This window comes from Okibacterium sp. AC114 (assembly GCF_979253355.1).
This window is the reverse complement of record NZ_CEEDBR010000001.1, coordinates 732,486-846,785: the sequence shown is the minus strand read 5'-3', so window position 1 is coordinate 846,785 and position 114,300 is coordinate 732,486. Positions and strand designations below refer to the sequence as shown.

The following is a 114,300-nucleotide window of genomic DNA, read 5'->3' as shown; positions in this document are numbered from 1 at the left end:
CAGCCCTCCCGGAGACGTCGCCGTGAGGCCGCCGCCGCGTTTGGCGTCGGCCGATACCTCGGACAGTCCGTCCGCTTCTAGTTTCCTGTCAAGCCGCCACACACCGTCACCTTAGACGCTGATTCGGCCGTCGCCCGGTAGGCGGGGCGGGTTTTCGCCAGCGTGGCGGGTTTTTGAGGCCCGTCGGCTGCGAGAATGGAGAAATGCTGGGAAACATCGGAAAGACCGTCGCGTCGCGCCTCAGCGACGAGTCGTCGACCTGGTTGTCCCGGCTGCTGCGCATGACGTGGAACGTGTTGGCCCCGGCCCTCACGGTCGACCGCCTGCTGCTCGCGGCGAAATGCGCCGTTGCGGCGACCGTGGCCTGGTTCCTGGGCGGCCAGCTGCCGGGCGAGACGGGCGACTACGCCTACTACGCCCCGCTCGGCGCACTGATCAGCATGATGCCCACGCTCATGGGTTCGCTTCGGCTGAGCCTGCAGACCGTTGCCGGGCTCGCACTCGGAATCGGGCTCGCGTTCGTCACCATCCAATTCGGCGCATCCGGCTGGGTCACCGTTCCCATTTCGACCGGCGTCGGCGTGCTCGTGGGGGGCCTGCGGGGGCTCGGGCCGGGCCGCGACTATGTTCCCATCGCCGCCCTGTTCGTGCTCGTCATCGGCGGCGCGAACGCCGAAGACTTCTCGATCGGTTACATCGCGCAGATGGCGCTCGGCATGGGCGTCGGCATCGCCATCAACCTCATCGTCGTGCCGCCCCTGCACACCTCCCAGGCGGCCGCGCGCGTCTCATCGCTGCGACGCATGATCGCCGACGACCTCGAGGCCATCGGCTCGGTCATGCACGAGAAGTGGCCGCCCGGGCACACCGAATGGCAGCGCCAGGGCCAGGCGTTTCGCAACTCGGCCGACAGTGCCGAAGAGGCTCTGGATGATGCGAGCGAATCGCGCCGCATCAACCCCCGTTCGCGCTGGAACCACCGCGACATGGCCACCGACTACGACGACCTCACCTCCCTGCGCCGCCTGAGCGCCAGCACCGTCGACATCAGCGATGTGCTGCAGACCGCCATCTGGGGCGCTCAGGACGAGCGCGACGTGCACGCGAGCCTGCCAGCGACCGTGCGCGAACCCATCGGCGACTGCCTCACGGCGTTCGCCGTACTGATCCGTGCGTGGGACGACAAGAAGGACGAGGAGCAGGCCGAGAAAGAGGCGCTCGAGGCGCTCGAAGCGCTGCGCACGGCCGCGCGCTCGGTGCCGGACGACGACGAGGGCGATTCGGATGCCGTCGACGCGCTCGTGTTCACGCTGCGCCGAATGATCTCGCTCATCATGAAACGACTTCCTTCGCACCGCGATACCGAGGCCGCGAAGATCGATGCAGAGACCGCAGCGGCGCATGCCGAGGCTGCGGCCGAGGAACGCGCGGGCAGCGACGAAGCTCGGTCGACGGCGGATGTCGCGCAGGACGCGATCGACCGCGCTGTCGCTGAGGCTGAGGCTGAGGCTGAGGCGGAGGCGGAGGCGGATTCCGGCAAACGCCACCCTCCAAAGGGTGACACCTAAGCGTCACCTCTCGTTCTCTTGGAGTTCTCAGGAGATGCATAGCGTCGAGACATCCCTTGTTTTCTGTCTCGAAGGTGAACTGTGTCCCCCTCCGCTTTCTCGCGCTCCACGCGCACCCTGTTACCGCCGCTGGCGCTCGCGCTGACGGCCGCCGTCGGCATCGGCGCCGCACCACTGCCCGCCGTCGCGGCGGCTTCGGCATCGACGTCGACGTCGGCATCCGGAACGGCGTCGTCCGCACCCGCCGGCGTCGACGCGCTGCCCGCCTCGGCAGCTCCCGCCTCTTCCGCGGCCGCCCGGGCAGCCCTGGCCGCCGCAGCCGCCTCGGCGTCGCCCCTCGTCGTCACCGAGATCGTCGGCGACAACGTGGGCTACGACGAGTTCGAGTACTTCGAGGTGACAAACGTCTCCGACGCCCCCGTGACGGTGGGCGGTGAGGGCGGCTACTCCTTCGCCTACAGCTTCACCAACGCCGCCGACGTGGCGCGCGACAAGCCCCTCGTCGTCGAGACCCCGACCGTCGTGCCGGCCGGCGGCACCGTCGTGTTCTGGCTGAGCTACACGGCCACCAACGTCGACTCCTTCGCCCGCACGGTCGACGAGTTCCGCGCCCACTTCGGTGCGGCCGTCGACTACCCGGTCGTGCGCGTCACCGGTCAGGCCGGTATCGCCAACGGCGGCGAGCGCGGTGTGCGCGTGCTGTCGGGCGGTTCGCCCGTGAGCTGGTCCTGGGCACCCAAGGGTTCGATGGCGGCCGGGCTCGGCGTGAACTTCGCGCTGCCGGCCGACCCGAGCGTTGCCGCGATGGACGTGCTCGAGACATCCGTGGCCCCGACGCCCGGAAGCGTGAAGCCCGAGGCTGTCGGCGGCGCGCCGAACCCCGAGCCGACGCCGACACCTGCGCCGACCACCGCGCCGACGGCGACGCCCACCCCGGCGCCCACGGCCACGCCCACCGCGACGCCCGCACCCACCCCGGCCCCCACGGCCACCCCCGGCCCCGCGCCCACTCCGCTGCCCGACCCGTCGCTCGTCACGGCGCCGCTCCAGATCACCGAGCTGCTGCCCGACTCCGCCAACGTGGGCGGCGGCGACGGCTACGAGTTCATCGAGGTCTACAACGCCACCTCCGAGCCCGTGAACTTCGCCGACTACGAGATCAACTACCTCTACCCCGTCGACACGACGGCGAACAGCAATGCGGTGCGCTGGCCCAGCATCCCGAACGACCCCATCATCGCGCCGGGTAAGACGCTCGTGCTCTGGGTGAAGAACTCGGGCAACCAGGCCCTCACGGCGGCGGACTTCAACGCCAAGTTCGGCACGGACCTCGAGGCCGGCTCATCCCTGGTCGAGATCCAGAGTGCGGGTATGGCCAACGGCTCGGCCCGCGGCATCCAGATCGTCACGCAGACGGGCATCGGCATCAACCGCGCCTACTACAACATGAACGCCAACGTGAAGGATGTCGCGGCCGACCGCGGCATCCAGTACGCCGTGCAGCCCACCGACACCACCCTGCAGCGCCTCGTCGGCCAGGACGCCGCGAACCCCGGCCGCGTCTCGGCCGATCAGGTTCCCGCTGGCCTCATGATCCAGCCCGTGGATGCCGCAGCCCCCGTGATCGCCGACGCCACCCCCGCGAGCATCGACCCGAAGGCCGACTTCGTGATCGACCTCGGCATCACCGACGCCCAGCAGGTGCGCACCGCGACACTGACCCTCGGCAATGACATCGACGCCGACACCCGCACCGTGAACCTCACGGTGGGCGCCGACGGCCGCTTCCGCCACACGGTCGCCGCCGCCGACCTCACGGGCAAGGCCTGGTACGAATACACGGTCACCGCGACCGACGGCCGCAACAGCGTGACCACCGAACCCCGCCGCCTCGCCGTCGACGGTGTCGACACGGCGCCGCTCCGCCTCAACGTCGACGAGGGCGAATTCCTCGGCGGCACGTCGACCATCTCGGCGGCCACGCGTACGTTCCCGAGCGTCATCGACCTCGGTATCGACGGAAAGCCGGTCGCGACCTCGCCGTCGCTGCCCGACCAGCCCGTCTTCGCGTTCGAGGCCACGCAGGTGAACACGTTCTTCCGCAACGGTGTGCGCATCGGCGACGACGTGCTGCGCATCTTCGACGACGGCATCTTCGAGGGCTGGGAGACCATCTCCACACCCGTGCCCCTCACCTACGTGGTGCAGGGCGACGAACTCGTCGTGAGCGTGTGGGCCGGCACGAAGGCCGCGCCCGAGATCGACCTCAACGAGAACAACGACGACTTCCAGATCCGGGGCCTGCGCCTCGTGCTGCCCGACGGCCGCACGCTGCAGCCGTCGAACTACACCGACCCCGCCAAGGTGCTCGACATGGGCGACTCGACCGGCAAGCTCGACTTCTTCGAGGCGCGATTCGCGCTGCCGGCCGACGCTTTCACGGCCGCGGCCTACAACTGGGACACCACGAAAACCACCGACGGCGCCCACACGGTGCGCGCGGCATCCGGAACCGATGTGCTCGAGCGCGGCGTGCGCGTCGACAACACCGTGCCCGACATCCGCTCGACCATCGTCGACGGCAGCCCCTACCAGGGCGAGATCGTCATCAACGGCGACATCACGGATGCCGGATCGGGTGTCGCCGACACGCGTGCGACGCTCGACGGCCAGCCCATCACGTTGCCGCACACCACGTCGTCGCTCGACCTCGCCGCGGGTGAACACGCCCTCATGATCGAGGCCACGGATGCCGTGGGCAACGTCGGACGCTACGAGGCGTCGTTCACCACCTTCGAAGAGCAGCCGACGGGCGGCCTCGTCGCCCCCGAAGACGGAGCCGTGCTCACGGCCGACGACGTCACCCTGCAGGCCCAGGTCACCGACCCGACAGGAGACCGCCTCAACGTGGACTTCCTCGAGGGCACGCGCCTCACCCCGACCGACGCGGCCGTCAAGAGCTACGCCGGCACCACGGGAACGGCCTCGGATGTCGCCCGCACCGAACGTGAGCCGCTAACTGCAGAGGAACTCAAGAACCTGGTCGGCACGGATGGCCTCACCGCCGATGTGTCCTCCGACGCCGAGTTCCCCTACCAGCTGTTCGACGTGACCGTGCCCGCCGCCGCCGGAACCGATGCCACCGCGCGCGTCGACTGGCAGGGCAGCGCCAACCCGGGCGCCCAGGTCATCCTCTACGCGCTCAACACCAAGACGGGTGCGTGGGAAGAGATCGACCGGCACCTGACGACGCAGGCCGAAGCGGATGCCGCAGCAGCAGCCGCAGCCACGCCGACGGGCCAGGCCGGTGCCGCCGCCGCATCCGATGCTCTGGCGCCCTTCACCCTGACCGCCGATGTTCCCGTCGCCGACCACCTCACAGGCGAACAGCTGACCGTGCTCGTGCAGCACTCGGAGGGCTTCGCGGGCGAGAACCGCTCGACGCGCGACACCCCCGTCACGCCGAACAACCCGGCCGACACCCCGCGCAGCGACTACGACTTCACGTTCGCGTGGGAGTCGGACACGCAGTACTACAACGCGCAGTTCTATGAAAACCAGCTCAACATCCACAAGTACCTTCTCGACCAGCGCGACGAGTTGAACCTGCAGTACCTGTTCCACACGGGCGACATCGTCGACGACTCGACGCAGCAGTACCAGTGGGACAACGCCAACAAGGCGTACTCGATGCTCGACGACGCGGCCCTGCCCTACGGCGTGCTCGCGGGCAACCACGACGTCGACCAGAAGAGCAACGACTACACCCAGTACTCGGCCAACTTCGGCGAGAAGCGTTTCGCGAACAACCCCTGGTACGGCGGCGGTTACAAAGACAACCGCGGCCACTACGACCTCATCTCGGCCGGCGGCATCGACTTCATCAACGTCTACATGGGCTGGGCGCCCGCCGATGAAGAGATCGCGTGGCTGAACGAGGTGCTCGCCCGCTACCCCGAGCGTGTCGCCGTGCTCAACCTGCACGAGTTCATGCTCACGACGGGTGGCCTCGGACCGGTGCCGCAGCGCATCCAGGACGAGGTCGTGGCCACGAACCCCAACGTCAAGATGGTGTTCTCGGGTCACTACCACGACGCGTTCACGCGCACCGACCAGTTCGACGACACGGGCGACGGCGTCGCCGACCGCACCGTCTACTCGATGCTGTTCGACTACCAGGGCCTGCCCGAGGGCGGCCAGGGCTTCCTGCGTCTGCTGCACTTCGACAACGAGCAGGGTCGCATGATCGTGCGCACCTACTCGCCCACGCTCGACCAGTACAACTCGGCCGACCCCACGCTCGAGGTTCAGCACCAGGACTTCGAGGTTCCCTACACGGCTCTCGGCATCACGCCCGCCGTGAAGCAGTTGTCGACCGACTCGTTCCGCGCCGACATCCTCACCACGCACAAGATCGCCTCGTTCACGGATGTCGCGAGCGGCTCGATCCTGAGTGCGCCGTGGACGAACCCCGAGCCGGGCCTGCGGGGCTGGTACGTGCGCACGGCCGACCCGTTCGGCGCTGTCGACGCCTCCGAGGTGCGCATGCTGACGATCCTGCCGGCGGTCATCACCGAACCTGTGCCGACCCCGAACCCGGGTGGCGGTAATGGCGGCGGCGGCTCGGGCCCCGGCACCGGCGGCGACCCGGCCGGCAACGGTTCGGGCGCGCTGCCCGGCGGCTCCGGCAGCGGTTCGGGTAACGGCTCGGGCTCCGCCCCGCGCAACTCGGACGGCTCGCTCGCCAACTCCGGTTCGGGCATCGAACCGGGCGCTCTCTCGGCCCTGATCGCGGCCTCGCTCGCGGCCATGGCCCTCGGCGGCCTCACGTTCCTCCGCCGCCGCAAGCGCGGAGCGACTCAGGCCGACTAACCGGTCTCACACGAACGACGGGCGGTGCCATCCGGCATCGCCCGTCGTTTCGTTTCTCGGTCGTTCTAGTTCGAGAGGTACACAGCCCCGACGGCGACATAGCTGCCCACGATCAGCACGGCGAACAGCGCCAGCCACACCACCGACGGAACACCGGTACTGCGTGCCAACAGATACGCATCCGACGACGCCAACCGCTCCCGGTGCCGCACATGCACGGCCGCCACGGTCACCCACCCGCGCACGGCCCCGATCAGCAGCGCCACCCCTACGATCACGAGCGCATACGCCTGCACGGTCGGCGTGCCCCACACCCACAGCGCCGCACTCACCGCAATGGATGCCAGCACCACGACCACCCCGAACACGTTCCGCACCACCACCAACGTCACGACAAGCACCACGCCCCCCACGAACAGCGCGGTCGCCTGCCATCCGGTCAGCACGCTGCACACGAGCGCCGCCCCCACGATCGCCGGCGCCGGATACCCCATCACGCCGCTCAGCACCGTGCTGAACCCGGGCCGCCCCATGCTGCGCGTATCCCCCGAATGGTCCCCCCGAATCCGGATGCCGCTCACGAACCGCCCCGTCACCACCGCGGCCACGGCGTGACCCAGCTCGTGCACCAGCGTGGTGAACAACCCGAACCACCGCCACGTCACGCGCGGCACGCTCAACACCAGCGCCGCCACGACGACGGCCACCACCACGCCGGCCGACACGTCGACGCGCTCCCCCGGCGCCAACAGCGCACCCCAGTCCACGACAAGCTCATCCATCGCGCCAGCATCGCAGACGAACCTATGGAGCCGTGGCACCAAGGTCCAACAGCGGGGAAGGCTTACGTCTCGATTGAACGAAAAACCTGTGGTGCCCCTGGAGGGACTCGAACCCCCAACCCTTTCCTTAGGACGGAACTGCTCTTCCATTGAGCTACAGAGGCTGACCGCATCCACTTTACCGTGTGCGGTTCGGGTGCGAGCGGCAGCCCGCAGGAACCGCGCATCCCGCACCGCGCAGGGCGAACGGCGAGACCTAAGCCGCCCGCTGCCCCAGGTACTGCTCCCAGTGCGGCAGCGGCCGCTCGACGCCGCGCACCGCCCAGGTCGGGCCGACGGGAACGCGCGGGATGGTGCGCAGCGTCCAGCCCATTTCGGCGGGCGTGCGGTCGCTCTTGGCGTTGTTGCAGCGCAGGCAGCAGGCGACGAGGTTCTCCCAGCTGTCCGCTCCCCCGCGCGACTTCGGCAGCACATGGTCGATGGTGGTGGCGTTCTTGGCGCAGTAGGCGCATTTCTGGCCGTCGCGGCGCAGCACCCCTCGGCGTGTCACGGGCACCCGCCGAGAATGAGGGATGCGCACATAATGCGTGAGCAGGATGACCGACGGGCGGTCGAGCGCCATGGTGGCGCCGTAGACGGGGTGGCCGGCATCGATCTCGACGATGGTGGCCTTCTTGTTCATCACCAGCACGAGCGCTCGTTTGAACGAGACGATGGCCAGCGGTTCGTATCCTGCGTTCAGCACCAGGGTGCGCATGAGGTTCCTCTCAACAGTCGTGACGGCTTCACGTTGTTTCGACAGCGTGACCGTGGCGGAGAGAGTCAGTCCCAGGTACGAAAAAAGGCACCGTCTGAGACGATGCCTTCACACTCCCGCAGCGCGCGTGCGCACACTGCTGGTCGTGCTCGTAAAACTGGAATGCCGCAGCGCGAAACGACCAGAGGTATCCGTGGTGTGGATACGCGGTTGTTCGCACATAAGCTGCTTGCCCCTTTTCGCTTGGGTCAAGACAATAATGTAACCCACGAATGCCCGACCGTGGTCGAAATATCGACCGAGAAACTCATGTGTAACGAAGAGTTCACGCGCCGGGCGGCCCATCCTGCCAGGCGCGCGTCCCCACACGCACGAACCGCCCGCCGAGGAGGTGTCGGCGAGCGGTTCGAGGTGCCGGATGCTCGAGGCATCCTCATCGGTCTTGTCAGCCGGTGAAGCGCACGTAGGTGTAGTTGCCGTACATCGGGCCGATGCGGAGCGGCGTGCCCGGCTGCGAGGCGTGCAAGATCATGCCGTTGCCGGCGTAGAAGCCGATGTGTCCGGGCTTGACGAGCAGGTCACCGGGGACGGCCTCGGCGGCCGAGATGACCGTGCCGCGAGCGCCCTGGGCGGTGGACGAGTGCGGCAGCGAGATGCCGAACTGCGCGTAGACGTAGAGCACGAAGCCGGAGCAGTCGAAGCCGGCGGGCGTCGCGCCGCCGAAGACGTAAGGAACGCCCTGGTACTTCAGCGCGGCGGCGAAGACGTCGGCCTGGGCGGGAAGCCCGGCGCGCGGGGCCGCGGCGAGCAGCTCGGCGGCGGTCTTCTGAGTGCTGGCGGTCTCGACGTAGCTGGCCGTCGTGGCCGTGCGCTGGGCGGCGACCGCGGTTGCGGCGCGTGCCGTGGCGAGCTCGGCGGATGTCGTGGCCGTATAGCCGTCACGCGCGACGGGCGCAATGGCCGCCTCGTCGTCGACGGTCATTTTCTGAGCGCCGGTCTCTTTCGCGACCTGCACACCCGAGGCGGCCGTCTGGTCGTCGGTGCCACCGGGCGTCATGGCGTAAGCCGGGATCGCGATAGTGGCGAAGAGGCCGGGAACCACGAGCGCCATGACGGCCGTGGACCGGAAGCTGCGCCATCCCTTGCTCGGCGCCTTCTTGGCGGCCGGCTTGGCGAATGCGGGCGACACGGCCGAGGAGGCTGCGGCCTGCGTGGCGACCGCGGCGGTCTTGACGCTCACGCGAGTCGAGGGGGTGAGGCTCGAGGCGGTGGGGGTCTTGGCACCGATGCTGCTCGTGGCGGCGGGGGTGCGGGCCGGCTGAACGGCCTGTGCGGCCGCGGCAGCTGCTGCTTCGCGGATGCTTCGGCGGGTCGGAGTCGCCGAAGGGGTGGTGCTTTCAGGGGCAGTGCTGGGGTTCGGGTTGGTGGAGCTGTTGGGCGAGTCTGGCGACTCGGGGGTGACGTTTTCGGCCAAAGTTTTTACCTCCGGCGCCTCTCCAGCCCGGGCATGGGACTGGCTCATCCACAACAAGAATCATTGGGGATCTGCCGTAAGGGAATGAGCGGGGAAGGCGCCTCACGACAGGTCCTGCGACCGGTTTGCGGCCATCGGACTTGTTCGACCATACGCGAGGGCAGGGGCTTTGTCACATATATCCGGGTCTTTTTTAACGAATTGGTAACGGTAAACGACCCCCTCTTCGGGGCCTATCATTGACGGCCCGTTTGCATATGGTCGGACAACGAAAACGCCGCGTCGCCCGTCATATCGGGCGACGCGGCGTTATTCGGCCGGCTTAGACGGAGGCGACGTAAATGTGGGTCGCGACCTCGTGAGGAAGTTCTAAACCATCTCCAAAACCTTCAACCTGGACTAGAACGTAGGTGCCCGCGGCGGAGAACGTGGCCTCGTTGCCGGGCAGCACACCCGACTGCTTCAGCTGCAGCAACAGCTCGGGCTCGAACTGCACCGGCTCACCCAGACGGCGGATGGTGGCGGCCACGGGTTCGGCCGACGAACGCACCAGCTCGACGATGCTCGTGACACCTGCACCGAACGCGCCGGCCGGGTCGTCGCCCAGCTCGTCGAGCCCCGGAATGGGCGTGCCGTAGGGCGACTCGGTGGGGTGGTTGAGCATGGCCAGCAGCTTGCGCTCGACCTGCTCGCTCATGACGTGCTCCCAGCGGCAGGCCTCTTCGTGCACGTACTCCCACTCGAGCCCGATGACGTCGCTCAAGAGACGCTCGGCGAGACGATGCTTGCGCATCACGTGAACGGCCTTACGGCGGCCATCCGTCGTCAATTCGAGGTGGCGGTCGCCCGAGACGACGACCAGGCCGTCGCGCTCCATGCGGCCGACGGTCTGCGAGACGGTGGGGCCCGAGTGGCCGAGGCGCTCTGAAATTCGCGCACGAAGGGGAACGATGTTCTCTTCTTCGAGTTCGAGGATGGTGCGGAGGTACATCTCCGTCGTGTCAATTAGATCGGTCATCGACGTCTCCCTGGGGTTCTGCGCGGTTCGACCAGCCTACTGTGACCGGCCGACATAGAACGAAGCGGAACGACCCGCGCCTCTACAATCAACGTATGGCTGACTTGCACATTCCCGCTGACCTTCTGCCCGCCGACGGACGCTTCGGTTGCGGCCCCTCCAAGGTTCGTCCCGAGCAGATCCAGGCGCTCGCCGCCGCCGGAGAATCGCTCCTCGGCACGTCCCACCGCCAGGCCCCCGTCAAGAACCTGGTCGGCAGCGTGCGCGAAGGCCTCTCCTCTCTCTTCCGCCTGCCCGACGGTTATGAAATCGTCCTCGGCAACGGCGGTTCGACAGCGTTTTGGGATGCCGCATCCTTCGGTCTCATCGAACGCCGTGCCGAGAACCTCTCGTTCGGAGAATTCGGTTCCAAGTTCGCCAAGGCTGCCGGCGCGCCGTGGCTCGAGGCCCCCGTCGTGAAGACGGCCCCGGGCGGATCGCGCAGCGAGGTCGAGATTGTCGAGGGTGTCGACGTGTACGCCTGGCCGCACAACGAGACGTCCACGGGCGTCATGGCCCCCGTCACGCGCGTGCACGGCGACGAGGGCGCGCTCACCGTCATCGACGCCACGAGCGCCGCGGGTGGCATCGACATCGACGCCGCCGAAACCGACGTCTACTACTTCGCGCCGCAGAAGAACTTCGCCTCCGACGGCGGCCTGTGGTTCGCGCTCTTCTCCCCCGCCGCCCTCGAGCGTGTCGAGAAGATCGCGGCATCCGACCGTTACATCCCCGAGTTCCTCAGCCTGAAGAACGCGGTCGACAACTCGCGCCTCAACCAGACCCTCAACACGCCGGCCATCGCCACCCTCGTCATGCTCGACAGCCAGCTGCAGTGGATGAACGACAACGGCGGCCTGTCCTGGGCGTCCGCGCGCACGGCCGAGTCCTCGAACGTGCTCTACGAGTGGGCCGAGCGCACCTCTTACACGACGCCGTTCGTCGAGAACCCCGAGCACCGCTCGCAGGTCGTCGTCACCATCGACTTCGACGACGCGATCGACGCCGCCCAGGTGGCCAAGGTCCTGCGGGCCAACGGCATCGTCGACACCGAGCCCTACCGCAAGCTGGGCCGCAACCAGCTGCGCGTGGCCACGTTCACGGCCATCGACCCCGACGACGTGCGCCAGCTGGTGCGCAGCATCGAGCACGTGGTCGGCGCCCTCTAGGTTTCCCACGGCACAGAAGAGGGGCGGATGACTTCGGTCACCCGCCCCTCTTGTCGTTCAGTCTTCTCAGCCCGACGTCCGCGACCTACTTGCGGCGGGGGCGTCGACGCCACAGGCGGCGGCGACGCGGCTTCTCGTCCGCAGCCTCGCCGTCGGCGCCGGACGAGTCGTTCGTGCCGCTCGCGTCGTCGCTGTCGTCGTCCGAATCGTCGTCGTCAGACTCGTCGTCGTCGGAGTCGTCGTCATGCGACGCATCGTCGTCGTCCGAGTCGTCATCGTCATCGTCGTCCGACTCGTCATCGTCGTCGTCGTCCGACTCGTCATCGTCGTCGTCGTCCGAGTCGTCATCATCGTCGTCCGACTCGTCGTCGTCATCCGAGTCATCTTCGGATTCCGCGGCGTCGTCGATGTCCACGCCGTCGATCTCGTCGTCATCGTCGTCGAGATCGCTCTCGTCTTCGTCGTCGAATTCCTCGTCGTCGGCGGCAGCGGCGAGTGCAGCCTCGGCCTCGAGCTGCGCGGATCGATAGTCGGCGAGCCGATCCGACCACGGCACCCACTCGGGAGCGATGAGAGCAAGCTCGCCCGGCATCAATTCGACCTCGAGCACGGTGGGAGCCGTCTCTTCGTCGACCCGTGCAATCGTGGCGCTCCAGAACCAACCGGGGTAACCGGCCTGCAGGTTCTCGAACAGGAGCGACATGACGTGTTCGCCCTCGACGATGTGTCCGGCCGGCTCACCGATCGTCTCGGCGGGCGTCACCTCGGCGAGCGCGGTGCGCGCCAGATCGACCGAGGCCAAGAGCACCTCGTCGGGAACGGCCGGCACAGCCTCGACGGGCTGAGCACCCGCGTTGGCGTCAGCGTCCGTCGCAGCGTCAGCATCCGTCGCAGCGTCTGAAGCGTCGGCGTCACCATCCACGGAAACCGCGTCAGAACCCTCGGCGGCGGCACCGTCAGCCTGCCCGACAGACTTGCTCACGGCATCCGACACGCCGTCTGCACCGGTGTCGGTCAAACCCGCGCGCTCGTCATGTTCCCCCACGAAGGAGGCGTCATCGTCGCGCGGCTCAGGCATCGAGTTCATCCGCGACCCGGCGCAACACCTGGGCGACTTTGTGGCTGTGGGCGCTGTCGGGGTAGCGGCCCTTGCGCAGGTTGCCGCCGATGCCGTCGAGCACCTTGACCAGGTCTTCGACGATGATCGCCATGTCGTCGGCCGGTTTGCGCTTGGCCTTGGCGAGGCTGGGCGGGGCGTCGAGAATGCGCACGGAGAGCGCCTGAGCGCCGCGTTTGCCGTCGGCGACGCCGAAATCGAGGCGGGTTCCTGCTTTCACCTGCGTGACACCGGCGGGAAGCGCCGACGCGTGCAGGAACACTTCCTGACCGTCATCGCTCGCGATGAAGCCGAAGCCTTTTTCCTCGTCGTAGAACTTGACCTTGCCGGTTGGCATTGAAACCTCGCTGCTGTTGTTGCACGCCACCCGGGTGTGGCGTGAGACGCATTGACCTGACTTCCGGGCTCGTCAGGACGGTGGGCTCATGCCCGCCATCCATCAGTTTAACTGTTTGTCACCCGGGAGCCGATATCCTGGTCAGGTGACCGATCAAACATCTTCCGGCGTAACGAGGTTCGAGCGTGTGCTCGCCGTGATGCTGGTCGCAATAGTCTTCCTGTCCATTCTCAGCTTCGTCGCCATCATCGTGGGCACCGCTACGGGCCTCGAGCGCGGCGACTTCCAGAACGGCCTGTGGCCCGTCATCAGCTTCCTGCCGCTCATCGGCCTGCCGATCGCATTCCTCATGGTGCTCACGCTGCTGATCGTCGGTTTCACCCGTCGCGGCCGCGAGAACCGCGCCTCGGCGGCATCCGGCTCGGCTGCAGGCAAACCCGCCGCAGCCACCACCGCACGGCGAACGCCGGGCGGCACCACGCGTCCCCGGTCGAGCCGATAAGGGCCCGGTCGTCTCCGTGACTGACACTCTCGCGCTTGCAACGTCGCTCCGCGCCTGGCCCGACGAGGCCATCCGCACGCTCCTCACCGCGCGCTCCATCTCCCCCGATGCGCGCATCTCCGATCTCTTCGACCTAGCCGACCTCCTTTTCGACCCCGAGCGGGTGCAGCAGGCCCTGAGCCACCTCGACCGCCGCACGCTGGCCCTCGCATCCGGCGCCCCGGTCGACCCCTCAGACGACACAGATGTGGCACGCCAACGTCACCTCGTCACCCTCGCCCTCGGCACGGGCACGCCCCTGGCGGTCGACCCGCTCGACATCGACCCGGCCACCTACCGCACCTTCGCCGCCGTCGCCGCGGTGCTCGCCTCCTGGCCCGAGCGCGATCTGCCCGACGCCGAGGCCCTCACGAACGAGCCGGCACCCGCCATCGACGGCTTCACCGCCCCCTCGAGCGCCGGAGCATCCGCGGTCTCGGGCTCGGCCGCTGCAACCGCCGCCGCCGCTTCAGCTGGCCCCACCGGGGTGCCCGCCTCGCCCGACGCAGCCGCCGAGCAGCACCACGGCGGCCATGCCAGCGTCCCGTCCGGCGCCCGCAGCACCCAGACCATCCCCATCACGGCCCCCGAGTCGCTCGCCTCCGAGCGCGCATTCGAGGCCCTGTCGGCCGTCGCCGAAATGGTCATCGAGCTCACGCAGATGCCGGCGCGGGAATTGGGTCGCGGCGGCCTCGGCCAGCCCGACACCAAGCGCATGGCCGAGTCGATGCACGTCGAGCCCACGGCCGTCACCACCTACTTCGACCTCGCACGCCGCGCGGGTTTCGTCACCCTCGAATCGACCGGCTGGCTGTCCACACCCGACGGCGAGCGCTGGCTGCGCGGCAGCATCGTCGACCGCTGGTCCCTGCTCGCGAGCACCTGGCTCGAGTCCGTCCCCACCGAGGTGCGCGCGGCCCTCGCGCCGCTCGCGCAAAGCTCATGGGGTCAGGCCCTCACGTCCTACGCCGCCTGGCTGTACCCCGCGGGCAGCGGTTGGATCACCACCCAACTCGCACGCGTCACCGCACAGGCCGAGGCCCTCGGCATCACCACGACGGGCCACCCCACATCCGTCGGCGTCACCGTGCTCGAAAAGGGTGCGGATGCCGCAGCCGCCCTTCTCGCCGACAGCCTCCCGCACCAGGTCGACAACGTCTACATCCAGCACGACCTCAGCATCGTCAGCCCGGGCCCTCTCAACCCCACGGCCGATCTGCGCCTCCGCGGAATCGCCGGCCTCGAAGCCCGTGCACAAGCCGCCAGCTACCGTCTGAGCGCCGAATCGGTCACCAAGGCGCTGTCCTCCGGCGAGACCGCCGACAGCATCCTCGAGTTCCTGTCCAAGATCTCGCTGACCGGCATCCCGCAGCCCGTCGACTACCTCGTGCGCGAGAGCGCCAAGCGTTTCGGCCGCGTCCGTGTCGGCACCCTGCCCGAGTCCGAGGCCCTCGAGTCGCCGAGCGGTGCGCGCACCTACGTGCGTTCCGACGACGAACACCTGATCAGCCAGATCTCGGTCGATCACTCACTCACGGCCGTCGCGCTCCACCAGTCCGGCCGCAACCGCCTCGTCAGCCGCTTCGCCGACGACGTGGTGTTCTGGGCGCTGGTCGACGCGCGCTACCCGGTCGCCGCCGAGACCATCGACGGCGAGATCCGCACCCCGCGCCGCCGAGCCCTGCGTGCGCGCCCCACACCGCCGCCGCCCGCCGACTACTCCCCGCTGATCGCGCGTCTGCGCGAGAACACGGCCGTCGAGGGCGATGCCTCCGACGAGGCCTGGTTGGCGCGCCAACTCGACGCGGCCATCAAGGCGAAGCAGACAGTGCTCGTGCTGGTCTCGCTCCCGGGCGGGGTCGAACGCGAATTCCTGCTCGAGCCGACGGCCGTCGCCGCGGGTCGCTTGCGCGGTCGCGATCGTGCCGCCGACATCGAGCGCACGCTGCCGATCAAGAACATCACGCGCCTGAAGCCTGCCTGATCGGGGCTGGCGGCACGCGTCATCCGTTCTCAGAAAGCGCGACTAAACTGAGCAGTTATGTCTGACGGACCACTGATCGTCCAAAGCGACCGCACCGTGCTGCTCGAGGTCGCGCACCCTCTCGCCGAGGAAGCGCGGCACGACCTCGCCGTCTTCGCCGAGCTCGAACGTGCCCCCGAGCACATCCACACCTACCGCATCACGCGCCTCGGACTCTGGAACGCGCGTGCCGCCGGCCACGAGGCCGAAGACATGATCGGCACGCTCGAGAAGTACTCGAAGTTCGCCATCCCCCAGACCGTCACGATCGACATCGCCGAGACGGTGTCGCGTTATGGCCGCCTCAACATCGAGCGGGATGACGAGGGCGCCCTCATTTTGCGCTCGCTCGACGAAGCCGTCATCGCCGAGGTCGCCAACGCCAAGCGCATCGCGCCCCTCCTGATCGGAAACCCGGCCCCCGGCGTCTTCCTCGTCGAGCCCTGGGCGCGCGGCCAGCTCAAACAAGAGCTCGTGAAGCTCGGATGGCCGGCCGAAGACCTCGCGGGCTACACCCCAGGCACCCCCCACGTCATCGACCTGAAGGAAGACGGCTGGGCCCTGCGGGACTACCAGAACAAGGCCGTGCAGAACTTCTTCGACGGCGGCTCGGGCGTCGTCGTGCTCCCCTGTGGAGCGGGCAAGACACTCGTGGGCGCGGGCGCCATGGCCACGGCCAAGACCAACACGCTCATCCTCGTGACCAACACGGTCTCGGCGCGTCAGTGGCGCGACGAGCTGCTCAAGCGCACGACGCTGACGGCCGACGAGATCGGCGAATACTCGGGTGAGGTCAAAGAGGTCAAACCCGTCACGATCGCCACCTACCAGATCCTCACGGCCCGCCGAAAAGGCGAATACACGCACCTGGCCCTGCTCGACGCCATGGACTGGGGCCTCGTGGTCTACGACGAGGTGCACCTGCTGCCCGCGCCCGTCTTCAAGCTCACAGCCGAACTGCAGGCCCGCCGCCGCCTCGGCCTCACGGCCACGCTCGTGCGCGAAGACGGCCGCGAGGGCGACGTGTTCAGCCTCATCGGCCCGAAGCGTTTCGACGCGCCGTGGAAAGAGATCGAGGCGCAGGGCTACATCTCCCCCGCCACCTGCTACGAGGTGCGCATCGACCTGCCGCAGTCCGAGCGACTCACCTACGCGGCCGCGGCCGACGACGAGCGCTACCGTCTCGCCGCCACGGCTCCCGCCAAGTTGGACGTCGTGCGCGAGCTCGTAAAGAAGCACAAGGGTGAGCGCATCCTCGTCATCGGCCAGTACCTCGACCAGATCGACGAACTCGCCACGGCCCTCGGAGCCCCGCAGCTCACCGGATCGACACCCGTCGACGAGCGCGAGCGCTTGTTCCAGGCGTTCCGCGTGGGCGAAGAGCAGGTGCTCGTCGTGTCGAAGGTCGCCAACTTCTCGGTCGACCTGCCCGAGGCCACCGTCGCCATTCAGGTGTCTGGGTCGTTCGGTTCGCGCCAGGAAGAGGCTCAGCGCCTCGGCCGCCTGCTGCGCCCCAAGGAGTCGGGCCTGGCCGCCAACTTCTATACGCTCGTGGCCCGCGACACGGTCGACCAGGACTTCGCGCAGAACCGCCAGCGCTTCCTCGCCGAACAGGGCTACAGCTACACCATCCTCGACGCCGACAGCATCGCGGCCTAGGCCGGCAGGGCGCTCGGATGCCGTCGAGCCGGCGCCCTGCGCACATCCCTAGCGCTCCCAGACAACGTGCAGACAACACGCAGATACTAGGGGCATGACCGGACCACGCATCCTTATCGTCGACGACGAACCCAACATCCGCGACCTCCTCACCACGAGCCTGCGTTTCGCCGGTTTCGCGGTGCGTGCGGTCGGCAACGGGGCTCAGGCCATCTCGGCCGTTCTCGAAGAAGAGCCCGACCTGATCATCCTCGACGTGATGCTGCCCGATATGAACGGCTTCGGCGTCACCAAGCGTCTGCGCTCCTCGGGCTACACGGCCCCCATCCTCTTCCTCACGGCCAAAGACGACACCGAAGACAAGATCACGGGTCTCACGGTCGGCGGCGACGACTACGTCACCAAGCCGTTCAGCCTCGACGAGATCGTCGCGCGCATCAAGGCCATCCTGCGTCGCACCATGCATGCCGACGAAGACGCGGTCATCCGTGCCGGCGAGCTCACCATGGATCAAGACACGCACGAAGTCCTCGTGGGCGAGACGGCCATCGAGCTCAGCCCCACCGAGTTCAAGCTGCTGCGCTACCTCATGCTCAACCCCAACCGCGTTCTCAGCAAAGCCCAGATCCTCGACCACGTGTGGGAGTACGATTTCAACGGTGACGCGGGAATCGTCGAGAGCTACATCTCTTACCTGCGCCGCAAGCTCGACCAGTTCTCGTCAGAACCCCTCATCCAGACCAAGCGTGGCTTCGGCTACATGTTGAAGACCGGTAAGGCCTGATCCGCACCCAATGAACGATTCCCTCTCCGAGTGGTGGAATTCGATTTCGCTGCGCACCAAAATCACCGGTGTCACCGTCATCGTCCTCGCCATGGGGTTGCTACTCGCGGGAGTCGGCACGGTCGCCATTCTGAAGCCGGCGCTCACCAACCAGGTCAACGCCAAGCTGCAGGCTCAGGCTCAAAACGAATACATCGCGGGTCTCGTCGACAACAACGTGGTGCTCGACGGGTCGAACTCCGACTTCTATGTCGCGTTCTACGACCCGACGGGTTCCTACGTGGGCAACACGTGGCGCAGCAAACCGTCCAGCACGCTGCCCGTTCCGCCTGCAACGTTCACGCTCGAGCAGGCGGCCGGGCGCGACCTGGTGCCGTTCGAGCTGCACAACGCCAACGGTGCGGTCACCTACTCGGCCGTCGCCGCCCCCATCCGGTGGGATGACGGGCGCAGCACGGGTGTGGCCGTCGTAGCCATGTCGATGCGTGAAACCGACAATGTCGTCGCCACCTACCTCACGATCTTCTTCGGCCTGGGGCTCGGGGTCATCATCCTCGGGGCCGTGCTGACACGTTTGCTCGTGACATCCACGTTCCAGCCGTTGCGGGATGTCGAGAGCACCGCCGCCGCCATCGCCAAGGGCGACTTCAGCCAACGCCTCAGCGTCTCGACCCCCAACACCGAGGTCGGCCGCCTGAACCGTTCGCTCAACACCATGTTGAACCGCATCGACCAGGCGTTCTCCGACCGCAGCAAGACCATCAGCCAGATGCGCCGCTTCGTGGGCGACGCCAGCCACGAATTGCGCACACCCCTCGTCACCGTGCGGGGCTATGCCGAGCTCTACCGCATGGGCGCCCTGCAGACCCCCGACGACGTCGCCCAGGCCATGGAGCGCATCGAGAAAGAGGCCATCCGCATGGGCGGCCTCGTCGAAGACCTGCTCGAGCTCGCGCGCCTCGACGAGACGAAGCCGCTCGTGCGCACGGTCGTCGATCTGACCCCGATCGCGCGTGACGCCGCCATGGATGCTTCCGCCGCGTCGCAAGATCGCACGGTCACAGTCGTCGCCGACAACCCGCCCCAGACCGCGCTGTGCGCCACCCCGGCCTCCGCATCGGAGCCAGCCCTGGGTGCCGCCGCGGGCGCATTCGCATCCGCCGGTTCCGGCGCGGGCACCGATGCCCGGGCCGCCGAGGCCGCGCGCACCGGCGACGGCACGCCTGACGCCGCCGGGTCTCGCAACGCCCCCGCCTCAGACGGCCAGACGGCCGCCACCGCGCCCCTCGTGCGCCGCTCCCGTGCCGACGGCACCGGACAGGCTGCCGCAACGGGTCCCATCGCTTATGCGGGCGCGACGCTCGCACGCCTCCGGTCCCGTCGTCCTCGTTCCGGCGCCCCCGGCGTCGGCCGCGAGACCGGCGAGCACGACATCATCGACATGTCCGCCTCCGAGGGCCTCGACGGCGTGCGCCCCGAGACCCCCGCGCTCGTCTATGCCGAAGAGAACAAGATCCGCCAGGTGGTCACCAACCTCATCGGCAACGCCCTGCGCTTCACACCGCCCGGAAGCCCCATCGAGATCGGCGTCTCGGCCAACCCCGACGCCGGCACCGCGACCATCGCGGTCATCGATCACGGCGAGGGCGTGCCCCCGCAGATCCGCGACAAGATCTTCGAGCGCTTCTGGCGCGCTGACAGCTCCCGCACCCGCGAAACCGGCGGCAGCGGCCTCGGGCTCGCCATCGTGTCCTCGATCATCCGGGCCCACGAAGGCACCGTGACGGTCGACGAGACGCCGGGTGGCGGAGCCACCTTCCGCGTCACCCTGCCGCTCCTCGACGCCCAGCGCGCCGCCGAGCTGGCTCCGCGCGGCGGCGACACCTCCCCCGCAACCCGCTAGCGCGAGCAACAGCGGCTGCCCCTGCAACAGTGACTGGGACTGCGGCTGCCCCTACGACAGATTGCGGCTGCAGCTAGGTCTGCACCTGCGGCTGCGGCTACGGCTACGGCTACGGCTACGGCTACGGCTACGGCTACCGCTACGCAACATGTTCACCCGTATATATTCGCCGCGCGGTTAAACGACGAGAGGCGCCCTCCCGAAGGAGGACGCCTCTCGTGTGTGCAGGACTTAGAAGTCCATGCCACCGGTGGGGTCGGCCGGGGCCGGAGCGTTGCGCTCGGGCTTGTCGGCGACGACGGCCTCGGTGGTGAGGAACAGACCGGCGATGGAGGCGGCGTTCAGCAGGGCCGAACGGGTCACCTTCACCGGGTCGTTGATGCCGGCGGCCAGCATGTCGACGTACTCGCCGGTGGCGGCGTTGAGGCCGTGTCCGACGGGCAGGTTGCGAACCTTCTCGGCCACGACGCCGGGCTCGAGGCCGGCGTTGAGGGCGATCTGCTTCAGCGGGGCGTCGATGGCGACGCGCACGATGTTGGCACCGGTCGCCTCGTCACCCGTGAGGTCGAGCTTGTCGAAAGCGGTCTTGCCGGCCTGGATCAGGGCGACACCACCACCGGCGACGATACCCTCTTCGACGGCTGCCTTCGCGTTGCGAACGGCGTCTTCGATGCGGTGCTTGCGCTCCTTGAGCTCGACCTCGGTAGCGGCACCGGCCTTGATGACCGCGACACCGCCGGCGAGCTTCGCCAGGCGCTCCTGCAGCTTCTCGCGGTCGTAGTCGCTGTCGGTGTTCTCGATCTCTTTACGGATCTGAGCAACGCGACCGGCGATCTGCTCGGCGTCGCCGGCACCCTCGACGATGGTGGTCTCGTCCTTGGTGATGACGACCTTGCGAGCGCGACCCAGCAGGTCGAGCGTCACGTTCTCGAGCTTGAGGCCGACCTCTTCGCTGATGACCTGACCACCGGTGAGGATGGCGATGTCCTGCAGCTGGGCCTTGCGGCGGTCACCGAAGCCGGGGGCCTTGACGGCGACCGACTTGAAGATGCCACGGATCTTGTTGACGACGAGCGTCGCGAGAGCTTCGCCGTCGACGTCCTCGGCGATGATGAGGAGCTGCTTGCCCGACTGGATGACCTGGTCGACGATCGGCAGCAGGTCTTTGATGTTCGAGATCTTCGAGTTCGCGATCAGGATGTAGGGGTCTTCGAAGACCGCTTCCTGACGGTCGGCGTCGGTCACGAAGTAAGCCGACAGGTAACCCTTGTCGAAACGCATACCCTCGGTGAGCTCGAGCTCGGTGCCGAACGTGTTCGACTCCTCGACGGTGACGACACCTTCCTTACCGACCTTGTCGATCGCCTCGGCGATGATCGCACCGATCTGCGGGTCGGCGGCGGAGATAGACGCCGTGGCGGCGATCTCTTCCTTGGTCTCGATTTCCTTGGCAGCGGAGATGAGCTCGGCCGAGACGGCGGCGACGGCCTTCTCGATGCCCTTCTTCAGGCTGATGGGGTCTGCACCGGCGGCCACGTTGCGAAGTCCTTCGCGAACGAGGGCCTGAGCCAGGACGACGGACGTCGTGGTGCCGTCACCGGCAACGTCGTCGGTCTTCTTGGCGACCTCTTTGACCAGCTCGGCGCCGATCTTCTCGTACGGGTCGTCGAGTTCGATCTCCTTGGCGATGGACACGCCGTCGTTGGTGATCGTGGGGGCGCCCCACTTCTTCTCGAGGACAACGTTGCGACCGCGGGGCCCGAGGGTGACTCGGACGGCGTCGGCCAGCGTGTTCAAGCCACGCTCGAGGCCGCGGCGGGCCTCTTCGTCAAAAGCAATGATCTTAGCCATTGTGTTTTTCGTCCCTCCCGGACGTCATGAACGTATTTAGCACTCAGGTTGATCGAGTGCTAACACGATTCTGGCACTCTCCCCCACCGAGTGCAAGCCGCGTGACCGGGAATGAAGAACGCCGCCCGCGGTGTGCGAGCGGCGTTCTCCGTGATCGTTGATGCGGTCTCAGGCGAGGCGCACCGACTCCGCCTGCGGGCCCTTTGCCCCGGTGCCGACCTCGAACACGACGGCCTGGCCCTCTTCGAGAACCTTGTAGCCGGACATGTCGATCGCCGAATAGTGGACGAAGACGTCCTGTCCCTCTCCGTCGACGGTGATGAAGCCGAAACCTTTTTCAGCGTTGAACCATTTCACGGTCCCGTTCGCCATGAGTAACTCCCAGTTGCTGTGTTATTTCCGCACCAACGTTTTGCCTGTGCGGGGTCTACTGCATATGTGAGGATGCAGCCATCGTGCGTATCGAGGCCGATCCGGGTGGAGCGTACTGACGGCAAAATGTGTGACCAATTTCAGATAGTAATGAAATGGACAGCCAGGTCAACGGGTAAATGACCCGATATCGCGATTGCGTACAACAATTCAATGAGAATTAAACATCGCCGAAATATGCGGGCGGTTTCGGGGCGCGCTCCGGCCGTTACGGGGCAGTCGTCGTGGGCGTGTAGTCGGTGCCGAGCACGATCGTGATGGTGGTCGCCTCACCCTCGGCTCCGGCATCCGGCGCCTCGGTTTCGGTGAGCAGCTGGATGGTCGCGCCACCCAGCGCCTGGGCGAGCCCCCTGGCCACACCTTCCTGAGCGGAATCCCGGTAGTAGACGATGGTGGTCTCGACGTCGGTCGAGGTGGAGTTGCTCGGAGTGATGCTCTGCTCCCAGCCCGCGGCGTTGAGCTGCGAGATGGCCGTCGCGGCGAGACCCGCGGTCTTCGTGCCGTTGAGCACCACGATCTCGGCGTTCGGATCGATGGTGGGTGCCGCGGTCGGAACCTCGCTGGCGGGTGCGGTGCCCGAGGCCACGGGCGTATCGGTGAACTGCACCCGGTCGCTCAGCACGTTGATGGCCACGGCGCCGATGGCGACGAGGAGGAGCGTGATGACGGCGGCGACCACGAACCCGATCCAGCCGCGACGCTTGGCGGGCGCACGGTGCGCACCCACGCGTTTGAGGTCGCGCGGCGCTTCGTCGAACCGGTCTTTCGGGTAGCTCTGTCCCATGGCTTAGTCGTTGGTCCTCTGGGTCGGGTCAGGGGCGTCGCACCGGGCGACATCCGCTCGCCTCATAGGCTGCGCCGGGCACGCGCGTCGCGGCGGGCGAGGCGTCGATCGTGCAGGCGGCGGAGTCGGTTGACGAGCAACGGATCGTGGGCGACCGCCAGGGGGGATTCCAGCAGTGCGCCCAGCAACTGATAGTAGCGGGCGGGGCTCAGCGAGAAGGTGTTGCGAATGGCCTCGTCCTTGACGGACTGTTCGCGCCACGTGCGATTCTCGAAGTCGAGGATGGCTGCCGACAGTTCGTCGAGTCGGTCACCGGTCGTTCGAGCTTCGTTTTGAGCTTGTGTCGACATCAGGCGGGCCTCCTCACGAGCGCCATACTATCCAGCGCCACCTGAGCGCCCGCTCACCGCCCTCGGCGTTTGTCGAACCCGTCACTCAGACAAATCGCAGCCACTGGCCGTGTGGTCCGGCGACGGCGACGGGTTCGCCGTCGAGCGCCACGATGAAACGACCCGGTTCGGATGCGGCGGCCCCCGTCCCCTCGATCGCGGCGAGTCGCTCGGCCAGATCGGGCAGCACGCGCTCCCCCTCGTTCGAGATCCACCGCACGCCCAGCCGCCCAACCTCCCGGGCGAACTCCTCGCGCCGCACCGGGGACAGGTAAGCCAGCACGCCCGCGGTGACGACGACCGGGGTCGTGCCGGCGGGCGCACGGGCAACCAGCGCAGCGAGATCGTCCACGGCATCTCCGGTGACGAGGAGCGGCGGGTTTTGTCGCACGATGTCGAGTGCCGCCTCGATTCGCGAGCGCCGCTCGGTCTCTTCGGGCCAGAGGAGCGTCAGAAACCAGCGGATGTCTTCGGTATCCCGCACATCGATGGGCGCGAGATCGATGCCGGCACGCCAAGCGATGCGCGGCATCCGTGTCGGCAGCACAGGCGTGGTGCGAATTGCCTCAGCCGGCACCCGCGCAGCATCATCACCGGCATGACCCGTCAGATCGGGGGCGTCCCCCATAGGGTCGTCGAGCTCGGCGGGTTCGAGCGTCAGCTGGTGCCGGCCCGCCGAATCCGTGACCGTTATCGCGGTCTCCAGCACGACCGGGCCGGGGCCGTCTTCCGGGTCGAGACGCCAGACGCCGTCATCCGGGTCGAACTCTCGAGCGCCGGGGTTCGTGACGAGACGGCGGACGCGGCTCGAATCCGTGAACCGGAAGCTGTAGCGGTCGGGGTACAGACACAGCCCGGCCGACGCCCCCACTTCGATCAGCGCGAGCGGCCCCTCAGCGTCATCGATCTGCGCCAACACCGGCAGGATGCTCGCGGTGCGACCCGGCTCGTTCGTCTGCGTCGACCGCGCGCGCATCTCGCCTGACACGCTCGACCAGTTCGAAAGGACGAACTCGCGGAAGGCCGCGTAGGACGTGCCGCCGACGTCGGCATCCTCAGCCGACGCGTCCCGCATGCCGTCGTCGGCCCCGCACCAGCGCGCGCACGCGAACAACAGGTTGGGCTGGCGCTTCTCGGGCGGCAGCTCTCCCAGCAACGCGAGCACCTCGTCGTCAGCCGCCACCCCCTCCGCCCAGGCGACGTAGAGGGGCGACCGGCCGACCGCCTCCTGCCGCGCGAAACGCTCGTACCAGGCGCGTGTTCGGTCCATCCCGGCATCATGTCATGCGGGAACAATATTCAGCTCCGCCCGGTTTAATAGGGTGATCTGTCTATGACCGCAGGAGGCACCATGACTTACGAAGTAAACAAGAGCGACGCCGAGTGGCGCGAGAACCTTCCCGCCGACCAGTACGCCGTCCTCCGCGAAGCGGCCACCGAACGCCCGTGGACGGGTGAACTCCTCGACGAGGCCCGCTCGGGTCTCTACACCTGTGCGGCGTGCGGCAACGAGCTCTTCAAGAGCGGAACGAAGTTCGACTCCGGCTGCGGCTGGCCCTCGTTCTACGAGTCGGTCGACCCCGAGGCCGTGCAGCTCATCGAGGACAAGAGCCTCGGAATGGTGCGCACCGAGGTGCGTTGCGCCAAGTGCGGTTCGCACCTCGGCCACGTGTTCGACGACGGTTTCGGCACCCCCACCGGCGACCGTTACTGCATGAACTCGCTCGCCCTCGGCTTCACCCCGAGCGAATAAGTGACCGACCTCGTCGAGATCGTCGCGGGTCGGCGCTCCTGGTCCAAGGTGACCTCGGATGCTCCCACCCACGACGAGCTCCTCCCCCTGGTGCAGGCTGCCGGGCGCGTGGCCGACCACTCCTCGCTGCGCCCCTGGCGCCTGATCGAGTTGCGCGGCGACGCCCGGCTCGAGCTGGCGCGGGCGCTCGGCAAGGCCGAAGGGTCGAGCAAACCATCCAGCAAACCGCTGAAGGCTCCACTCATCCTCGCCATCGTCGCGAACGTGAAGAAGAGCAAGGTTCACCCGTGGGAGCAAGAGGCCACGGCCTCGGGCGTCGCCCATATGATGAGCCTGCTTCTGCACGACGCCGGCTGGGGCGTGTTCTGGCGCACGAGCCACTACACGCGCGCCAAGTCGGTGCGCAAAATGCACAAGCTCGAGAAGAACGAAGAGCTGCTCGGATGGCTGTACGTCGGCGGTCTCCCGGCTAACGCCCGACCCGGCCGCCGCAAGCTCATCGACCCCGAGCAGTTCCTGCAGCCGCTGCATCCCCACACCCTCGCCGGTGTGACGGCCAGCTCGGATGCCGACAGTGAGGACGAGTTCCACCCGGTGCCGGTTGCTCCGGCGGGCGAGAAGGCCAAGAAAGACAAGAAGAGCAAGAAGAGCAAGAAAGACACGACGGGCAAGAACGTCAAGAAGGCCGTGGCGCTCTAGCCCCACCGTTCTCCGCTCGCACAAGAGGGGCGCTCCATCACGGAGCGCCCCTCTTTCTGTGTCGCCGCTACGGGGTGCGGTGTTGGCGTGCTCCGATATCCGCCGCGGCGATTCCAGCGCGTGCTGCTAGCGGGTGCGGCGCTTCCAGCGTGCGCTCGCGATGACGACGGCGCAGAGCGCGAGCGCCGTCGAGCCGAAGGTCGCGAAGCCGAGGTGCGTGGCATCGCTCGGGAAGATCACGTCGATGGCGATCGCGGCGAGCAGCTGCCCGGCCACCGAGGCGAGCCCCAACACGAGCACACCGGTGTGCTGGACGAGCCAGGCGAGCGTTCCGATGAAGACGCAGCCGATCGCGCCGCCGGTGTAGAGCCACCATTCGGTGGGCAGCGACGTCGGCCAGCCGACGAACGACGAGTGGATGAGCATCGCGACGACGAGTGCCGCGGTGCCGACGACGAAGTTGCCGAACGTGGCCGCGAGCGTGCTCTGCGCCGCAACCTTGACGCGGCCGTTGACGGCCTGCTGCCAGCTGAGGCCCAGACCGGCGATGAGCGGAAGGATGAGCACCCAGACGGGCACGGGGCCGCCGAGCTGACCCGATACCGACCAACCCACGGCGATCAGGGCGAGGATGGCTCCCGCGGCGCGCGGCGCGGTGATGCGCACGACGCCCGTCGGCCCGAAACCGGCGCGGTCGAGGAGGAGTCCGCTGACCGTCTGCCCGGCGATGACGGCCACGCTGAAGAGCGCGACACCCACGAGCGCGGCCGTGAGGCCCTGTGAGAGCACGAGCAGGGCGCCCGCGAGACCGCCGAGCACGGTCCACCAAGGCATCGTGCCACTGCGCAGCATGCCCCAGACACGCGCGACACCGGCGCGGCCCGATCGCATGATCAGCAGACAGACCAGCAGGATGACGAGGCCGCTGCCGAACGAGATCGACGCCGCTACGAAACCGTCGCCGGCGCGCGCCGATAGCTCGCCGTTGATGCGCGCCTGCGCAGCGATGCCGCCGCCCACGACGACGGCGATGAGAATGGCCAGCGCGGCCGGTAAAGGCTTCTTGGCGGCCGGAGCTTCGGCGACGGAGGTCGCTGCTGCGGGACGTGTGGCGGAGGTCGCGGCGGAGTCCGAGGCGGACCTGTCAGCGTTCCCTGCGGCGGCGGAATTGATGTCTGTCATTCGTATCTGTCCCTTGCATCTCGTTCGTGCCGGGCGCGAGCGCACCGGCATCCGAGGACAACCGCGCACCCCGCCGAATAATGCCCGCGGCCCTACACCCGCCGGGCCCCACATATGCCCGGCCCCCACATGTCGGCCCCCACATGCCCGGCCCCCACATGCAAAGACCCGCCGGCCTCGCGGGCCGACGGGTGCTTGCATTCTGTTGCTACATCTGAGCTGCCTGTCAGATTCGAACTGACGACCTGCTGTTTACAAGACAGCTGCGCTACCAGACTGCGCCAAGGCAGCAGCTTTGAAGCATCCCAACCTTATCGGATGGGGGCCGACCAGACCACTCGGTCACCCGAGCGGCCCGGCCGAAACGTGCGCCTACGGGGCAGGAGTCGGAGCAGGAGTCTCGCTCGGGGCGGGAGTCTCGCTCGGCTCAGCCGTCTCGCCCGAGGTGGGCGTCGGGCTCGACGTGGAGTAGGTCTCGGACGCCGTCGACAGCACGAACGCCTGGAACTCCTTGGCGTCGGTGATCGAACCCGTGTACTGCTTGTCGTTCACCAGGATGGTGGGCGTGGCCTGCAGCTTTTCGAGCGACGAGTTGGGGATGGGCTCGCCGAGCGCGCGGTCGGTGGCGTTCTGCACCCACGACTTGTAGGTGAAGTCGTCGATGCACGAGTCGATCTTCTTGGCCTCGGACGTGCCGGTGTCGGCGACGAGCTTCTTGATCTGATCGTTCGTCAGGCCTGCCGTTCCCTCTTCGGGCTGGTTGGCGAAGAGCGCGTTGTTCAGCGCGGGCCAGTCGTTGGGCGAGTAGTTCGCGACGCAGGCGGCCGCGTTGGCACTGCGGAGGGAATACTGCGTGCCGGCCGATTTGCTCGTCAGGAAGGCGATGGGGTGGTACTCGACGGTGACGGTGCCCGACTCGGCCCAGCTCGTGAGCTGCTCGGCGTTGGTCTCTTCGAACTGGCCGCAGAAGGGGCACAGATAGTCGAGATAGATGCGGATGTTGGGCACGTTCGGGTCGGTCTTCGTGGCCTGCGGCTCGGCACCGGCGGCCAGCGCGTCGGACGGCACGACCTTCATGTCCTGACCGAACACGATGCCGTCGCTCGCCATGTTGGCGGGCCCAGGGGATGCCGGGCGGATCGCCGTTGCGATGATGACGGCCACTCCCGCGACGATGGCGAGAACGACGACGACCAGTCCACCCTGCAGGAGGACGCGGTTGCGGCGGTCTTTCTTGCGCTGGGCTTCGCGCTGGACCTTGGCCTTCTCGCGCGCCGCTTCGCGTCGCTCGTTCTTGGAGGGACGGTGCCCGGGACCACCGATGCTCATGGATCCTCGCTCTATCGTGTTGGGGAAGTCGTGACGGCTCACGGGAAGAGCCAAACCTCATCGAGGCTACCTCTCTCATCTGGGAATCGTCCAAACGATGGCTGAATGCGAGGGCTGTGTGGCCGGGCACGGGTTGACCCCCGAACGTGGCATAATGAGGCCACCGGTGTCGCGCTTCGGCGTGCGCCGCGACAACACAACGATGTGTTCACCCGAACGGTTCCGGCCGCACGGGTGTGACCATCGACATCCATCACAACGGATCGTCCGGCACGTACCTGCCGGTGAAGGAGAAAATAATGGCGTCAGTAACGTATGACAACGCAACCCGTCTGTACCCCGGTGGCACGCGCCCCGCGGTCGACAAGCTGAACCTCGAGGTCGCCGACGGCGAATTCCTCGTTCTGGTCGGCCCCTCCGGTTGCGGAAAGTCGACGTCTCTTCGCATGCTCGCCGGCCTCGAAGAGGTCAACTCGGGCAGCATCCGCATCGGCGACCGCGATGTCACCGATGTTCCCCCGAAAGACCGTGACATCGCCATGGTCTTCCAGAACTACGCGCTCTACCCGCACATGACGGTCGCCGAGAACATGGGCTTCGCGCTGAAGATCGCCGGCGTCGGCAAAGACGAGCGCGCCACCCGCGTGCTCGAGGCCGCCAAGCTCCTCGACCTCGAGGAATACCTCAACCGCAAGCCCAAGGCCCTCTCGGGTGGTCAGCGTCAGCGTGTTGCCATGGGTCGCGCCATCGTGCGTCAGCCCCAGGTGTTCCTCATGGACGAGCCGCTGTCCAACCTCGACGCCAAGCTCCGCGTCCAGACGCGCACCCAGATCGCGTCGCTCCAGCGTCGCCTCGGTGTCACCACGGTCTACGTCACGCACGACCAGACCGAGGCCCTCACCATGGGTGACCGCATCGCCGTGCTGAAGGATGGTCTGCTGCAGCAGGTCGGAACGCCGCGCGACCTGTACGAGAAGCCCGAGAACGTGTTCGTCGCCGGCTTCATCGGCTCCCCCGCCATGAACCTCATCCAGGCCGACCTGGCCGAGGGCGGCATCGTCTTCGGTTCCTCCGTCGTCCCGGTCGACCGCGAGATCCTCTCGGCCACCTCGGCCAAGGAGGTCACCGTGGGCGTTCGACCCGAAGACATCCAGGTCTCGACCGAGCCGGGCGTGGGCCTGCAGGTCACGGTCGACCTCGTCGAAGAGCTCGGCGCCGACGGCTACCTCTACGGTCACGCCGACATCAACGGCAAGCGCACCGACCTCGTCGCCCGCGTCGACGGTCGCCTGCACCCCTCCGCCGGTGAAACGGTCGGCCTCGTTCCGACGCCGAACCACCTGCACACGTTCGACATCGAGTCGGGCGAGCGCCTCAACAAGGCCGTCGTAGCCTAACGACGATCAGACGCCGGCCGGGTCCGCACAGCGTGCGACACCCGGCCGGCGCTATCGTTTAACGATCATGAGCGGTTCACTGAACATCACGGCGGCCACCGTCGACCCTGCCCTGCTTGACCTGCCTTGGAACCTGCCGCTCGACACCTGGCCGTCCGAGAACATCGCGTCGCTGCCCAAGGGCATCTCGCGCCACCTCGTGCGCTTCGCCAACCTGTCGGGCTACGTCATCGCGGTGAAAGAGACCACGAGCGAGATGGCCCGCGGCGAATACGACATGTTGCGCACCCTGCAGCGTCTCGACATCCCGTGTGTCGACCCCGTCGCGGTCATCACCAACCGCACGACCGACGACGGCGACCCCCTGCCCTCGGTCCTCGTCACGCGGCACCTCAAGTTCTCGCTGCCCTATCGCGCGCTGTTCTCGCAGCAGCTGCGGCCCGACACGGCCACGCGTCTCGTAGATGCCCTGGCCGTGCTGCTCGTGCGCCTGCACGTCATCGGCTTCTTCTGGGGCGACGTCTCGCTCTCGAACACGCTCTTCCGCCGCGACGCCGGAGCCTTTGCGGCCTACTTGGTAGATGCCGAGACGGGCAAGCTGTTCGACGGCGGGCTCTCCAACGGCCAGCGCGAGAATGACCTCGAGGTCGCGCGCGTCAACATCGCGGGCGAGCTCATGGACCTCGAGGCCGGCGGCCGCGTCGACGACGAGCTCGACCCGATCACGGTGTCGAACGGCATCGTCGCCGCCTACCGCTCGCTGTGGAAAGAACTCACGGGGAGCGAGCAGTTCGAGAGCTCCGAGCGCTGGCGCATCAACGAGCGCGTCGCGCGTCTCAACGAGCTGGGCTTCGACATCGAAGAGCTGGCCATCAAGGCGAGCGCCGAGGGCACCCAGATCCGAATCCAGCCGAAGGTCGTCGACGCGGGTCACCACCAGCGCCGTCTGCTGCGGCTCACGGGTCTCGACACGCAGGAGAACCAGGCCCGGCGCCTGCTCAACGACCTCGACTCCTACATGGCCACCATGCCCAACCCGAACATCGACGAGGAGATGGCCGCACACGAGTGGCTCATCCGCGTGTTCGAGCCCGTGGTCAAATCCATCCCGCGTGATCTGCGCGGCAAGCTCGAGCCCGCCGAGGTGTTCCACCAGTTGCTCGAGCACCGGTGGTACTTGTCGGAGCAGCAGGGGCGCGACATCCCGCTCGCCGAGGCCCTCACGTCCTACATCACCAACGTGCTGCGGCATCGTCGAGACGAGGCCACCGTCATCGAGCCACCCACGGGCACCATCACCCTCCCGGTGGATGTCGTGAGCGACGACGCCTCGTCCGACGACGACGTCGACTGGCGCGAACTGGTCTGAGCCGACTGGACTGAGTGGGCCGATCAACGGGTCGCGAAAAAGGCCGGCACGGGATGTCAGACATCCGTGCCGGCCTTCGCTCGCTCTGAGAGCTAGCGGGTCTTCGCCGCGGCGCGCAGCTTCGAGATCTCGTAGAGCGTGACGCTCGCAGCGATGCCGGCGTTGAGCGACTCGGTGTCGGCACCGATCGGGATCGACACGACCGCGTCGCAGTTCTCGGTGACGAGACGCGACAGACCCTTGCCTTCGCTGCCCACGACGACGAGCAGCGGGCGGTCGGCGAGCGCCAGGCCGGGCAACGACACGTCGCCGTCACCGTCGAGGCCGATCACGAAGACGCCCTGCTGTTTGAACGCCTTGATGGTGGCGGTCAGGTTGCCGGCCATGGCGACGGGCAGGCGGGCGGCGGCACCGGCCGACGTCTTCCATGCCGAGGCGGTCAGGCCCACCGAACGACGCTGCGGCAGGATGATGCCGTGTCCGCCGAAGGCCGCGGTTGAGCGGATGATCGCGCCGAGGTTGCGCGGGTCGGTGATGCCGTCGAGCGCCACGAACAGCGGCGTCTGCGCGCGGCTGATGGTCTTCTCGAGCAGCTCCATCGGGTGCGCGTACTCGTAGGGCGGAACCTTGAGCGCCAGGCCCTGGTGCACCGAGTCGAAGCCGCCGAGACGGTCGAGCTCGGGCTTCATGACCTCGAGAATGGGGATGCCGCGGCCCGTTGCCATGGCCAGGACCTCTTTCACGCGGTCGTCGAATTCGATGCGCGTGGCGACGTAGAGCGTGGTCGCCGGAATCTTGGCACGCAGCGCCTCGAGCACCGAGTTGCGGCCCGTCACGATCTCGCTGTCATCGGCCTGCTTCTGCTTGCGCGGCTTCTGGCCGGTGGCGGTCGTCGGGCGTCCGCCACCCTTCTTGGCCTGGGCCTCCTGCAGTCGCTGCTGGGCGATCTTGCGCTTGCCGGCGACGTGGTAGGTGCGGTCCTCGGCCTTGGGGGTCGGCCCGCGGCCTTCGAGCGCCTGCCGACCGTTGCCACCGGTGCCCTTGACGGCACCCTTCTTCATCTTGCGGACCGCGCCGGGGCGGCCTTGTTTGCTAGCCATCGATACTCCAATGTGCACCTGTGGGGGTGTCTTCTACGGTGATTCCCGCCGCGGCGAGGTCATCTCGGATTCGGTCGGCGGCGGCGAAATCGCGCCCCGCTCGTGCGTGTTCGCGGGCATCGACCAGCCGGGTGACGAGGGCGGCCAGCACGTCGTGCGAGTCGTTCTCACCACCCTGTTCCCATTCGGGGGCGAGGGGGTTGATGCCCAGGACGTTACTCATGGCCCAGACCTGGCCGCGCGCTTCGGCAGCCACGCGCAGGTCGTCGTCGTCGATCGCGGCGTTGCCCGATCGGATGGTGTCGTGCAGAACGGCGAGCGCCTGGGGAACGCCGAGGTCGTCGTCCATGGCTTCGCGGAACTCGTCGGGGATGCTCTCGGCTCCCGTTCCCGCGAAACGCGTGCCGGCGAGCCGACGGTCGGCACGGCGCAGGAAGCTCTCGATGCGCTCGAGCGCGGCCTCGGCCTCGGTGAGCGCGTTGTCGTGGAAGTCGATCGTGGAACGGTAGTGCGCCTGGCCGAGGTAGTAGCGCACGACGATGGGCCGCGCCTGCGACAACAGGTCGGCCGCATAGACCGAGTTGCCGAGCGACTTGGACATCTTCTGCCCGTTCACGTTGACGAGGCCGTTGTGCACCCAGTAGTTGGCGAAACCGTGACCGGCCGCGGTTGATTGCGCGAGTTCGTTCTCGTGGTGCGGGAAGCGCAGGTCGAGCCCGCCGCCGTGGATGTCGAAGTTCTCGCCCAGGTAACGGCTCGCCATCGCGGAGCATTCGATATGCCATCCGGGTCGCCCGTCGCCCCACGGGGACGGCCAGGACGCGCTCTCGGGCTCTGAGTCTTTGTGCCCCTTCCACAGGGCGAAATCGCGGGGGTCGCGTTTGCCGCGGGGGTCGGCGTCGGCGGCCTGTTCCATCTTGTCGATGCTCTGGCGCGTGAGGTCGCCGTAGGAGGGCCAGCTGCGCACGTCGAAGTAGACGTCGGCCGAGTCATCCGTGGCGGGGTAGGCGTGGCCGTTGTCGATCAGGCGCTGAATGATGGCGTGCATCTGCTGGATGCTGGCGGTGGCACGCGGCTCATAGGTGGGAGCGAGCACGCCCAAAGCGCGGTAACCGGCGGCGAATTCGAGCTCCATGCGGTAGGCGAGCGCCCACCACGGCTCGTGCTCGGTGGCGTTCTGCAGGACCTTGTCGTCGATGTCGGTGACGTTGCGCACGAGCGTGACGTCGTAGCCCGAGAAGTTCAGCCAGCGACGCAGCTGGTCGTAGACGAGCGCCGAACGCAGGTGCCCGATGTGGGGCGAGGACTGCACCGTCGGCCCGCACACGTAGAGCCCCACCTTGCCGTCGACGATCGGCGTGAAGTCTCGAAGCGCCTGAGCCTTCGTGTCATAGAGTCGCATTCCCACTCCCTCAGACTACTGGTCGGGCGGCAGACGAGGCCCGGATGTCGGAGAGCAGTGCCGTGGCGATCGCGGCCACGCCTTCGCCCCGCCCGGTGAAACCCAGGCCGTCTGTGGTGGTGGCGGACAGCGAGACGGGCGCACCCACGAGCGCGGTCAGCAGTTCTTCGGCTTCGGCGCGGCGCGGCGAGAACCGGGGGCGGTTGCCGACGATCTGTGCGGTGACGCTCTCGATGCGGTAACCCGCTTCGCGCACGCGCTCGATGGCGGCTTCGAGGAACACACTCCCGTGCGCGCCGTCGAAGCGCGGGTCGTCGGTGCCGAACATGCCCCCGATGTCGCCGAGGCCTGCTGCACTCAGCACGGCGTCGACGATGGCGTGGGCGACCGCGTCGCCGTCGCTGTGGCCCGACAGCCCGGGTTCGCCCGGCCAGTGCAGGCCCGCAAGCCAGAGCGGCTGGTCGTCGTCGAACGCGTGCACATCGATGCCGAGGCCCGAGCGCAGGGCCGGGGAGCGGTGAGAGGGCGCTAGCGAGGCGGCGGAACGTTCGGCGAGCAAGCGTTCGGCGCGCTGCAGATCCCACGGCGTCGTGATCTTGAAGGCCAGCGGGTCGCCCGCGACGACGATCGAGGAGAATCCGTGCGCGGCGCACAGGGCGGCGTCGTCGGTGTGATCGTCTCCCCCTGCTGCATAGGCGGCGAGGATCTGCTCACGCGGGAAACCCTGCGGCGTCTGCACGGCCCGCAGCGCCGACCGGTCGACCGTGCCCGTGATGGTTTCGTCGGCGTCGACGCTTTTGATGGTGTCGGCCACGGCCAGGCCGGGCACGACTCCCCCGCCGGTCTGCTCGACGAGCACGGCCACGCGTTCGAGATGATCGGATGTCGCGAGCGCTCGGGCGGCATCGTGCACCAAAACGGTCTGCACCGATTCGAGCAGCAGCCCGAGGCCCGCGTGCACCGACTCCTGGCGGGTGACCCCGCCCGACACGACGCTCACATAGTCGCGCGCGGCCCCGGCTGCTGCGAATGCGATTTCTTCGGCCTCTGGCACGAGCGCGGCGGGCGCCACGACGATCACCTGGGCCGCTTCGTGCATGCCGAAGACACCGTCGAGACAGTGCTCGAGGATGCTGCGGCCCGCCAGCGTGACGAAGGCCTTGGGCCGCTCGGCACCGAGCCGCTGTCCGCTGCCCGCGGCGACGACGATGATCGCTCGCGTGGGTGCGAGGCCGCCTGAGGCCTCAGTACCGCTGATGTCGAACGTCGAACCGGCTGCGGTCGAGGATCCGGGTTCGGCGACCGTCGCTTCGTACTCGGGCGGTAGCTCGGATGCGGGATTCATGGGCCGATTCTAGGGGTGTGCACGACGAATGCCCGCCCCGTCTCCGGAGCGGGCATTCGATCGAGGATTAGGACGCGAGAACCTCGTCGAGGACGGTGGAAGCCGCCTCTTCGCTGGACTTCTCGGCGAGCGCGAGCTCGGAGATGAGAATCTGTCGCGCCTTCGCGAGCATGCGCTTCTCACCGGCCGAGAGGCCGCGGTCCTGGTCACGACGCCACAGGTCGCGGACGACCTCGGAAACCTTGATGACATCGCCAGAGGCGAGCTTCTCGAGGTTGGCCTTGTAGCGGCGGCTCCAGTTGGTGGGCTCTTCGGTGAAGGGCGCACGCAGAACCTCGAACACCTTGTCGAGGCCTTCTTTGCCGATCACGTCGCGAACGCCGACGAGGTCGACATTCTCGGCCGGAACCTCAATCACGAGGTCACCCTGGGTGACGCGCAGCTTCAGATAAAGCTTTTCTTCCCCCTTGATGACCCTGGTCTTCACTTCGGAAATCGTTGCGGCCCCGTGGTGGGGGTAAACGACGGTTTCGCCAACCTCAAAAAGCATGGATATGTATCCCTTCAGCAACATCTAGGATACCACAGGGCCGCATACACTAAGGTTCGCCTAACCGCCGACTTCGACACGTCGCCACTAGGCTAAACTCGTGAATTGTTCCGCATTCGTGCGCCCCGCGCGCGACTGCACTCCGAGGCTCCGTGGAGGGTTTTTGTGAAGTCGCGTCTCGTCGCATCCGCTGTTCTGGCGGCCACCGTCGTCCTCGGCACGGCGGGTTGCAACCTCGTCGCTCCGCAGGCAACCACCGAGATCCAGGACGTCACCGACGGCGTCAGCGGAACGGTCGGCGATCTGCGCATCCGCAACGCCTTCGTCGTGTCCGACGACGGCAAGGTCGGCAACCTCATCGTCTCGGTCGTCAACCCGGGCAACGGCCCGCATGCCCTCGACATCCAGTTCGGCAAGGGCGCCGGCCGCGTCTCGGGCACCGTGACGGTCGACGGCAACTCCAGCCCCACCTTCGGCGACGAGCAGACCATCACGCTCACGGGACTCGATGTGGCTCCCGGCGGCCTCGTGCCCATCTTCTTCCAGTACGGCACCGAGACCGGTGTCGAGCTGCTGGTTCCGGTGCTCGACTCCGAGCTGCCCGAATACGAGGACTACGCGCCCTCGACCAGCATCGAGAACGACCGCCGCGCGGTCGTCATCTCCTAGCTAAACAGGCACGACCCGCAAGAAGCCCCCGCTCACTGAGCGGGGGCTTCTTCGTTGGCCGAGACGGGTTACGCCTCGAAGCGGTAGCCGAGCCCCCGCACGGTCACGAGCATGCGCGGCTCGGAGGGGTTCTCCTCGATGCGCGAGCGGATGCGCTTGATGTGCACGTCGAGCGTCTTGGTGTCGCCGAAGTAGTCGCTGCCCCACACCCGGTCGATGAGCTGACCTCGTGTCAACACGCGCCCGGCGTTGCGCAGCAGCAGCTCGAGCAGCTCGAACTCCTTCAGCGGCATGCCGATCTCCGATCCGCGCACGGCAACCGTGTGGCGGTCGACATCCATGCGCACTCCCCCGGCCTCGAGGATGGCGTCATCCTCTTCCGGGTCGCTCTGGCGGCGGCGCAGAACGGCACGGATGCGGGCCAACAGCTCGCGGCTGGAATAGGGCTTGGTGACGTAATCATCCGCCCCGAGTTCGAGGCCCACGACGATATCGACCTCGGAGTCCTTGGCGGTCAGCATGATGATGGGGGCCGTCGAGACGTTGCGGATCTGGCGGCACACCTCGGTGCCGGGAATCCCCGGCAGCATGAGGTCGAGCAGCACCAGGTCGGCCTCTTCGGCCAGGAAGGCTTGCACGGCACTCGGCCCATCCTCGGCGATCTGCACCTCGTAGCCCTCGCGTTCCAGCAGGTAGGCCAGCGGTTCGCTGAGGGCGGCTTCGTCCTCGACGAGGAGGATGCGGGTCATCGCGTTTCCTTTCGGATGTCGCCAGAGAGTTCCGGCACAGGTGTCACCTTCGACGCTTCGGGTAAACGGATGGTGAACGTGGAGCCGTGATCGACCTGCGACCAGACGCGCACATCGCCGCCGTGGTTCTGCACCGTGTGTTTGACGATGGCGAGGCCGAGGCCCGTTCCGCCCGTGTGACGGGAGCGCGCCTCATCCACACGGAAGAAGCGCTCGAAGACCCGCTCGCGGTCCTCTTCGGGAATGCCGACGCCCTGGTCGGTGACCGAGACCTCGACGGCGTCGTCCGCGTGACGCAGGCCCACACCGACGCGCGAACCGGCGGGCGAGTAGTGGATGGCGTTGGAGATGAGGTTGTGCACCGCAACCACGAGCAGCGCCTCGTCGCCATAGACGTAGGCGTCCTTGGCACTCTTCGCGACGAGCGTGACACCCGTCGCATCGGCGGCCACACGGTTGCGGTCGACGGCGGCCGCGACGACACGCTCGAGGTCGACGAGCGTGGGCTGGTGCAGGGCATCCGCGGATTGCAGCCGCGAGAGGTCGATGATCTCGGCCGTGATCTTCGAGAGACGCTGGGCCTCGGCACTCAACCGGGCCGCGAACTTGCGCACCTGCACGGGGTCGTCGGATGCCGGTTCCAGAGCCTCGGCCAGCAAGCTCACGGCTCCGATGGGCGTCTTCAGTTCGTGAGAGATGTTCGCGATGAAGTCGCGTCGAACCTCGTCGAGACGCACGGCCTCGGTGTGATCCTCGGCCAGCAGCACGATGTAACGGGTTCCGAGACGCGCACCGCGCACCTGGAGGTTGCGCACGGCATCCCCGAAGCGGCCCTTGCTGACGTCGACGTCGGCGACCGCGGGTTCACCCGTTTCTCGCACGCGCGTGGCCAACTCGTCGAATTCCGCATGCGCGAGCCGCCCGTCCCAGACCAAACCGAGCGCCAGGGCACCGGGCGAAGCCTTCACGACATTGCCGGACGGGTCGAGCACGATGCCCGCGCTCTCGAGCACGTCGAGCACCTGGCTCACGCCATCCGGAACCGTGGGGGCCACGACATCGGCCACCTGCCGCCCGCGATGAGCCGCATAGTGAAACAGGTACATCAACCCGGCTCCGATGGCGAGCCCGAGCGCCAACGAGACGAGCACCAACCAGTGGGACTCCATAGGACTAGATTAGAGGCACGCCATCCGGCCGGGGATTCCCGAGGAGCCTGGAGGGCGGTCCCGATCAGGGCATTTGGGGCGCCGTTCAGGCAGGCGGCACCAAACGTTAACCTTGGACCGGCACGCTGATGACAAAACGGTGTCATCGCAGAAAAAGGAGTTGCCATGCGCGAAGTCTTCCAACTGGAACTGGAAGAGGTGCAGGACCGGCTCGTCGCGATCTCAGAACTGGTCAGCATCTCGATCGATAACGCCACGCAGGCGTTCAACAACTCGAACGTCGCTCTCGCCGAGCGCGTCATCGAAGACGATCACCGCATCGACGAGCTGGCCATCGCCCTCGACGAGCTGGCGATCAACATCCTGGCGCGGCAGCAGCCCGTGGCCCGCGACCTGCGCATCGTCGTCAGCGCCCTGCGCATCAGCGCCTCGCTCGAGCGCATGGGCGACATGGCCGAGCACATCGCGCAGCTGGCCCGCTACCGCTTCCCCGAGAAGGCCGTGCCCAAGGGACTGCGTTCCACGTTCGCCGAAATGGGTCGCCTCGACGTCGAGATCGCCCGCAAACTGACCGACCTGCTGCGCACGGAAGACGTGAAGCTGGCCGAAGAGATCCGCAACGAAGACGACAAGGTCGACGAACTGCACGTCAGCGTCTTCGACAAGGTTCTCGGCGAGACCTGGAAGGGTGAGCCCGTCGCCACGGTCGACGCCACCCTCGCCTCGCGCTACCACGAGCGTTTCGCCGACCACGCCGTGTCGATCGCCAAGAAGGTTCAGTACCTGGCGACGGGCGACTGGCAGCAGCCGGTCGAGGCGTAAGCTCCTCACACTCACAGACGAAGGCCCCCCGGATTTCTCCGAGGGGCCTTCGTCGTGCGGGCTGCGCGGCTGCGTGAACTACTTCTTGTTGCCCTGCGCGGCCACGGCGGCAGCGCCGGCGGCGGCGGCCTCGGGGTCGAGGTAGGCGGCCGGCTCGATCGGACGGAAGTCGGCGTCGAGCTTGTAGACGAGCGGGATGCCCGTGGGGATGTTGAGTTCGGCGATGTCCTCGTCGGAGATGCCGTCGAGGTGCTTCACGAGCGCGCGCAGCGAGTTGCCGTGCGCCGTGACCAGGACCGTCTTGCCCTCGGCCAGGTCGCCCGTGATGTCGGAGTGCCAGTAGGGCAGCATGCGGTCGATGACGTCTTTCAGGCATTCGGTGGCGGGGATGTCGCCGTCGATGCCCACGTAGCGGGGGTCGTTGGCCTGCGAGTACTGGTCGTCTGCGTCGATGGGGGGCGGCGGCACGTCGAACGAGCGGCGCCAGGTCTGGAACTGCTCGGGGCCGTACTCGGCGAGCGTCTGCGCCTTGTCTTTGCCCTGCAGCGCGCCGTAGTGGCGCTCGTTGAGGCGCCAGGTGCGCTTCACGGGGATCCAGAGGCGGTCGGCCGTGTCGAGGGCCAGGTCGGCGGTCTGGATGGCGCGGCTCAGCACCGAGGTGTAGAGGATGTCGGGGGTGAGACCCGATTCCTTCAGCAGCTCGCCCGCGCGCTTGGCTTCGGCGACGCCCTGTTCGCTCAGGCGCACGTCGACCCAACCGGTGAACAGGTTCTTCTGGTTCCAGTCACTGTTTCCGTGACGGAGGAGGATGAGAGTGTAAGGCTCGGACATGCCTCCACTCTAGCGGCGGCGACCCTTTCCGCGGCCCCGGGCGGCCGAGCCTTTGTGGGGCCGGTTTCCGCCGAGCGGCGCGTTCTTCTTCGAGGCGGCGCGCTTGCGATTGTTCTCGGCGGCCTTCTTCTCGGCGGCCTTACGATCGGATTCCTTCTTACCCGCGGCCTTGCGGGCGCTGGCCTCGCGGTCGGCGTCCGACATCCCATCGCGCGAGCTGTGGGCGGTGCGGCCGCGCACGATGCCCACGAAGGTCTGGATCTCGTCGCTCGCCCGTGAACGCGGCCAGGCCAGGGCGATGGTGGTGGATGCTGCGCCGTCGAGGGGCACGGCGACAACGTCTTTGCGGGCATACAACCGGGCGACCGATTGGGGCAGGATGGCGTATCCGCTGCCGGCCGCGACGACCTCCACGACATCCCCATATTCCGAGCCCGGCTCGCGTTCCGGCATGTCCTCGGGGTAGTCGAGATCGCCGACGAGCGTGTCGCCCGCCAGGTCGTCGAGGCTCAGACGATCGGCCTCGGCGAAGGCGTGCTCCTTGGGGAGGACCACGAACGGGAGCTCGTCGTAGAGCGAGATGAGGTGGAACGCATCGGGGTCGTCGATGGGCAGACGCAGCAGCACGACATCCGCACCGCCGTCTTGCCCCACGATCTCGGTCTGCTGCGCCTCGTCGACGCGCACCAATTCGAGGGGCACGTTCGTGTGCCGCTCATTCCAGACCCTGACCCACTTGGTGGGGGTCACGCCCGGCACATAGGCCACCCGAAAACGGATGTCTGCGCCAGCGGCTGGGGTCTCGCTACCTTCGGCCTGCGGCTGCATGGTTCGCCCTCCTGATGAGTGCTCCACTTTACCCAGGTTGGGGCGACGCGCCCGGCAGAGTAGCCTGGAGCCGTGAGTAGCGACAAAGAACAGACCATGAAACCGTCGACGGCGGCCAAGAAGCTCGGCATCTATCTGCCGGCCGCGCCCGAAGACTTCCGTGAGGGTCTGGTCACGCGCGCCCAGCTGAACGACCTGATCGAGAACCCGCCCGAGTGGCTCGTGCAGTTGCGCCTCACGGGGCCGCACCCGCGCGACATCGTCGCCCGCAAGCTGGGCATCTCGATCTCGGGCCTCGCGCGCTCCGGCACCGACGACGTGCTCACCACCGAAGACATCCAGGAGATGCTGCAGTCGCCGCCCGAGTGGTTGGTGCGCGAGCGTCAGGTGCAGGCCGACGTGCGCGCCGAGAACAAACGCGTCAACGACCGCGACGCCGAGCGCGCCGCCCGCCGCGCCGCCGAATAGTCGGCTCCAGCCCGGCACGGTGAGCGTCATGCCCGTCGGCACCATCACCCGCGGAACGACCAACACCAACAGGCTTCGTCGCGTCGACCGATATCTGCAGGTCGCTCCCGCGTTGCTCGATGCCACGGACCCGCTCGTCGTCGACCTCGGCTACGGGCACAGCGCCAGCACGAGCCTCGAGCTGCAGCATCGCCTGCGCCGGGTGCGCCCCGACGTCGAGGTGCTGGGGCTCGAGATCGATCCCGCGCGCGTCTCCCTGGCAACCCGTCAGCTCGAGGCTGTGCACCGCGGTGAGAGCCACTTCCGGTCGGACGCGGCCGTGTCTTTCGCACGGGGCGGCTTCGAGGTTCCGACCCCGGCCGGGCGTCGGCCCGCGGTCATCCGGGCGTTCAATGTGCTGCGGCAATACGACGAGAGCCAGGTGGCGGATGCCTGGGCGCTCATGACGTCTCGCCTGCAACCTCGTGGGCTGCTCGTCGAGGGCACCTGCGACGAGATCGGCCGCATCTCGAGCTGGGTGGATGTCGGCGCCGACGGGCCTCGGTCGTTCACGATCTCGCTGCGGCTGCCGGGACTCGAGCGGCCGTCCGTCGTGGCCGAGCGGTTGCCCAAGGCGCTCATCCACCGCAATGTCGAGGGCGAGCGCGTGCACGATCTGCTCGTCGACCTCGACCGCTTCTGGCAGTACAACGCCGCGCTCGATGTACACAGCCCCGTGCAGCGCTGGGTGGCCACGGTCGCCGGGCTGCGGGATGCCGGGTGGCCCGTGCTCGGGCGTGCGAAGCGCTGGCGGCTCGGCGAGGTCACGGTTCCGTGGGCCGCAGTTGCCCCGCGCGACTGAACCCCGACGCGACGAGCCCGACGCGACCAGCCCGACGCGACGAGCCCGACGGACGGACGGGGCCGGGCTCAGAGCGGCGGGAGTAGTTCGCGCGCCTCGGCGACGGGCACACCGGAGGCGGCCAGCAGGTCGACGACCAACGGGCGCAGCAACAAGACCATGTTCTGCTCGGTGACGGGCGCTCCGGGCATGGCCTCGGACGGGTCGAGGTGACGGGCGAGCTGCCGGAATGTCTGCTGCGCGACCGGCAGCTGCGAGATGTCGTCGATCGACTGCCCGAGCACGGCCACGCCGACGAGCACTCGTGAGAGCAGGTCGGCGAGGGCCGGGCGGGGTTCGCCGTCGACGATCAGGTAGTCGACGCGCCGCGTGACGACGCGCAGGTTGCGGGTGGCGAGATCCATTCCGGACTGCAGCGTGCGCTGGCTTTCGAGTTGCCCGAGGTAGCGCCGCAGGAACGGCGAGATGCGCGCAATGGCGATGGCCGATTCGAGCGAACCGCGCCAGTCGTCGACGACGGGCTGCGTTGCTCGGGCCCTGGCCAGCGCTCGGTCGGCTTCGCCCTGGTCGGCCAGGTGCAGCACCGACACGAGACTCGTGAGCACTCCCCCGAACTCGTGGAACAGGCGGCGTGCATCACGACGTGCGACCCGTCGCGGGTCACGTGGGATCAGCGCGGTGGCCAGCAGGGCGACGGCGCCACCGATGAGGCCGTCGACCGTGCGGATGAAGGGGCCGCCGGGAGGTGCCGCGATCAGCATGACGAGCACGGCCTGCACACCCGCGGCGATGGCGAAGGCCGCTGAACCCGACAGGAACCGCGCCACCATGAGGCTGAGGAACAGGGCGACGCCCAGCTGCCAGAGCCCCTGCCCGAATCCGAGCAGAAGGAGTTCGGCGAGCGCGATGCCGACCGACATTCCGACGGCGGTTTCGAGAACCCGGATGGGGCGGGCGTCCCGCACGAAGCCGAGGCTCGACACCGTGACCGTGACGGCGAGCAGCGGAACCGGATGCCCCAACCCGTAGTGGGCGATGGCATAGGCGGCGACGGCCGCCACCGTGATCTGCATGCCGGCGGGAAGTGAGGAAACCAGGCGCTGCCAGGCCAGATCGAGGTGCACGTGACGATTCACATACCGTGCCCAGCGCCCGGGCGCCGGCGGCTGCCCGCTCATCGACGACCGTTCAGCGCTTGACGGCGCCGAGACGCGGCAGCCGAGGGATCTCTGCGACGGCGCCCGCATCGGAGGGGACGATCACTTCTTGGGCGGCCGCGATGCTCGTGTCGTCGGCGAAAACCACGAGAGGGGCATCCGGTTTGACACCCCGCTTGATCACGGCGAGTGCGACGGGGCCGAGCTCGTAGTGCATGGTGGACGAGGTGACGGCACCCACATCGAGCCATTCGCCCTGGCGCTCGGCGCGCACGATCGAGCCGGGCGCGGGGAGCACGGATTCGGACCCGTCGAGGTGCAACAGCACGAGGCGGCGCGGCGGATGCCCGAGGTTGTGCACCTTGGCGACCGTCTCTTGTCCGCGGTAACAGCCCTTGCTGAGGTGAACGGCGGAACGCAGCCAGTCGAGCTCGTGCGGAATGCTGCGCTCGTCGACCTCGCTCGCGAAGCGGGGACGCCAGGCGGCGATGCGGAGCGCCTCGGCGGCGAGACTTCCGGCGGCGGGAAAACGCGCGGCGATCTCGGGGAGTGCGGCGCGCGGCACGAGAACCTCGGCCCAGGGAAGACGCTCGCCCGGGTGGTCGCCGTGGGCGTATTGGTGGCCGCCGCGCGTCACACCCGTCCACGGGTCGCGCCACATGAGCGGGACGCCGTTGGGGTCGGCGATAGGCAAGCTGGAGGCGTTGCCATTACTTGCCTCGTCGTTGTCTTCAGCGATGTCGTTGTGGCTTCCTTCGGCGCTGACCGCGAGGAAACGATCACCGACGACGCCGATCGTCGCGAACTCGGCCGTGCGGTCTTCGGGTTCGACGCGCAGCATGAAACGCATGCGCGTGAGCCACGAAAGCACCGGCTCGGCCTCGGATGCCTCGACGAGCAGCCAGACCGTCACGCCGTCGTCGATCAGCTTGGCCGCGTGCTCGACGCGCCCGTTCTGGTCGAGGAACAGCGTTTCGGTGGCTTCGCCGGGGGCCAGCCGCGTCAGATCTTGGCTCGTGATCGAGTTGAGCCACGACAGACGGTCGGGGCCTGTGACCGAGAGCACACCCCGCGACGAGAGGTCGACGATGGCGTTGCCCGCCTCGAGTGTGCGCTGCTCGATGGTCGGGCTGCCGTAGTGCGAGGGCACGCCCTGGTCGGCAGCGCCCTCGAGGAGGACGGCCGCGTCGAGCGCGAAGAACGGAGAGCTGCGGTCGGGCTCGAGGGCCCCGGACTCGGCAGCTTCGGCGGCATCTGGAGTCACTTCGGTGCCGTGAGCGACGGAACCAGAAACGGGAACGGCGGGCTGGGCCCCCGCCGGAGCGAGATCGTCAGACATCGGGTCTAGTCGACCTTGCCGAGGCGACCGGACGCGTGCGTGCGCAGGTCTTGTCCGAGCGCGGCGATGTCCCAGGCCCAGAGCAGGTGGTTGTCGACGAGACCGTAGAGGCGGGTCGCCGCGGCGTACTCCTTCGCACCGGCCGTGCGCATCACCGCATCGGTCGACAGGTCGACCCGCGGGCCCTTGACCTGGCCCAGATATAGCTCGGAGACGCCACCGGGGTGCACGACCGACACCTGCAGATCGAAGCCGCCATCGTCGTTGCGCAGCGATTCGACGGCCTCGGCGTCGGCGAAGGGGCGCGGTCCGGTGCCCGGCAGCATGGCCGGCCCGGGATCGCCCTCGCCCAGCGCACGGTTGAGGCGCCAATAGCCCGATTCGGCCACGAGGGGCGTGCGCTCGTCATCGAGCAACCAGGTGTAGGAGTTGTAGTTCAGGTAGGGAAGGCCGTCGTGGCTGAAGCTCACGCGCTGACCGAACTCTCGGCTCACCGACTCGTCACCGATCTTGTAGTCGATGACGCCGGTGCCCTCCCAGACTCCGATCAACCACGACAGAGGAACGAGCTCGGCCGGAAGGTCGGTGGGGATTTCGATCATGTGCGGAGGGCTCCGATCAGCGCTGGCCGCGGAAGAGGTTGTAGAGCACCACGACCGAAACCCAGCCGATGGCGAGGCTGGCGAGACCGAGGAGACCCACGTAGAAGAGTTCGAGTGCGAGCATGCGACAAGTCTAGCCGAGGCATCCGACACCGCCAGATGGGTCGCAGCGAAAAGCGACCCGGCGAGACGAGGCCGGCTAGATGAAGAGGAGCGTGAAGATGCCTGCCGCGATCGACAGGATGATGAGGGCCCCAGCCACGCTGGCCGACACGCGCGCGATGAAACCGGTCTTCTCGGTCGTGCCCAGCTGGATGCCGAAGGTGAGCAGCGCGCATGCGGCGAGCGCCAACGCCAACCAGGAGAACCGCAGGGCCGGCTCGACGAGGACTCCGACCGCGATCGCGAGCACGACGGCAGCAACCCACACGCTGGCGATTCCGCGCCAGGCGCGTTTCGGGGTGAGGGTGACGTCGCTCATGCATCCATCTTGCCGGAGTCGCGAGCTGGTTGCAGCCGATAGGCCGCCGCAAAAGGGCATTCACGACGCTCGAGGGATGAGCAAAAGGCCTGAGCTGCCCTCGGATCGGTGCGCCCCGCGCGTGTCGCTAAGATACATACAGCTATCACTGGAGGAACCCGCGTGGCGCAACTGTTGATCCTGACCTCTCAGGTCAACCACGACGTATTGCCGTCGTTGGGGCTTCTGAGTCACCGAGTGCGCCAAATACCCGCCGAACCGGCCCAGCTGGTCAATGCGCCGAACGCCGACATCATCATGGTCGATGCGCGGCGTGACCTGGCCGGCGCCAAGTCGCTGTGCAAGATCCTGACGACCACGGGCATCGGCGTCCCCCTTCTCCTCATTCTCACCGAGGGTGGGCTCACGGCCGTGAGCGCCGACTGGGGTGCGGATGATGTCATCCTCGACTCCGCCGGTCCCGCAGAGGTCGACGCACGCATTCGCCTGGCCATCGGCCGCCAGGCGCAGGAGCACACCGCCACCAAAATCCAGACCTCGGGTGTCGTCATCGACGAAGCCAGCTACTCGGCGAAGGTGCAGGGCAAACCGCTCGATCTGACCTTCAAGGAGTTCGAGCTGCTGCGCTTCTTCGCCACGCATCCGTCCCGCGTGTTCACGCGCGAGCAGCTGCTCAGCGAGGTGTGGGGCTACGACTACTTCGGCGGCACCCGCACGGTCGACGTGCACGTGCGGCGTCTGCGTGCCAAGCTCGGCGATCTCGAACAGCTGATCGGCACCGTGCGCAACGTCGGATACCGCTTCAACGTGTACGAGGAAGACGATGCGCCGACTGACGCTGCGCGTTCATAACCTGTCCGACGCCGGTGTGGCCGACGTGTTCTGGCGCATCGTGCGCCGGGCCGAGGCCGTCGACGGGCAGCCGCCGTTCAACGATCAGGCTCTGGTGGACGTGCGTGCGGGCAGCCGCACGTTGATCGCGATCGTCGAACCGAGTGACGACGAGCCCGGCGACACCATCATCGGCGCGGCCATCCTGGGGCAGGGCGAGCTCGATCTGGTGCTCGACCCCGAGTGGCGGGGCGTCGGATTCGGCGGCGCCGCTCTGACGGGACTGCTGGGAAGCGCCTCGCCACACCTGACCGCGTGGTCGCATGGCGATCATCCCGCCGCCCGCGCCCTGGCGGAATCGCACGGGTTCGATCGCGTACGCACCTTGCTGCAGCTGCGCATGCCGTTGGCCGAGGGGGATGCTGCTGCGCCTGTTTCCCGAGCGGGCACCGGTGGCGTGACCATCCGCTCGTTCGACGCAGGCACAGATGCCGACGCCTGGGTCGCCCTCAACGCACGCATCTTCGCTCACCATCCCGAACAGGGAAAGATGACCGTCGCCGATCTGGCCGCGCGCCAGGACGAAGACTGGTTCGACGCCGGCGACTTCCTGCTGGCCGTCGACGAGCGGGGCGAGCTGATCGGCTACAACTGGCTCAAGGTCGAGGATGACCTGGGCGAGATCTATGTGCTGGGCGTCTCGCCCGACGCTGCCGGCCGTGGCCTCGGTCGCACGTTGACGAACGCCGGACTGGCGCGGCTGCGTGAGCGCGGGGTATCGACCGCGGCGCTCTACGTCGAGGCCGACAACGAGCCCGCCGTGCGCCTCTACCGCTCTGTCGGTTTCGCCGACCACACGATCGACGTACAGTACCGTCGCAAAAGTTCTGCACAGGCGAGTTCTGCACAGGTTTAATCCTCCGTTCACCGGTACCGTCGCGAGCCGAGTGCGCGCGGTGCAATGATGTTCAGATGGCAGCAATAGACGTAGTGAACGACGCGGGTCTCGGCGACGACGACGACTTCGACGAAGCAATCGAGACCGACGACCCGGCGCTGCCCGAGGGCCGCTACCTCGACCGCGAGATCAGCTGGCTCGCGTTCAACCAGCGCGTGCTCGAGCTGGCCGAAGACGAGACGATCCCCGTGCTCGAGCGCACCAACTTCCTGGCCATCTTCGCCACCAACCTCGACGAGTTCTTCATGGTGCGCGTGGCCGGGCTCAAGCGCCGCATCCTCACGGGGCTCGCCGTTGCCAGCAACGTCGGGCGCGCACCATCCGACATCCTGGGCGACATCTCGGGCACCGCGCACGACCTGCAAAACCGTCACGCCGCCGCCTGGGAAAACCTGGTGCGCCCGGCCCTGGCCGACGCCGGCATCACGATCGTCGACTGGTCGAGCCTCGACGAGAGCGACCGCGGCCGCCTCACCGAGTACTTCCAGCAGCAGGTGTTCCCGGTGCTCATGCCGCTCGCGGTCGACCCGGCACACCCCTTCCCCTACATCTCGGGCCTGTCGCTCAACCTATCGGTGCGCGTGCGCAACTCGCGCTCGGGCCGCCAAGAGTTCGCGCGCCTCAAGGTGCCGCAGATGCTGCCGCGCTTCGTGCCCGTCGAGCTGGTGGCCGGTTCCGGCGCCATCCGGTTCATCGCTCTCGAAGACCTGATCGCCAACCACCTCGGCGACCTCTTCCCGGGCATGGAGGTGCTCGAGCACCACGTGTTCCGAGTCACCCGCAACGAAGACGTCGAGATCGAAGAAGACGAGAGCGAAAACCTCATCCAGGCGCTCGAGAAAGAGCTCTTGCGCCGCCGCTTCGGCCCGCCCATCCGTCTCGAGATCACCGAAGACATGGATGACGTCACGCTCGGCCTGCTCGTCCGCGAACTCGACATCACCGAACAAGAGGTCTACCGCCTGCCGGCTCCTCTCGACCTCGGCGGCCTCTTCTCGTTCTCCGACCTCGACCGGCCGAAGCTGCGCTACCCCAAGCGGCTGCCCACCACGGCACTGCAGCTGCAGCCCTCCGAGCCCAACGGCAAGGCCGACATCTTCCAGGCCATCTCCGAGCGCGACGTGCTCGTGCACCACCCCTACGAGTCCTTCGCCACGAGCGTGCAGGCATTCCTCGAGCAGGCGGCCGCCGACCCCAACGTGCTCGCCATCAAACAGACGCTCTATCGCACGTCGGGTGATTCCCCCATCGTCGAGGCACTCATCGACGCGGCCGAAGCCGGAAAACAGGTCTTGGCCCTCGTCGAGATCAAGGCCCGCTTCGACGAGCAGGCGAATATCTCGTGGGCGCGCAAGCTCGAGAAGGCCGGCGTGCACGTGGTCTACGGTCTCGTCGGCTTGAAGACACACTGCAAGCTCGCGCTCGTTATCCGCCAGGAGAACGGACGTCTGCGGCACTACAGCCACATCGGAACGGGCAACTACAACCCCAAGACCAGCCGCATCTATGAGGACTTGGGCCTGTTCACCGCCGACGACCAGGTGGGCAAAGACCTCACGCGCCTGTTCAACGAGCTGAGCGGCTATGCCATCGAGAAGAAGTTCAAGCGTCTCCTCGTCGCGCCGCTGCACCTGCGCAAGGGTCTGCTCAAGCGCATCGAGCAGGAGCGTCACAACGCCGAGGCCGGCAAGCCCAGCGGCATCCGTATCAAGATGAACTCGATCGTCGACGAGGCCATCATCGACGGTCTTTACCGCGCCAGCCAGGCTGGCGTTCCGATCGACATCTGGGTGCGCGGCATCTGCAGCCTCAAGCCGGGTCAAGAGGGGCTGAGCGAGACCATCCGCGTGCGCTCGATCCTCGGTCGCTACCTCGAGCACTCGCGCATCTTCTCGTTCCACAACGACGGAGACCCGCAAGTATTCATCGGCAGCGCAGACATGATGCACCGCAACCTCGACCGCCGCGTCGAAGCCCTCGTGCGTCTGACCGACCCCGGCCACCTCAGCGAGATCGAGCAGCTCTTCGATATGGCCCTCGACGACAAAACATCGTCGTGGCACCTTGAATCCGAGGGAACGTGGACGCGACACAGCGTCGATGAGGCGGGCGATCCGCTCACCGACCTGCAGGATTGGCTCATGTTGAAGACCAGCCGCAAACGTCGCACGCGGGTTCGACGGTGACGGGCGCCGTCTACGCCGCCGGTGCCGTGTGCTGGCGATACGTCGACGGCAAACCGATGGTTCTCCTGATCCACCGCACCGCTTACGCCGACGTGACCCTGCCCAAGGGCAAGGTCGACCCCGGCGAGTCCCTGCCCGAGACAGCCGTGCGCGAGATCGAGGAAGAGACGGGCCTCGCCGTGCACCTCGGCGTGCCGCTCGGCATCACGCGCTACCCACTGCGGAGCGGCCGGGAGAAGGTCGTGCACTACTGGGCCGCGCAGGTGTCGGACGATGCCATCCGCCGATCCACGTTCGCACCCAACCACGAGGTCGCGGCGCTCGAATGGGTCACGCTGAAGAAGGCCAAGAGTTACCTCACTTACGACCACGATCGCGAAATCGTGCGCACCTTCGAAAGCCTGCTCGACGACGGCGTCTCCGAAACCTTCGCGCTCATCGCACTGCGCCACGGCAAAGCGGAACCGCTGGCGGCGAGCGACGGGTCAGACGAAGACCGGCGCCTCACGCCGCGCGGCATCAAACAGGCCGCGTCCATCGTCGGACCCCTGCGCGCGTTCGGCGTGCGCCGAATCGTCACGAGCACGGCCGTGCGTTGTGCCACCACCATCGCGCCACTCGCAGCAGCGACGGGCATTGCGCCCAAACGCACCGAGTTGATCAGCCAGCGCGCGCACGAAGAGGGAACGAGCGACGTGCGCCACGTCGTCGGCAAGCGGGTGCGCAGCGGCAAGACGGCCGTGCTCTGCAGCCACGGACCCGTGCTGCCCGAGATCATCCGCGAGATCGCCCTGGCCACGGGAAGCATTCCCGGCTCCTATCTGAGCGAGGCGGCCGCCCTCGAGACGGCGGCCTTCTCCGTGGTGCACCTGAGCGCCACCAACCCCGCTTCGGGCATCGTCACCATCGAAACGCACGTCCCCCGCGTCTGAACGGGCGAGCATCGTTCGCAGCACGAAACGCGAGATGCCCGGAAACACGCGGAATATGACGTTCGGGCCGTGATGAAGTTGACCGGTCGTTTACCGTCCGTTTACCGGGCTGAGGGAGTCTCGTTAAAGCAGCCGCTTAGCGTGACCATCGAGCCTGCACCGGCTCGTCCTCACACATAACGAATGGAATCTACGTGAAGCTCTCGAAGCTCGGCCGCATCGCGGCCGTCGCCGCGGTCGCCACCATCGCCCTCACCTCGTGCGCCTCGAACGAAGGCGGCACCGCTCCGGACTCCTCCAGCAGCGCCTCCAGCCTCTCCGGCGAACTCGTCGGCATCGGCGCCAGCAGCCAGGGCAGCGCCCAGGAAGCTTGGATCGCCGGATTCCAGACCGCCAACCCCGAAGTCACGGTCAACTACGACCCCCAGGGCTCCGGCGCCGGCCGCGAAAGCTTCATCAGCGGCGCATCCGCCTTCGCTGGTTCCGACTCCGCCCTGAGCGACGACGAACTCGCCGGCACCTTCGCCGGTTGCGCGACGGACAGCAAGGCCATCGACATCCCCGTCTACATCTCCCCCATCGCCGTGATCTTCAACGTCGAGGGCGTCGACGAGCTCAACCTCGACTCCACCACGCTCGCCAAGATCTTCAAGGGCGACATCACCACCTGGAACGACCCGGCCATCGCCGCGCTGAACCCCGACGCGAAGCTGCCCGCCGGCAACATCACGGCCGTCCACCGCTCGGACGACTCGGGAACCACCAAGAACTTCGCCGACTACCTCAACAAGACGGCCCCCGACGTGTGGACCGAGAAGCCGGCCGACCCGTTCCCCTACAACACGGGTGAAGGCGCACAGGGCACCACCGGTGTCGTCGACGCCGTCAAGAACGGCTCGGGCACCATCGGTTACGCCGACGCCTCGCGCGCCGGTGACCTGGGTGTCGCCAAGATCAAGGTCGGCGAAGAGTTCGTCGAGTACACGGCCGAGGCCGCAGCCGCCGTCGTCGCCGAGTCGCCCGCCGTCGAAGGCCGCGCCGACAACGACATCGCGATCGCCCTCGACCGCGAGACCACCGACCCGACCCACTACCCGCTGGTTCTCGTCTCCTACGCCATCGCTTGCGACAGCTACGAAGACGCCGACCAGGCCGCACTCGTGAAGGCCTACCTCGGCTACATCACGAGCGAAGAAGGCCAGAAGGTCGCCGCCGACTCCGCCGGCTCGGCTCCCCTGTCCTCCGACCTGACCGAGAAGGTCACCTCGGCCATCGACAGCATCAAGTAACACCCCCTGTGCTCCCCTCGTCTGCCACACCGGCACACGAGGGGAGCACACAGGCGTTTCCGGCCCCGAACACCGCGGGGCCGCATCCGAACCGCTCGCTTCACCCGCTCCACCCGCTCCACCCGCTTCACCCGATATCTCCGAAACACCGCGCGATCCCCGCACCACCCACCCGACACCAACGTGAGGTCACCTGCAGATGACGACACCGACGCTCGACCGGAAGAAGGACGCACCCGTTGTGCGCACCGGTGACCGCCTCTTCCGCGGCAGCACGCTGACCGCCGGCATCCTCATCCTCGTCACCCTCGCCGCCGTCGCCATCTTCCTCGTCGCCGAGTCGATCCCGGCGTTCACCGAAGATCCGGCCAAGATCAAGGGCTCACCGTCGAGCTTCTGGGCCTACGTCGGCCCGCTCGTCTTCGGCACCATCTGGGTGGCCTTCATCGCGCTGCTGATCGCCGTGCCGCTCTCCATCGGTGTCGCCCTCTTCATCACGCACTACGCGCCGCGCCGCCTCGCCCAGAGCCTCGGCTACGTCGTCGACCTGCTCGCGGCCGTCCCCAGCGTGGTCTACGGCCTGTGGGGCATCTCGGTGCTCGCGCCGGCCGTGCAGCCCATCTACTCCTGGCTCACCGACAACTTAGGCTGGCTGCCCTTCTTCGCGGCGCCCGTCTCGGGCACCGGCCGCACCGTTCTGACCGTCGGCATCGTGCTCGCCGTCATGGTGCTCCCCATCATCACGGCACTCTCCCGCGAGATCTTCCTGCAGACCCCTAAGCTGCACGAGGAGGCCGCCCTGGCCCTCGGCGCCACGCGCTGGGAGATGATCCGCATCGCCGTTCTGCCGTTCGGCCGCCCGGGAATCGTCTCGGCCTCCATGCTCGGCCTCGGACGCGCGCTCGGCGAGACCATGGCCGTCGCCATGATCCTCTCCCCCGGCGCCTTCATCACGTGGGCGCTGACGCAGTCGCAGAACACCAACACGATCGCGGCCAACATCGCGCTCAACTTCCCCGAGTCGCACGGCCTCGACGTCAGCGTCCTGATCGCGACCGGCCTCATCCTCTTCGTCATCACCTTCGGCGTGAACTTCATCGCACGCGCCATCGTCGACCGCCGCAAGGCCTTCTCGGGAGCGAACTAATGGTTGCCACCACCGGAACGTCACTTCCCTCCACCCTGACGGCGGGCAAACTGCCGAAGATGGTGCCGCTGTACGTGCTCCTCGGAGCTCTCGCCGTTGTCGCCCTCGTCTTCATCCTCATGGGCGCCCCGAACGTCGCCGGCATCGTCGTCGTCGGCGTGATCGTCTACGGAATCGCCCTCTACGTGCTCTCCCTCGCCATCGAGGGGTCGCGTAAGGCCAAAGACCGCCTCGTCACCATCCTGGTCGTCTCGGCGTTCCTACTGGCGCTCATCCCGCTGATCTCCGTGGCCGTCACCACCGCCATCAACGGTGCCGCGCGCTTCGACCTGCCGTTCTTCACCGAGTCGATGCGCAACGTCGTCGGCGCCGGCGGTGGCGCGCTGCACGCCATTACGGGCACGCTGCTCATCACACTCGCCACGGCGATCATCTCGATCCCCATCGGCATCCTGACGGCCATCTACCTCGTCGAGTACGGTCGCGGCGCCCTGGCCCGCGGCATCACGTTCCTCGTGGACGTCATGACGGGCATTCCGTCGATCGTCGCCGGCCTGTTCGCCTACGCGCTGCTCTCGCTCTTCCTCGGCCCCGGCATCCGCCTCGGCATCGGTGGCGCCATCGCGCTGTCGGTACTCATGATCCCCGTGGTCGTGCGCTCCACCGAAGAGATGCTGAAGCTCGTGCCCAACGAGTTGCGTGAAGCCTCGCTGGCCCTCGGTGTGCCGAAATACCTGACCATCATCAAAGTCGTGCTGCCGACATCCATGGCCGGAATCATCACCGGCTCGATGATCGCCGTGGCCCGCGTCATCGGCGAGACGGCTCCCCTGCTGCTCATCGCCGGCTACACGCAGAGCATGAACTACGACCTCTTCGACGGCCGCATGATGACGCTGCCGGTGTTCGTGTACAACCAGTACGCCATTCAGGGCGTCGATGCCCAGGCATACACCGACCGCGCCTGGACCGGTGCGCTCGCCCTGATCCTCATCGTCATGGCGCTGAACCTCATCGCGCGCCTCGTGGCCAAGATCTTCTCGCCGAAGATCGCCCGCTGACCGGCCACCCGACCATTCCGCAATCCACAGACTCCTCGAACCGAACCCGAAGAAACGAGCCCCGTGTCTAAGCGCATCGAAGTCAAAGACCTCAACGTCTACTACTCCAACTTCCTCGCCGTCGAAGGCGTGGGCCTGACCATCGAACCGCGCACCGTCACGGCCTTCATCGGCCCGTCCGGATGCGGCAAGTCCACGTTCCTGCGCACGCTCAACCGCATGCACGAAGTCATCCCGGGCGCCCGCGTCGAAGGCGAAGTGCTCATCGACGGCGACAACCTCTACGGCCCGGGCGTCGACCCCGTGCTCGTGCGCCGCCAGGTCGGCATGGTGTTCCAGCGCCCCAACCCGTTCCCCACGATGTCCATCCGCGACAACGTGCTCGCCGGCGTGAAGCTCAACAACCGCAAGATGTCGCGTTCCGACGCCGACGACGTGGTGGAGCGTTCGCTGCAGGGCGCCAACCTGTGGAACGAGGTCAAGGACCGCCTCGAGAAGCCCGGCTCCGGCCTCTCGGGCGGACAGCAGCAGCGTCTCTGCATCGCCCGCGCCATCGCCGTGCAGCCCGACGTGCTGCTGATGGACGAGCCCTGCTCGGCTCTCGACCCGATCTCGACCCTCGCCATCGAGGACCTCATCGAGCAGCTCAAGAACGAGTACACGATCGTCATCGTGACCCACAACATGCAGCAGGCCTCGCGCGTCTCGGACCGCACCGCCTTCTTCAACATCGCCGGAACGGGCAAGCCCGGCAAGCTCATCGAATACGACGACACCAACACCATCTTCACGCAGCCGTCCGTGCAGGCGACCGAAGACTACGTGTCGGGTCGCTTCGGATAAACCCTCGACTCGCGCTGAGCGGATGCCGTCGTCCCCCTGTGGGTCGGCGGCATCCGTCGTTCGTGGCCGTGCCAGCAGCACGGCCACTGATCACGCCGCTCGTGCCACGCGCCGTTCGGCACGAAGGGATGCGCAGCCGCGAACGAGAAATGCCGCCTCCCGGAGGGGAAGCGGCATTCTCAGAGCGTGTGTGCGTATGTGCGTGCGTTCGTCGCTGGAACGCGGTGACGGCTAGGCCGTGGGGATCGCGATCACGGGTTGAGTGGTCGGCTGCTTCGAGCCGCCCGCCGGTTCGACCGTTACGCCGACCGTTGCACCGGCCGTCATCTCGCCGTCGAGCACCGAGTAGGTGTGGCCGGAGTCGGGGATGGTGAAGAGACCCGCCGAGATCGGCGAACCCTCGCCGTCGATGTACCAGAGCTCGTAGACCTTGTCGTCGGGCAACTGCTCGAGTCCATTGACGAGCAACACCGACTGGCCGATGTTCTCGGACCAGACAAGCGTGGCGGTCGACGACTCGCCGCCGTCGTCATTGGCTGTCAACGGCACCGTCGAGCGCTGCACGTCGGGTTGGGCGTTTATGGATGCGAGAGCCAGGGCCTGCTGGACCTGGTTGCCGTTGTTGAGCATGCCCGTGAGGGAGCTGGCGCCGAGGAAGACGGCGACGACGGCGGCCGCTGCCGCGAGGAACGCGACGGGCTTCTGGAACCAGCGCGCCTGCGCCTTCGACTGTGCGGACGAGGCGGGCCGTGCGGCGGTGGGACGCGACGCGGTCGAGCCCGATGCTCCCGACTGCCCGGCGGCCTGAGTGGAGGTCGAGCGACCCTCCGGCGCGGACTGCGGCGAACCGGCAGCGTGCAGCGGACGGACGGGAGCGATCGCGACATCGTCGGGCGCCGAGCCGGTGGCTGCGGCATCCGATGTCTGGGCAGCTTGGGGCGTCACCGCCGAACCGTCGCTCTCGCGCTTCTGCGTCGCCGGGGAGATCTGCTGGGCAGAACCGTCGGCCGGCGCGTCTTCGGGAGCGACGGCGGGAAGCTGCGGCGTGACGGCGATGAGCGCCATCAGGTTGGACTTCAGCGCGGGCGTGGGCTGCACCTCGAGGGAGGCGAGACCCAGGCGGGCCGCGGTGTCTTCGAGCTGTGTGGCCTCGGTGCGCGCTTCTTCACGCTGGGCGAGGTACTGCTCGTAGCGGTGTGCGTCATCGGCGTTCAGGGCGCCGAGGGCGTAGGCCCCTGCCAGGAGGGAAAGGTCGTTGTCGTTGTCGGTCATGAGGCCACCCCCAATTCATCTCGTAGTCGGATCATCCCGTCGCGTAAACGGGTCTTGACGGTGCCGAGCGGCACGCTGAGGATCTCAGCCACTTCGCTCTGGCTGTATCCCCCGTAGTACGCCAGCGTGACCGCTTGGCGTTGGAGTTCGGTGAGACGGGTCAAAGCCGTCTTCACTTTTGCATGTTCGATACTGATCTCCGCCTGTTCGGCGACCTGGTCGTACGCGGTGTCGATGTCGCGGATGCCGATCTTCACGTCCCGGTCGCGTCCGGCCTGTGAGGCCCGAACCCGATCGATGGCGCGGCGGTGAGCAATCGTCATCATCCAGGATGTCGCAGCACCCCGTCCTTCTTCGTACCGCGTCGCCGTCTGCCAGATCTCCAAGAAAACCTCTTGGGCAACCTCTTCGGATTGGGCGTTGTCGATGAGCACGCGCCGGATCAAACCCAGCACACGTGGGGCGAGCATGTCGTACAGCTCGGAGAACGCGGCCTGATCGCCGCGCGCCACCCGAGCAAGCAGCTCTTCCGCGGAAGAACGTGAGACGAGATCGAAACTCTCGTCAGACTCTGAAGGTGGGGCCACAAGGTCTAGCATCTCAGGTCCAACCTCCTTCCGCACATCGACAGGCGGTGGGGAGCAGCTCCGCCAGGTACCGCTCCCCACCTTGGGGGGTGAGGGACAATCACCCCCGATGCTGTCGCGCTGAGAACGAATCCTCAGGCGACTCCCTCCGTAACGTCGACCAGCGACGGTGGAACACCGTTCACGCGGCGCGCACACGGATGGGGGCTCGTGACCGATCGACGGAGTGCGACGCGGGCTGCGTCGGTCACTCGCTTTACCTGCTTCGATCGGGTCATACAAGGGGTTCGGTGCCTGGAGCGGATCGGATTGGTCGGATCTGGGAAATTTCCGAGACCGGCTGGGAATCGTCCGGCGGGGGCGCGCAGTCAGACCGGCGGATCACACGCAGTTCGTTCTGCGGATCGTTTCGCGGTCGCTCCGCGTACAAAAATGCTCAGCGCACAAAAAATGCCGGGCCGCAGAACGCCTCTCGGCGCGAGGCCGCTCAGAGCGGCGAATATTGGAGCCCGGGGTTACTGCGGCCCGGCGAGAAACAACTCTAACAAAATCCGGCGGGGTCGGAGCGGTGTTCGCGGTGAGCGAGAGCCACGCCGTGGACGCTTGACAGTCGGGCGACGGGCGCGGCGCGGCGCCGCGCTTCCCGGCACGGCTCGCCGGTCGGCAGACGCGTCCGGTTCCCAGCGCGGCTCGTCAGTCGAGCGATTCCGAGCGCCAGAGCTTCGCACCGCTGGCGAGATCGGAGGCGAGGTGCGATAGGCGTGACGCACGCGTGGTGAGAATCGTCGCGCGTTCGGGCTCGGTGGGCTCGGAATCATCCGCGACGCTCGTGCACCCCGCCGAAGACACGCGACAGAAGGCGGCCGCGCGCTCGAGTGCGACCGCGAAGTCGCCCGTGTAGACGCCACGCAGGATCTCGTCGGCGAGGATCGTGATCTCGTCGGGGCCCGTCGGCATGGAGGCGCCCGCGACGACGGGATCGATCGAGTCGATGACCTCGGTGCCGCGCTGGAAGTAGAAACTCGAGGAAGTGGGGTCCTGGCGGATCATCAAGCGCAGGAGATAGATGCGCCACAGCACCCCGGGCAGGGTGCGGGGAAGCGCGCGGGACCAGAGCTCGGCTATGGCGTCGATGCCGTGCTGGTCGGTGTAGGCGATGAGTCGTTCGACGGTCTCACCGTCGGGGTCGGCGCGCACGCGGGCGAGAAGCGCGTGGGCTGTTTCGTGGGCGACGCGGCTCGTCACGGCAGGGTCGACACCGCCCTGCATGCCCTCGAACACGAAGCCCGGTACCTTCACGGGCTTGTGGAATTCTTCTGACATGGTCCCCCTCTTGTGTTCGAAGCACTCCCTGGAACACGGTAAGTTAATACGTGTTGGGCCTGTAGCTCAGTTGGTAGAGCATCGGACTTTTAATCCGCGGGTCGTGGGTTCGAGCCCCACCGGGCCCACCACGAAAACAGCCGGTCGAGAATGAATATTCCGAACCGGCTTTTTTCATGCCCCGGTGCGGTGTCGCGTGGGAGGGGCGAGGGGCGGCGCGTCAGTACGACGTGGCCATGTATCTGTCGAAGCATTCGTCGCTGCAGCAGAGCATGCCGCGGCGCGGAACGCGCTTGCGGCAGCGCGCGCATTTCATGCCGGCGTCGTGGCGCAGCCAGAACGCGATTCTCTGAATCGATGAAGTGGGCATGACCACAGTTTATGTCCTACTTTTGGTGGACAAGGGGGGTATCCCCTCCGAATGGGGGTCCACCCCACTTCTGGGGAACGCCAGGGTGCATCCCAGTATGGATGACATCCCGAAACGGGGGCAGGATGAACCACCCGTCGCCCGCCGCTTCTACATCGCCTCGAGGCCGTCCTCATCGTAAAACTGCCGCTCGCCCCACGTTTGGTCGTGGTACGCGACACCCCGCGGGCGTGACAGGGCGTCGGCGCGACGGTTGAGGCTGGAGATGACGGCCGACGTGTCCGGCTCTTCGATGTCAGACGTTTCAGGCATGCTGACCAGTTCGCTGGCCGGCCCGATGACCAGTTGCACGGGCACCATGTCGCCACGATCGCCGACAGCCGGAATCTCGACGGTTTCCGCTTTCTGTTTCAGGCCCAGCGCAGCCACGAAACGAAGAAGCGCGTCCGCGACGCCGTCTGTCGTCAGGAATGAGACACCTGCATACGAGACTCGTTTCATGTCCTCAGTGTCTGTGGCGCTCCGAGGGAGGGACAAGGGGTTGCGATCTGAGGGGGCCAGGAGTACCGGGGGGTCTCAGTAGTGCGATCGGAGAAACGACGAAGGAGGAGACCCGCGGGTCTCCTCCTTGTGAGCGCGGCCGCAGTTGCTGCGGGCCCGCGCGAGCGTGTTGGGGCCTCTAGCGCGCCGAGCGGCTGTTGAGGAAGTGCACCGGGATGGCGATCGCGAGCGAGATGGCGACGATGCCGGCGAAGAAGACGAGCGCCTGGAAGCTGGTGAGCGTGATGGCGAGACCGAACAGGTACATGCCGCCGACGAAGAGGATGATTGCGAGAACGAAAGCCATGCAAGCATTCTAGCCGTGACGGCGGGGTGCCGATACGCTCGGCCAGCGCCGGTTCATTGGAAATCTCGCGACCGCGTGCGTGCGCTCAGGCTGAGGCTTTCGAGCCCGTCGGCGACGAGGTTGACGATGCCGTCGTCGGAGCGCTCGAGGATTCCCCGCACGATCATGGCGGGTGCCTCGCGGGCGACCCGCAGGTGGCGCCGCCACACCCCGACACTGCAGATGACATTCATCAGGCCGGTCTCGTCTTCGAGGTTGACGAAGGTGATGCCGGATGCCGTGGCGGGCCGTTGGCGGTGCGTGACGACCCCGGCCACCCGCACGCGTCTGCCGCTCTCGGCGCTGCGCAGCTCTTCGGCCGACAGGATGCCCTGCTGCCGGAGCTCGGCGCGCAGGTGCCTGACGGGATGATCGTCCGGCGACACCCCCGTCGACCACAGATCGGAGACGACTTCTTCTTCGGCGGTGAGCAGGTCGAAGAGCGGGGGCTGCACGTCGACGAGGGTGCCGGCGAGCTGGTTGGGGCGTTCCTGCGAGGCTTGTTCCGCTTTCCAGAGGGCCTCGCGCCGCTGCAGCCCGAGCGACTGGAACGCACCGGCCGCCGAGAGCGCTTCGAGCTGGGGAGCCGTGAGTCCGACCCGGCGCGCCAGATCATGCATGTCCCGATAGGGTCCACCACGTCGACGTTCTTCCACGATCTGAGTGGCCTTGGCCAAGCCGATCTTGGTCACGCTCGCGAGCCCCTCGCGCACGGCGTAGCGGCCGTCGCGGCGGTGCACGGCGGAGTCGAACGGGATCGAACGGTCGAACGGGGGCACGGGCGGTTGTTCGGCGTCGCAGCAGGCGTCGAGTCCCGTCGCACCCGCGGGCCGGTCGTCGTCGGGGTCGAGCGGCTCGAGCGTGGCGTGCGCCTCTGACCGTTGGATGTCGGGGCGGTGCGTGATCACACCGTGGCGGCGGGCATCGGCCACGAGGCTCTGCGGCGAGTAGAAGCCCATGGGTTGCGCCCGTAACAGGGCGGCGAGGAATGCAGCCGGGTAGTGCAACCGCATCCACGCGCTGGCGTAGACGATGAGGCCGAAGCTGATGGAGTGGCTTTCGGCGAAACCGAAGTTGGCGAAGGCTTGGATCTTGCCGTAGACGACGTCGGCGTCCTCTCCCACGATGCCGTTGCCTGCCATGCCGGCGTAGAGCTTGGTCTTGAGCGACTCGATCTTCTCTTCGCCGCGTTTGGAACCCATGGCCCGCCGCAGCAGATCGGCGTCTTCGCCCGTGCATCCGCCGACCACCATGGCCATCTGCATGAGCTGCTCTTGGAAGAGGGGAACGCCGAGGGTGCGTTCGAGTACGGGCTCGAGGGCGGGGTGCAGATAGGTGATGTCTTCGGCCCCGGTGCGCCGGCGGATGTAAGGGTGCACGGCGCCGCCCTGGATGGGGCCCGGCCGAACCATGGCGATCTGGATCACCAGATCGTAGAAGCGGCGTGGCAGCATGCGCGGGAGCATGCCCATCTGGGCGCGCGATTCGACCTGGAAGACCCCCACCGAGTCGGCGTAGCAGAGCTGGTCGTAGACGGCGGCCTCTTCTTTGGGCAGGGTGGCCAAGGTCCAGCGTTCGCCGCAGAACTCGTCGGCCAGGTCGAAGGCGTATTGCATGGCGGCGAGGATGCCGAGGCCCAGCAGGTCGAATTTGACGAGACCCATCCACGCGCAATCGTCTTTATCCCACTGCAGCACCGTGCGGCCATCCATGCGGCCGTGTTCGATGGGGCTGACCTCGCCGACGGGGCGGTCGGTGAGCACCATGCCGCCGGAGTGGATGCCGAGGTGGCGGGGAAAACGCAGCACCTGCTGGGCCAGGTCGACGACCGCGTCGGGGATGTCGTGGTCTTCGCTCGAGGCGACGGCTCCCCAGCGCTCGACCTGTTTCGACCAGGCATCCTGTTGCCCGGGGCTGTGGCCGAGCGCCTTGGCCATATCGCGCACCGCGAATTTGGGGCGGTAGGTGATGACGTTGGCCACCTGCGCCGCGTTGAAGCGCCCGTATTGCTCATAGACGTGTTGGATGACTTCTTCCCGACGGTCGGAGTCGAAATCGACGTCGATATCGGGCTCTTCGTCGCGCATGCTCGACAGGAAACGCTCGAAGGGCAGGCCGTAGTAGATGGAGTCGACGGCCGTGATGCCGAGCAGATAGCAGACGGCCGAGTTGGCCGCCGAGCCCCGCCCCTGGCAGAGGATGCCGCGGTTGCGGGCGAAGTGCACGAGTTCGTGCACGATGAGGAAGTAGCCCGGGAAGTCTTTTTGCTCGATGACCTCGAGTTCGCGTTCGATGCGCGTGCGCACCTCGGGTGTGAGGGTGCCGTAGAGCTTGTCCGCGCCCTCCCAGGTGAGGGCCCGCAGCCAGCTCATGGGCGTGTGACCGGGTGGCACCTCTTGTTTCGGCAGGCCGGGGCTGACGCTCTTCAGCCGGAAACCGAGTTCGTCGGCGTAGCCAACGGTGCGCGCGACGGCGTCGGGGTAGCGGGCGAAGAGGCGAGACATCTCGCGGCCGGAACGCAGGTGGGCACGACCCGTCGCGGGCAGCCATCCATCGAGCTGGTCGAGGCTGCGCCGCGCGCGCACGGCGGCGAGCGCCTCGGCCAGACGGTGTTGTTCGGGGGCGGCATAGTGCACGTTGCCCGTGACGACCGTGGGCAGGTGGAGCTCGCCAGCAAGGACGGCGAGCGCCGCGTTGGCCGCACTGTCGGTGGGATGGCCGTGGTCGGTGAGCTCGACGACCACGTTGTCGGGGCCGAAGCGGTCGACGAGCCGCCGCAGTTCGAGTCGAGCGGCATCGGCACCGGAGCGCTGCAGGGCCGAGCGCACGGTGCCCTTGCGGCATCCCGTGAGCACGAGCCAGGAGCCTGCTGCCGCGTCGGCGAGATCGTCGAGCCGGTAGCGCGGGCTGCCCTTCTCGGCGCCGTCGGCGAGTTGCGCCGTGGTGATGGCGCGCGAGAGCCGATGGTAGCCCTCTTGCCGGCGGGCCAGCACGAGCAGGTGGTGGCCCTCGGGATCGGGTTCACCGTTTTGCGGGGCCGTGAGTTCGAGCGAGAGTTCGGCGCCGAAGATGGTGCCGAGGCCCGCATGCGCCTCGGCGGCTTCGGCGAGGCGCACGGCGCCGTAGAGGCCGTCGTGATCGGTGAGCGCGATGGCGTGCAGCCCGAGCCGCACGGCCTCTTCGACGAGGGCTTCTGGCCCGGAGGCACCGTCGAGGAAGCTGAAGTTCGAGTGCGCGTGCAACTCGGCATAGGGCACGACGGGTGCGCGCCGCGACGCGTCGAAGGGTGGGATGCCGGCAGCATCGGGCGTGTAGGGCTGACGTTTGCGCGACCATCCGGGGCTGTCTCCGCCATCAGCCCCGTGGGGAACCGTGTCGGGGCGGCTGAGGTCGGTGAGTTTCTTCTCGAACTCGGACCAGGGAATCGGGGGGTTGTGCCATCCCATCCGGGACTCCTTTCTGTGGGGCTGCGAGTGGGGCAGTGAGTGGGTCAGTCAGTGGGTCAGTCGTAGAGCGCCTCGGCCCACCATTCGTGTTCGGCGAGGACGAGCAGCCACGCCCGGCCGAGCGCGTCGACGAGCTGGAACCGGTTGATGCTGCGGGCGCCGTCCTCCCACCACCGCTCCGAGAGCGGCCACGGCCCCGACCAGGACGTGACGGGATGCTCGCCGCTGCCACCCGATCGCTCGCCGATGCCCGCCGCGAAAACCGCCGGCATCCCGGTGAGGATGCCTCGGCCATCGACGTCGACGAGCCGCCCGCCCGCGTCTCTGACGAGCGCGGGGACCGGCGCCTCGAACACCGTCGACGGCAGCGGACCCGGCACGTTGCCCGGCCACGGCAATTGCCGCCGCCTGGCCAGCTCTTTCTCGCCCCCGGGGGGCAGGTCGCCCCACGGCACGAGAACCGACCGCGAGCTGAGCAAGCGGCCGCCCGTGAGCACGGCCGTGACGACCCCCTCGTGCCCGAGCATGCTCTGCACGCGCGAGAAGCCGTGGTGGATGCTCTCGTCGGGGCCGCCTCCCCACAGCCCGTCTTCGTGGTTGAGCGCGCGGTCGACGCTCTCGGGCGACACCGAGACGCTCACGACGGGCGCCGCGAGACCCGCGTCGATGCCGTGCCCGCCCTGCAACTGCCAACGCACGCGGTCGAGCACATCGGATGCCGTGAACCAGCGCGGATGCAGCCACGTGCGACCTGTGCGCCGACCGTCGTCGGTGTGCACCTCCACCCTGATGGCCGTGGCGACGAGTCTGGCCTGTGCAATGGTCGCGACGAACCGCTCGGCCGTCTGCCGGAACCCGAACGCCACCTGGTCGACGCGGTCGAGCGGGGTCTCGAATTCGACGCGGCAGTCGAGTTGCGGCGGGGGCACACGCGCCGTGACGTCTCGCCCGTCGAGCCCCGCCGCCAGCCGGTGGCAGAAAGCCCCGTCTTCGCCGAACCGATCGCGCACGCTGACCGGGTCGAGCGCCGCGAACTGCGCGAGGGTGTGCACCCCGAGCTGATGCAGCAGCGGGTTGAGCTCGGCCCGCCCCAGCAGCTCGACGGGCAAACCGGCCAGAAATTCTGCCGACCGCCCGGCGGGGACGATGCGCACCATCTCGGTGCCCGGCACACGTGCGGCCTGTTCGGCCGCGAAGATGCCGTCGGCGATGCCGATGCGCGCATCGTGGATGCCGAACCGCGCGAGGGTGTCGATGAGCAGCTCACCGGCGCTCTGCTCACCCCCGTAATAACGACTGGGGCCCTGGGCGCGGATGGCGCACATGCCCGGGCGCAAGACCTGGATGCCCGGCACGACCTCTTCGAGCGCGAGGATGATCGGCTCGAAGGCCCGCGCATCGATGGCCGGATCGTAGTTCTCGACGATGAGCTCTGAGCACCGCGATTGCGCCTCGCGCACGCGGAGACCGCGGCGCACGCCGGCCGCGCGCGCCGGCAGCGAGCACGCGAACACCTCCCCGCGCTCGACGAGGGCGATCATGCTGCCCTCGCTCGACAGCGCCCCCGCGCCCATCTCGCGGCACCACGCGGCGATGGGCCAGTCGGGACACCACACGACCAGCGTTCTCGTGGGGGCGGGCGCGCTCGCGGTTGTCATGAGACGAGCGCGCGCAACGGCGCGACCTGGGGATCATGCAGCTCGTGCGACTCGGTTGTCTCGGGTCGTTGCTCGCGCGGCGGCACAACCGCCGGCGTCTGCCAGGCCGCGGGCACACGCTCGGCCCGGCGCAGGCGCCCGTCGGCGTCGGGGAGGAACAGCGAAGCGGAGCGCGGCCGACCGGCCCCGGCGCGGGCATTGACCGTGACCGTGACCCGGCGCGCCTGCAGATGCCCGCTGCCGGCGTCGAGCCCCACCCACTCGCTGCCCGAGACGCGCAGGGTGGCCTCGGACTGCGGCCAGTCGCCGAGGGCGATGAGGGTGGACCCCTTGCCTCGCAGGCGCGCCCCCAGACGCGACACCTCGGCGGGAGCCACCCGGGCAGGCGGAACGGCGACCACGACACCGACGACATCGGCGACGGCGGCCGTGACGGTGAGCCACTGATCGCCCGGGTCGGGCACGAACACGAGCCGCTCGAGATCGACCCCCGCGGCCGCTGCCGCCTCGACACCGAACGAGGGCATGCCGACGACGGCGCACCACACCCCGGCAGCACTCGGTGCCGCCATCATGGCCGTGGCGAGCGCCACCGAATCGGGAACCGAATAGGCGCTGCCCGCCCGCAACGGCCCGCCCAGGAGGCTGGCGATCTCGGGCGCTGTCGGTAGTCCGTGCGAATCTACTCGTGTTCGTTGCATGCCCCGGATGCGCGCCTGAAGCTCGGCCACCTTCTCGGCGGCCGAACCGGATGACGCGACGGCAGGGCTCATGGGTTAAATGTTCGAACATGTGTTCGAAGAAGTCAACGTGAGAGCAAAAAGTTTTACCGTTTACGGCGTGTCGCGCCGGGGCACGACGGTAGCGCCCGAAAGATTCCCGGGTGCAAGCATCCCGAACCGCGCAGGCAAGCTGGTTACTCACCGGCGGGCCGCTATCAGGAGGAGGCGGGCCGGTCACCCGCTGGGCGCAGGCCGATTATTCGGCGAGCCACCAATAGATCGAGCCGCCGTCACGCCCCTGGAACCCGAAAGAGCATTCCGAGACCTCGGTGATGGTCTGCGACTCGATCACGACACGGTTGCCCTTGGGAGGCTGCGCGTCAGCCGGCACGCAGGAGGGGTCGGCGATCAGGTCCCCGTGCCACGTCGCAACGTGCACGCGCGAATTGGCCAGCACACGGATGTCGCGCGCATTGTCTGGCAGCTGTTCGGGAAGTTTGCCAGACTCAATGAAGGCAACGGCCTGCGTCTTCGACGTGAAGTACTCGAACGAACTCTCGCTCGAGCATCCGATCACGGACACACCGATGACGGCACCCACGACGGCCGTCGAAACGACCTTGACAAACTGACGCATACGCTCTTCCTCCCCCGGCATCAGTGTGACAGAACGCACCCGTCGGCCGCGGAAAACGCGGCAATCGAGACCGACCCGTTGCCAAAAACCGCTTTTTGCGACAGTGCTGAAAACGCGTGCCCGGCGAATCGCTCCATGGTCCGTCGTCGGTGGTCGGCGGTAGGCTGGAAAGCGTGAGCGTACCCCACCTGAACGGCGTGCATCTGGTCGGTTCCATCAACCTGCCCGATGCCGAGACGACCTTCCGCACCGTGTCCGAAAGGCTCGGTGCGCACGCCGCGCGCCTGCCAGACGGCGAGGTCGGCGAGCGCTTCCACTGGATCCTTTTTCAGGGCACCAGATTCGAACAAACCTCCGGTCTTCACCGCGTGGGTGCCGACCCGTTCCTGGTGGCCGGGTTCGATCTGCGCCCCGTCGACATCGACGAGGGCGTCGACCCCGACGGCATCGAGTTCGGCCCATTGGGATACGCCGACGCCGCTCTCAACAGCTACGCCGCCTTCAGCGCCTTGCGCGAGAGGGGCGAAATCCTGCCCGGCACGCGTTTCCAGGTGAGCCTGCCGACACCTCTCGCGCCGCTCACCACGTTTGCCGTGCCATCCGCACAGCCCGCGCTCTATCCCGCCTACGAGGCTGCGTTGGCGCGCGAGATCGAGCAGATCACGGCGGCCATCCCGGCCGACGACCTCGCAATCCAATTCGACCTCGCCACCGAATTCGCCTTCATCGAGCAGGTCAGCCTGGGTGGCGGGCCGCTCACGCCCTGGTTCGCCGAGGCGGGGGCCGATGCCGACAGCATCATCGCCGGATGCGTGGTCGCCGCATCACGCGTCGCCAACCTGGTTCCGGCGGGCGTTCAGCTGGGCTTCCACCTCTGCTACGGGGATGTGGCCGAGAAACATTTCGTCGAGCCATCCGACACCGCCAACCTGGTCGCCGTCGCCAACGGGCTCACCACCGGCGTGACCCGTCGCATCGACTGGGTGCACCTGCCCGTGCCTATCGAGCGCGACGACAGCGACTACTTCGTGCCACTGGCCGCGCTCAATCTGCGCGCCGAGACCGACCTCTTCCTGGGGGTCGTGCACCACGAAGACGGCGTGGCCGGCGCCCACCGGCGGCTCGAGGCCGCAGAACCGGCGCTCACCACCGCCGGAATCCGCCATGTGGGCATCGCCACCGAATGCGGTTTCGGGCGCGGGCCCCAGGAGCGCACCGTTCCGCTGCTCGATCTGCACGCCGAGATTCTCTCGACCCTCGGGGCGAAGCATTAGAACCACGAGCACGAGCACCACGAAGCCCTAATGTCACAGCACTAATCCACAAAGCACTAAGCCACAACGGGGCCGGGGGCGGGGCCGCAACAGCCCCGAACCCGACAGCATCAGCTCACATCACGACGGCTCAGACCGCCGCGAACCCGTCCGCGCGCACGCCCCAGGTGGCCTGGAACGTCTCGCCGGGGGCGAGGTAGCGCACGTCGCGACCCGTGTTGAAGGCATCCGTCGGCGCCGTCATGGGCTCGATCGCCACGGCCGTCGACTGGCCCGGGTACTTCTTGGTCGTGAACACCTGCCAGTAGGGGAAGTTCTCGTCGCCCCACACCGTCACGACCCGGCCGTCGTCGGCAGCAACCGTGTGCTCGGTGACACCATTCTCGAAGACCGCCTGACCGAAACCGTCGTCCAACACCAGGCCGCCGAGACGGCGACCGCCGCGCAGATCGTATTCGGTGCCCTCGACGGGAACCTCGCCCGTCGGCAGCAAGCGCTCGTCCACCGTGAAACGCGTCTCGCAGTTGAGCGTGACCGTCAGATCATCCGGTTCGACGTCTCCGATCGTGAAATAGGGATGCGTGCCGATGCCCGTCGGCGCCGTGCCCGTGCCCACGTTCTCGATGGTGTGCGTGACCTCGAGGCCCGCGTCGACCAGGCGGTAGCGCACAGACGTGTCGAGCAGGAACGGGTAGCCATGCTGCGGGTAGACCGTGGCCGACAGCGTGACCGAGTCGTCGGTCTGCTCGGCGACGTCGTAGGCCGTGAAACGGAGCAGGCCGTGGATGGCATTCTGCTTGTCGGGCTCGGTCAGGTCGAGCTGCATCTCTTCGCCGTCGAGTTCGTATTTGCCGTCGCGGATGCGGTTGGGCCACGGCACCAGCACGATGCCGCTGCCGTAGGGGCGCTGCACACCCTCGTCGTAGGGCGGCATGATGTCGATGCCGTTGACGCTCAGGCGTCGGATGCCGGCGCCCACCTGGGTGATCACGGCAGAGACCGTGCCGGCCGAAGCCTGGCGGGTCAGAACGTATTGGTCGCCGGTGACGGCGCGCGAGTGGGTCATCTTCGTTCCTCTCGGGGGTGTGTAACGAGCGTAGCGGGTGGATGCGGCGGTGCGGTCGAGCCGGTGCGGTCGAGCCGGTGCGAGCTAGTCCGTGATCACGCGCACGCCGCGCGCCGCGATCTGTTCGACCAGCGCGGCATCGGCCTGATCGTCGGTCACGAGCAGATCGACGTCGTCGAGCGTGGCGATGCGCCCGAGGTGCACCTGGCCGAGCTTCGCGGCGTCGGCGACGATGACCACGCGTTCGGCCGCGCCCATCATGAGGCGTTTCACCTCGGCCTCTGGCAGGTTGATGTTGGTGACACCGCGTTCGCCGTCGACGCCGTTGCAGCCGATGAAGGCGAGGTCGGCGTGCAGCTGGTCGAGCATGGGGGCCGCGAACGGCGCCACGAGCGAGTGCTGGCGGGGCCTCAGCGTGCCTCCCGTAACGATCACCGTGAAGCGCGGGATGTGCGGTTCGAGCGCCAGCGCGACGGTGAGGCTGTTGGTGATGACGGTGACATCGGTGAGGTCGGCTCGGGCGGCGAGCGCCCGGGCGACCGCGAGGCCGGTGGTGCCGACATCCACGATCACGGTGTTGCCCGAGCGCACGAGCGCGGCAGCATTGATCCCGACCCGTTCTTTACCGGCGGCGGATGAATTGAGCGCTTCTTCGAATTGCCACTCACGTTCAGGCCGAGGCGCCAGGTCGTTCGGCGGCATCGCTCCCCCGTGCACGCGGCGGGCACGGGCGGTGTCGACAAGTGCGTCGAGATCGGCGCGCGCCGTGACCCCCGAGATGCCGAAACGGTCGGCCAGTTCGGCGACGCGCACGAAACCGCGCTCGGCGATGAGCTCGGCGATCGCGTTGCGACGCAGCTCGGCTGGCAGGGTCTCTGACATAGGCCAATCTTCACTTACTTCGCTTTACTTTTCAATATGAAAGGGCTAGATTTCAGGTCATGAGCACCACATCGACGACCGATGACACCGCCGACGTCCCCGGCACGTTCGTGAGCGATCCGAGCATCCGCGTGCACGGCGACACCCTCGCCGACGGCCGCGAACTGATCTACTTCGACGACGCCGACACCGCGCTCGGCACCGAACGCAAGGCCGACGCCCGCGCCCTCGATCCGCGGCCCGCCACCGCGAGCATGCGCCAAGACCCCCTCACGGGCGAATGGGTGTCCATCGCGGCGGCCCGCCAGAACCGCGTGTTCCTGCCGCCCGCCGAGCTCGACCCGCTCGCACCCGCCTCGGCCACCAACCCGTCCGAGATCCCCGACATCTATGACGTCGCCGTCTTCGAGAACCGCTCGCCCTCCTTCGGGCCGCTCCTCGAAGACGACAACGCCCCCCGCGGCGGCGACGACCTCACCCGCATCGAGCTCGGCCGCACCCGCACGTCGGTCGGCCGCTGCGAGGTCGTCTGCTTCAGCCCCGCATCGACCGGTTCGTTCGGCAGCCTCAGCCGCAGCCGGGCCCGCACCGTGATCGAGGCCTGGGCCCAGCGCACGGATGCCCTGAGCCACAAGCCCGGCATCGCGCAGGTGTTCCCGTTCGAGAACCGTGGCGTCGAGATCGGCGTCACCCTGCACCACCCGCACGGCCAGATCTACTCCTACCCCTACGTGACGCCGCGCACCACGCGTCTGCTCGAATCGATCGAGAGCTACGGGCCGACGCTGTTCGCCGACATCCTCGAGCGCGAGCAGAACGACGAGCGCGTCATCCTGCGCGGCGAACACTGGACCGCCTACGTGCCGTTCGCCGCCCGCTGGCCCATCGAGGTGCACATGCTGCCGCACCGCCACGTGCCCGACTTCGCCGGCACCACCCTCGAAGAGCGCGACGAGCTCGCCGGGCTCTACCTGCGCCTGCTGCGCGGCATCGACGCGCTCTACGACACCCCCACGCCCTACATCGCGGCCTGGCACCAGGCCCCCGTGAAGGTCGGTCGGGATGACATTCGCCTCATGTTGCAGATCACCTCGCCGCGTCGCGCCGCCGACAAGCTGAAGTACCTCGCCGGATCGGAAGCCGCCATGGGCGCCTGGATCGGCGACGTCCCACCCGAACAATCCGCCCAGCGCCTGCGCGACGCCGTGGCGAAGGCCGACCAGGAGAACCCCGTATGACCGCCGACTCCGCAGCCACGCCCGCCTCGAACTCCCCCAGCGGATCGGCCGGCGAGGGCGCGCACCGCTCAGACCTGCAGCACGCCGCCCTCTCGCGTTTCGCCGAGGTATACGGGCACGATCCGCAGGGCCTGTGGTCGGCGCCCGGCCGCGTCAACCTGATCGGCGAGCACACCGACTACAACGACGGTTTCGTGTTCCCCTTCGCCATCAACTACCGCACGGTCGTGGCGCTGCGTTCGCGCGACGACCAGCTCGTGCGCGTCGCCAGCGCCTTCGCGCCGGGCGAGGTCGTCGAGGCCTCGCTGACCGACCTCGAACCCGCGAACCTCGACGGTTGGTCGGCCTACCCGCTCGGCGTCGTCTGGGCACTCGGTCAGTTCGGCGCGCCGCTCGGCGAACTGCGCGGTGTCGATCTGTTCATCGACTCGGATGTTCCGGTCGGCGCGGGCCTTTCGTCATCCGCCGCCATCGAATGCGCCGTCGCCGCGGCCCTCACCGACGTGTGGCACCTCGATTTCGACCGGCAGACCCTCGCCAAGGTGGGCCAGCTGGCAGAGAACAAGGCCGTCGGCGCGCCCACCGGCATCATGGACCAGTCCGCGTCGATGCTCGGCCGCCCCGACCATGGCGTGTTCCTCGACTGCCGCTCGCTCGACGCCGAGGTCATCGAACTGGGCTTCGACGGAGCCGACCTCGAGCTGCTCGTCATGGACACGCGCGTCAGCCACTCCCATGCCACGGGCGGCTATGCGGCCCGTCGCGCGTCGTGCGAGGCCGGCGCGAAAGCCATGGATGTCTCCTCCCTGCGTGATCTCAGCGTGCACGACCTGCCGCGCGCCGAAGAGGTACTCGACGATGAGACGTTCCGCCGCGTGCGCCACATCGTCACCGAGAACCAGCGTGTGCTCGACACCGTGCGCACCCTGCGGGAGCACGGGCCCACGGCCATCGGCGAGCTGCTCGACGCCTCGCACGTGTCCATGCGCGACGACTTCGAGATCTCGGTGCCCGAGCTCGACCTGGCGGTCGAGGTGTCCCGCCGTGCGGGCGCCATCGGCTCGCGCATGACGGGCGGCGGCTTCGGCGGCGCGGCCATCGCGCTCGTGCCCCGCGCCCGGCTCGCCGAGGTCGCCTCGGCCGTGACGGCCGCCTTCGCCGAGGCATCTTTCACCGCCCCCGTCATCTTCCCGGTGACGGCCGCTGGCGGAGCAACGCGCGAGCGCTGACGACAGGCGACGCGGCGGGAAGGGTTTCGCATGGCTGAACCGATCGACGACTTCCCGCCGGGAATCAGCAACCCCGCGCGCAATGCGCTCCATAACGCCGGTTACCGACGCCTCGCCGATCTCGTCGGCGTCCCGTCGAGCGACCTCGCCGCTCTGCACGGCGTCGGACCGAAAGCGCTGCGCCTCCTTTCCGAGGCACTGTCGACCGATTAGTCGCATTCCACGTCGCCGGGCGCCCCAGCGCAGAGACGAGCTCCCGCACGTAAGCACGAAGAAGGCCCGGACACAGGATGTCCGGGCCTTTCGCCGGCGGCTGCGGGCCGCCGTTCAGCACTCTCAGCGGCGCGCGTTACGCTCCGCGGCCTGAACCACGTTGGAGACGAGCAGGGCGCGCGTCATGGGCCCGACGCCACCCGGGTTGGGCGACAGGTGCCCCGCGACATCCCAGACGCCCGGGTCGATGTCGCCGGCCAGCTTGGCCTTACCGCTCTCGGTCGTGCCCACGCGGGTGACGCCCACGTCGAGCACGGCGGCGCCCGGCTTCACCCAGTCGGGCTTCACGAGGTGCGGCACACCGACGGCCGCGACGACGACGTCGGCCCGGCGCACCTCGGCGGCCAAGTCGACCGTGCGGGAATGCGTGAGCGTGACGGTGGCGTCGACGCCCTTGCGCGTGAGCAGAAGCCCGAGCGGGCGCCCGACCGTGAGACCGCGGCCCACGACCGTGACGTGCTTGCCCGCGAGCGGCACGTCGTAGCGTTTCAGCAGCTCCACGATTCCGGCGGGCGTGCACGGCAGCGGCGAGGTCAACTCACCCTCGACGCCCAGCACGAGGCGCCCCAGGTTGGTCGGGTGCAGGCCGTCGGCGTCCTTGTCAGGGTCGATGAGCTCGAGCATCTCGTTCTCGTCGATGCCCGCGGGCAACGGCAGCTGCACGATGTAGCCCGTCACCTCGGGGGCCGCGTTGAGGTCGGCGATGGCGGCGCGGATGTCGGCTGCCGACGCGGTGCCCGGCAGATCGACGCGCACCGACTCGATGCCCACTTCGGCGCAGTCGCGGTGTTTGCCGGCGACATAGGAGCGCGAGCCCGGGTCGTCGCCGACCAGCAGCGTGCCGAGGCCGGCGAGCTTGCCCGACGCCCGCAGCACGTCGATGCGTTCGCGCAACTCGGATTTGATGGCCGTTGCGGTGGCGACGCCATCTAGCGTGATCGCGGTCACGGCGGCGCCTACTGCTCGAGGCCCGGGTAGAGCGGGAACGCGTCGGTCAGCGTCTTGACGCGCGCACGCAGGGACGGCAGGTCGGCGTCGGGGCGCAGGGCCGCGGCGATGACATCCGACACCTCGGTGAACTCGGCGTCGCCGAAACCGCGCGTGGCGAGGGCGGGCGTGCCGATGCGCAGGCCCGATGTGACCATGGGCGGGCGCGGGTCGAAGGGGACCGAGTTGCGGTTGACCGTGATGCCCACCTCGTGCAGGGCGTCTTCGGCCTGTTTGCCGTCGAGCGGCGAGGTGCGCAGGTCGGCGAGCACGAGGTGCACGTCGGTGCCACCCGTCAGCACGTCGACGCCGGCCTCGCGCGAGTCATCGGCGGTGAGGCGGTCGGCCAGGATGGCGGCACCGCGCAGGGTGCGCTCCTGGCGGTCGACGAACTCGGGCTGCGCCGCGAGCAGGAACGACGTGGCCTTGGCCGCGATGACGTGCATGAGGGGCCCGCCCTGTTGGCCGGGGAACACGTTGCTGTTGAGCTTCTTGGCGATATCGGCGTCGTTCGACAGGATGAAGCCCGAGCGCGGGCCGCCGATGGTCTTGTGCACCGTGGACGACACGACGTCGGCGAAGGGCATGGGCGACGGGTGCAGGCCCGCGGCGACGAGGCCGGCGAAGTGCGCCATGTCGACCCAGAGCTTGGCGCCCACCTCGTCGGCGATGGCCCGGAAGGCCGCGAAGTCGAGCTGACGGGGGTAGGCCGACCAGCCGGCGATGATGACCTGCGGCTTGTGCTCGAGCGCCTTCTCGCGCACGACGTTCATGTCGACGAGGAAGGTCTCGGGGTCGACGCCGTAGGAGACGGCGTTGTAGAGCTTGCCCGAGAAGTTGAGCTTCATACCGTGGGTGAGGTGTCCACCGTGCGACAACTCGAGGCCGAGGATGGTGTCGCCCGGCGTGGCGATGGCGCTCAGCACGGCGGCGTTGGCCGACGCACCCGAGTGCGGCTGCACGTTGGCGAAGTTGGCGCCGAACAGGCTCTTGGCGCGCTCGATGGCGAGGCTCTCGGCGATGTCGACGTATTCGCAGCCGCCGTAGTAGCGGCGGCCGGGGTAGCCCTCGGCGTATTTGTTGGTGAGAACCGAGCCCTGGGCCTGCAGGATGGCGCGGGGAACGAAGTTCTCGCTCGCGATCATCTCGAGGTAGTCGCGCTGGCGACCCAGTTCGAGCTCGAGGACTTCGGCGATCTGAGGATCGACCTCGGCCAGGGGGGCGTTGAAGGTGGAAGACAAAACTGGCTCCTTTTAGACACAGTTGACGGAACAATCGGTTCTCGTATCGGCCCAGGCGTGCGGCCGAATCCGTGTCAGTCGCTCCCCGATGGTAACCATCTCGGGCGGATGCGCCAGCTGCTCACGATCCGTCACTACGCCAGTTGCGACCCATCCAGCATAGCAGCGGCGGCCCGGTCGAACGCTAGTGTTGCCAGCGTGAACGCCTTGCCCACGATCATCCATTCGGCCACCCTCGTCGACCATGCGCGCCGGGTCACCGACGCCTGGGTGTGCCTCGACGGCGGCGTCGTAACGCATGCCGGGCGGGGCGACGGATGGCGTGAGCTGAGCGCCGCGCCCACGGCCGATGTCGTCGACGCCACGGGCCTCTTCCTCACCCCCGGCTTCATCGACCTGCACAGCCACGGCGGCAACGGCGCGGCTTTCGACGACGGGGCGGATGCCATCTCCCGCGCGCTCCTGGTGCACCGCCGTTCTGGCACGACCCGTTCGGTGCTGTCGCTCGTCACGGCCTCGATCGAGGACCTCGCCGCCCGCGTGGCCGACATCGCGCGGCTCGCGGCATCCGACCCGTCCATTCTGGGTTCCCACCTGGAGGGCCCCTTCCTCGACCCGGGGCACAAGGGCGCGCACACCGAGTCCCTGCTGCGACCCGCGGATGCCTCGAGCATCGAGCACCTGATCGAGGCGGCCGCCGGCACCCTGCGTCAGGTGACCATCGCTCCGGAACGCCCGGGCGCGCACGACGCCATCGCCCGGTTCACGGAGTCGGGTGCGCGCGTGGCGGTCGGGCACACCGACGCCGACTACGACCAGACGCGCGCGGCCTTCGATGCGGGCGCGAGCATCCTGACCCACACGTTCAACGCCATGCACGGTTTGCAGCACCGCGCCCCCGGGCCTGTCGCAGCGGCATTCGACGACGAGCGCGTGACGCTCGAGCTCATCGCCGACGGGGTGCACGTGCATCCGCGCATGTTGCGGTTGGCCTTCGCCGAGGCACCCGGCCGGGTGGCGCTCGTGACCGACGCGATGGCGGCGGCGGGCGCGGCCGACGGACGGTACTCGCTCGGCGGCCTGGCCGTCGACGTGCGCGACGGCGTGGCGCGGTTGGTCGACGGCGGTTCGATCGCCGGGTCGACGCTCACGCAGGACGAGGCGTTGCGCGTCATGACCCGTGACGCGGGCATCACGCTGGAGGTCGCTGTCGAGGCGCTGACGGCAACACCGGCGCGAGCCCTCGGCCGTGAAAACGGCCTCGGGCACCTCGGCGTCGGGTTCGCGGCCGACGCCGTGCTTCTCGACGAATCGCTGCAGGCCGCCGCCGTCTGGGTCGCCGGCACCCGCGTCTGACGCCGCCGGGAACCGCGAAGAAACTCCCGCCCTGATCAGGACGGGCCGTGAGCCTCATTGCCGGATTCGTCGCTCGAGAATTGCGCCGCAACGCCGGCCGTCCAGGTCACCTCGTTGAATCCACCGCCTGCGAAAGCGATGTTCGTCGTGATGGTCGTCCCCGTGACGGCGGCGAGTTCGCCCTTCAGCGTGAGCGAGTCGATCTCGTCGAATACGAGAGTGACACGGTCGGCGGCGACCACGACATCGCCGCACCGGCCCGTGAGCGTCACAGTCGCACGGTCCTCCGAAAGGGTGAGGTCTTGTCCGTCGCATGCAAGTGCCGTGGGTGAGGGCGCGGGATTCAGGGCATCGCCGATCATCACACATCCACTGAGCAGGGGCGCCAGCGTCGCCAGCGCGAGGCAGATCAAGGGGGCACGGCCCCGCCTGTGCCGCAGCGCCGAACCGCCGCCCGCGCTCTTCAACTGGTCGTCGTGCCCCGCGGCCACGTGTGTTGCTGCAGGGTGAAAGTGGGATGCCATGATGATCTCCTTCGTCGTGGGGCGCGTGCGCCCGCTGTTATCGATCGAAGTTACGGATGGGCATCCAGCACAGTCTGAACGACATCCAGTCATTTCTCGGCCTGCACACAGTTTCGAGCGCCGGGCCCAGGCCGCACTGCCTTCGGACCGCTCCTCGCTCGATTCCGAGCGCTCGTTTGGTCGAAGATTTCGTCCGCAGAGACCGCGCGTTACGGCGCGTCGCGATTCGGTCCAGCGCCGACCGACGCACGGACGACCGACCCGGGACATCGGAGGCGGTCAGCGAAAACATGCCGTCATCGTCGACAGGGGTCGCCCTTGCCCGCCGTCCCAGTGGGGCGACCGTGCCGGCACGGGGCTACGGCTGCTGCAGGTCTTCCCGGTTCAGCAGGTCGTCGCGAATGAGCAGGTCGTGGCGCACGTGATGCGTGCGGTAAGCCGCCCGGGCCACCATGTGCGCCGAGATGGGTGCCGTCAGCGACTGAAACAGGATGATGGCGATGGCGAGCGTGATGTTGCCGACCGTGGGGGTCGAGACCGCGACATCCGCCGTGATGGCGAGCAGGCCGAGCACCTGAGGCTTCGTCGCGGCGTGCAGACGCGAGAGCACATCGGGGAAACGCAGGAGCCCCACGCCGGCCGCGAAGCACATGACGGCGCCGATCACGACCAGCAGCACCGTGAAGGTGTCGCGAACGGGATCGCCGCTGAACTCGGGCAGGCGCGGCGTGATCTCGGGCGCCGTGCTCGTGGCAGCACCCGAAGCGGCCAGCGCCGCGGCGAACGTCACCCCGATCATGCGTCGTCCTGCTTAGCCATGAAGCGGGCCACGCTGATCGACCCGAGCACCGCGAACATCGCGAGGGCCAGCAGCACGGGCAGGTTGTCGGCGTGATGGTTGAGCGCCATCTCGGCACCCAGCGCGCACATCACGGTGGCGACGAGCACATCGGAGGCGATCACCCGGTCGAGCAGGCTGGGCCCCTTGATGATGCGGTAGACGGCGGCGAGCGCGCCGGCCCCGAAGAGCACGGTGATCACGATGACGACGGCGAGCATCAGCTGTTCCCTTCTGTCGCACGGGGGGTCGGTGTCGCACCCGCGTCGCGCGCACTGACGCGGTCGACGTCGTCGCGCGACCCGAAGGCCATGACGAGTCGACGCTCGGTGCCGAGCGCCTCACGGAGGACGCGTTCGACATCCGCTTCGTCGTGCGTGTCGAGCGAGTGCAGGTAGAGCACCGAGTTGGCACGGTCGAGGTCGACCACGATCGAGCCGGGCACGAGCGAGATGGCCTCGGCCGTTGCCGACATGATGAGGTCGGAGCGCGTGGAGAGCGGCACCTCGATGATGGCGTTGCTGGGCGTGTAGGTGGGTTTGGTCACGAGCCAGGTGATCTGCGCCGAGGCGCGCACGATGTCGACCACCAGCCGGCCGAAGAAGTAGGCGGCCCAGAGCACGTTGACGCGGCCCGAGAGTTGCACGGCGGGCAGGTAGAACACGAGGGAGACGAGCACGGCCAGCGCGACGCCCGTGACGATGGTGAGGACATCCGCCTTGCCCCACAGCAGGCACCACAGCACGACGAGGCCGAGCAGCAGGGTGATCTGGCTGACGATCGAGCGCGTGGGGCCGGAATTCGATCCGGCATTCGAGGTACTCATTCGACACCTCCCGGGAACACGGCGTCGACGTAGTTGGAGTGGTTCTCGTTGGCCACGGCCGCGCGGTTGGCGAGGTCGAAGAGCGGCCCGGCGAAAACCGTGAGTGACAGGCTCAGCAGCACCATGCCCGTCGTCGCGGCGATCATGAGGCGGGGCGTGTGCTTGCGGTCGATCTCTCCGGCGTCGTCGGGGTTCTCGGCGAGCGACTGGATGAGCGGCGACTCGTAGTCCTTGACCTCGTCCTTGCGGCGCCAGAAGCCCATGTTCCAGACGCGCATGAGGGCGTAGAGCGTGAGGAGCGATGTGGCCGCGCCGGCGCCGATCAGAATCCAGGCCAGCGGGTCGTTCAGCTGCACACCGGCCTGGAAGAGCCCCACCTTGCCGAGGAAGCCCGAGAACGGCGGGATGCCGCCGAGGTTCATGGCACCGATGAAGAACAGAATGGCCACGAACGGGGATGCCTTGAGCATGCCGCCCAGCCGCGAGATCGACGCCGTGCCGCCGATGCGTTCGACGAGCCCGATGGCCAGGAACAACGTGGTCTGCACGATGATGTGGTGGACCACGTAGTAGATCGTGGCCGTCATGCCGAGCTCGGAGCCCACCGCGATGCCGAAAATCATGTAGCCGATGTGGCTCACGAGCGTGAACGACAGCAGTCGTTTGATATCGGCCTGGGCGAGCGCGCCGAAGATGCCGATGAGCAGCGTGAAGAACGCCACCACCATCAAGGGCACCGCGAGCGGCACATCCGTGAAGAGCACGGTGTCGGTGCGGATGATCGCGTAGACACCCACCTTGGTCAGCAAACCGGCGAACACGGCCGTGACGGGCGCGGGCGCCGTGGGGTAGGAGTCCGGCAGCCAGAACGACACCGGGAACACGGCGGCCTTGACGGCGAAGCCGAGCAGCAGCGCACAGCACAGGATGAGCTGCACATCGGGTGGCAGGTCGCGCACCCGTTCGGCGACGAGCGCGATCGTGACCGTGCCGGTCGCGCCGTAGATGAGTGCGATGGACGCCAGGAACAGCAGCGACGACATGAGGCTGATAACGATGTAGGTGACACCGGCTCGGATGCGGGCGCCCGTTCCCCCGAGCGTCAGCAGCACATAGCTCGCGGCCAGCAGCATCTCGAAGCCCACATACATGTTGAACAGGTCGCCGGCCACGAAGGCGTCGAACAAACCGGCCGCCAGCACGAGGTAGGTGGGGTGGAAGATCGACACGGGCGTCTCGTCGTGGTTGTCGGCCACGCCCTGCCCGATCGAGAAGATGAGGACCCCGAGCAGCATGAGCGCGGAGACGAGCAGCATGATGGCCGAGAGACGGTCGACGACGAGCACGATGCCCCACGGCGGCTGCCAGGCTCCCACGTTGACCACGACGGTTTCGTGGGTGTCCACCCAGACGAGCAGCACGGCGCTGATGATGGTCACGGCCGTGAGCGAGATCGAGCTGATGGCGATCTGGATGCGCGGCCGGTGGCCGAAGATGAGCGCGATAGCCGCACCGAGCAGTGGGATCGTGACGACGAGAGGGACCAGGGCGTTCATCGGCGCTCCTTCTCTCGTGCCTCGGGGTCGTCCTCGATGGGACCTGAATCGCTGTCGTTGTCACCGTGTTCGTTCGACGCATCGAGCACCTGTTGGATGGCCAGATCGTCTTCGTCGACGGCCGCGAAGGCCGCCTCGGTCGAAGCCTCGGTCTCGCCCGCGTGTTCGTCGGTGAGCGTGTCGCCCTCGTCGCCCAGCTGGGCCAGCCACCACGAGCGGTAGACGAGCGCCAGGATGAACGCGACGACGCCGAAGTTGATCACGATGGCGGTCAGCATGAGTACCTGCGGCACCGGGTCGACCATGTTCTCGTCGGCGGCCGTGCCCGTGACGATGGGCGCGCTGCCGCTCGGGCCGCTCATCAAGAAGATGAGGATGTTGGTGGCATTGCCGACCAGCAGGAAGCCGATCAAGAGGCGCGTCAGGCTGCGTTCGAGCATGACGTAGATGCCCGTTCCGTACATGACGGCCATCAGGATGACGAGGGTGAGCGAAGCGGTCACGGGCGCACCTCCGCGGGCGTGAAGTCGTCGTCGGTGCCGGCCTCGAGGTCGGTGTCCTCCTGCTGGCGGTCGACCTCCGCGCCCAGCGAGCGCAGGATGTCGAGCGTCAGGCCGATCACGACGAGGTAGACGCCCACGTCGAAGATCGACGACGTTCCGATCGAGAGATGGCCGAGCACGGGGACATCCGCTTCGAGGTAGGCGGATTGCAGGACCTCGCCGCCGAAGAAGAGCGAGCCGATGGCCGTGCCGACGGCGAGCAGCACGCCGACGCCCAGCACCTTGCCCGGGTCGATGGGGGCGGCCTCGCCGAGTTCGTAACGGCCGCCCGCGAGGTAGCGGAACACGAGCGCGAGGCCCGCGAGCAGACCGCCCGCGAAACCACCGCCCGGCGCGTTGTGGCCGACGAAGAGCAGGAACACGCTGACGACGATGGCGGGGTGGAACAGCAACCGCACGAGCACCTCGAGCAGCACCGAGCGGTTCTCGCTCGACACCTTCAAGCCGCCGAGCAGCCACGACTGGCGGTGCGTGCTCTCGGGGTGCTCGGTGGTCTGCGGGTCGTCGATCACGTTGCGGCGGTGCTCGGCGCGGCGCTGGTTGCGCGACCCGCTGAGCCGCGGTAGCGCCTTGGCGCGTCCCGACACGAACAAGAGGCTCGCGATGCCTGTGGCGACGACGACGAGCACCGACAGCTCACCCATGGTGTCCCACGCGCGGATGTCGACGAGCATGACGTTGACGATGTTGCGGCCGTGGCCCTCTTCATAGGCCAGGCGCGGCAGCTCGGCGGCGATGGATGGCGCCTGCCGCGCGCCCAGCGCGATCAGCCCGATCGTTCCCATCACGAGCCCGACGAGCACGCCGATGATCAGGCGCCGCGTGCGCTGCTCGGGTTTGTTGTGCTGCGCGATCTTGACGGGCAGGCGGCGCAGCACGAGCACGAAGACGACGACCGTGATGGTCTCGACGAGCGCCTGCGTGAGCGCCAGGTCGGGCGCACCGTGCAGGGCGAAGAGCCCGACCATGCCGAAACCGGTCACTCCGGCGAGCAGCACGGCCGTCATGCGCTGCTTGGCGAGCGCGGCGGCGATGGCGGCGATGCCCATGACGACGGCGACGACGAGCTGCGCGGGCGAGTCGAACCAGCGGATGCCGGGCGGCCACGTGCGCCCGAGCGTGGCCGTCAGGCCGAGCGCCAACACGAAGACCACGAGGATGGTCGAGAGGTACTGCGACAGGCCACCGCGCTGCGCGAAGATCGTGATCTTGGCCGACAACCGGTCGACACCCTGCGTGGCAGCCCAGTAGCCGCGGCTGGCATCGACGAGCGGGGGAACCTTCTCCTGCAGGCGCGCGACGCCCCGGCGCCGCCAGAACAGCAGGCCGCCGAGCACCAGCACCGCGGCGCTGATGAACAGCGCGGGCTCGAGGCCGTGCCAGAGCGCCAGGTGGTAGTGACCCTCACCCGGCACGGTGTCGGCATAGAGAGCAAGTAGCGGGTCGAGCAGGGGGACGGCGATGCCGAGGACGACGGTCGCGAACGCCAGCACGGCGGGCGCGAACTGGATGCCCCAGCCATCCGCGTGCAATTCGGTGGGGACGATCTTCTTGCGGTTGCCGAACGCGCCCCACAGGAAGCGCGCGCTGTAGGCCACCGTGAGCACCGAGCCGACGGCCGTGCCGACGAGCGCCACCCAGCCCCAGAAATCGCCCGCGACGGCTGCCTCGACGAAGGCCCCGAAGACCGCTTCTTTCGCGACGAACCCGAGCAGCGGCGGAATGCCCGCCATGGACGCGACGGCTATGGCCGTGATGACGAAGAGCGACGGGGTGGTGCGCCAAAGGCCCGAGAGTTTGCGCCAGTCGCGCGTGCCCGCCTGGTGGTCGATGATGCCGACGACGAGGAAGAGCGTGGCCTTGTAGAGCGCGTGGGCGAGCAGGAGCGCAGCGGCCGCCAATGCGGCATCCCGCGAACCGAAGCCCGTGATGACCATGAGGAAACCGAGCTGCGAGACCGTGCCGTAGGCGAGCACGAGCTTGAGGTCGTATTGCCGCAGGCTGCGCCAAGCCCCCACGATCATGGTCCACACGCCGAGGCCCACCAGCAGGGCCTGCCAGCCCGGGATGTCGGCATAGCCCGGCGCCAGACGTGCAACCAGATAGATGCCGGCCTTCACCATGGCGGCGGCGTGCAGGTAGGCGCTCACCGGTGTCGGCGCGGCCATGGCGGCGGGCAGCCAGAAGTGGAACGGCACGATGGCCGACTTCGACAGCGCGCCCACCAGGATGAGCAGGATCGCGACCGTGGGCCCGGCACCCTGCGGCGCCTCGGACACGATGGTGGCGAGCGAGGTGGTGCCGGCGAAGGACGAGATCATGACGACGCCGACGAGCATGACGAGGCCGCCGAAGGTCGTGACGAGCAGCGCTTGCAAGGCCGCACCTCGCGACTCCTTGCGCCCCGTGTAGTGCCCGATGAGCAGGTAGGAGAGGATGCTCGTGATCTCCCAGTACATGAACATCACGATGATGTCGTCGCTCGTCACGAGACCGTACATGGTGCCGGCGAACGCCAGCAGCAGGCCCGCGAAACGCCCGAGGCCCGGCTCGTCGGCCTCGAAGTAGCGGGCGCAGTAGACGAGCACGAGCGCGCCGACGCCGGTGACGACGAGGGCGAGGAGCCAGCCGAGCGCGTCGACGCGGGATGTCAGGGCGATGCCGAGCTGTGGAATCCACTCGATCTTCTCCTCGATCACCCCGCCAGAGGCGATGGTGGGAGTCTGCGCGAGGGTGACGCCGAACACGGCGGCCGGCAGCAGCGCGATGACGTAGAAGACGCGGGTCGAGAGCCAGCGGGTGAGGAGCGGAGACGCGACAGACAGCGCTGCAAACAGAGCGAGGATGAGTGTCATGCAGGTCTCCTGGTCGAGGCGGCCGCTGGCTTACAAACTTATCAGGTGTAGGGATACCTCTTATACGGGGCTTGCGCGCGGGGCCTCGAATCTGCTTTCCGACGACGGTCAGCGAACGTGGATACAGAAATGTCAGCATTGTATGTATTCTGTCGATCGCTCATCAGAGGAGGCTCACATGCCACGGCATCGACCCACGTTCGCCGGCAACTCATCCGACCCGTCCGGCCAGGGCCCGGCCACGCCCGCCAGCGCTCATTCGGCGCGGCGCGGCGCATCCCTGCCCGCACCCGACGACACCGGAACCCTCGTCGTCGACACGGCCCGGGCCGCTCTCGACACCCTCCCCGACGCCTGGCGTCGCAGCCTGGGCGACCTCCGGTCGGCGCACGGCACCCCCGGCCACACGCGACACGCCGACCAGGAGCACACTCGCTCCCCTTCCGCGCGCGCATCATCACTCACTCTGGCCGAACGTCATGACCCGCGACTGCGCCAGCTCGCCACCACGGCACTCGACGCATCGTGGCGGCACGAACTCGCGCTGCGCATCGACACCACATCACCCCACCGCGTGATCGTCGACCGCGGCGACGACTACCAGGCCGGGCGTCTGGGCGACCGTGCCCGGCAGCGCGCGGCCGAACACATCGCCCCCTGCGCGCTCTGCACGCGGCTGCTCCCCCTCTTCGCATCGAGCGAAGCCATCGTCGACGCGGCCAATGCCTGGGTCCCCGACCGTCATCACCGCACGCGCCCCGTGCCCTACTTCCGCACGGGCAGCGGTGTGGCCGTCCTGGCCGCCGCGACCGCCGGCCCGGTCGGCGTATCGACCGCCGCTGCGGCTGCGCCGGTCACCGCGGGGTCTCCGTTCGCGGCCGTCTCGGCAGTGGTCGGCGGGCTGACCGCGGCGCTCCGACGATCCCGGTCGGCATTCACCCGTGGCACCACCATCGCGGCCGCGGCAACGGTCTGCGTCGTGAGCATGGGAATCGGCACATCGATCGCGCTGTCCGCCGCACAATCCAGGGTCGCGTTCCCCATGATGTTGGCCGCCGGCCAGGCGGCCCAGGCCGCCAGCGCATCCCCGCGCCCGGCCGTGCCCGCAGAACCCGGCGCCGATGCGCCGACACAACCTGCCCCGCCACCCGGCACGCCCGCAGAACCGGGACACGAGCAGGAGCCCACCATGCCCGTCGAAGCGGCGCCGCCCGGTGCCGTCGACGGCGAGACACCGCGCGCGCCATCCCGCGCCCCCCTTCCGCGCCGAGAGGGGCCCGTTCACCGCTCGGTACCGGGCCCAGGGTCCGTCGACAACCCGGTCACCGGAGCATCCGGCCTCGGCACGCCGCCAGCTGCACCCGCGACGACCACGGAAACCTCGCCGGACACGCCTTCGTCGGCCGGTGAGGTCACGCCTCCCCCGGCTTCGCAGGTCGACACCGCGGCCTCGGCTGCAACGGCCGCGTCGGCGAGCGCCGCCGCGAACGCCGTCGGTTCGAGCGCGGCGAACGCCGTCGGTTCGAGTGCGGCGAACACCGGTGCGAGCGCGTCCTCCGATTCCGCCGGCTCGGCCGCATCCGCCGGGTCCGCCGCCGGGAACAGTTCGAGCGCCGGGAACAGCTCGAGCGCCGGGAACGGCACCGCGGGCGGGAGCGGTTCACTGGGCGGCGACGCAACGGGCCCGACGTCCGGAACCACGCCGACGCCGACCAGCCCGGCCGGTCCGGGTGCGGGTGCGGGTGCAGGCTCGACCGCCGCCGGTGCCGCAACCGCCGCGGGCGGGTCGCAATCGGTTCCGCCCTCGTCCGCCGCGGACGCAGGCGCAGGCGCAGACGCAGACGCAGACGCAGACGCAGACGGCGCAACATCCGGGACGAACCCATCCGTGCCGCTGCCGGAGAAGCCCGGAACGCTCGAGCCCGTCACCGGCGAGCCGGGGCAGCCGACCCCCGCGCCGGCGGGATCCGACTCGGCGGGGAGGCCCGTATCGCCGGGGCGCCCTCCGGTGGGGACACCGACCTCTGGCGCGGACGGCACCGCCGGGCCCGTGCCGAGCGCGTCCGCACCGGTACCGGTTGAACCGGTTACGCCGGTCGAGACCACGATCCCCGCGGCGACGGCACCGTCTCCAGCCGCACCGACGGCTCCAGTCGCTCCGGCAGCTCCAGTCACACCGACGGCTCCAGTCGCACCGGCAGCTCCAGCCGCTCAGGCCGCGCCGGTTCGGCCCGAGCCGGTGCCGCAGGCATCCGTGATCGCGCCCGGGGCGCCGCCAGCACCCGTCACCCCGTCAGCACCCGTCACCCCGACGACCGGCTCCGGCGCGGCCGGACCCGCGCTGATCACGAGCGATTCCGACCTCTCGGGCGCGCCGACCCGCCCCGCCCCCCTGCGGCCGGCGCCGTAGCGCCCGCTTATCGGGTGGGTGCCGCGCCTGAACGTCGTCGCACGGCGAGTTCGTACCGCCGTGCGACGACGACCAACACCCCACCGATCACGAGTAACACCACGTAGAAGTAGGGCAGCGATTCGATGCCGATGCCGTCGAGCAGCAGACCGCCGACGAAGGCGCCGCCGCCGATACCCACGTTGAAGGCCGTCGTGTAGAAAGCGCTGGCGGTGTCACGGATGCGCGCACTGGCCGAATGCAGCATGCGCGTCTGCATGAGCGGCGCAATGGCGCCGTAGGCGATGCCCCACACCAGGAAGATGATGAGCGCCGCCCAGAACCATCCGGCGACGAGCGCGAGCGCCGTGACGAACACGATCGACAGGCCGATGCAGATGAGCAGGCCTCGTGTCGTGCGCTTGGCGAAGACCGTGCCGGCGAGCACCAGGCCGAGCGCACCCGTGATGCCGAATCCGAACAGCGCCAGGCTGATCTGGGCTTCGGGAACGCCGATGACGTCCGTCAGGTAGGGCGCGATGTAGGTGTAGAAGCTGTAGTGGCCGATCATGACGATTGCCACCGTGATGCAGACGAGCGCGACCGAGAAGACGGTGGGGTCGACAGGGCGACGGGTGCCCGCGCGGCCCGACGCGGCGGGCGAACCGGATGCTCGAGCATCCGCTGCGCTGTCGTCGGCATGTGCGTCGAGCTCGCGTTCGACGGGCGGCAGGAACTTGTAGACCACGACGGCGCCGACGAGCAGCAGCACCGCGATGCCCACGAACGAGAGGCGCCACCCGACCGCGTGGCCGGCCGCCGTTCCGAGCGGAACGCCCAGCACGAACGCGAGGGTTCCGCCGGCGAGGGTGATCGAAACGGCCCGGCCGATGAGCTCTTTCGGAACGAGGTGGGCGGCATAGGCGCCGACCATCGACCAGAAGAGCCCGTGCCCGATGCCACCCAAGACGCGCGTCAACAACACGAGCGGATAGGTGGGAGCAAGAGCGGTCAACACGTTGGCGACCGCGAGCAACACGAGCACCGACATGATCAGGGTCTTGCGCGGGATGCGCACCGTGAGGGCCGTCAGAGGCGCCGAGGTGAGCACGACCGTGAACGCGAAAGCACTCACGAGGAAGCCGACCTGCGATTCGGTGACGCCGAGCGAGGCGCTCATGTCGGGCAGCAGACCCGTGGGAATCATCTCGCTCGTCACCGACAGGAAAACGGCGGCCGAGAGGGCGATCAGGCCCACCCAGGGGAAGCGCGCGCCTGCGGGCGGCGACGAGGTCACGGGCCCGGTGACGATCGGCAGGGAACCGGTCGGGGTGTCAGACCCGCGATCGGGCAGGGGAATAGGAGAAGTAGTCATCAGTGTGTCCGACGATGGCGTTCACTCCGGCACCGGCTGGCCGTCACGCTGTGGGTGACCCCTGGCCGCGGGAGTTCGTCTGCGCGCTCATGTGCGCGCCCAGGGCCGGGCGAACCGCCACGGCCAGCACCCATTCTACGGGCGGCCGGCGCACGACGCCAGGAGAGGTTCGCGGATGCCACGAGGCGTCAGCCCAGCGACCGCCACGGTTCGGGCGCCCCGGTGTCCTATCCTGGGCGAATGACTTCCGACGCCACCGCCTCCGCACCCCACAACCACTGGGTGCTCACGTTCGTCTGCCCCGACGCGCCGGGAATCGTGCACGCCATCTCGGGGGCCATCGTCGAGGCATCCGGAAACATCACCGAGAGCCAGCAATTCTCGAGCGCCGACACGGGCCGCTTCTTCATGCGCCTGCAGGTGCAGGCCCCCACCGACCAGCAGCAGTTCGAGGCCGCCATCACGCCCGTCGCCGAGCGCTTCCAGCTCGACTGGCGGCTCGACCGCGTGGGTCGCCCGCTGCGCACGCTCGTGCTCGCCTCGACGGCCGCGCACTGCGTCAACGACCTGTTGTTCCGCCAGCGCGCCGGCCAGCTGCCCGTCGAGATCCCGCTCGTGTTGTCGAACCACGGCTCGCTGCGCGAACTCGCCGCGTTCTACGGCGTGCCGTTCGAATCGCAATCGGTCACGGATGCCGCGAGCAAGGCCCTCTTCGAACGCCGCATCCTCGAGGCCGTCGAGGACCACGACATCGAACTCGTCGTGCTCGCCCGCTACATGCAGATCCTGTCGCCCGAGCTGTGCGAGAAGCTCGCGGGCCGGGCCATCAACATCCACCACTCGTTCCTGCCCGGCTTCAAGGGCGCGAACCCCTACCGTCAGGCCCACGCTCGCGGCGTGAAGCTCATCGGGGCCACGGCGCATTTCGTGACGAGCGACCTCGACGAGGGGCCCATCATCGAACAGAACGTGGTGCGCGTCGACCACGCGCAGAGCCCCGCCGAACTCGTCGCCATCGGGCAGGACGAGGAGAGCCGCACGCTCACGCAGGCCGTCAAGTGGTTCGCCGAGGACCGCGTGTTGCTCGACGGCGCCCGCACCATCATCTTCCGCTAGCGCGCCTAAGATTGACGGGTGCAGAACCAACGAACCACCCCCGCAATCGGCGTCATCGCCATCATCCGTTTCGTGCTCGAGATCACGGCCTTCGTCGTGCTCGCGGTGTGGGGTTTCGTCACCTGGCCGTTCCCGTGGAACATCCTCGTCGGTGTGCTCGCCCCCGTTCTCGCCATCGTGCTGTGGGCCCTGTTCCTGTCGCCCAAGGCCGTTCTGCGGGTCGACCCGTTCGGCAAAGCGCTCATCGAGATGCTCATCATGTTCTCGGCGGCGTTCGCGTTCCTGCAGCTCGGTCTCTGGCCCGTGGCCATCGTCTTCGCCGTGCTCGCGGTGGTCACCGGCGTGCTCAACGGCCGTAGAGAGCTGTCGGCGTGACGTCGGTCGATGTGACGTCCGCTCGCGTTCTCGAGCTGCTGACGGCCGCACTCGGCGACCGGGTGGTCACGAGCCCCCACGTGCTCGACGAGGCGCGCGCCGATAAGTCAGGCCACCGCTCCGACGCGCCACCTCTCGCCGTCGTCGAGGCCGCGAGCATCGACGACGTGCAGCAGACCCTGCGCATCGCCACCGAGACCGGCACCCCCGTGGTTCCCCGCGGTGCCGGCACGGGTCTGGCGGGCGGCGCCATCGCCTCGGGCGGCGAGATCGCGCTGTCGCTGCGCGCGATGGACCGCGTGCTCGAGATCGACGAGAACGATCTGATCGCGGTCGTCGAGCCCGGCATCCTGAACGGCGACTTCGGCCGCATCCTGGCCGAACGGGGCCTGTGGTTCGCGCCCGACCCCGCGTCGAAAGAGATCTCGACCGTCGGCGGCAACATCGCGACCAACGCGGGCGGCCTGCTGTGCGCCAAATACGGTGTCACGCGCGACGCCGTGCTCGCGCTCAAGATCGTGCTCGCCGACGGCACACTGATGTCGCTCGGGCACCGCAGCGTCAAAGGCGTCACGGGCCTCGACCTCACGGCCCTGCTCGTCGGTTCCGAGGGCATCCTGGGCGTCATCGTCGAAGCCACCGTGCGCGTGCGCCGCGCCGTTCCCGGGGTCGTCACGACGCTCGCGGCCACATTCCCGCACGTCACGGATGCCGCGGCCGCCTGTTCCGCCATCACCGCCGCCGGCATCCAGCCCGCCGTCATGGAGTTGCTCGAGCCCACGGCGCTGGCCGCCATCCACGACTATCTGGGGCTCGAGGCGCCCACTCCCGGCCGCACGCAGATCATGGTGCAGACCGACGGGCCGCTCTCGGCCGACGACGCCCGCGCCTGCCTCGCGATCATCGAGGCCAACGGGGGCGTGGGCGAGGTCGCGGCGAACGAGGCCGACGGCGAGCGCCTGCTGTCCATCCGGCGCGCCATGCATCCGGCCATGGAGAAGCTGGGCCACCCGTTGATCGAAGACGTGTCGGTTCCGCGCAGCGCGCTCGTGCCCATGTTCGAGGCCATTCAGGAGGTCGAGCGCGAGTTCGGCATCAGCATCCCGACCGTGGCGCACGCGGGCGACGGCAACCTGCACCCGAACTTCGTCTATCAGGGTGACGAGGTGCCCGAGATCATCTGGCAGGCCGCCGACGCGCTGTTCCTGTCGGCCATTCGGCTGGGCGGCACGCTGACGGGCGAGCACGGCATCGGCATTCTGAAGCGGCGCTGGCTCGAGGCCGAGTTGGGCGCCGAACAGGTCGATCTGCAGCGGCGCATCAAGGCCACGTTCGACCCGCAGGGGTTGCTCAACCCGGGTAAGGTCTTCGACCCGATCGTGTGAGGCTGGGCCGGTTCACTCCGCGTCGGGAACGCGCTGCCAAGAAGGTTTGTTCGCGAACGTGTGCCGGCAGTAGTCGGTCAGCGTGAGGGCGGATGCCGCGGCCTCATCCAGCACGACGACCGCCCGCGGGTGGAACTGCAGCACCGAGCCCGGGCACATCGCGCTCACGGGCCCCTCGACCATGGCCGCAACGGCCCGCGCCTTCCCCTCGCCCTGCGCGACCAGCACGGCCTCGCGCGATTCGAGGATGGTTCCGAGCCCCTGCGTCAGGCAATGCGTCGGCACGTCGGCGGGGTCATCGAAGAAGCGCGCGTTGTCGGCCCGCGTCTGTGGCGCGAGCGTCTTCAGGCGCGTGCGCGACGCGAAAGACGAGGTCGGCTCGTTGAAGCCGATGTGTCCGTTCGAACCGATGCCGAGAATCTGCAGGTCGATGCCGCCCGCTTCGGCGATGGCCCGCTCATAATCACGGGCCGCCTGTTCGAGGTCGGCCGCGCGGCCGTCGGGCACGCGCACGTTCTCGGGGCGCAGGCCGAGAGGTTCGACCACCTGCGAGCGGATGACCCGGGCATAGCTCTCGGGATGCGTGTCGCTGATGCCCACATACTCGTCGAGCGCGAAGCCGCGCACCCCCGAGAAGTCGAGACCGCGCGCGACGGCTTCGGCGAGTTCGGCGTAGATCGCCGTCGGCGATGAACCCGTGGCGAGACCCCAGACGAGGGCCGGCCGGGCGCGCACCCGCGCTGCGACGAGGCGCGCGGCATAGCGGCCGACATCGGCGGGGGTGGGGAGGATGACGATTTCCACGGTGATACTCCAGGCGTGAGGGGTCGGGGGTGGCTGCGCAGGTGGCGGGGCAGCGGTCGGGAGGCCGCTACGCGACCGTCGCCACGCTCTCGCTTGGGATGTTCGCGCCAGAGATGCCGGCGCCGGGGCCGCTCGAGTCTGCGATGCTCACGTCCGGGATTCCGACGAGCGCCGCGCCGACCGCCGCCGCCGGGAACGCGTCGGGGATGAAGCGCATGCGGGACGCCAGATCGAGCGAGGCCAGGAACGGTGAGCGCTCCCCCCATCCGGCGAACACCTCCACCACATCGTCGCGCAGTCGGTCGCCGAGCGCCGTCAGGCCGCCCCCGACGACGACGTCTTCGACATCGACCGTGAGCACGAGCACGCGCACGGCGTTGGCCACGCCCTGCGCCACACCCCCGCGCACGCGACGCGCATCCGCGTTGCCCTGGTCGGCGCGGTCGAAGAGGTCGAGCGGCGGGATCGGGTGCGACGTGGGCCACTGCCGGGCGATGGCCGAGCCGGACGCGACGGTTTCGAGGCATCCGCGCTGACCGCATTTGCACAGCACACCAGCGGGGTCGACCACGATGTGCCCGATCTCGCCCGCCGTGCCCCGCGAGCCCCGCCACAGCCGACCGCCGATGACGATGCCGGCGGCGAGACCCGTTCCGAGGTTGAGGTAGGCCATGGACTGCGCCGAATCGTCGTCGCGCGTCACGCTGTCGCCGCTCAGCAGGTGGAAAGCGCCGAGGGCTGCGGCCTTCACGTCGTTCTCGACGCTCACGGGCGCGCCGATGAGGGCCGAGAGTTCTCGGCCGAGCTCCAGCTCTTCCACGTCGAGGTTGACGGCGTGCTGCACGCGACCGGCCCGCCGGTCGACCTGACCCGGGATGCCGACGCCGATCGAAGCCACCTCGTGCGGCGCCATGCCGGCCAGCGCCGCCAATTCGGTGACGCCCCGCACGGCGGTCGCGACGACCTGTTCGGGGCCGCGGCCGGTGGCGAAGCGTCGGCGTTCGACGACCGTGCCCGCCTCGTCGATGACGACGGCGTCGGTTTTGGTACCGCCGATGTCGAGGCCGATCCTCATGCCGGCTCCCCCACGATCAGGTCGAGCAGCGCCTCGCCGGCGAGACGCGAGGCGCCCCAGGTGGCGACGTCGGCATAGCTCAGCGCCGGGTCGGGCCAGCCCATGTCGATGACCACGACGTCGTCACCACGGTGGGCGCGCAGGGCGTCGATGGCGGCCACGGCGGCGGCACGACGATGGATGTCCTTGCCCACGACCAGCACCACGCCGGCGCCGATCGGGCTCGCGTCGAACGAGCCCTGCTCGGGGATGGTCACTGCCGGTGCGGCCAAGAAACGCTGCGCGCGCCCGAGGGCGGCAGCGGACTCGGAGGCGGAGACGGACCCGGAGTCATAGTGGGAGTCGGAGGTCGACGCCGACGCTGACACGAAGTCGGCGGCCGCGAATGGCCCCCAGGGCGACGCGCCGACGGCGATGTTGGCGACGCTCTCGACCGTGACGACGGTGAACGGCTCACCCCGCCGTGTGCGGGAGAGCCGTTCGGCGGCCCGATCGTTGATGTCGAAGACCGAGCGCACGCGGGTGCGCTCGTCCGACGTGCCAAGCTCGGTGAGAGACGCATCGCGCACGTCACCGGAGTCCGCCACACCAGAGGCATCACTCGCGGACACCCGAGTCTCCGCCGTGCGCTCCGCCAACCACGCCACGCGGGCGGAGGCCTCGGCCACACGCTCGCCCGACAGCCGTCCCTCCTCGACCGCGCGCAGCACGTGGTCGAGGATCTCGCCGATCTCGGCATCCGAGTTGTCGGTGCCGATGCACAGCAGGTCACAGCCCGCCGCGAGCGCCCTGACCGCTGCTTCGGGGATGCCGAGCTCGCCCGACGCCCCCACCATGTCGAGCGCATCCGACACGATGACGCCCGTGAAACCGAGCTCCCCGCGCAAAATTCCCTCGAGAATGGGCGCGGAGAACGTCGCCGGGTTCAGCTCGTCGACGGCCGGCACGAGGATGTGCGAGGTCATGACCGTGAGCGTGCCCGCGTCGACGGCCGCGCGGAACGGCTCCAGCTCGCGCGAACGCAGCGTCGCGGCATCCACGTCGATCACGGGGAGCGCCAGGTGGGAATCGGAGGAGGTGTCGCCGTGTCCCGGAAAATGCTTGGCACACGCCGCGACACCGGCCGCCTGCACACCGCGCGTCCACGCGGCTGAATGCCGGGCCACGAGAGCCTCGTCTGCGCCGAAGCTGCGCACCCCGATGACGGGGTTGAGCGGATTGGAGTTGACGTCGACATCCGGCGCGAAGGTGAGGGTGCATCCCGTTTCAGCGAGCTCCTCCCCCACACGGTGCGCCACGGCATAGGTGTAGTCGAGGTCATCCAGCCGCCCGAGTATGGCGTTGCCGGGGTAGGGGGAACCCTCGAGGTGATGCACACGGGTGACATCCCCGCCCTCTTCGTCGATCGCGATGACGACGTCGGGGTTGGCGCGCGCGAGGGATGCCGTGAGCGCGGCCAGCTGCGACCGCGAGGCGACGTTCGGCCCGAACAGGCAGACCGCCCCGAGCCCCTGCTCGAGCCGCGCCTCGACCCAGGCGGGCGCGGTGATGCCCACGAAACCGGGCATGAGGGTGGACAGGATCTGCCGCGACAGCTCGGCGGCCGACGGGGAGGGACTCGACGCCGCGACGCCGCCCGAGGTGACGGTGCCGCTCATCCCTTCACCGCCCCCGACACGAGGCCACCCGTCATGCGACCCTGCACGATCAGGAAGAAGATCATGACCGGGATGGCGAGCAGCGTCGATCCGGCCATGATCGCGGCCCAGTCGGTGGCCTGCGTGGCCTGCTGGAACGTGCGCAGCCAGATCGGCAGGGTGAAGGCATCCGGTCGCTGCATGATGATGTTGGCCATGGTGAATTCGTTCCAGGCTTGGATGAACGCGAAGATGCCAGTCGAGACCAGCCCCGGCGCGAGCAGCGGGAAGGTGATGCGCCAGAACGCCTGGCTGCGGCTGCATCCGTCGATCATGGCGGCCTCTTCGAGGTCGGCCGGCACACCCGCGACGAAACCGCGCAGGGTCCAGATGGTGAACGGGAGCACGCCCGACAGGTAGACGATCGTGAGGCCGATGATGGTGTTGAGCGCCTGCCAGCTGTCGATCATGCCGAAGATCGTGAACATCATCGCCTCGCCGGGGATCATCTGAACGATGAGGATGGCGACGACGAATTGGCGGCGGCCCTTGAATCGGAACCGCGAGACCGCGAGCGCGCCGAGGAAGGCGAAGACCAGGCAGATTGCGAGGGTCAGGAGCGTGACGGCGATCGACACCATGAACGAGGTCGGGAAGTTGCCGCGGTCGGGCCGGGCCGGCTCGAACAACACCGTGAGGTAGGCCCGGATGGTGGGCTCGCCCGGGAAGAAGCTGGGCGTCGGCGAGACGATGTCGCGGTTCGGTTTGAGGCTCGTCGACACCATCCAATAGACGGGGAACACGGAGCAGACGAAGACGATGACGGCCGTGATCGAGAGCACCGTCTTGGTGAGCCGGGCTCGGGCGCGATAGCCGTTGTTGCTGCGGTTGATGGGTTTGTGCGGCACCGTACGGGTGCTGGTACTCACAGCGGGGACGGCGTCTTCGATCGGTTCGGCGTCGCCCGTGATCGACGAGTTCAGGCTCATACTTCTTCCTCTTTCACGGTCTTGCGCACGTAGTAGATCGAGATCAGCAGCATCATGGCGACCATGATGAACGAGACGGCGCCCGCGACCCCGAGGTTGCTGTTGCCGAGGTGGTAGATATAGGTGCCGAAGACATCGGTCTGCGACGAGATGCCGCCCATGCCTTGCAGGGCATACACCTGCGTGAAGACCCGCAGATCCCAGATCACCTGCAGAATCGTGGTGACCAGCAGGATGCTCTTGAGATAGGGCATCACGATGAGGAAGAAGCGTTTCGGGCCACCGGCTCCGTCGAGTTGCGCGGCCTCGAGCACCTCCTCGGGAACCTGCGTGAGCCCGGCATACACAACGAAGGCGACGAACGGAATCGACTGCCACGTGATGATGACGGTCAACACGGCGAAGAACGACAACGGGTCGATCAGCCAGGAGTGCCCGGTGAAGTCATCCGATTGGGTCAGCCAGTTGAGCACGTAGTTGAGCAGCCCGTATTTGGTGTCGACGATCCAGCCCCACACGATGGTGGCGCTGAGCGGCGGCATGGCCCACGCGAGCAGCAGACCCACCGACATGAGCAGGCGGAAGAACTTGTTGAGCTTCGTCATCATGACGGCGAGCAGGATGCCGATGCCCATCGTGAGCACGACGAGAACCGCCGCGAGCCCGAAGCTGCGACCGGCCACGGCCCAGAACTCGGGGTCGCCGAGCGTCGACATGTAGTTGTCGAGGCCGATCCACTCGGGCGGGGCGCCGAAGATCTGTGCCTTGCCGTACTTCTGGAACGAGTTGATGGCCAGGCGCACGAGTGGGTAGCCCACCATGACGCCCAGGATGATGATCGACGGGGCCAGCAGCAGCCAGGGCGCCGTGGGAAAGCGTCGGCGTTTCGAGCCGGCGGGCAGATCGGATGGTTCGGCGCGGCGGCGTTTCGGGGCGCGGTTGCCGGCTCCCGGATCGGCGTCGGGCGCGGGTGGCGCGGAGACGAGCGAGGTTGTCATGGGTTACTCCCGAGCGAGTGGTGCGAAATCGGTGAGCGGTGCGAGGGGGTGGGCGAAGGCATCCGCCCACCCCCTGCTCGCTTAGGAGTTGAGGATCTCTTCGATCTTGGCGTCGAGTTCCTTGGCGATCTGTTCGACGTCGCCACCCTGGGCGATTTTCACGAAGGAGTCCTGCAGCACGTTGGAGGCTTCCACGTCCGCCCACTTGGGCGCGGCGGGGGTGAGCTTCGAGGCGGCGGCGGCCTCGGCGGCAGCCTTCGTCACGGCGTCATCGGGCAGCGAGGATGCCGCCGACACGAGTCCCGGGATGAGCCCGTTCTCGGCCATGATCTTCTGGTACTCCGGCGACACGAGAATCTTGAGTGCGTCGTAGGCCAGGTCCTGGTGCTTCGCCTTCGTGGGAATGGCGATGTTCGAGCCGCCGGCGAACGCCGCAGCTGCCTTACCCTCGGTCATGCCGGGCAGGGCGAACGCGGTGGCGTCCTTGCCGAAGGTGTCGGGGCAGCCGGGCGCGGTCGGGTCGTCGGCGGCCGTGGCGAGCGAGCCCGCGAACCAGCTGGGTGCCGATAGGTAGCCGACCTTGCCCTCGCAGAACGGGACCTGGGCGTTGGTCTCGTCGCCGTCCTTGGGCGCGGCGCTGGCCTTCTCATAGACGGTCTGCATTTGGGTCAGGCCCTTGATGCCTCCCGCGGAGGAGAAGCCGGCCGACCAGGTGTCGCCGTCCTGCTCGGCGACGAAGCCGCCGTTCTCCCACACGTAGGGAAGCACGTTGTACCAGTCGCGGCCGGGCGCATAGATGCCCGAGACCGTCGAGTCGGCGGCGTGCATCGCCTCGCCGTTGGCCACGTACTCGTCGAGCGTCGTCGGCACTCCGGCCGCCGCGATCTGGGGCGTGTAGAAGACGACGCGAGCGCCGGAGTAGTACGGAGCGGCGAAGAACTTCTTGTCATACGTGCCGGCTTCGACGAAACCGGGCAGCAGGTCGTCGCCGCCGAGGTCGTCGAACTTGTCGGTCAGGTCGGTGAAGGCTCCGGCCGACGTGAAGGCTGCGGCCTGCGTGTTTCCGATCTCCACGACGTCGGGGGCGTCGGATCCACTGAGTGCCGTCGTGTACTTGTCGACGAGACCCGTCCACTGCTGTTCTTCGATGACGAGGGTCGAACCGGGGTTCTCCTTCTCGAACGTCTTCTTCAGGTAGTCACGCGCGGCGTCGGGGGTATCGGTTCCGACGAGCCAGACGCGGACTTCCGCCGAGCTGTCCGATGTCGATCCGCCGCCGGAGCCGGCGCAACCGGCGAGGGCGATCACGGCAACCGTTCCGAGTGCCGCGAGGCTGAGTTTCCTCATCTGAATGTTCCTTTCTAGGGCTTTTCAGTTTTTCTAGGGCTGAATGAGTGGGGTCGAGAGCTATGAAACGCCGAGCTGGCTCGAGAGAACCATGACGGCCGCCCCGCGCAGGACGATGTCCTGCCCGAGGGTGGTGAGCCGAAGCGTCAGATCGCCGTGGAATTCGGCCATCGTCCGGTTTCGGAGGGTCTCGACGGTGGCCTGGGCCAGTGCTCCGTCGAGAAGTTCTTCGGGCCCCGAGAGCACGATCTGCGAGAGATCGAGCGCTCCGACCACGGGGGCCAGCGCGATGCCGAGGCGTTCGCCCGCATCGCGCAGCAGCTGATCGATGCGCGTGGCGGCTGCCTCATCGTCAGCCGAGTCGGAGCGGATGGCCTGGATCTCGGCCTCGAGGCGCGGAATGGCCACCCAGGCTTCGAGGCAGGCCGTCTTGCCGCAGGCGCACAGCGGGCCGCCGTCGGTGCCGACCGTGACGTGACCGATCTCGCCGGCCGCGAATCGGCTGCCGTAGATGGCGATGCCACCGAGCAGCAGGCCGGCGCCGACACCGTGGCCGATGCGCACGAGCATGAGGTCGCTCTCGGCGTGCCCGAAGCCGTGTTCGGCGAGCACGGCCGCGTTGGCGTCGTTCGAGACGATGACGGAGCAACCGGATGCCTCGGCCACCCGACGCTGCAACTCGAGGTCATGCCAGCCCAGGTTCGGCGCGCTGTGCACGATGCCCGCGAGGTCGACGACGCCCGGCGAGGCGATGCCGATGCCCAGCACGGGCCGGGTGGATGCCTGCAGCAGTCGTTCGGACAGCGCCAGCACCTTCTCGACCGCCCGCTCACCGGTGGCGCCCTCGAGGGCCACGTCGATCCGTTCGAGGATCTCGCCGTCGAGGTTCATGACGGCGCCGTGAAAGTCGGAGTAGTCCGAGAGGTCGAGCCCGATGATCTGGTGCGCTTCGCGGTCGATGTCGATCAGGGTGGCCGGTTTGCCCGGTCGAACGCCTTCGCGCTGTCCGCGTTCGGCGATGAGTCCGTCGGCGATGAGTTCGGCGACGAGGTCGGAGACGGTCACGCGGGTCAGGCCGGTTTCGCGGGAGACATCCGCTCGGCTCATGGCGCCGGCCCCGTAGAGGGTCTGCAAGACGAGTGCCCGGTTGTGGTTGCGGGCGTGTTCGGGGAGCACTTTCGCGCTCGGCCGGAGCCGCCGACCGGGCAGATAAGCCGAGGTCTGGGCGGTATTCGGGTGCGCGGCGTCCAGGGTGGAAGAGCCGCGCTGCACTTCCGATGCAGTCATGTTTGTTAGTAAAGCTTACGAACTAATGGCTGGCAAGCATTTCATCTCAGATGGGTGCTCTGTTTACCAGACCGTTACATTTTGTGAGGGTGGTTAACAAACCTGTAATGCGGCTCAGGCGTCGGCATGGTTCGCCCACAGGGCGCGCACCGTCTCGAGTTCGTCGCGGCGGCTGATGCCGAGTTTTCGGAACGCCCGGTTGAGGTGATTCTCGACCGTGCGCACCGAGACGCTGAGCCGGGACGCGATGGTGTGGTTCGATGCCCCCACGGCCGCGAGCGCGGTGATCTCTTGTTCCCGCTGGGTGAGAGCCGGGCGCGACGCGGCCTGTGCGTGCACCTGCCACAGCACGTCGGCGTCGAGGGTGCCGCCGAGCGCCTGGGCGAGCTGGTCGACCCGGTCGGCGTCGGCGGCTCGGCCGGCCAGCCGGTAGGCGTCGGCCGCGCGCAGGTAGGCCCCGGCCGCGTGCACGGCCTGATGGGTGACCCGCAGCCGATCACCGGCGCGTTCGATCCAGTCGGCCTCGGCGCCGCCGACCCCGCGCAGGTAGTCGAGCAGAGGACCGAACAGTTCTCCTTCGAGCGCGGCCGATCTCGCAACCCGGGCCGCATCGGACACGCTCTCGAGCGCCATGATCTCGGCGATCGCGGCCTGCACCGCGAACCCCCGGCGAGAGAAGTCGGCCTGGGCGGCGGCCAGCAGGCGGCGGCTCGCTTCGTCGTCGCCGCGAGCATGGGCGATCTGCGCCTCGGCGAATTCGGCCGCGGCGAGCGGAAGGGGCGACACCTCTGGCAGCCACCTCCGAGCCTGCACGGTGAGCGTCTCTGCCACATCGAGCGCGCCGCGGCGCGTCGCGACGATGGCCCCGAGCACGAGGATGGCGCCATAGACGTCGGCCGATTCGGCCCCGGGTTCGCCGAGCGCCAGCGCGGCGCCGACGGCGTCGTCGGCCTCGGCATTTCGCCCCGTGTGAGCGAGAGCGAGGGCGCAAACATAGGCCTGATCGCGCAGCGCCTCGGCATCGAGGTCGGCGAGGGCCGCGTCTCGCCATTCGGCGGATCGACGCAATGCGTCGTCGATGCGCCCGACCCCGAACAGCGCGAGCGCCGTGACGCGCCGCCGCCGACGCCGCCAGTGCGCGCTCTCGTCGACTGGTTCATCAGGCGTCTCGACGAGACGCAGGGCCCGTGCAAACCACCCCTTCGATTGCAACACTTCGGCCAGCGCCACGGCCGCCTCGTCGATGCGAGCCACGCCGTTCTCAGCCACCCCACTCTCAGCCGCTCCGCTCTCAGCCACGCCACCATCGGCGGGCCCGCCCGCGGCGGATCCCACTCCCGTGCGATCGATCAGCTCCCTGACAAGCCGCTCGCCGCCCGCCGAGAAGCCGTGTGCCCGAACCTCAGCCTCGAGACCGATGACCTCGATGGCGTCGATCGACGCGGGCATGAGGGAACGCGCTTCGCTCACGACCCGCGCGAGCTCGCCCTCTTCCTTACTACGCACCGCGGAGTTCACGCGATGCGCGAGCAAAGCCAGGTTGGCCCGCTGCTCCCCCTCGACATAGGCGCTGTCACGCAACACGTCGGGCGCGACCCGCTCGGTGCCGGCATCACGAGCGAGCGCGTCGGTCAAGGCCAGCGCGGCGTGAAGGCCGGGATGCCGTCGCCACGCGTCGAGCGCCCGAGACGCTTCTGCCTGCCGATGCTCCGACATGAGCCGCGCGACGACGGGATTGCGCACCGCCTCCCACTCGAGAGCCGCAGGCAGCGCTCGGGTCTGTGTCACCACGCGCGGAATGCCGGTCGTCGACACGTCATCCTGGCTGTCGCGGTCGCCGAGCACCCTGTCGGCCAACCGCACCCGTCGAGCGCTGATCGACTGATGCCGGTAGTACTCCGCGATGAGAGGCGGGTTGACCGCCACCATGACGCGCGCACCGTTGCGGAACACCGTGACGAGCCCGCGGGCCTCGAGTTGTTCGAGCACGGGCGAACCGATCAGCCGCACGCCCCTGTCGATCGTGACGATGCCGGCGAGCGCGAGCATTTCGAGCCCTTCGCGCAGGGCCGCCGTGAGCGGGTAGAGGATCTCGGTGATGTGCGGGGCGAGGGCGGGGTGCCACAGATCGTCGCCCGCGTGCCAGGAGCCGGCCTGCTCCCGGAGAAGGCCGTATTGTCGCCCCGTCTTGCCCACGGCGACGACCAGCCGCGGAAGCCCCCCTGACTTCGAGAACACCCGCCCGACCGTGTGCGCGTCGACGCCGCCACCGAGCACGTCTTCGAGCACAGCCCTGACCTCTTCGTATCGCAGAGCCTCGAGTGCGACGCGCGCGACCCGTCGCTCTAACACGTGCAGTGCACCCGCTCCTTCAGGCGCATGTGCGTCGAGAGCGTAGACGACGGGCACGTCGGTGCGCCGTTGCACAGCCGAGATGACGCCCCAGCTCTCGGGGTCGACTACGGCGGCGTCGTCGACCAGGATCAGCGCGGGCCGGGCCAGCACCCACCCCGTCAACGCATCGACGCGGGCCGAGATGACGCCGGTCTCGCCAGCGGATGCAGGTCGAACCCCCGCCACGTCGAGTGCTTCGAGCGCGTGGGTGCGCAGCGCGAACTCGCCCGACACCGAGAGTGTGCCGAAACCCTCGTCACGTGCAGCGTGTTCGACACCACGCAGCAGCGTGCTTCGACCGCTCCCCCACGAGCCACGCAGTTCGACGGAGACCCCCGCGCGGACGTGCGCCAGGATGGCCGCCAGCTCGCGGCGTCGAACACTCATCAGATCTGCCTCCCGGCGCAAAACTGTGCGCCTACTTAATATATCAATACGTTGGATGGCAACGAGTCCGAGTTTCCTCCAAGGCGTGTGACTACTCAGGCCACCCCCTCCGACTACTCACCTCGCCCCACTAACTACTCAGGCGAGCACGCGCTCCGCACGGATGCACCGTGCCACTACTCAAAAGTGGCACACTGCTACTCAAATTGCCCGATCAGAGGCAATATATGCGCGTCGCCTGCCTACCATTATGAGGCACGGTATCCCTGCTCGCTTCGACCGGTCGAACAACCGTCGACGAATTCGAGGAGGCGGTGCCACCCGGAAAAACGAAAGGCACAACGATGATTCGAGTCGAACGTCTGCGCTCCGACGGATCTCATGAGCGCGGCGACCTGGTCGCCACAGAGTGCGGCATGGTCTACATCTTCCCCGCCGAGGTGCCACTGTCCGCCCGGCGCACGGGGCGCGGTTGGTATCAACACCGTGTGGGCTACATCGTCTACGAGTGCGATCTCAGCTGGACGGTCCGCAACATCGGCAATCGCATCCTGCACGACCTGATCGAAGACCGCCTCGATGCCCTCGCCACCATCGCCGCCTCCGAGGGCTTCCGCATCACGGCTCTGGGCCGCCCCGATCGCCTCGTCGACATGAAGCTGCCCGTCATCCTCACACTGCGCGAGCGATCCCGCCGGTTCGCCACCCTCTCCACCACGTCGGGCAAGGTGTTCCTCTTTCCCGAACGCGTCGCCTCCAAACACCGCCGGGTGGGAGCGGGATGCGGCGAGGTGTTCCTCGGCTGCGTCCGGCGCACCGCGAACGGCTGGGACTTCGAACTCGAGTCCGGCGAAAGCGGCGAGACCCTGCGCGACTCACGTGTCGACGCGGTGCACGATCTCGTCAGCCTGCACGTGGCCCTGCACGCACAGGCATCCGCGCCGACCACCGCGACCACCAGCATCCCGTCGCCCGACCGGGAAACGGCGTTCGTCGGCATCGATACGGCGGATGATTCGGTCCTCGGCCAGGCGCTCCAGACGACGATCGGCGAGCAACTCGCCACACGCTTCACTGCATCGCCCGCCTACCGCCCCACCCCGGCATCCACGCGCCCCCTGCAGAGCCTGTATGCCTGACGAAGGCCGGTAACCGCCCCCTGATAAGGTCAACTCGTCCACAACACAGAATCGAGGGGCCCGTGTTACGAGCACGCACCAAGACCATTTCCATCATCGGATCGTTCGCCGTCGCCGGCCTTCTCCTCACCGGTTGCGCCGGCGGACAGAGCAAGGCCGACGCGTGCAACGAACTCAACAAGAGCGTCGAATCGCTGCAGGATGAACTGACCTCGAGCGTCAGCAACCTGTCGTCAGACCCCTCGGCCGCGTCCGACGCCATCGACAAGCTCGCGAAGTCGTTCTCCGAGAGCACCGGCAAGGTGACCAACGACGAGGTCAAGCCGTCCGCCGACAAGGCGAACAAGGCCATCACGTCGATGGCTGATGAATTCGGCAAGTACGCCGACGACCCGACCGCGGCCGACCCGACGGCACTGTCCGAGAGCGCCACCGACGTGCAGACCACGTTCTCCGACCTGGCGACGCTCTGCAACTAGTCCGTCCAGCACGCGTCGAGTAGCTCAGCGTCACGCAACGACGAGCCAAGTGACACAGAAGGGCCCCGATCCGAGGATCGGGGCCCTTCTCATGTCGCCGGCGATTATTCGCCGATGCGCGCCTTCAGGTTGTCGGCCAGAGTCGCGAGGAACTCTTCGGTCGTCTGGTAGGCCTGGTCGGGGCTGACGAGCAGCGCCAGGTCTTTCGTCATCTTGCCCGATTCGACAGTCTTGATGACGACGTCTTCGAGCGTCGACGCGAAGTCGATGAGCTCCTGGTTGCCATCGAGCTTGCCGCGGTGCTGCAGGCCGCGCGTCCACGCGTAGATCGACGCGATCGGGTTGGTCGACGTGGGCTTGCCCTGCTGGTGCTGGCGGTAGTGGCGCGTGACCGTGCCGTGGGCCGCCTCGGCCTCGACGACCTTGCCGTCGGGCGTGGCGAGCACGCTCGTCATGAGGCCCAGCGAACCGAAGCCCTGTGCCACGGTGTCGGACTGCACGTCGCCGTCGTAGTTCTTGGTGGCCCAGACGTAGCCACCCTCCCACTTCATGGCCGAAGCGACCATGTCGTCGATGAGGCGGTGCTCGTAGGTGAGGCCGGCGGCGTCGAACTGCTCCTTGAACTCGGCCTCGAAGATCTCCTGGAAGATGTCCTTGAACCGGCCGTCGTAGGCCTTGAGGATGGTGTTCTTGGTCGACAGGTACACCGGGTAGTTACGGCTGAGGCCGTAGTTGAGCGAGGCGCGCGCGAAGTCGCGGATCGACGCGTCGAGGTTGTACATGCCCATGGCGACACCGGCCGACGGAGCCTCGAAGACCTCGAACTGCTGCGGCTCGGAGCCGTCCTTCGGGGTGAACGTCATGGTGAGCGTGCCGGGGCCGTCGAACAGGAAGTCGGTGGCACGGTACTGGTCGCCGAACGCGTGGCGGCCGACGATGATGGGCTTGTTCCAGCCCGGCACGAGGCGCGGGATGTTCGAGATGATGATGGGCTCGCGGAAGATCACGCCGCCCAGGATGTTGCGGATGGTGCCGTTCGGCGAACGCCACATCTTCTTCAGGCCGAACTCTTCGACACGCGCCTCGTCGGGCGTGATCGTGGCGCACTTGACGCCGACACCGTGCTTCTGGATGGCGTGCGCAGCATCAACAGTGATCTGGTCGTCCGTCTCATCGCGCTTCTCGATACCGAGGTCGTAGTATTCGAGGTTGATGTCGAGGTAGGGGTGAATGAGGGTGTCTTTGATGGCCTGCCAGATGATCCGCGTCATCTCGTCGCCGTCGAGCTCGACGACCGTGCCTTCAACCTTGATCTTTGACAATGCATACTCCTTGGCTTTCGGCCGGGAAAATGGCCACGGCCAGCTTACCGTCTCGCTGAGAAGTATCTCGACGTCAAGAGAGTTTTGCGCGAGCATCAACCGGTCGTCTCATCCCTGAGGATGAACGTTGGGCGTCACACTACCGGCGGGCCAGCATGGGCCGGTAGCCTAGGACTATGTCTGAATTGCGACTGGAAGAGCTGTCCGCGTCGACCATCGTGGCGGTCAACGCCCTCACGCTCAAGCCGGGGCAGGAGCAGTTCGTCGCGCCCGTGTCCTACGCGGTTGCGGCCGCCGTGCTCGACCCGGCCACCAGCTGGCAGCGCGTCGTGCTCGACGGCGACGAGGTCGTCGGTTTCGTGCAGGGCAACTTCGACGAGCATGCCCACCAAGACGAGTTCCGCAGCATCCTGTGGCGCATCAACGTCGACGCCGACGACCAGGGTCGCGGCATCGGCACCTTCGCGGTCGAGGCGCTTCTCGACGAGGCGAAGCAGCGCGGTTTCGACCACGTCAACGTGATCTACGAGCCCGGCGAAGACGGTCCAGAGGCCTTCTTCCTGCGCGTCGGCTTCGAGCCGACGGGCGAGACGCAGTACGGCGAAGTCGTCGGCAGCCGCGCGCTCTGATCTCCCGGCGTGAGTCGTTCTCGCATCCTTCGAATGACCAGACTGTGCCGCATCCAATGAGCCACTCCGACCCCGAGGCTTTCGTCGAGGCCGTGCTCAGCGTGGTCGAGGACATCCCGGCCGGCCGCGTCATGAGTTACGGCCAGGTCGCCGCAACCCTGGGCTCGCGCTCGGCGCGCGGGGTCGGCCGCATCATGGCCCTCCACGGTTCGGATGTCGCGTGGTGGCGCGTCGTGCAGGCGTCGGGTTTTCCACCCGCCGGCCACGAGGCACGTGCGCGCGAGCACTATGTGGCCGAGGCAACCCCCCTCGTCGACAGCGCGCGCGACCCCGGTTTCCGCGTGGCGCGCTCGGCATTCGTGGGCCACGAAGACCGATAGGGCGGATGCTGCGGCACCGACGCCGACCACCGGCTGACCGTCAGGTCATCCTGAAGTCCGAGCGTTCGGGTACGCGCGGCGGATGGCAGCGCATGGCCCCCGCGATTGACTGGTTCTACCGTCGACCGAGGAAAGTCCCATGCCCCATCGCAGCCGCAGCATCTCGAGCACCAGCCACCCCTCCCGCATCCGCGCCGCCCGCGCCCGCCGCATCGGTCGCCTGACCGCGTCTACCGCGGCCGCCGGCGTCGCACTCGTCGCGCTGACGGGCTGCGGAACCCTCGACGCCTTCGCCACCCTCGGCAACCCCGTCGGCCGCGGCCTCTATGAGACCGCAGCCACGTTCGAGAAGACCGAGACCGCGAAGACCCTCTCCTCCGACTGGCTGCCCGACGATGCCTCGCGCGTGCGCCTCACCTACCGGCACGACGGCTCGGCAGCTCTCCTCATGTTCACCACGGCGCAGAGCCTCGACCAGCTGTGCAAGCCAGCCAACACCGTTCCCGTGCCCGCCCTCGAGGACTCGTGGTGGCCGCAGACGTTGCCCGAGACCGCCTACCTCTGCGGCGACCGCTGGACGGCCTTCGCCGACGGCGGCACGGTCTACGCCTTCACCGGCACCGACACCTCGGCGGGAGCATCCCTGAAGTCCGGTGGCGGCGAGGCCCAGACCACGCGCTCCCCCGGTTACTGATCCGGCCGTCTCACTCCCGCCGCACACGCACACACAGAAGCGGTTCGCCCACCCGATGGTCGGCGAACCGCTTCTCTCGTTCCCAGACGAACCCGGTGCTAGACCAACGAGTCGCGCCAGGCGGCGTGTAGCTGCGAGAACCGGCCCGTGCCGGCGATCAGATCGCCGGGCGTGCCGTCCTCGACGATGCGCCCGTGCTCCATGACGAGCACGCGGTCGGCGATCGCGACCGTCGACAGGCGGTGCGCGATGATGACGGCCGTGCGATCGGCCAGCAGCGTCTGCAGGGCCTCTTGCACGAGCCGCTCCGACGGGATGTCGAGCGACGCCGTGGCCTCGTCCAAGATGAGCACCTGCGGGTCGGCCAGGAACGCACGCGCGAACGAGATCAGCTGACGCTGCCCCGCCGAGACGCGCCCGCCGCGCTTGTTCACATCGGTGTCGTAGCCGTTCGGCAGCGAGCGGATGAACTCGTCGGCACCGACCGCACGGGCCGCGCGCTCGATCTCTTCGCGCGAGGCATCCGGTTTGCCGATGGCGATGTTGTCGGCCACCGAACCCGAGAAGAGGTACGCCTCCTGGGTGACCATGACGATCGCTCGTCGCAGGTCTTTGGGATGCAGCATCCTGAGGTCGACGTCGTCGAGGGTCACGCGCCCCGCCGACGGGTCGTAGAAGCGCGAGATCAGCTTGGCGAGCGTCGATTTTCCGGCACCCGTCGAACCCACGAGCGCGATCGTCTGACCGGCCGGCAGGTCGAGCGTGAAGTCGGGCAACACGACCGCGTCCTCGTTGTAGGCGAAGCGCACATCCTCGAACCGCACGTGCCCGCGCGCCGACCACAGGTCGACGGGCTTCTCGGGGTCGGGCACGGTCGGCTTCTCCTCGAGCACACCCGAGATCTTCTCGAGCGCGGCCGACGCCGACTGATAGGAGTTGTAGAACATCGCCATGTCTTCCATGGGGTCGAAGAACCGGCGCGCATAGAGCACGGCCGCGAGCAGCGCACCGATCGCGAGCTGGCCGTCGACCACCCGGAAACCACCGACGAGCAACACGGCCGCGACCGTCACGTTGCCGATGAGGATGAGACCCGGGTCGAACACGCCGAACAGCTGGATGACGCGCGCGTTCACATCGCGATAGTCCTCGACGAGCCCGCCGAACTCCTTCTCGTTGCGGCGCTCCTTGCGGAACGCCTTCACGGCGCGGATGCCCGTCATGGTCTCGACGAACTGCACGATGAGTTTGGCCGAGGCCACGCGCGACTGCCGGAACAGTTTCTGCGAGCGCACCTGGAACCAGCGCGTCAGGATGAACAGCGGCACGAGCGCGCCGAGCAGCACGAGGCCACTCGTCCAGTCGAGCAGGAACAGCGCGATCGCCGTGAACAGGCTGTAGAGGATGCCCGAGACGAGCTGGTTGATGCCCGAGTCGAGCAGCTCGCGGATCGAGTCGAGGTCGCTCGTCTGCCGCGAGATGATGCGGCCGGACGTGTAGCTCTCGTGGAACTCGAGGCTCAGCTTCTGCGTCTGCAGGAACACGCGTTTGCGCAGGTCGATCAAGATCGCCTGGCTGACGCGCGCCGCGAGCACCGTGTACCACGCCATGAGCAGCGCGCCGATGACGCCCGTCGCGAGGTAGGCGGCAACCGTGAGGATGGCGGGCATCCAGTCCTGGTCGAGCACGGCGGGCAACGCCCGGTCGATGCCGAAGGCGATCAGGGCGGGGCCGGCCACCTGGGCGGCGGTCGAGATCGCGACCACCACCATCGTGAGGGCCACCTGGGCTTTCAGAGGCGACAGCAGCGAGCCGAGCAGGCGCGTCGACCGTCGCCGGATGGACTTCGATTCGGCGCGCGTGAAATCGTCACGCTCTTCGCCGGTCACGCCCGAGACAGATGTCTGGCTCATCGGTTGACCTCCATTCCGGTACTGCTTGTGTCGATGCGACGGCGCTCGGCCGCCTCGCGCTTCTCTTCGTCCTCGAGGCTCGAGATGACGAAGCGGTAGTGCTCGTTGGTGGCCAGCAGCTCGGAGTGCGTGCCGACGGCCACGATGCGACCCTCCTGCATGAGAGCGACGCGGTCGGCGAGCGTCACGGTCGAGGGGCGGTGGGCCACGATGAGCGCGGTCGTGGACGAGAGGACGCGGCGGAGGGCCGCCTCGACGAGCGCCTCGGTGTCGACATCCAACGCCGAGAGTGGGTCGTCGAGCACCAGGATCGACGGCGAGGCCGCCACAGCCCGGGCCAAAGCCAGCCGCTGACGCTGGCCGCCCGAGAGGCTGAGCCCTTCCTCACCCACGGTCGTGTCGACGCCGTCGGGAAGGTTGTGCACGAACGCCGCCTGCGCGATGTCGAGCGCCTCGGCCAGCACGCGGTCGGCCTCGGGCGAACGCGGGTCGAGGTCGGCGCGGCCGAGCAGCACGTTCTCGCGCACGGTCGCCGAGAACAGGGTGGCGTCCTCGAAGGCCATGGCGATGTGGGTGCGCAACTCTTCGCGCGTCAGATCGCGCACGTCGACGCCATCCACGCGCACCGCTCCCCCGGTGACGTCGTAGAGACGCGTCGTCAGGGCCGTGAGCGTCGACTTGCCGCAGCCCGTCAACCCCACGAGCGCCATGGTCTCGCCGGGCGTGATGGTGAGGTCGACGCCGTCGATGAGATCGCCGAAACGCTCGGGCGAATCCTGGTAGCGGAAGTGCACATTGTCGAAACGCAGCTCGCCGCGCGGCTCGGCGACGGTGAGGGGATGCTCGGGGTCGGTGATCGCGTTGGGCGAATCCATGACCTCGAAGAACCGGTCGGTGGCGGTGCGCGTGTCGAACGTCATCGACAGCAGGAAGCCGATGGACTCGATCGGGAAGCGCAGCACCGTGGCCGTGGCGAAGAACGCGAACAGCTGTCCGACGGTGATCTGGTCGGTGGAGGCCAGCCAGATGCCGCCCAGCAGACACAGCGCGAACGCGACATCCGGAAGCAGCAGCAGCCACAGCCAGATGCCCGCGATGGCCTTCGCCTTGGCGATCTCGGTGCCCCGCAGGTCTTCGGCCTGCGCCTCGAAGTTCTTCAGCGCGTAACGCCCGCGGCCGAAAGCCTTCAGCACGCGGATGCCGTGCACGCTCTCCTCGACGGCCGTGGCCAGGTCGCCCGCCTGGTCTTGGCTGCGGCGCGCGATCTCGGAGTACTTCTTCTCGAAGACGAACCCGTAGATCCAGATCGGCACGGCCATGACCAGGAAGATGAGGCCCAGCAGCCAGTTCCAGTAGAACAGCACGGCGGCGCCGATGAGGATCGTGACGGTGTTGACCACGAGCAGCACGATGCCGAACGACAACCAGCGGCGGATGAGGCCGAGGTCGCTGACGGCGCGCGACAGCAGCTGCCCCGACTGCCAGCGATCGTGGAACGAGACGGGCAGGTCTTGCAGCTTGGCGTAGAGCGCGTTGCGCATCTTGGCTTCGACGTGCGTGCCGGGCGTGAGCACGAACCAGCGCCGCAGCGCGATCATGACGGCCTCGACCACGCCGAGCGCCAGCACGAGCAGCACGGCGGGCCAGATCTCGGCCGAATCACCCGTCGACAGCGGGCCGTCGACGAGGCGTTCCAGGATGAGCGGGATGCCGAGGGCGACAACCCCGGCGATGAGGGCGGCCACCATTCCCAGCACGATGCGGGGCAGGGCGGACTTCACGTAGGGGTACATGCGCCAGAGCGCCTGCGCCGTGTTCAGGTCGGATTTGTGTGAGGGCGGACGTTGGTCGTTCGCGTTTCGAGACATTCGTTGTCAACTCTTCTATGCGTGGTGCGGGTGCCGCTGTCGGGCGGCGAGACGTGGCGGCGCGGCGGGCGAGACGGATGCTGTCGCCCCGAGAGTGTGTAACTCCGGGGCCGGCTGCAATAGTTCTCGGGCGGCGACGGATGTGAGTGGGTGAGCGCTCGGGGCGCTGCAGGCGACGCCGAACACGCCGAACCCCACCAAGGCGGTGGCCGGCGGCCGGACGGGCAGCGAACCCGGGTCTAGTCGGCGGTCACCGGGTTGTGGGCGGACGCGCGGTCGGTCACGGGCTTCCGGCGCGGCTCAACGGCCGCAAGGAACGCCGAGACCGCATTGCGCGCGGCGCTGAAGCCGGCTCCGTGAATGCGTGTAATCGTCATGACGCTCCTCCTGGTTTCGTATTCGTCGTCAGCGTTCGCGGCGTTATCGACCCTCACGAAGAGGGGACGACGCAACCGCGGACAGCCCTACAGAATATGAGTAAAGAGAAGCCCGGGGCAAGCAATCCGCCGGAATCGATCGGAAAAGGTCTGTGAACGCCGGGTAAACGGGGTCAGCGCACCCGCACCGACAGGCACGTGACGCAGCCCTCGCGCTTCTCGAATTCGCTGATGTCGACGCGCACGACCGTGAAGCCGAGGTCTTCGATGAGCGCGGCCGTCTGAGGCGCGGCGGCCGACAGGAGCACGGTGTCGTCGCTCAAGACGACGACGGCCGATCCCTCGGGTTCGGGCACGGCGCGGAAACGGTCGAAGAGGCGCACATCGTCGACGAGCGGCTCGTAGCCGATGACGGTGCCGTCGGGCAGAGCCGTGACGGCCGTCTTCAGGTGCAGCACCTTGGTGACGGGAACGGCGACGACGACATAGCCGAGCGGGGCGAGCAGGGCGCGCAGCTGACGCACGCCCTCGGCGTTAGTGCGATCGGAGCGGCCGACATACACGGTGTCGCCGACGGTGAGGATGTCCCCACCCTCGAGTGTTCCCGGCGCCTCGATGCGCTGCACCCGCAGGCCGAAGTCGCGCAGGTTGGCCTCGATGCCCTCGACCTCGGGGGCACGCGACTCGAGGGCCGGACGCGTGATGACCGCCAGGTCGCCGAAGAGAGCGACGACGTCTTCGACGAACACCGAATCCGGCAGGCCGTCGGCGAACGGCAGCTCGGAGGTGGTCCAGCCGTTGGCCTCGAACGCCTTGACGTAGGCATCCCACTGTTCGTCGACCTTGTCACTGTCGACCGGGACGCGCTCGAGGTGGGTGACCACGCCGTCGTCATACGTGGATGCCGGCATGCGCACGATCGCGATGCGTCGGTCGTTCGCCCGGGCCGACGCCCCGCGCCGCAGCACGGCGTTGTAGACGAGGCGCCCGACAGTGGCCGCGAAAACGATGTAGAGCAGGATGAAGATGGTGTTGACGCCGAGCAGCGTGCCGAACAGGTAAGCAACGACGCTGCCGTCGAGAACCTGGCCGCCCTGCAGGATGGGGATCAGCAGGCCGATGATGCCGGCGATGATGCCGGCCACGAGCCCTGCCGGCACCGCCGTGAACCAGACGCGCAGCCCGCCGGCGAGCGCCAGCGCGAAGACGATCACGAAACCGATGAGGCTCGCGATCGAGAAGTAGCTGTTGGCCGAGCCGATGATGGCCGACGTGAACTGGTTCGAGAAGAAGAACGCGAACACCGTGGCGACGTGCACCCCGACAGCAACCGTGAGAGCGGCCAACAGAGATGCGACGAGCCGGCGGCCCCAGGTAACAGACATGACTCACACCCTAGGGGTGCTGTCTATGACGAAACTGTGGACCGCCGGCTCGGTGGGCAGGTCGGGCGTGGCGCGGCCGCGATCGTGCAGCACCGCCACGCTTCGACTCAGTGGAAGAAGTGACGCTCCCCCGTGAAGTACATGGTGATTCCCGCGGCCTGAGCGGCCTGGATGACCTCTTCGTCGCGCACCGAACCGCCGGGCTGCACGACGGCCTTGACACCGGCATCCAGCAGAACCTGCAGGCCGTCGGCGAAGGGGAAGAAAGCGTCGGATGCCGCAACCGAACCGGCTGCACGGTCACCCGCGCGCGTCACCGCCAGCTGGCACGAGTCGACGCGGTTGACCTGGCCCATGCCCACACCGACGGACGCGCCGTTGTGCGCCAACAGGATGCCGTTGGACTTGACCGCCCGGCAGGCCTTCCACGCGAACACGAGGTCGACGATCGTTTCTTCATCGGCGGGTTCGCCCGTCGCGAGGGTCCAGGATGCGGCCGTGACGGCGGGGTCGACGGCGGCGAAGCGGTCGGTGTCCTGCACGAGCAAACCGCCAGAGATCTGGCGCACCTCGGTGTCCTCGCGCTGGAAGCCATCGGGCAGCTGCAGCAGGCGCAGGTTCTTCTTGGTCTTCAGCACGTCGAGCGCGGCGTCTTCGAAGCCCGGGGCGACGAGCACCTCGGTGAAGATCTCTTTTACCGTCTCGGCCATCTTGAGCGTGACGATGCGGTTGGCCGCGATGACGCCGCCGAATGCCGACACGGGGTCGCATTCGTGCGCGCGCTGGTGGGCCGAGGCGATGGCGTCGGGCGCCTTGGGTTTCGCGACCGCGATGCCGCACGGGTTGGCGTGCTTGATGATGGCGACGGCCGGGTAGATGAAGTCGTAGGCGGCGCGCACGGCGGCATCGGCGTCGACGAAGTTGTTGTAGCTCATCTCCTTGCCGTGCAGCTGCGTGGCCTGGGCGATGCCGTGGCCGTCGGGGCGCGCGTAGAGGGCGGCCTTCTGGTGCGAGTTCTCGCCGTAACGCAGCGTCTGCTGCAGGTCTCCGCCGAGCGTGACGGTCGCGGGGAAGGCGTCGGCGGATGCGGGGGCTGCAGCATCCGCATCGCCTGCCTGGGAAGCGCCATCGTTGTCGACGAACCAGGCGGCGACGGCCGTGTCGTAGGAGGCCGTGTGCTGGAACGCCTCGCGCGCCAGGGCACGGCGCTGCGTGAGCGAGGTGCCCCCGGCCGCGACGGCGTCGATGATCGAGGGGTAGGCGTCGGGCGACACGACGATCGCGACGTTGGCGTGGTTCTTGGCCGAGGCGCGCACCATGGCGGGGCCGCCGATGTCGATCTGCTCGATGACGTCGTCGCCCTGAGCACCGGACGCGACGGTCTCGACGAACGGGTAGAGGTTGACGACCACGAGCTGGAACGGCGCGATGCCGAGCTCGGCCAGCTGCTCTTCGTGCGATTCGAGGCGCAGGTCGGCGAGGAGGCCGGAGTGCACGGCGGGGTGCAGCGTCTTGACGCGGCCGTCGAGCGACTCGGGGAAACCCGTGACCTGGGCGACATCGGTGACGGGGAAACCGGCGTCGCGGATGGTCTGGGCCGTGCTGCCGGTCGACACGATCTCGACGCCGGCACCCGCGAGGGCCTCGGCGAGCGTCAGCAGCTCACGTTTGTCGCTGACCGAGAGGAGGGCACGGGTGATGGGGACGATGTCGCGTTCGCGGTACAGGCTCTTGTCGTGGCTCGGGCCGGACATGGGATCTGATCTCCTCGGTTGGGGTGTGCCGGCCGCAGGTCGCGGCCCGTGGGGTTAGAGGGCGGCGAGGTCGACGTCGCCGGTGGCGATGCTGCGCACCGTGTCGACGAGCAGTCGGCGCTCGACCGGTTTGATGCGCTCGTGTAGCGCGTGTTCGGTGTCGCCCGGTAGGACGGGCACGCGCTCCTGCACGATGATGGGGCCGTCATCGACACCGTTCGCGACGACGATGATGCTCGCACCCGTCTGCTCCACGCCGGCCGCGAGCGCATCGCGCACCCCGTGGGCGCCGGGGAACTCGGGAAGGTAGGCGGGGTGCGTGTTGATGAGGTGCGGCGCGAGGGCGTCGACGACCCCGGCGGGCAGCAGGCGCATGAGGCCCGAGAGCACGACGAGGTCTGGCTGCCACACGCGGATCTGCTCGAGAAGCGCCTCGCCCCATTCGGCGCGCGAATCGAACGACGAATACGGCACCGTGAAGGTGGGGATGCCGAAAGCCTCGGCGTGGGCCAGACCGTCGGCCTCGCGATCGGCACCGACCGCGATCACGCGAGCGGGGAACGCGTCATCGCTCGACGCCTCGAGGAGGGCGCGAAGATTGGAACCGGTGCCGGAGATGAGCACAACCACGGAGAGCACCCGAACAGCCTACCGTTTTGAGCGAGAACCCGATTCCCGCTCGGTCAGGCGCGAGCGACCGGAAGTGGCGGGCGCCGAACCGGCGTCGTGGTGGTCGTCGGAATGGCCGCTCGCCAACATGCCGATGAGCGCCGCGATCGTCACCTCGACGAAGACGAAGAGCGCCACCCAGAGCGGGTTCGGCCCGACCTCGGCCAGGCGACCCGGGCCGATCGCTCCGCCCGACAGGGATGCGAGCACGGCGAAGACGAGCGCGGAGATGAGCCCGATGGCCACGGCGCCCGCGGCGAGGGTGCGGTTGGCGTGAGCGGGGGTGGCGGCATCCGTCAGGCGTTCGCGCACGAGCATGGCGGCGAAGAAGCCGGCGAGCAGGGGCACCAGGATGCCGACGAAACCGAACAGGAGGTCGACCGTCGGCACGGCGCCGAGGATCGGGAAGGCCGGCAGCGGGCCGACGACCGTGTTGACCGGCGAGACGCTCGTGCCGGTGCCGAGCGCGAAGCCGGGCCCCACGAGCCACGAGGCCACCCAGATGACGAGGTTGGGCATGAACGCGAGCTGGCCGAGGGTGACGACGATGCCACCCGTCACGCCCAGTTGCGTGCTCTCGTAGAGCGTGGTGATGGTGCCGAAGTTGGCGAAGATCGTGAGGGCGAGCAGCACGCTGGCCACGGCGAGAACCGCGGCGACCACCGCCGTAGCGCCCGTGAATCCGGCGCGCAGCACAGCCAGCTGGGTGTCGCTGAAGCGGTCGGCGATGCGTTCGCCGAGACCCGCGGAGGACCCGCGGGCGGCCGCGCCCGAACGCGCTCCGGACACTTTGGCAGAAACCGTCGAGCCGGATGCGCTCGAAGCGGCTGACGCGACCCGGTGGCGGATGACTCCGATCGCGAGCCCCACGGCGATGACGAGCGGCGGCAACACGATGCCCTGCAGGATCGACGGTCGCAACTGATCGGACAACGCCGAGAAGGTGAGGAGCGCCGACGCCACGAGCGCAGCCACGAGCGAACCCGCGATGCCCGACTGCCAGTACCGGGTCTCGGCCGCACGACGGCCGATGCGCACGGCCACGAGGACCGAGAAGAGCGCGAAGGCGAGGGGCGCGATGGTCACGAAGAAGGGTTGGGCGGCCTGTGCCACGCCGACCTGGGCGATGGTGGCGGCATCCGCTGTGGCCCGGATGTCGACGCCGTTGCCTGCCAACCAGATGTCCACGGCAGCCCGCCAGAAAACGAGCCAGTCGGTCGCGAAACCATCCTGGATGGCCCACAAGAGCGACAGGGGTACGAGCGGGATCGCCACGCCGATGGCGATGGCGATCAGGGTCTCGAGGGCAGCGAGAGTGGCAGTCTGTGAGCGGTTCATCCGACTTGGAGCCTACCCTCAGCCCGCTTCCTCGACAGGCTGCCCGGCCGGGGTGTTGTGGGCCGGGCGCTGAAGCACTTCGAGGACGAACAGCAGCGCGATGGCCCCGACCGCGATCCAGGCCATGTCTGCGGCGTCGATCGGTCGAACCAGGAGAACGATTCCGGCCGCAACCAGGAGCACGACCCAGCGGAGCAGACCGATGACACGGGCCAGACGTGCTCCGAAGGCGCCCGTGGTCACGCCGTGCGCCTCGCCGAACCCGCGCACCGCAGATGCCGCGTCCCGCGCGCCCGAACGCAACGCCCGAGGTGCCCGGCCGGGGCCCGCGAGCCACACGGCAACCGCGCTGGCCACA

The 114,300-nt window shown here is 68.0% G+C and carries 103 protein-coding genes, 3 tRNA genes and 1 riboswitch (2 of these 107 running past the window's edge); of the genes, 39 read left to right on the top strand and 67 right to left on the bottom strand.

Annotated features, from left to right (window positions below; genetic code table 11):
- Positions 1-102, bottom strand: partial view of a hypothetical protein gene (locus ACZ6IE_RS04080; RefSeq protein ID WP_464606885.1) — the beginning only. The gene continues 4,239 nt to the left of window position 1, outside the view; the window shows 102 of its 4,341 coding nt (coding positions 1-102); the start codon lies at positions 100-102; its stop codon lies beyond the left edge, outside the window.
- A gap of 101 nt (positions 103-203) precedes the next feature.
- On the opposite strand from ACZ6IE_RS04080, the gene ACZ6IE_RS04075 reads away from it, so the two are divergent.
- Positions 204-1,568 carry an FUSC family protein gene (locus ACZ6IE_RS04075; RefSeq protein ID WP_464606884.1) on the top strand — a complete coding sequence of 455 codons (1,365 nt, stop codon included), beginning with the start codon at positions 204-206 and terminating at the stop codon, positions 1,566-1,568.
- Between the two features lie 81 nt (positions 1,569-1,649).
- Positions 1,650-6,440, top strand: coding sequence for a lamin tail domain-containing metallophosphoesterase family protein (locus tag ACZ6IE_RS04070; protein WP_464606883.1), 4,791 nt, complete (start codon positions 1,650-1,652; stop codon positions 6,438-6,440).
- Positions 6,441-6,505: 65 nt separating this feature from the next.
- Here ACZ6IE_RS04070 and ACZ6IE_RS04065 read toward each other — a convergent pair whose 3' ends face one another.
- The 5 genes from ACZ6IE_RS04065 to ACZ6IE_RS04045 form a co-directional block, all read right to left on the bottom strand.
- Entirely contained in the window at positions 6,506-7,222 is a 717-nt protein-coding gene (locus ACZ6IE_RS04065) for a M50 family metallopeptidase (protein ID WP_464606882.1), read from the bottom strand.
- Positions 7,223-7,311: 89 nt separating this feature from the next.
- Positions 7,312-7,386, bottom strand: a tRNA-Arg gene (locus ACZ6IE_RS04060).
- 92 nt (positions 7,387-7,478) lie between these two features.
- Positions 7,479-7,979: an HNH endonuclease gene (locus ACZ6IE_RS04055; RefSeq protein WP_077053709.1), complete on the bottom strand. Its 501-nt coding sequence runs from the start codon at positions 7,977-7,979 to the stop codon at positions 7,479-7,481.
- 445 nt (positions 7,980-8,424) lie between these two features.
- The gene (locus ACZ6IE_RS04050) at positions 8,425-9,453 is read right to left on the bottom strand and encodes a C40 family peptidase (RefSeq protein WP_464606881.1); all 1,029 of its coding nucleotides are present in this window, start codon (positions 9,451-9,453) and stop codon (positions 8,425-8,427) included.
- Positions 9,454-9,775: 322 nt separating this feature from the next.
- Positions 9,776-10,471: a metal-dependent transcriptional regulator gene (locus tag ACZ6IE_RS04045; RefSeq protein WP_077053711.1), complete on the bottom strand. Its 696-nt coding sequence runs from the start codon at positions 10,469-10,471 to the stop codon at positions 9,776-9,778.
- Positions 10,472-10,566: 95 nt separating this feature from the next.
- Between ACZ6IE_RS04045 and serC the strand changes: the two genes are divergently transcribed.
- Complete coding sequence (serC, locus tag ACZ6IE_RS04040) at positions 10,567-11,679, top strand: phosphoserine transaminase (protein ID WP_464606880.1); 1,113 nt, start codon at positions 10,567-10,569, stop codon at positions 11,677-11,679.
- Between the two features lie 85 nt (positions 11,680-11,764).
- Here the strand turns inward: serC and ACZ6IE_RS04035 are convergent, their stop codons facing one another.
- Complete coding sequence (locus ACZ6IE_RS04035; protein WP_464606879.1) at positions 11,765-12,757, bottom strand: DUF3027 domain-containing protein; 993 nt, start codon at positions 12,755-12,757, stop codon at positions 11,765-11,767.
- Complete coding sequence (locus ACZ6IE_RS04030) at positions 12,750-13,133, bottom strand: cold-shock protein (RefSeq protein ID WP_077053714.1); 384 nt, start codon at positions 13,131-13,133, stop codon at positions 12,750-12,752. Before ACZ6IE_RS04030 ends, ACZ6IE_RS04035 begins: the two co-directional genes overlap by 8 nt.
- A 145-nt stretch (positions 13,134-13,278) precedes the next feature.
- On the opposite strand from ACZ6IE_RS04030, the gene ACZ6IE_RS04025 reads away from it, so the two are divergent.
- From ACZ6IE_RS04025 to ACZ6IE_RS04005, 5 genes are all read left to right on the top strand, one after another.
- Complete coding sequence (locus ACZ6IE_RS04025) at positions 13,279-13,635, top strand: hypothetical protein (RefSeq protein WP_464606878.1); 357 nt, start codon at positions 13,279-13,281, stop codon at positions 13,633-13,635.
- A 16-nt stretch (positions 13,636-13,651) separates the two neighbouring features.
- On the top strand, positions 13,652-15,658 hold the full coding sequence (locus tag ACZ6IE_RS04020) for a helicase-associated domain-containing protein (protein ID WP_464606877.1): 2,007 nt from the start codon (positions 13,652-13,654) through the stop codon (positions 15,656-15,658).
- A 57-nt stretch (positions 15,659-15,715) separates the two neighbouring features.
- Positions 15,716-17,356 (top strand): DNA repair helicase XPB, encoded by a 1,641-nt coding sequence (locus ACZ6IE_RS04015; protein ID WP_077053717.1) that lies wholly within the window; start codon positions 15,716-15,718, stop codon positions 17,354-17,356.
- 94 nt (positions 17,357-17,450) lie between these two features.
- Positions 17,451-18,140 (top strand): response regulator transcription factor, encoded by a 690-nt coding sequence (locus tag ACZ6IE_RS04010; RefSeq protein WP_077053718.1) that lies wholly within the window; start codon positions 17,451-17,453, stop codon positions 18,138-18,140.
- A gap of 10 nt (positions 18,141-18,150) precedes the next feature.
- Entirely contained in the window at positions 18,151-20,043 is a 1,893-nt protein-coding gene (locus ACZ6IE_RS04005) for a sensor histidine kinase (protein ID WP_464606876.1), read from the top strand.
- Between the two features lie 231 nt (positions 20,044-20,274).
- Here ACZ6IE_RS04005 and groL read toward each other — a convergent pair whose 3' ends face one another.
- The 5 genes from groL to ACZ6IE_RS03980 all read right to left on the bottom strand — a co-directional run bounded on the left by groL (position 20,275) and on the right by ACZ6IE_RS03980 (position 24,769).
- Entirely contained in the window at positions 20,275-21,894 is a 1,620-nt protein-coding gene (gene groL / locus ACZ6IE_RS04000; protein WP_079727057.1) for a chaperonin GroEL, read from the bottom strand.
- A gap of 168 nt (positions 21,895-22,062) precedes the next feature.
- Complete coding sequence (locus ACZ6IE_RS03995; RefSeq protein WP_077053721.1) at positions 22,063-22,266, bottom strand: cold-shock protein; 204 nt, start codon at positions 22,264-22,266, stop codon at positions 22,063-22,065.
- A 268-nt stretch (positions 22,267-22,534) separates the two neighbouring features.
- The gene (locus tag ACZ6IE_RS03990; protein ID WP_464606875.1) at positions 22,535-23,110 is read right to left on the bottom strand and encodes a LytR C-terminal domain-containing protein; all 576 of its coding nucleotides are present in this window, start codon (positions 23,108-23,110) and stop codon (positions 22,535-22,537) included.
- Between the two features lie 62 nt (positions 23,111-23,172).
- Complete coding sequence (locus ACZ6IE_RS03985) at positions 23,173-23,460, bottom strand: DUF3263 domain-containing protein (protein WP_464606874.1); 288 nt, start codon at positions 23,458-23,460, stop codon at positions 23,173-23,175.
- Positions 23,461-23,545: 85 nt separating this feature from the next.
- Entirely contained in the window at positions 23,546-24,769 is a 1,224-nt protein-coding gene (locus tag ACZ6IE_RS03980; RefSeq protein WP_464606873.1) for a DUF2332 domain-containing protein, read from the bottom strand.
- 81 nt (positions 24,770-24,850) lie between these two features.
- On the opposite strand from ACZ6IE_RS03980, the gene msrB reads away from it, so the two are divergent.
- On the top strand, positions 24,851-25,252 hold the full coding sequence (gene msrB, locus ACZ6IE_RS03975; protein ID WP_077053725.1) for a peptide-methionine (R)-S-oxide reductase MsrB: 402 nt from the start codon (positions 24,851-24,853) through the stop codon (positions 25,250-25,252).
- Complete coding sequence (locus ACZ6IE_RS03970; RefSeq protein ID WP_464606872.1) at positions 25,253-25,951, top strand: nitroreductase family protein; 699 nt, start codon at positions 25,253-25,255, stop codon at positions 25,949-25,951.
- A gap of 126 nt (positions 25,952-26,077) precedes the next feature.
- Here the strand turns inward: ACZ6IE_RS03970 and ACZ6IE_RS03965 are convergent, their stop codons facing one another.
- The 3 genes from ACZ6IE_RS03965 to ACZ6IE_RS03955 all read right to left on the bottom strand — a co-directional run bounded on the left by ACZ6IE_RS03965 (position 26,078) and on the right by ACZ6IE_RS03955 (position 28,462).
- Positions 26,078-27,133 carry a DMT family transporter gene (locus tag ACZ6IE_RS03965; protein WP_464606871.1) on the bottom strand — a complete coding sequence of 352 codons (1,056 nt, stop codon included), beginning with the start codon at positions 27,131-27,133 and terminating at the stop codon, positions 26,078-26,080.
- A gap of 217 nt (positions 27,134-27,350) precedes the next feature.
- Positions 27,351-27,424 (bottom strand) — tRNA-Thr (locus ACZ6IE_RS03960).
- Between the two features lie 81 nt (positions 27,425-27,505).
- A complete protein-coding gene (locus tag ACZ6IE_RS03955; protein ID WP_464606870.1) occupies positions 27,506-28,462 on the bottom strand; it encodes a DsbA family protein in 957 nt (318 codons plus the stop codon).
- 299 nt (positions 28,463-28,761) lie between these two features.
- Between ACZ6IE_RS03955 and ACZ6IE_RS03950 the strand changes: the two genes are divergently transcribed.
- Together ACZ6IE_RS03950 and ACZ6IE_RS03945 are read left to right on the top strand one after the other, a co-directional pair.
- On the top strand, positions 28,762-29,859 hold the full coding sequence (locus ACZ6IE_RS03950; RefSeq protein WP_464606869.1) for an ABC transporter ATP-binding protein: 1,098 nt from the start codon (positions 28,762-28,764) through the stop codon (positions 29,857-29,859).
- 67 nt (positions 29,860-29,926) lie between these two features.
- On the top strand, positions 29,927-31,228 hold the full coding sequence (locus tag ACZ6IE_RS03945) for a DUF4032 domain-containing protein (protein WP_464606868.1): 1,302 nt from the start codon (positions 29,927-29,929) through the stop codon (positions 31,226-31,228).
- 92 nt (positions 31,229-31,320) lie between these two features.
- Here the strand turns inward: ACZ6IE_RS03945 and rlmB are convergent, their stop codons facing one another.
- From rlmB to ACZ6IE_RS03925, 4 genes are all read right to left on the bottom strand, one after another.
- Positions 31,321-32,328, bottom strand: coding sequence for a 23S rRNA (guanosine(2251)-2'-O)-methyltransferase RlmB (rlmB, locus tag ACZ6IE_RS03940; protein WP_077053729.1), 1,008 nt, complete (start codon positions 32,326-32,328; stop codon positions 31,321-31,323).
- Positions 32,321-33,736: a cysteine--tRNA ligase gene (gene cysS, locus ACZ6IE_RS03935; RefSeq protein WP_464606867.1), complete on the bottom strand. Its 1,416-nt coding sequence runs from the start codon at positions 33,734-33,736 to the stop codon at positions 32,321-32,323. Before cysS ends, rlmB begins: the two co-directional genes overlap by 8 nt.
- 4 nt (positions 33,737-33,740) lie before the next feature.
- On the bottom strand, positions 33,741-35,075 hold the full coding sequence (gene ispD / locus ACZ6IE_RS03930) for a 2-C-methyl-D-erythritol 4-phosphate cytidylyltransferase (RefSeq protein ID WP_464606866.1): 1,335 nt from the start codon (positions 35,073-35,075) through the stop codon (positions 33,741-33,743).
- Positions 35,076-35,142: 67 nt separating this feature from the next.
- Entirely contained in the window at positions 35,143-35,625 is a 483-nt protein-coding gene (locus ACZ6IE_RS03925) for a CarD family transcriptional regulator (protein WP_077053731.1), read from the bottom strand.
- A 165-nt stretch (positions 35,626-35,790) separates the two neighbouring features.
- On the opposite strand from ACZ6IE_RS03925, the gene ACZ6IE_RS03920 reads away from it, so the two are divergent.
- Entirely contained in the window at positions 35,791-36,294 is a 504-nt protein-coding gene (locus ACZ6IE_RS03920) for a hypothetical protein (RefSeq protein ID WP_464606865.1), read from the top strand.
- Between the two features lie 68 nt (positions 36,295-36,362).
- Here the strand turns inward: ACZ6IE_RS03920 and ACZ6IE_RS03915 are convergent, their stop codons facing one another.
- Complete coding sequence (locus ACZ6IE_RS03915) at positions 36,363-37,043, bottom strand: response regulator transcription factor (RefSeq protein WP_077053733.1); 681 nt, start codon at positions 37,041-37,043, stop codon at positions 36,363-36,365.
- Entirely contained in the window at positions 37,040-38,212 is a 1,173-nt protein-coding gene (locus ACZ6IE_RS03910) for a sensor histidine kinase (protein WP_464606864.1), read from the bottom strand. Before ACZ6IE_RS03910 ends, ACZ6IE_RS03915 begins: the two co-directional genes overlap by 4 nt.
- Positions 38,213-38,377: 165 nt before the next feature.
- Here ACZ6IE_RS03910 and phoU point away from each other — a divergent pair, with 165 nt between their 5' ends.
- Positions 38,378-39,034, top strand: a complete 657-nt coding sequence (gene phoU, locus ACZ6IE_RS03905; RefSeq protein ID WP_464606863.1) for a phosphate signaling complex protein PhoU — start codon at positions 38,378-38,380, stop codon at positions 39,032-39,034.
- A gap of 78 nt (positions 39,035-39,112) precedes the next feature.
- On the opposite strand, the gene ACZ6IE_RS03900 is transcribed toward phoU, so the two are convergent.
- Together ACZ6IE_RS03900 and ACZ6IE_RS03895 are read right to left on the bottom strand one after the other, a co-directional pair.
- Positions 39,113-39,865: a phosphoglyceromutase gene (locus tag ACZ6IE_RS03900; protein WP_464606862.1), complete on the bottom strand. Its 753-nt coding sequence runs from the start codon at positions 39,863-39,865 to the stop codon at positions 39,113-39,115.
- A 9-nt stretch (positions 39,866-39,874) separates the two neighbouring features.
- Entirely contained in the window at positions 39,875-40,693 is an 819-nt protein-coding gene (locus ACZ6IE_RS03895; RefSeq protein ID WP_464606861.1) for a LysR family substrate-binding domain-containing protein, read from the bottom strand.
- A gap of 72 nt (positions 40,694-40,765) precedes the next feature.
- On the opposite strand from ACZ6IE_RS03895, the gene ACZ6IE_RS03890 reads away from it, so the two are divergent.
- Complete coding sequence (locus ACZ6IE_RS03890) at positions 40,766-41,161, top strand: DUF5997 family protein (RefSeq protein WP_464606860.1); 396 nt, start codon at positions 40,766-40,768, stop codon at positions 41,159-41,161.
- Between the two features lie 28 nt (positions 41,162-41,189).
- Positions 41,190-42,002 (top strand): class I SAM-dependent methyltransferase, encoded by an 813-nt coding sequence (locus ACZ6IE_RS03885; protein WP_464606859.1) that lies wholly within the window; start codon positions 41,190-41,192, stop codon positions 42,000-42,002.
- A 68-nt stretch (positions 42,003-42,070) separates the two neighbouring features.
- On the opposite strand, the gene ACZ6IE_RS03880 is transcribed toward ACZ6IE_RS03885, so the two are convergent.
- From ACZ6IE_RS03880 to ACZ6IE_RS03865, 4 genes are all read right to left on the bottom strand, one after another.
- Positions 42,071-43,180, bottom strand: coding sequence for an FUSC family protein (locus ACZ6IE_RS03880; protein ID WP_464606858.1), 1,110 nt, complete (start codon positions 43,178-43,180; stop codon positions 42,071-42,073).
- Positions 43,181-43,190: 10 nt separating this feature from the next.
- A complete protein-coding gene (gene ygfZ, locus ACZ6IE_RS03875) occupies positions 43,191-44,498 on the bottom strand; it encodes a CAF17-like 4Fe-4S cluster assembly/insertion protein YgfZ (protein ID WP_464606857.1) in 1,308 nt (435 codons plus the stop codon).
- Between the two features lie 5 nt (positions 44,499-44,503).
- The gene (locus tag ACZ6IE_RS03870; RefSeq protein ID WP_464606856.1) at positions 44,504-45,100 is read right to left on the bottom strand and encodes a nitrobindin family protein; all 597 of its coding nucleotides are present in this window, start codon (positions 45,098-45,100) and stop codon (positions 44,504-44,506) included.
- A gap of 199 nt (positions 45,101-45,299) precedes the next feature.
- Positions 45,300-45,581, bottom strand: coding sequence for a hypothetical protein (locus ACZ6IE_RS03865; RefSeq protein ID WP_464606855.1), 282 nt, complete (start codon positions 45,579-45,581; stop codon positions 45,300-45,302).
- A gap of 162 nt (positions 45,582-45,743) precedes the next feature.
- Between ACZ6IE_RS03865 and ACZ6IE_RS03860 the strand changes: the two genes are divergently transcribed.
- From ACZ6IE_RS03860 to pstB, 8 genes are all read left to right on the top strand, one after another.
- On the top strand, positions 45,744-46,433 hold the full coding sequence (locus ACZ6IE_RS03860; protein WP_077054025.1) for a winged helix-turn-helix transcriptional regulator: 690 nt from the start codon (positions 45,744-45,746) through the stop codon (positions 46,431-46,433).
- Positions 46,405-47,328, top strand: coding sequence for a mycothiol synthase (gene mshD, locus ACZ6IE_RS03855; RefSeq protein ID WP_464606854.1), 924 nt, complete (start codon positions 46,405-46,407; stop codon positions 47,326-47,328). The genes ACZ6IE_RS03860 and mshD overlap by 29 nt, the downstream gene beginning before the upstream one ends.
- A gap of 56 nt (positions 47,329-47,384) precedes the next feature.
- Positions 47,385-49,556 (top strand): RNA degradosome polyphosphate kinase, encoded by a 2,172-nt coding sequence (locus tag ACZ6IE_RS03850; protein ID WP_464606853.1) that lies wholly within the window; start codon positions 47,385-47,387, stop codon positions 49,554-49,556.
- Positions 49,553-50,488: an NUDIX hydrolase gene (locus ACZ6IE_RS03845; RefSeq protein WP_464606852.1), complete on the top strand. Its 936-nt coding sequence runs from the start codon at positions 49,553-49,555 to the stop codon at positions 50,486-50,488. Before ACZ6IE_RS03850 ends, ACZ6IE_RS03845 begins: the two co-directional genes overlap by 4 nt.
- Before the next feature lie 194 nt (positions 50,489-50,682).
- Positions 50,683-51,777 carry a phosphate ABC transporter substrate-binding protein PstS gene (pstS, locus tag ACZ6IE_RS03840; RefSeq protein WP_464606851.1) on the top strand — a complete coding sequence of 365 codons (1,095 nt, stop codon included), beginning with the start codon at positions 50,683-50,685 and terminating at the stop codon, positions 51,775-51,777.
- 199 nt (positions 51,778-51,976) lie between these two features.
- Entirely contained in the window at positions 51,977-52,924 is a 948-nt protein-coding gene (gene pstC / locus ACZ6IE_RS03835) for a phosphate ABC transporter permease subunit PstC (protein ID WP_464606850.1), read from the top strand.
- A complete protein-coding gene (pstA, locus tag ACZ6IE_RS03830; protein WP_464606849.1) occupies positions 52,924-53,985 on the top strand; it encodes a phosphate ABC transporter permease PstA in 1,062 nt (353 codons plus the stop codon). Before pstC ends, pstA begins: the two co-directional genes overlap by 1 nt.
- Before the next feature lie 63 nt (positions 53,986-54,048).
- Entirely contained in the window at positions 54,049-54,828 is a 780-nt protein-coding gene (pstB, locus tag ACZ6IE_RS03825; RefSeq protein WP_077053749.1) for a phosphate ABC transporter ATP-binding protein PstB, read from the top strand.
- A 231-nt stretch (positions 54,829-55,059) separates the two neighbouring features.
- Here the strand turns inward: pstB and ACZ6IE_RS03820 are convergent, their stop codons facing one another.
- From ACZ6IE_RS03820 to ACZ6IE_RS03810, 3 genes are all read right to left on the bottom strand, one after another.
- Entirely contained in the window at positions 55,060-56,100 is a 1,041-nt protein-coding gene (locus ACZ6IE_RS03820) for an anti-sigma factor (protein WP_464606848.1), read from the bottom strand.
- A complete protein-coding gene (sigK, locus tag ACZ6IE_RS03815) occupies positions 56,097-56,699 on the bottom strand; it encodes an ECF RNA polymerase sigma factor SigK (RefSeq protein ID WP_464606847.1) in 603 nt (200 codons plus the stop codon). The genes ACZ6IE_RS03820 and sigK overlap by 4 nt, the downstream gene beginning before the upstream one ends.
- 681 nt (positions 56,700-57,380) lie before the next feature.
- The gene (locus ACZ6IE_RS03810) at positions 57,381-58,010 is read right to left on the bottom strand and encodes a DNA-directed RNA polymerase subunit beta (RefSeq protein ID WP_464606846.1); all 630 of its coding nucleotides are present in this window, start codon (positions 58,008-58,010) and stop codon (positions 57,381-57,383) included.
- Between the two features lie 55 nt (positions 58,011-58,065).
- Between ACZ6IE_RS03810 and ACZ6IE_RS03805 the strand changes: the two genes are divergently transcribed.
- Positions 58,066-58,141: transfer RNA gene (locus ACZ6IE_RS03805), tRNA-Lys, on the top strand.
- An 89-nt stretch (positions 58,142-58,230) separates the two neighbouring features.
- Here ACZ6IE_RS03805 and ACZ6IE_RS03800 read toward each other — a convergent pair.
- The 7 genes from ACZ6IE_RS03800 to ACZ6IE_RS03770 all read right to left on the bottom strand — a co-directional run bounded on the left by ACZ6IE_RS03800 (position 58,231) and on the right by ACZ6IE_RS03770 (position 65,729).
- On the bottom strand, positions 58,231-58,380 hold the full coding sequence (locus ACZ6IE_RS03800) for a hypothetical protein (RefSeq protein WP_464606845.1): 150 nt from the start codon (positions 58,378-58,380) through the stop codon (positions 58,231-58,233).
- 150 nt (positions 58,381-58,530) lie between these two features.
- Positions 58,531-58,881: a hypothetical protein gene (locus tag ACZ6IE_RS03795; RefSeq protein ID WP_464606844.1), complete on the bottom strand. Its 351-nt coding sequence runs from the start codon at positions 58,879-58,881 to the stop codon at positions 58,531-58,533.
- Positions 58,882-59,059: 178 nt separating this feature from the next.
- Positions 59,060-59,227 carry a hypothetical protein gene (locus ACZ6IE_RS03790; RefSeq protein WP_179100214.1) on the bottom strand — a complete coding sequence of 56 codons (168 nt, stop codon included), beginning with the start codon at positions 59,225-59,227 and terminating at the stop codon, positions 59,060-59,062.
- A 53-nt stretch (positions 59,228-59,280) separates the two neighbouring features.
- Positions 59,281-62,712, bottom strand: coding sequence for an error-prone DNA polymerase (locus ACZ6IE_RS03785; protein WP_464606843.1), 3,432 nt, complete (start codon positions 62,710-62,712; stop codon positions 59,281-59,283).
- A gap of 56 nt (positions 62,713-62,768) precedes the next feature.
- On the bottom strand, positions 62,769-64,370 hold the full coding sequence (locus ACZ6IE_RS03780; protein WP_464606842.1) for a DNA polymerase Y family protein: 1,602 nt from the start codon (positions 64,368-64,370) through the stop codon (positions 62,769-62,771).
- Complete coding sequence (locus ACZ6IE_RS03775) at positions 64,367-65,143, bottom strand: hypothetical protein (protein ID WP_464606841.1); 777 nt, start codon at positions 65,141-65,143, stop codon at positions 64,367-64,369. Before ACZ6IE_RS03775 ends, ACZ6IE_RS03780 begins: the two co-directional genes overlap by 4 nt.
- A 205-nt stretch (positions 65,144-65,348) precedes the next feature.
- Positions 65,349-65,729 (bottom strand): hypothetical protein, encoded by a 381-nt coding sequence (locus ACZ6IE_RS03770; RefSeq protein WP_464606840.1) that lies wholly within the window; start codon positions 65,727-65,729, stop codon positions 65,349-65,351.
- A gap of 173 nt (positions 65,730-65,902) precedes the next feature.
- Here ACZ6IE_RS03770 and ACZ6IE_RS03765 point away from each other — a divergent pair, with 173 nt between their 5' ends.
- Entirely contained in the window at positions 65,903-67,003 is a 1,101-nt protein-coding gene (locus ACZ6IE_RS03765) for a uroporphyrinogen decarboxylase/cobalamine-independent methonine synthase family protein (RefSeq protein ID WP_464606839.1), read from the top strand.
- Between the two features lie 130 nt (positions 67,004-67,133).
- Here the strand turns inward: ACZ6IE_RS03765 and ACZ6IE_RS03760 are convergent, their stop codons facing one another.
- Together ACZ6IE_RS03760 and ACZ6IE_RS03755 are read right to left on the bottom strand one after the other, a co-directional pair.
- Positions 67,134-68,069, bottom strand: coding sequence for an aldose 1-epimerase family protein (locus ACZ6IE_RS03760; protein WP_464606838.1), 936 nt, complete (start codon positions 68,067-68,069; stop codon positions 67,134-67,136).
- An 84-nt stretch (positions 68,070-68,153) separates the two neighbouring features.
- The gene (locus ACZ6IE_RS03755) at positions 68,154-68,951 is read right to left on the bottom strand and encodes a DeoR/GlpR family DNA-binding transcription regulator (RefSeq protein ID WP_464606837.1); all 798 of its coding nucleotides are present in this window, start codon (positions 68,949-68,951) and stop codon (positions 68,154-68,156) included.
- Positions 68,952-69,010: 59 nt separating this feature from the next.
- Here ACZ6IE_RS03755 and galT point away from each other — a divergent pair, with 59 nt between their 5' ends.
- Genes galT through ACZ6IE_RS03740 form a run of 3 tightly spaced genes read left to right on the top strand, consistent with a single transcriptional unit; the run spans position 69,011 to position 71,631 of the window.
- A complete protein-coding gene (gene galT, locus ACZ6IE_RS03750) occupies positions 69,011-70,189 on the top strand; it encodes a galactose-1-phosphate uridylyltransferase (protein WP_464606836.1) in 1,179 nt (392 codons plus the stop codon).
- Positions 70,186-71,418, top strand: coding sequence for a galactokinase (gene galK / locus ACZ6IE_RS03745; RefSeq protein ID WP_464606835.1), 1,233 nt, complete (start codon positions 70,186-70,188; stop codon positions 71,416-71,418). The genes galT and galK overlap by 4 nt, the downstream gene beginning before the upstream one ends.
- A 30-nt stretch (positions 71,419-71,448) precedes the next feature.
- On the top strand, positions 71,449-71,631 hold the full coding sequence (locus ACZ6IE_RS03740; RefSeq protein WP_464606834.1) for a helix-hairpin-helix domain-containing protein: 183 nt from the start codon (positions 71,449-71,451) through the stop codon (positions 71,629-71,631).
- Between the two features lie 123 nt (positions 71,632-71,754).
- Here the strand turns inward: ACZ6IE_RS03740 and ACZ6IE_RS03735 are convergent, their stop codons facing one another.
- Together ACZ6IE_RS03735 and glyA are read right to left on the bottom strand one after the other, a co-directional pair.
- The gene (locus ACZ6IE_RS03735; protein WP_079727020.1) at positions 71,755-72,639 is read right to left on the bottom strand and encodes a bifunctional methylenetetrahydrofolate dehydrogenase/methenyltetrahydrofolate cyclohydrolase; all 885 of its coding nucleotides are present in this window, start codon (positions 72,637-72,639) and stop codon (positions 71,755-71,757) included.
- Positions 72,640-72,647: 8 nt separating this feature from the next.
- A complete protein-coding gene (gene glyA, locus ACZ6IE_RS03730) occupies positions 72,648-73,919 on the bottom strand; it encodes a serine hydroxymethyltransferase (RefSeq protein WP_464606833.1) in 1,272 nt (423 codons plus the stop codon).
- A gap of 42 nt (positions 73,920-73,961) precedes the next feature.
- A riboswitch (ZMP/ZTP riboswitch) is annotated at positions 73,962-74,076 on the bottom strand.
- A 50-nt stretch (positions 74,077-74,126) separates the two neighbouring features.
- On the opposite strand from glyA, the gene nagA reads away from it, so the two are divergent.
- The gene (gene nagA / locus ACZ6IE_RS03725; protein ID WP_464608581.1) at positions 74,127-75,275 is read left to right on the top strand and encodes an N-acetylglucosamine-6-phosphate deacetylase; all 1,149 of its coding nucleotides are present in this window, start codon (positions 74,127-74,129) and stop codon (positions 75,273-75,275) included.
- A gap of 35 nt (positions 75,276-75,310) precedes the next feature.
- On the opposite strand, the gene ACZ6IE_RS03720 is transcribed toward nagA, so the two are convergent.
- The 7 genes from ACZ6IE_RS03720 to ACZ6IE_RS03690 all read right to left on the bottom strand — a co-directional run bounded on the left by ACZ6IE_RS03720 (position 75,311) and on the right by ACZ6IE_RS03690 (position 82,437).
- Positions 75,311-75,799: a hypothetical protein gene (locus ACZ6IE_RS03720; RefSeq protein ID WP_464606832.1), complete on the bottom strand. Its 489-nt coding sequence runs from the start codon at positions 75,797-75,799 to the stop codon at positions 75,311-75,313.
- Between the two features lie 358 nt (positions 75,800-76,157).
- On the bottom strand, positions 76,158-76,598 hold the full coding sequence (gene mnhG, locus ACZ6IE_RS03715) for a monovalent cation/H(+) antiporter subunit G (protein WP_464606831.1): 441 nt from the start codon (positions 76,596-76,598) through the stop codon (positions 76,158-76,160).
- Complete coding sequence (locus ACZ6IE_RS03710; RefSeq protein ID WP_077053763.1) at positions 76,595-76,858, bottom strand: MrpF/PhaF family protein; 264 nt, start codon at positions 76,856-76,858, stop codon at positions 76,595-76,597. The genes mnhG and ACZ6IE_RS03710 overlap by 4 nt, the downstream gene beginning before the upstream one ends.
- Positions 76,858-77,463: a Na+/H+ antiporter subunit E gene (locus ACZ6IE_RS03705; protein ID WP_464606830.1), complete on the bottom strand. Its 606-nt coding sequence runs from the start codon at positions 77,461-77,463 to the stop codon at positions 76,858-76,860. Before ACZ6IE_RS03705 ends, ACZ6IE_RS03710 begins: the two co-directional genes overlap by 1 nt.
- Complete coding sequence (locus ACZ6IE_RS03700; RefSeq protein WP_464606829.1) at positions 77,460-79,019, bottom strand: Na+/H+ antiporter subunit D; 1,560 nt, start codon at positions 79,017-79,019, stop codon at positions 77,460-77,462. The genes ACZ6IE_RS03705 and ACZ6IE_RS03700 overlap by 4 nt, the downstream gene beginning before the upstream one ends.
- Positions 79,016-79,522 (bottom strand): sodium:proton antiporter, encoded by a 507-nt coding sequence (locus ACZ6IE_RS03695; protein WP_464606828.1) that lies wholly within the window; start codon positions 79,520-79,522, stop codon positions 79,016-79,018. The genes ACZ6IE_RS03700 and ACZ6IE_RS03695 overlap by 4 nt, the downstream gene beginning before the upstream one ends.
- Positions 79,519-82,437 carry a Na+/H+ antiporter subunit A gene (locus ACZ6IE_RS03690; protein ID WP_464606827.1) on the bottom strand — a complete coding sequence of 973 codons (2,919 nt, stop codon included), beginning with the start codon at positions 82,435-82,437 and terminating at the stop codon, positions 79,519-79,521. Before ACZ6IE_RS03690 ends, ACZ6IE_RS03695 begins: the two co-directional genes overlap by 4 nt.
- Before the next feature lie 178 nt (positions 82,438-82,615).
- On the opposite strand from ACZ6IE_RS03690, the gene ACZ6IE_RS03685 reads away from it, so the two are divergent.
- Positions 82,616-84,847: a hypothetical protein gene (locus tag ACZ6IE_RS03685; protein ID WP_464606826.1), complete on the top strand. Its 2,232-nt coding sequence runs from the start codon at positions 82,616-82,618 to the stop codon at positions 84,845-84,847.
- A 7-nt stretch (positions 84,848-84,854) separates the two neighbouring features.
- On the opposite strand, the gene ACZ6IE_RS03680 is transcribed toward ACZ6IE_RS03685, so the two are convergent.
- Positions 84,855-86,201 (bottom strand): MFS transporter, encoded by a 1,347-nt coding sequence (locus tag ACZ6IE_RS03680; RefSeq protein ID WP_464606825.1) that lies wholly within the window; start codon positions 86,199-86,201, stop codon positions 84,855-84,857.
- A gap of 240 nt (positions 86,202-86,441) precedes the next feature.
- On the opposite strand from ACZ6IE_RS03680, the gene purU reads away from it, so the two are divergent.
- Genes purU through ACZ6IE_RS03665 form a run of 3 tightly spaced genes read left to right on the top strand, consistent with a single transcriptional unit; the run spans position 86,442 to position 89,077 of the window.
- Positions 86,442-87,317, top strand: a complete 876-nt coding sequence (purU, locus tag ACZ6IE_RS03675; RefSeq protein WP_464606824.1) for a formyltetrahydrofolate deformylase — start codon at positions 86,442-86,444, stop codon at positions 87,315-87,317.
- 18 nt (positions 87,318-87,335) lie between these two features.
- A complete protein-coding gene (locus ACZ6IE_RS03670) occupies positions 87,336-87,692 on the top strand; it encodes a YrdB family protein (protein ID WP_464606823.1) in 357 nt (118 codons plus the stop codon).
- Entirely contained in the window at positions 87,689-89,077 is a 1,389-nt protein-coding gene (locus ACZ6IE_RS03665; RefSeq protein WP_464606822.1) for an FAD-binding oxidoreductase, read from the top strand. The genes ACZ6IE_RS03670 and ACZ6IE_RS03665 overlap by 4 nt, the downstream gene beginning before the upstream one ends.
- A 12-nt stretch (positions 89,078-89,089) precedes the next feature.
- On the opposite strand, the gene nagB is transcribed toward ACZ6IE_RS03665, so the two are convergent.
- From nagB to ACZ6IE_RS03625, 8 genes are all read right to left on the bottom strand, one after another.
- A complete protein-coding gene (nagB, locus tag ACZ6IE_RS03660) occupies positions 89,090-89,881 on the bottom strand; it encodes a glucosamine-6-phosphate deaminase (protein WP_464606821.1) in 792 nt (263 codons plus the stop codon).
- A gap of 67 nt (positions 89,882-89,948) precedes the next feature.
- A complete protein-coding gene (locus ACZ6IE_RS03655) occupies positions 89,949-90,956 on the bottom strand; it encodes an ROK family protein (protein WP_464606820.1) in 1,008 nt (335 codons plus the stop codon).
- Entirely contained in the window at positions 90,953-92,614 is a 1,662-nt protein-coding gene (locus tag ACZ6IE_RS03650) for a glycoside hydrolase family 3 protein (RefSeq protein ID WP_464606819.1), read from the bottom strand. The genes ACZ6IE_RS03655 and ACZ6IE_RS03650 overlap by 4 nt, the downstream gene beginning before the upstream one ends.
- A complete protein-coding gene (locus ACZ6IE_RS03645) occupies positions 92,611-93,582 on the bottom strand; it encodes a carbohydrate ABC transporter permease (RefSeq protein ID WP_464606818.1) in 972 nt (323 codons plus the stop codon). Before ACZ6IE_RS03645 ends, ACZ6IE_RS03650 begins: the two co-directional genes overlap by 4 nt.
- Entirely contained in the window at positions 93,579-94,580 is a 1,002-nt protein-coding gene (locus ACZ6IE_RS03640) for a carbohydrate ABC transporter permease (protein WP_464606817.1), read from the bottom strand. Before ACZ6IE_RS03640 ends, ACZ6IE_RS03645 begins: the two co-directional genes overlap by 4 nt.
- A gap of 81 nt (positions 94,581-94,661) precedes the next feature.
- On the bottom strand, positions 94,662-95,927 hold the full coding sequence (locus ACZ6IE_RS03635; RefSeq protein WP_464606816.1) for an extracellular solute-binding protein: 1,266 nt from the start codon (positions 95,925-95,927) through the stop codon (positions 94,662-94,664).
- A gap of 60 nt (positions 95,928-95,987) precedes the next feature.
- Positions 95,988-97,214 (bottom strand): ROK family transcriptional regulator, encoded by a 1,227-nt coding sequence (locus tag ACZ6IE_RS03630; RefSeq protein ID WP_464606815.1) that lies wholly within the window; start codon positions 97,212-97,214, stop codon positions 95,988-95,990.
- Between the two features lie 114 nt (positions 97,215-97,328).
- On the bottom strand, positions 97,329-99,995 hold the full coding sequence (locus ACZ6IE_RS03625; RefSeq protein ID WP_464606814.1) for a LuxR C-terminal-related transcriptional regulator: 2,667 nt from the start codon (positions 99,993-99,995) through the stop codon (positions 97,329-97,331).
- Positions 99,996-100,339: 344 nt separating this feature from the next.
- Between ACZ6IE_RS03625 and ACZ6IE_RS03620 the strand changes: the two genes are divergently transcribed.
- Together ACZ6IE_RS03620 and ACZ6IE_RS03615 are read left to right on the top strand one after the other, a co-directional pair.
- Positions 100,340-101,134 carry a hypothetical protein gene (locus ACZ6IE_RS03620; RefSeq protein ID WP_464606813.1) on the top strand — a complete coding sequence of 265 codons (795 nt, stop codon included), beginning with the start codon at positions 100,340-100,342 and terminating at the stop codon, positions 101,132-101,134.
- Between the two features lie 62 nt (positions 101,135-101,196).
- Positions 101,197-101,613, top strand: coding sequence for a hypothetical protein (locus ACZ6IE_RS03615; RefSeq protein WP_464606812.1), 417 nt, complete (start codon positions 101,197-101,199; stop codon positions 101,611-101,613).
- A 104-nt stretch (positions 101,614-101,717) separates the two neighbouring features.
- On the opposite strand, the gene ACZ6IE_RS03610 is transcribed toward ACZ6IE_RS03615, so the two are convergent.
- Entirely contained in the window at positions 101,718-102,935 is a 1,218-nt protein-coding gene (locus ACZ6IE_RS03610; RefSeq protein ID WP_464606811.1) for an NADP-dependent isocitrate dehydrogenase, read from the bottom strand.
- Between the two features lie 176 nt (positions 102,936-103,111).
- Here ACZ6IE_RS03610 and ACZ6IE_RS03605 point away from each other — a divergent pair, with 176 nt between their 5' ends.
- The 3 genes from ACZ6IE_RS03605 (at position 103,112) to ACZ6IE_RS03595 (ending at position 104,638) form a co-directional block, all read left to right on the top strand.
- The gene (locus ACZ6IE_RS03605) at positions 103,112-103,564 is read left to right on the top strand and encodes a GNAT family N-acetyltransferase (RefSeq protein WP_077053781.1); all 453 of its coding nucleotides are present in this window, start codon (positions 103,112-103,114) and stop codon (positions 103,562-103,564) included.
- A gap of 56 nt (positions 103,565-103,620) precedes the next feature.
- Positions 103,621-103,944 carry an MGMT family protein gene (locus ACZ6IE_RS03600; protein ID WP_464606810.1) on the top strand — a complete coding sequence of 108 codons (324 nt, stop codon included), beginning with the start codon at positions 103,621-103,623 and terminating at the stop codon, positions 103,942-103,944.
- Between the two features lie 139 nt (positions 103,945-104,083).
- A complete protein-coding gene (locus ACZ6IE_RS03595; RefSeq protein WP_464606809.1) occupies positions 104,084-104,638 on the top strand; it encodes a hypothetical protein in 555 nt (184 codons plus the stop codon).
- A 98-nt stretch (positions 104,639-104,736) separates the two neighbouring features.
- On the opposite strand, the gene ACZ6IE_RS03590 is transcribed toward ACZ6IE_RS03595, so the two are convergent.
- The 8 genes from ACZ6IE_RS03590 to ACZ6IE_RS03555 all read right to left on the bottom strand — a co-directional run.
- A complete protein-coding gene (locus tag ACZ6IE_RS03590) occupies positions 104,737-106,551 on the bottom strand; it encodes an ABC transporter ATP-binding protein (RefSeq protein WP_464606808.1) in 1,815 nt (604 codons plus the stop codon).
- Positions 106,548-108,419, bottom strand: coding sequence for an ABC transporter ATP-binding protein (locus ACZ6IE_RS03585; protein WP_464606807.1), 1,872 nt, complete (start codon positions 108,417-108,419; stop codon positions 106,548-106,550). Before ACZ6IE_RS03585 ends, ACZ6IE_RS03590 begins: the two co-directional genes overlap by 4 nt.
- A gap of 239 nt (positions 108,420-108,658) precedes the next feature.
- Positions 108,659-108,796, bottom strand: a complete 138-nt coding sequence (locus tag ACZ6IE_RS03580; RefSeq protein ID WP_464606806.1) for a hypothetical protein — start codon at positions 108,794-108,796, stop codon at positions 108,659-108,661.
- A 173-nt stretch (positions 108,797-108,969) separates the two neighbouring features.
- Entirely contained in the window at positions 108,970-110,181 is a 1,212-nt protein-coding gene (gene ddaH, locus ACZ6IE_RS03575) for a dimethylargininase (protein ID WP_464606805.1), read from the bottom strand.
- 107 nt (positions 110,182-110,288) lie between these two features.
- A complete protein-coding gene (purH, locus tag ACZ6IE_RS03570; protein ID WP_464606804.1) occupies positions 110,289-111,935 on the bottom strand; it encodes a bifunctional phosphoribosylaminoimidazolecarboxamide formyltransferase/IMP cyclohydrolase in 1,647 nt (548 codons plus the stop codon).
- A 54-nt stretch (positions 111,936-111,989) separates the two neighbouring features.
- Complete coding sequence (gene purN, locus ACZ6IE_RS03565; RefSeq protein WP_077053787.1) at positions 111,990-112,574, bottom strand: phosphoribosylglycinamide formyltransferase; 585 nt, start codon at positions 112,572-112,574, stop codon at positions 111,990-111,992.
- 9 nt (positions 112,575-112,583) lie between these two features.
- The gene (locus ACZ6IE_RS03560; protein WP_464606803.1) at positions 112,584-113,942 is read right to left on the bottom strand and encodes a cell division protein PerM; all 1,359 of its coding nucleotides are present in this window, start codon (positions 113,940-113,942) and stop codon (positions 112,584-112,586) included.
- An 18-nt stretch (positions 113,943-113,960) separates the two neighbouring features.
- Positions 113,961-114,300, bottom strand: partial view of a hypothetical protein gene (locus ACZ6IE_RS03555; RefSeq protein WP_464606802.1) — the 3' end only. The gene runs 941 nt beyond the window's last position; 340 of the gene's 1,281 nt are visible here — the last part of the coding sequence; its start codon lies beyond the right edge, outside the window; the stop codon is at positions 113,961-113,963.

Excerpts from the sequence above, each read along its gene's own strand:
- ACZ6IE_RS04075 (WP_464606884.1), top strand. The coding sequence starts at position 204 with ATGCTGGGAAACATCGGAAAGACCGTCGCGTCGCGCCTCAGCGACGAG.
- ACZ6IE_RS04065 (WP_464606882.1), bottom strand. The coding sequence starts at position 7,222 with ATGGATGAGCTTGTCGTGGACTGGGGTGCGCTGTTGGCGCCGGGGGAG.
- ACZ6IE_RS04055 (WP_077053709.1), bottom strand. The coding sequence starts at position 7,979 with ATGCGCACCCTGGTGCTGAACGCAGGATACGAACCGCTGGCCATCGTC.
- ACZ6IE_RS04045 (WP_077053711.1), bottom strand. The coding sequence starts at position 10,471 with ATGACCGATCTAATTGACACGACGGAGATGTACCTCCGCACCATCCTC.
- serC (WP_464606880.1), top strand. The coding sequence starts at position 10,567 with ATGGCTGACTTGCACATTCCCGCTGACCTTCTGCCCGCCGACGGACGC.
- ACZ6IE_RS04035 (WP_464606879.1), bottom strand. The coding sequence starts at position 12,757 with ATGCCTGAGCCGCGCGACGATGACGCCTCCTTCGTGGGGGAACATGAC.
- ACZ6IE_RS04030 (WP_077053714.1), bottom strand. The coding sequence starts at position 13,133 with ATGCCAACCGGCAAGGTCAAGTTCTACGACGAGGAAAAAGGCTTCGGC.
- ACZ6IE_RS04015 (WP_077053717.1), top strand. The coding sequence starts at position 15,716 with ATGTCTGACGGACCACTGATCGTCCAAAGCGACCGCACCGTGCTGCTC.
- ACZ6IE_RS04010 (WP_077053718.1), top strand. The coding sequence starts at position 17,451 with ATGACCGGACCACGCATCCTTATCGTCGACGACGAACCCAACATCCGC.
- ACZ6IE_RS04005 (WP_464606876.1), top strand. The coding sequence starts at position 18,151 with ATGAACGATTCCCTCTCCGAGTGGTGGAATTCGATTTCGCTGCGCACC.
- groL (WP_079727057.1), bottom strand. The coding sequence starts at position 21,894 with ATGGCTAAGATCATTGCTTTTGACGAAGAGGCCCGCCGCGGCCTCGAG.
- ACZ6IE_RS03995 (WP_077053721.1), bottom strand. The coding sequence starts at position 22,266 with ATGGCGAACGGGACCGTGAAATGGTTCAACGCTGAAAAAGGTTTCGGC.
- ACZ6IE_RS03990 (WP_464606875.1), bottom strand. The coding sequence starts at position 23,110 with ATGGGACAGAGCTACCCGAAAGACCGGTTCGACGAAGCGCCGCGCGAC.
- ACZ6IE_RS03985 (WP_464606874.1), bottom strand. The coding sequence starts at position 23,460 with ATGTCGACACAAGCTCAAAACGAAGCTCGAACGACCGGTGACCGACTC.
- ACZ6IE_RS03980 (WP_464606873.1), bottom strand. The coding sequence starts at position 24,769 with ATGGACCGAACACGCGCCTGGTACGAGCGTTTCGCGCGGCAGGAGGCG.
- msrB (WP_077053725.1), top strand. The coding sequence starts at position 24,851 with ATGACTTACGAAGTAAACAAGAGCGACGCCGAGTGGCGCGAGAACCTT.
- ACZ6IE_RS03965 (WP_464606871.1), bottom strand. The coding sequence starts at position 27,133 with ATGACAGACATCAATTCCGCCGCCGCAGGGAACGCTGACAGGTCCGCC.
- ACZ6IE_RS03955 (WP_464606870.1), bottom strand. The coding sequence starts at position 28,462 with ATGAGCATCGGTGGTCCCGGGCACCGTCCCTCCAAGAACGAGCGACGC.
- ACZ6IE_RS03950 (WP_464606869.1), top strand. The coding sequence starts at position 28,762 with ATGGCGTCAGTAACGTATGACAACGCAACCCGTCTGTACCCCGGTGGC.
- ACZ6IE_RS03945 (WP_464606868.1), top strand. The coding sequence starts at position 29,927 with ATGAGCGGTTCACTGAACATCACGGCGGCCACCGTCGACCCTGCCCTG.
- rlmB (WP_077053729.1), bottom strand. The coding sequence starts at position 32,328 with ATGGCTAGCAAACAAGGCCGCCCCGGCGCGGTCCGCAAGATGAAGAAG.
- ispD (WP_464606866.1), bottom strand. The coding sequence starts at position 35,075 with ATGAATCCCGCATCCGAGCTACCGCCCGAGTACGAAGCGACGGTCGCC.
- ACZ6IE_RS03925 (WP_077053731.1), bottom strand. The coding sequence starts at position 35,625 with ATGCTTTTTGAGGTTGGCGAAACCGTCGTTTACCCCCACCACGGGGCC.
- ACZ6IE_RS03915 (WP_077053733.1), bottom strand. The coding sequence starts at position 37,043 with ATGACCCGCATCCTCCTCGTCGAGGACGAAGCCGCCCTCAGCGAACCG.
- ACZ6IE_RS03910 (WP_464606864.1), bottom strand. The coding sequence starts at position 38,212 with ATGGAGTCCCACTGGTTGGTGCTCGTCTCGTTGGCGCTCGGGCTCGCC.
- phoU (WP_464606863.1), top strand. The coding sequence starts at position 38,378 with ATGCGCGAAGTCTTCCAACTGGAACTGGAAGAGGTGCAGGACCGGCTC.
- ACZ6IE_RS03900 (WP_464606862.1), bottom strand. The coding sequence starts at position 39,865 with ATGTCCGAGCCTTACACTCTCATCCTCCTCCGTCACGGAAACAGTGAC.
- ACZ6IE_RS03895 (WP_464606861.1), bottom strand. The coding sequence starts at position 40,693 with ATGCAGCCGCAGGCCGAAGGTAGCGAGACCCCAGCCGCTGGCGCAGAC.
- ACZ6IE_RS03885 (WP_464606859.1), top strand. The coding sequence starts at position 41,190 with ATGCCCGTCGGCACCATCACCCGCGGAACGACCAACACCAACAGGCTT.
- ACZ6IE_RS03880 (WP_464606858.1), bottom strand. The coding sequence starts at position 43,180 with ATGAGCGGGCAGCCGCCGGCGCCCGGGCGCTGGGCACGGTATGTGAAT.
- ygfZ (WP_464606857.1), bottom strand. The coding sequence starts at position 44,498 with ATGTCTGACGATCTCGCTCCGGCGGGGGCCCAGCCCGCCGTTCCCGTT.
- ACZ6IE_RS03870 (WP_464606856.1), bottom strand. The coding sequence starts at position 45,100 with ATGATCGAAATCCCCACCGACCTTCCGGCCGAGCTCGTTCCTCTGTCG.
- ACZ6IE_RS03865 (WP_464606855.1), bottom strand. The coding sequence starts at position 45,581 with ATGAGCGACGTCACCCTCACCCCGAAACGCGCCTGGCGCGGAATCGCC.
- mshD (WP_464606854.1), top strand. The coding sequence starts at position 46,405 with ATGCGCCGACTGACGCTGCGCGTTCATAACCTGTCCGACGCCGGTGTG.
- ACZ6IE_RS03850 (WP_464606853.1), top strand. The coding sequence starts at position 47,385 with ATGGCAGCAATAGACGTAGTGAACGACGCGGGTCTCGGCGACGACGAC.
- pstC (WP_464606850.1), top strand. The coding sequence starts at position 51,977 with ATGACGACACCGACGCTCGACCGGAAGAAGGACGCACCCGTTGTGCGC.
- pstA (WP_464606849.1), top strand. The coding sequence starts at position 52,924 with ATGGTTGCCACCACCGGAACGTCACTTCCCTCCACCCTGACGGCGGGC.
- ACZ6IE_RS03820 (WP_464606848.1), bottom strand. The coding sequence starts at position 56,100 with ATGACCGACAACGACAACGACCTTTCCCTCCTGGCAGGGGCCTACGCC.
- sigK (WP_464606847.1), bottom strand. The coding sequence starts at position 56,699 with ATGCTAGACCTTGTGGCCCCACCTTCAGAGTCTGACGAGAGTTTCGAT.
- ACZ6IE_RS03810 (WP_464606846.1), bottom strand. The coding sequence starts at position 58,010 with ATGTCAGAAGAATTCCACAAGCCCGTGAAGGTACCGGGCTTCGTGTTC.
- ACZ6IE_RS03800 (WP_464606845.1), bottom strand. The coding sequence starts at position 58,380 with ATGCCCACTTCATCGATTCAGAGAATCGCGTTCTGGCTGCGCCACGAC.
- ACZ6IE_RS03795 (WP_464606844.1), bottom strand. The coding sequence starts at position 58,881 with ATGAAACGAGTCTCGTATGCAGGTGTCTCATTCCTGACGACAGACGGC.
- ACZ6IE_RS03790 (WP_179100214.1), bottom strand. The coding sequence starts at position 59,227 with ATGGCTTTCGTTCTCGCAATCATCCTCTTCGTCGGCGGCATGTACCTG.
- ACZ6IE_RS03785 (WP_464606843.1), bottom strand. The coding sequence starts at position 62,712 with ATGGGATGGCACAACCCCCCGATTCCCTGGTCCGAGTTCGAGAAGAAA.
- ACZ6IE_RS03780 (WP_464606842.1), bottom strand. The coding sequence starts at position 64,370 with ATGACAACCGCGAGCGCGCCCGCCCCCACGAGAACGCTGGTCGTGTGG.
- ACZ6IE_RS03775 (WP_464606841.1), bottom strand. The coding sequence starts at position 65,143 with ATGAGCCCTGCCGTCGCGTCATCCGGTTCGGCCGCCGAGAAGGTGGCC.
- ACZ6IE_RS03770 (WP_464606840.1), bottom strand. The coding sequence starts at position 65,729 with ATGCGTCAGTTTGTCAAGGTCGTTTCGACGGCCGTCGTGGGTGCCGTC.
- ACZ6IE_RS03760 (WP_464606838.1), bottom strand. The coding sequence starts at position 68,069 with ATGACCCACTCGCGCGCCGTCACCGGCGACCAATACGTTCTGACCCGC.
- ACZ6IE_RS03755 (WP_464606837.1), bottom strand. The coding sequence starts at position 68,951 with ATGTCAGAGACCCTGCCAGCCGAGCTGCGTCGCAACGCGATCGCCGAG.
- galT (WP_464606836.1), top strand. The coding sequence starts at position 69,011 with ATGAGCACCACATCGACGACCGATGACACCGCCGACGTCCCCGGCACG.
- galK (WP_464606835.1), top strand. The coding sequence starts at position 70,186 with ATGACCGCCGACTCCGCAGCCACGCCCGCCTCGAACTCCCCCAGCGGA.
- ACZ6IE_RS03740 (WP_464606834.1), top strand. The coding sequence starts at position 71,449 with ATGGCTGAACCGATCGACGACTTCCCGCCGGGAATCAGCAACCCCGCG.
- ACZ6IE_RS03720 (WP_464606832.1), bottom strand. The coding sequence starts at position 75,799 with ATGGCATCCCACTTTCACCCTGCAGCAACACACGTGGCCGCGGGGCAC.
- mnhG (WP_464606831.1), bottom strand. The coding sequence starts at position 76,598 with ATGATCGGGGTGACGTTCGCCGCGGCGCTGGCCGCTTCGGGTGCTGCC.
- ACZ6IE_RS03710 (WP_077053763.1), bottom strand. The coding sequence starts at position 76,858 with ATGCTCGCCGTCGTCATCGTGATCACCGTGCTCTTCGGGGCCGGCGCG.
- ACZ6IE_RS03705 (WP_464606830.1), bottom strand. The coding sequence starts at position 77,463 with ATGAGTACCTCGAATGCCGGATCGAATTCCGGCCCCACGCGCTCGATC.
- ACZ6IE_RS03700 (WP_464606829.1), bottom strand. The coding sequence starts at position 79,019 with ATGAACGCCCTGGTCCCTCTCGTCGTCACGATCCCACTGCTCGGTGCG.
- ACZ6IE_RS03690 (WP_464606827.1), bottom strand. The coding sequence starts at position 82,437 with ATGACACTCATCCTCGCTCTGTTTGCAGCGCTGTCTGTCGCGTCTCCG.
- ACZ6IE_RS03685 (WP_464606826.1), top strand. The coding sequence starts at position 82,616 with ATGCCACGGCATCGACCCACGTTCGCCGGCAACTCATCCGACCCGTCC.
- ACZ6IE_RS03680 (WP_464606825.1), bottom strand. The coding sequence starts at position 86,201 with ATGACTACTTCTCCTATTCCCCTGCCCGATCGCGGGTCTGACACCCCG.
- purU (WP_464606824.1), top strand. The coding sequence starts at position 86,442 with ATGACTTCCGACGCCACCGCCTCCGCACCCCACAACCACTGGGTGCTC.
- ACZ6IE_RS03655 (WP_464606820.1), bottom strand. The coding sequence starts at position 90,956 with ATGAGGATCGGCCTCGACATCGGCGGTACCAAAACCGACGCCGTCGTC.
- ACZ6IE_RS03650 (WP_464606819.1), bottom strand. The coding sequence starts at position 92,614 with ATGAGCGGCACCGTCACCTCGGGCGGCGTCGCGGCGTCGAGTCCCTCC.
- ACZ6IE_RS03645 (WP_464606818.1), bottom strand. The coding sequence starts at position 93,582 with ATGAGCCTGAACTCGTCGATCACGGGCGACGCCGAACCGATCGAAGAC.
- ACZ6IE_RS03640 (WP_464606817.1), bottom strand. The coding sequence starts at position 94,580 with ATGACAACCTCGCTCGTCTCCGCGCCACCCGCGCCCGACGCCGATCCG.
- ACZ6IE_RS03635 (WP_464606816.1), bottom strand. The coding sequence starts at position 95,927 with ATGAGGAAACTCAGCCTCGCGGCACTCGGAACGGTTGCCGTGATCGCC.
- ACZ6IE_RS03630 (WP_464606815.1), bottom strand. The coding sequence starts at position 97,214 with ATGACTGCATCGGAAGTGCAGCGCGGCTCTTCCACCCTGGACGCCGCG.
- ACZ6IE_RS03625 (WP_464606814.1), bottom strand. The coding sequence starts at position 99,995 with ATGAGTGTTCGACGCCGCGAGCTGGCGGCCATCCTGGCGCACGTCCGC.
- ACZ6IE_RS03620 (WP_464606813.1), top strand. The coding sequence starts at position 100,340 with ATGATTCGAGTCGAACGTCTGCGCTCCGACGGATCTCATGAGCGCGGC.
- ACZ6IE_RS03605 (WP_077053781.1), top strand. The coding sequence starts at position 103,112 with ATGTCTGAATTGCGACTGGAAGAGCTGTCCGCGTCGACCATCGTGGCG.
- ACZ6IE_RS03600 (WP_464606810.1), top strand. The coding sequence starts at position 103,621 with ATGAGCCACTCCGACCCCGAGGCTTTCGTCGAGGCCGTGCTCAGCGTG.
- ACZ6IE_RS03595 (WP_464606809.1), top strand. The coding sequence starts at position 104,084 with ATGCCCCATCGCAGCCGCAGCATCTCGAGCACCAGCCACCCCTCCCGC.
- ACZ6IE_RS03590 (WP_464606808.1), bottom strand. The coding sequence starts at position 106,551 with ATGAGCCAGACATCTGTCTCGGGCGTGACCGGCGAAGAGCGTGACGAT.
- ACZ6IE_RS03585 (WP_464606807.1), bottom strand. The coding sequence starts at position 108,419 with ATGTCTCGAAACGCGAACGACCAACGTCCGCCCTCACACAAATCCGAC.
- ACZ6IE_RS03580 (WP_464606806.1), bottom strand. The coding sequence starts at position 108,796 with ATGACGATTACACGCATTCACGGAGCCGGCTTCAGCGCCGCGCGCAAT.
- ddaH (WP_464606805.1), bottom strand. The coding sequence starts at position 110,181 with ATGTCTGTTACCTGGGGCCGCCGGCTCGTCGCATCTCTGTTGGCCGCT.
- purH (WP_464606804.1), bottom strand. The coding sequence starts at position 111,935 with ATGTCCGGCCCGAGCCACGACAAGAGCCTGTACCGCGAACGCGACATC.
- ACZ6IE_RS03560 (WP_464606803.1), bottom strand. The coding sequence starts at position 113,942 with ATGAACCGCTCACAGACTGCCACTCTCGCTGCCCTCGAGACCCTGATC.